Below are 115,343 nucleotides of genomic sequence, written 5' to 3' on the forward strand. Positions count from 1 at the left end.
TAAAAACGAACTGATTATCCACAATAATATCAGTGGGGATATAAAGCACATTTTTGTGCTTTTCTAATACTATTTCTATATCAGCACTGTAACCAGTGAGTAGTCTAGGTAAAACTTGTTTGTTAAAAGCAACATCGACATCAACAGTTCTTGCTTGCTTGGCAAAATCTTGCACATAGGGTGCTACACGTTTAACAGTTCCGAGAATTTTTTGTTCTCGAAAAGCATCTAAACGAATAACAACGGGATCGCCTATTTGAATATCAGCAGCATCAACCTCATCAATGGGAGCAGTAATGTAATGGCATTGATGCGTTAGTAAGTCTATTGCTGGTGGCATAGGAATGCCCGGTGGTGACGGCGTAGAATATTCACCAATTTCCCCCGTTATTTCAGCAACAATGCCGTCAAAAGGAGCAAATAATTTAGTTTGCTCGAAACTCGCTTGGGTTGTTTTTAATACCGCTTTTGCAACATCAATTTGTGCATTAGCGGCAGCACATGAAGCGTTAGATACTTCTGATTTAGCCAAAGCATTATCTAAGTTTTCTTGTGAGGCGAGTTTATTTGAAACAAGATTTTTAGTACGGGCTAATATTATGGTGTCATTTTTTGCATTTATACAGACACTATTTTTAGTGTGTCTTTGAGAAATAACTAAGGCTTTAGCTTCATAAATTCGAGATTGGCGATCAGCATTCCATAAGCTCATTAAAATCTGCCCTTGGTTAACTAATTCACCTTCTTTGACATCAATACTTGAAATGGTGCCACCAATAGGAAACGACATTTTTGCGCGTTGGCACGATGATACGGTGCCTGCGCGAGTATTGGCAACAATACTTTCAACATCGCCATAACTTGCCTGTATTACCGTCACATTCATTGGTTTTTCTTGTCCAAACCAAAAATATCCGCCAACAACAAGGCCAATAAGTAATGTCCATTTAATATATTTAGCCATCATTAATTTCAAAAAAAGGTCGGTATTTTGATAATAAATGACTAATAACGCCACTGATATGATCTAACGCAGGAAAAGGTGGGATAAATTATATTAATACTTTGATCTTTTTAGAGGTAATTCCCCCCATTGATATCATGACAATAGTTACAGAATTTTTGGATAGTTATTTCCTCATTATATTTTCAATACTCAGTTACTTTTATTGTCAGAGCTGATATTTGTCAAGGCTGATATTTTAGCAGGGGTTATATTGTTCTAAAACTCATTACATAAACAATAATTGATCATGAAATCACAACTAATATGCTTATTAAATTATGCTGTTCTTGGTGGAGAAATTAGATTTTAAGAGAACTAAAACATTGTTGCACAGTAATCTTTAATTAAATATCAATTGTTTAGTTTGATGTAGGTTTATATGAAGTTTTGATTTTTAGGATAAAAGAACTATCAAGTTATTAACGATTTTAAATGAAAGTTGGATTTATAATACTTAACAATAAATTTAGGCGTTTTGTCGTAATTCTTATACGTAGTTAAATGTCATTAATTTAAGTCAAATACTCTAATCAAGCACAGTTAATTAGTTCTGGTCGATGTTGAACATGTGGGCTATAAGTTGGATAGTCGTGTAGTGAATTAGACCTAATTAGCTTAGCTAATATCAACGTGACGTTCACAGAATATGCACAGGAGCATTCATTAGAAAGTGCTAATTATAGTAGGTGATTGCCCAGAGGCTTTGAATATAAAGGGGAAGAATGGGGTGGTTAAAGGGGCTTGCACCCACGGTAAGCGAAAGTGGGATCACTGATGGATGTGTGTTGTATTTGAGATAAACTTATAAAGAATGGGGTGGTTAAAGGGACTTGCACCCACGGTAAGCGAAAATAGAATCACTGATGGTTTTATTTAATATGTTATAGGTGTGTTTATAAAGAATGGGGTGGTTAAAGGGGCTTGCACCACGGTAAGCGAAAATAGAATCACTGATGGTTTTATTTAATATGTTATAGGTGTGTTTATAAAGAATGGGGTGGTTAAAGGGGCTTGCACCACGGTAAGCGAAAGTGGGATCACTGATGGATGTGTGTTGTATTTGAGATAAACTTATAAAGAATGGGGTGGTTAAAGGGACTTGCACCCACGGTAAGCGAAAGTGGGATCACTGATGGATGTGTGTTCTCTTTGAGATAAACTTATAAAGAATGGGGTGGCTAAAGGGACTTGAATCCACGGTAAGCGAAAGTGGGATCACTGATGGATGTGTGTTGTATTTGAGATAAACTTATAAAGAATGGGGTGGTTAAAGGGACTTGAATCCACGGTAAGCGAAAATAGAATCACTGATGGTTTTATTTAATATGTTATAGGTGTGTTTATAAAGAATGGGGTGGCTAAAGGGACTTGAACCCTCGACAACCGGAATCACAATCCGGGGCTCTACCAACTGAGCTATAGCCACCACTGATATTACTTGAAGCGCCCAGTGATAAGGCGCGAAGAGTATATTGTATTTTTGAGCAGATTGACAAGAAAAATTTTTGCTTTTAAGCGTTTTATGGGCAATATTCTGCTTAACTGTACTTTTTACTGATTATTAAGTTAATTTTAGATGCAGTTTTACTAATGTCTCCTCATACTGTATTTTTACCTTAGGTCTTAAAATTACTATCCAGCGGATAATTTGGCGGTATAAATGTCACTAGACAAAATTTCTGAACAATTAAATAAGCTAACACCAGGCAATACTAAAAAATTACCGCCGATAGAATCATGGAACCCACCGTATTGTGGCGAAATTGATCTACAGGTCAAAGGTAATGGCGACTGGTTTTATGGCGGCACAATATTTAAACGGTTATCGCTAGTTAAACTTTTTGCTTCGGTTTTATTAAGAGAAGTCGCCGGTGATCGCGACGAGTACTTTTTAGTGACACCCGCTGAAAAAGTTAAGATTATCGTTGAAGACGCCCCTTTTGTATTAACGCAATGGGCTTGGCAAGATGATAACAAATCAATAATGACGGTTAGTACCAATGTAGATGACGAATTCGTGCTTGATGAAACTCATCCGTTAACGATGAATGCTAACGGCGAATTATATGTTTTAGTACGTCGTAATTTATTGGCAAAAGTACACCGAAATGTTTATTACCAATGGGCAGATTTAGCACAAGAAGAGGTTACAGAAAAAGGCGTTGAATTAATTTTTTCAAGTGCTGACCACAAGTTTAGTTTAGGAAAAATTGATTAAATTTCTCACCTTTATAGTTATTTATTATTTATAAAGGTGAGAATTCCGCTTAAATTACCCGCGAGAAGCGCTGTTGGTTAACGTGCTGTTTCATGTAAGCATCAAAACTCATACAAATATTACGAACCAACAAGCGTGCTTTCTGATCTATTTTAATAAAATCAGCCGTATTTTCAACCAAACCATCACTGATAAATGTTTTCAGTAGTGGTAAATCTTCAGCAAAATATTCTTCAAAATCAATGTCGTACTTTTTACTGATCTGTTGTTTATCAATATATAAATTACACATTAATTCACGAATAACTTCGCCACGGATCACGTCATCTGTTGATAAACTAACCCCTTTCACTTGCGCATTTTTTCTAGTATCTATCGCTTTATAATAGGCTTGCAATTCTTTAATATTTTGGCTGAAGGAAGTACCGATATTACTAATAGAAGAAACACCTAATCCTAATAAGTCACAATCACCCTTTGTAGTATATCCTTGGAAGTTACGGTGCAGTGAACCCTCTTTTTGTGCAATAGAAAGTTCGTCATTAGGTTTAGCAAAGTGATCCATACCAATGAAATCGTAGTCAAAGTCACAAAGCTTTTCGATGGCAAGTTTCATTAAGGCAAATTTTTCTTGCACGCTAGGTAACCATTCGTCACGTAATTTACGTTGGGCAGCAAATCGGTTTGGTAAGTGTGCATAGCTAAACAATGAAATACGGTCGACATCCATCTCATGAGCTTTGTTAAGCGTTTTTGTAAAGGTTTCTATAGTTTGGTGAGGCAAACCATAGATCAAGTCGATATTAATTGATTTGAAGCCCACTGCTTTTGCATGGGCAATAAAGTCGCTAATAAATTTGGTTGATTGCACACGGTTAATCGTTTCTTGTACTTTTTTGTCAATGTCTTGCACACCGATACTTAAACGATTAAAGCCTAAGTCAAAAAGGTGATCAGCAAGGTTCATTTCAATTTCACGCGGATCAATTTCAATACTCATCTCTACATGTTCAGCAAAAGTGAATTTTTCTTTTAATAAAGAGACTAATTTTGTGATTTGGCTATGGGTTAAAAAGCTGGGTGTGCCGCCACCCCAATGGAGTTGTTTAACGGTGTAGTCAGTAAAAAGTGCAGCGCGTGAACTAATTTCTTCCGCCAAAAACTCTAAGTAGGTATCGGCCTTGTCACGGTGACGAGAAATCACTTTATTGCAGCCACAGTAGTAGCAAAGGCTATGGCAAAAGGGAATATGTACATACAAGGACAATTCACGGTTGGGTGAATCTTTCACTGCTTGGATGAAATCTTGTTCAGAAAACGCTTCGTGAAATTCTAATGCCGTTGGATAAGAGGTATATCTAGGTCCACTGGTATTATATTTAGACAGTAATTTAGGGTCAAAAAATTGATTTGCTTGCATTGTGTTACCGAATTAGCGATGACTTATATTCTAAATCACAGTTTAACAATGCAAACATTAAGGGTATTGATCGAGCGCAACAAAGTTTTATTTATTTAGTAATAAAAGTTAGCTTGTTAGCATACTGATACGTTCTTGGGCATATTGATGCAATGAAATAACATCAATTTTTATCTTTGCAGATAAATCGCTCTCTACTTTCATACGTTCAAAATCAAGTTTCATACGCTCATTTTTGGCAAGTTTCTTTCTTGCATCAAGAATAGGCATATGTTTAATTTTATCATAAAGCTCAAAGATTGCAGGAAACTCTGCTGACAAACCACTGCTCAACTTTAAAGAATCGAGCAATACACTCAATCGCCAACAACCCTCAGCGATATCACATTGCTCTTCTTTCATTGCGTGAGCAATAATAACCACACTGCTGAGAATTTTACTATCGTGTTTTGCTAGCGCTACTTTTCTATCTTGCTCTGCCTGCTTTATTTTTACGGTTTGCTTTTTTAGTTGAGTTAATAATTTCACTGTATAAAAAACAAGCGCAGCAATAATCATTACTCCACCAACAATTGCATAAAACCAAGTGCTTAAAAACATAATAAAACCTTATTCGAATTCTGATAGATTGCTATTGTCAAATTTGTCCCAAAGATCATCTCCAGATTTTGCTTTACTTGTTGTCACAGATGATTCATCTTCATCTTCATCTTCTAAGCCAAGTAACTCACGTAATTGCTGATGACGTTCCATTTTTTCGTTGAAGTAATCAACGTCTTCATTACTTAGTGAGATATCTTCATCTTGTTGCGCAAGAATACTCTGTAAACGCGTATCTTCTTCAATAGCGAATAGCTCTTGCTCTAAAGAGGTGTCGGGTTCAACAACACGAATAGCCGCGATAGGAGAGGTAACAGCTTTCCCTTTATTTTTGGCTTTAAAAGGTTGTGTCGCTGCTTTAATAGGAACGCCCAGATCAATCAGTTTTTTACTACCAATACGTGGATCTTTATTTTCTGCTGGTGTTTGAGATTCCTTACCTGCATCAAAGGCTTCTTTCTGGCGATTACCTGCTTGCTTGCCTGTTTTTTTCTTTGGTTTTCTATCAACAGGAACTATGGCTTTTTTCTTATCATCTTTTACTGCGCCGATAGAGCCAGTGCCTTGTTTTCTAGATTTTTTGTTACGAGACATAAAATAATTTCGTTTGTAAATTCAATCGTTGTATTTTACGTTATATTGTGGCAAACAGCGATAGCGTTTTCATGATTAATCTTCAGGCATAAAAAAACGATGAACAAGTCATCGTTTTCGTAAATTTTAAGTGGTTATCCTAACCTATTAGCAATTCCATTTAAGCTCTAACGTATTATTATTTTTTATGTTGCGTTAAATACTTAATTTATTTTTTTATTGGTCATCATGACACTTTATTTGGCTGTCCGTATGGGTCGTATAGACCTAAATATCAACAATCATCCTGATAGTAACTTAATCATCCGTATTTTTATAAAGGTAACTTTCTACTAAGAGAAGGTTAAATGCTTTCCATGCAGTTCAATCCATATTGTTATTTGGCTACAAAGTAGCTGAGCAATACTTTACCTTAGTTTGTAAAAGCCGCAAGTTATAAATACATGTTTATTTACATCTTATTAATTAACAAATCTTAATTCATTGTTTTTTAATGCTATTAATATTTTTATAAGTTAATGAATGGTAAGAATAGTTATTCTTTATGGCTTATGTCTTACAAATGTAGTCATGTATGTAGTACGCATTTTTGTTGGCTTTATATACGAAATTCTTCGTTTAATGGTCGGGCAACCGAACAAATAAGTAAAAATATAGTGTTATATACGGCTGTATATCTTTATGGTGTGAGGGATTTTAGATAAGAAAATACGAAAGAAAAAACTAAGCAGAATAAAAAAATTCAACTTAGTTTGTCTAGGGCATGATTAAGACAGGGGAAAACTAATCTAGCTCGTGTAACCAAGCAGCATGTTTTGGTGCTACTTTGGTTTCTGCCCATTCTGAAATCATTAAAGGAGCAACTTTTTTAAGTTCTGTCATTTGTTCAATTGAACCGGTATTTGCAGCCAATTCTAATCGATGGCCACTTGGGTCAAAGAAATAAATAGATTTAAATACGCCATGGTTTACGGGACCTAGCACATCAACCCCCTTGGCTTGGAGCTCTGCTTTGGCTGATACTAAAGCATCAATATCTTCCACTTCTAACGCTATATGTTGAACCCACGTAGGGGTATTTTCATCTCGACCCATAGCTGGAGAGTTAGGGATTTCAAAAAAAGCTAACACGTTACCCATACCAGCATCTAAAAATATATGCATATAAGGGTCGGGTGCTTTTGTCGATGGCACTTCATTTTCAGCAATCGCTACAGTTAGCTCCATGTTTAAATGTTCTTTGTACCAATCAACGGTTACTTTTGCATCAGCACAACGATAAGCGACGTGGTGAATTCGTTTCATTTTGATCATTTTAAATTCCTAGTCTTCTATTTTTTAAACAATAAGACAATTTTTACACAAGGTAACTTTTGTTACTAGTTTTCTGTTTTTTAATGAATAACTATTTTTGCTGCTTTTGTGGCAAAAAATTTACAGTTAATTTATACAGCGCCACTTTTTGCTGAGCGCATGGTCGACTTCAGTAATAGCAATGGCGGCTAAAGGAGAATCAATAAACATAATCTCATTGGTTATTAATTGATCGTCCCGGAAATAGTGGCAAGTTACCTGAGTATTTTCTGGCAAATGCTCAGCAAGTTGTTGTAATGATTTTTCACTAACTTGTATATTATTGACAGAGACCAAAATGTCATTTACCGCTAAGCCAGCTTGAGCTGCAGGCGATTTCTCAATAATTTGAGTTATTTTCACTCCTAATGGCAATGTTTTATATTGAGCGCCAAGGTAAGGTGAATACACATCATTTCCCGTCGTCTCTAAACTATTAAGGTGTTTGAATTTTTGTGCGGTAAATGCAATACCTACTTGTTTAAGTAAGGGGGTTAAGTTAACACGTTGAGCATTGTAGAGTAAGTCATGAAAAGATGAGGTAATATCGTCATTACATAGGATATTTGCAATATTAATAAAGTCTTCTTCGCAGGTACCCATTTGGGTTCTGCCAAAATGTAGCCATAATTCACGCATTAACGTGTCTAAACTATGGACACCTGCTGATTTTTCACGAATAGTTAAATCTAGCCAAAGCGCAATTAAAGACCCTTTAGTGTAGTAACTTACAATATTATTAACTGCATCAGGCCCCTGTTGATAAAACTTGGTCCAAGTATCGTAACTTGAAGCAGTGACACTTTGTTTGAGTTCACCTTGACCCCTATAAACACGTGTAGCTGTTTTTGAAAGTTGTTTCAGATAGTCATCAAAGCTGATTAACCCCGTACGAAATAATGAAAAATCATCATAATAAGAAGTGATCCCTTCATATGCCCACAGTTGTGTCGTGTGAACTTCCTGTTGTAAATTGTAAGGTCTAAATTCTTTGGGCTTAATTCGACAAATATTCCAAGCATGAAAGTATTCGTGTGAACATAAGCTTAAAAATGTTTGATAATTCTCTGTTGTTTCATCAGGCTTATTAGGGTTTGGTAAATCGAAACGACTGGCTTGTAAAACAGTTGAATTTTTATGTTCAAGCCCTCCAAATCCGCTACCTAATAAATGAGTAATAAACCAGTATTCTTTAAAAGGGGCTTCTTTAAACAAATTAATATGATGCTGACAAAGCTTAGCAATATCTACTTTTAGGCGCTCTCGATCACCAAAATGTTGGCTAGTAAAGACTAAGTGATGAATAACACCTTCGACAACAAATTCGAAAGCATCAAAGTTACCAATAGCGACAGGGCAGTCAATCAGCTCCTGGTAATCTTCAGCAATATAAACACCAAATTGGTATTTTTCAGTGTCTTTAGTGCGTGTTAAGCCTGTGGCAACTCGCCAATTACTTAACCAAGCAGATTGTTCTTTGGTTAATTTCGGTGGTAATAAAATACTTAACTGACAGCCCTCATTTGGTAACTCTTGTACTTGTAAAAATGTAGAGCTACCATTAAAAAAGCCTCGTTCACTATCTAAATAAGCCGTGCGTACTGATAAATCGAATGCGAATACTTGATAACTTATTGTTGTGCTAGTGCTCGTCGCGGTAAATTGCCACGTTTGTTTGTCGGTTTTATTTAGGGGTATATCTTTTATATTTGAAAAAATGTCTTGCTCACTATTATGAGCACTAATCTCAATGATGTTTTTAGCAAAGTCACGGATCATATAACTGCCAGGTAACCAAGCGGGTAAAGACAAGTGGTAATTTTTGCCAATTTTTGTGCTAAAAGAAAGCTCAACAGAGAATAAATGACTATTTAAATTTTCAGGAAATATCTGGTAGTGGATCATGGAGAAAACAACTAATTAAGGCAAAAGGTTATGCTTTAATGTAGCAGATATATGGAATGAAAACAGCAAAGCACCATTGAATATAGTGCTTTGAACCGACACACCTTCTTGAGCTAATGCGTGAAATAAAGTGACTTAAGCTCTGGGTGAAAATGAGGTTTACAGTAAAATCACTGTTTTTCCTTGATTTAAGCACACACGCTGCTCGGCGTGCATTCTAACGGCATGAGTCAAAGCTGTTGCTTCGATGTCGTGGCCACTATGAACCATTTGTTCTATGGTCAGGCTATGATTAATGGCTTTGACTTCTTGAACAATGATTGGGCCTTCATCTAAATCACTTGTTATATAATGTGCTGTGGCGCCAATAACCTTAACCCCACGTTGGTGAGCCTGATGGTAAGGTTTTGCTCCTTTAAAACTGGGTAAAAAAGAATGATGAATATTAATGGCTCGACCTTGCCATTGTTGACAAAAATTATTGGATAAAATTTGCATATATCGTGCAAGCACTAATAAATCTGTTTTATAACAGGTTAATAATTCTTGTAATTGGCTTTCTTGTTGCTCTTTTGTCGACGCGGTAATCGGTAAATGATGAAAAGGAATGTTATGCCAATTGACCAAAGCTTCGCAGTCTTGATGATTAGAAATAACCGCCGCTACATTGATGGGTAAAACTCCAGCCTTAACTTTTGTTAGTAAAGACACCAAGCAATGATCGTCTTTAGAAACCGCAACAACAACCTTAGGAAAATTATCACGCGCTCTTAATTGAAAATTCATCGCCAGTGGCAGGGCTAATTCGGCTATTGCTTCGCGGAATTGTACAATTGAAACCGTTAAGTTTCTGTCGTCAAATGCGATACGCGAAAAAAAGGTGGCGGTATAGGGGTCACTGTACTGGGAGGTTTCTGTAATAAAAGCGCCATGTTGATAAAGGCTTTGAGAAACTTTAGCTAATACGCCTGAGGTATCAGGGCATTGCCAAGTTAAAATATAGTGATTAATGGGTTTCATCCCTGACTCCAAAAAATAATGAATATGGAGCCAGTGTGACAGGTTTCTAATCAAGCAATTAGTTTATTGCGCTATAAGTTAAATTTTTATTAAATCTAAATAGCGGGCGAAATTAATCGTCGCTCTTTTCACCAGAATTAGGCTGATGAACTTTATGAAAGTTCTTAATAAAAAGTGCTTCAACTTTTTCTCGGGCCCAAGGTGTTTTACGTAAAAATTTTAAGGTTGAATTAATACTTGGATCTTCGGTAAAGCATTTTATTTTTATTTGTTGGCTAAGGGCAGGGTAACCAAAATATTCAACGAGTTCGGTAACAAGCGCTTTTAAGGTGATGCCATGAAGAGGGTTGAAAGGTTGATTGTCCATAAAGGTAAGTAGAATATTATTAATAAAAATATAAAACTATTTTATCAGATTAATTTTGAAGTTGCTTTCAAAAATTAAATGTAACAGGAAGTTGGCTCTAGCTTTTTGGAGTGATATGGTAATGTAATAAGATTGAATGATGAAGTAAGAGAGTTAGTGAGTGTTTAGATTAAAATTTTCCCACAAAATAATTATTGCTACTACCGTATTATTATTAATAGCCCTGTCAGCATCCACATCAATTAATTATATATTTTTGAAAGATAATACCCAAAAAAACCTTAATAATGCGATTGATGAAATAGGACGTTCTGTCTCTGGAAATATTGCTAATTGGTTAACGAACCGCTTACAAATAATTGATGCAGTGGCGCTAAATATAACTGATATTAATGATGATGAAGAAATTTTTCATGGGGTTCAACAAGCGGTAAAAGCGGGGAAGATGAAAAATACTTTTGTCGGACTCGCCAGTACTGGCAAATTTATTCTTGATGATCTCACGATAAAACTTCCTGAAGGTTTTGATATTCGCCAGCGCCCTTGGTATTTATTAGCAAAAGCAGGGCGTAAGTCTTCTTTTACTGAAACTTACATTGATGCGACGACGGATCAAAAAGTGTTAACTGCAGTCGCGCCTATTTTAAAAGATAATCAGTTTGTTGGGGCCGCAGGAGGGGATATTTTTCTAGATGAGATTTCATCTATTTTGAATGAAATTGATTTTCTTGATTTAGGCTACGCCTATTTAGTGACATCAAAAGGAAAAATATTAAGTCATCCTGATGATAAATATGTCGATAAAGATGTTAGTGAGTTATTGGGGCAATCACCGCCATTTCTGAGTGACTTAAATGAAATTAATAACAAGACCATTGTTTCCTTTATTCCCATTAAAGGTATTGAATCGGTTGATTGGTATGTGGGTGTTGTACTTGATAGCGAAAAAGCTTATCAACCTATGGTTAATTCTAGAAATATAGCAATTGTTGTCGTTATTGTGAGCCTTTTAGCAACAATCATTCTTTTGCATCTATTATTTAGTTATTTAATGAAGCCAATTCATACTTTAAACCTGGCTATAAAAGGTATTTCTCGAGGTGATGGCGATTTAACCGAACGTATATTGGTGGATAGCCAAGATGAGTTTGGAGAGTTATCACAAAACTTTAATGGCATTATTGAGACGATGCATCATTCGATGAAAAAAGTTAAAGAATCTGCTGCCAACCTAGAGCAGCAAATTGACCAGGTGCGAAAAAGCTCGCAAGTAGGTATTGATATGGCAGACCAACAGCTTAATCGTGGCGAGAGTGTCTCGACAGCGGTAACAGAACTTAACCATTCGTCACAAGAAATTTCTACCAATGCCGTTACTGCATCAGATTTAACATCAGGAATGCGAGCGCAGTCAAATGAAGGGCTAGCGGCACTCAACGACAATATTCAATCTATTGGGCATTTATCAAAAATAATGACTCAGTCAAGTGATGAAATTGAGAAGCTCAGCAGTGAAACTAAAAATATAGCCAGTATTTTAGATGTGATAAAAGGCGTTAGTTCTCAAACTAATTTACTTGCGCTAAATGCGGCTATTGAAGCGGCTCGAGCTGGAGAAGCTGGTCGAGGTTTTGCTGTTGTGTCTGATGAAGTTAGAGAGCTAGCACAGCGTACCCAAGAAGCAGCGCTTGAAATTGAAACTATGATTAATAATCTGGAAATGGGTACCAATGCGGTTGTCACTTCTATGGCAGAAAGCCAAAGAAATAGTACTAATAGTGTCGAAAAAGCCACTATTGCTGATGAAAAAATGCAATTAATTATTCATACTTTACAACAGGTCGACAATGAAAATCATGCAGTAACACAAGCGACCCAACAACAAGTTAATGTGATTCACTCTATTGATGAAGATATATTAAAACTGATGGACTTAAATCAGCAAGGTGTACAAAATTTACAGCAAACACAACAAGCCTGTGACAGCTTACAACAAGAGTTTACGGGCTTGAATGACCTTGTAGGTAAATTTAAAGTGTAAAAATATGGCTAGATTTAATGTGGTCTAGCCATATCGTTTTTAACGAGACTACGTAATATAAAGTGGCTTATAGTTTCAGCGACTTCCTTACTATTCTTTTTCAAATCGACGCTTGCTAAAGCCAATTTTTCGGTTGTTGTAATCGATTCGCTTGTCATTCCTGCTAAGTCACTAATCGGTAAATACACTTCATCAGCAACCACGGCCTTGCTCTCCCGCTCTTGCTGCTTCAATGGCCGCATTCAATGCTAATAAATTAGTTTGTTCAGCCATACCTCGAATGACGAGTACAGTGCCAATATTCTGTGACTCTTCCACTAAATGGGTGATCACATCACTGACTTTATTAATATCCTTTGATAACCCTGTGAATTGAAAAATGGTGGTGGAAACAATTTTCTTACTTGATATGGTATTTTCTCTTGCTTGTTCTGCGGCTTTTTCTGCCGCTTCTGCATTGCTACTGACTTCTCGAATATTTGCCGTCATTTGCTCCATTGCTGCAGCAACTTGCGTGGTATTGTCGCTTTGCATCTGTACAAAATCATTATTACTTTGACTCATTTCAGAGAGTAATTCTGCACTTTGCATGACATGGTTTGTTCGGGTTGATATTTCTACTAACGACAAGCGCATTTTATCAGTAAATAAATTAAAGTAATGAGATAAACCTGATATTTCATCGTTACCTTTATTGTCTAATCGTTTGGTAAGGTCGCCGTCACCTTCAGCCATGTTTTTCATAAGATCAGAGGCGGTCTGTGCGGGAACCAAAATATTTATTGCTAATAATATACAATGAACCCCATAGCAACAGCCAACAAAAATGACACTAATAATAGGAGGTTACGTTGTTCAGCATAAATGTTATCAACTGGTTTTTCTAAGCCAGGTTTAGGCCATTTATAAGGCATACAGCCTTGGCCTTTTTCTTTAACAATATCGACCATATTAAGAAACAACGGCGTACCATCAGGATCCTTTACTTGCCCAACCGGTTTATTATTTAATTGTGGTTTGAAAGGATGTATGATCATATGAGGTTATAAATCGTTTAGCTAAACATCATTATTATTGTCATAACGAAAGCTTGATAATATTGATATTGCTTGTTCTTAGGCTTGCTTTTCTATGATTTTACCCGACAACTGTAATTGATGAAAATGCTCAAGAATGCTGACAGCACCTTCAACTTCCTGTTGTACTTTTTCTTGCTGTTGCGTGTAAAGCGTTTGATAAACTGACACTACTAAGAATTGCTAGTCTGCTGATGATTAAGCTTAGACGAGATTTAATAGTTAATTGACGCAATAACTTCATCGAGTCCTCATATTCTTTATTAGTTTTAAACTAAGAACAGGAGATTTTATCAAAAACACCTAGGCTATGAAATAAAAATGCCGATGAATTAACTTCAATCGGCATAGCGTCTTAAGGTAAATGTCAGTTTGAATTAACCAAAATAAGTGGCTAAATCTTCACTACCACCAATATGCTTACCATCAATAAAAACTTGTGGTACGGTATCCGCGTTTGTAATTGCACGGAACATTGAGATATTTACATCATTACCAACGATTAATTCTTCAAACTTTAGGCCTTTGCTGGTTAATAATGCTTTCGCTTTTTTACAAAATGGACAGTCTGGCTTGCTAAATATGGTTATTTCTTGGGATTGAACTGCATCAGGGTTAATGTAACCAAGCATGGTATCGGCATCAGAGACTTCAAATGGGTCGCCGGGTAAGTTAGGTTCAATGAACATTTTTTCTATAATGCCATTTTTTACTAACATCGAGTAACGCCAGCTGCGCTTTCCAAAACCAATTTCTTTTTTATCAACCAATAAGCCCATCGCTTCGGTAAAATCACCATTTCCATCAGGAATAAAGCTAATATTGTCGGCATCTTTATCTTGCGCCCAAGCATTCATCACAAAAGTGTCATTAACAGACATACAAATTATTTCATCAACGCCATTAGCGGCAAATTTTTTCGCAAGTTCATTGTATCTTGGTAAATGTGAAGATGAACAAGTGGGTGTAAAAGCACCCGGTAATGAAAAAACAATAACCGTTTTATTGGCAAAGATATCATCACTATTACGACTTGCCCAACCGTCAGGAGTAATGATTGGAAAAGTAGTATTTGGCACTTGTTGTGTTTCTTTGTTCGTAAACATAGTCACTCTCTTTGATTGATTTGGATGGGGGGAATTAGGATAGTATGGTTGAATAAAGCGATTTAATAAAGTGATATAAATAACTCATAACGATTGATTAAAGCGATTAACAATAAACAATTTATATTATTAATAACAGGACTATCGCGATGCTGATAATAACCAGCAACTAATTTCTTCAGTAAGAATATCTAGTTGTAAACAAAGCTGTGTAGCAGATATTTTTATATCTTCACCATTTTCTGCTGTTGCTTGTTTACTGATATTATTTATTGTTTTGGATATTTCATTATGGGCAAAGTATCGAGTACTCCCCTTTAGTTTATGAGCCAGTGCCTGTATATATTTATGATCAGGTTTTTGGATTGCACTTAACCATTGTTGTTTTTCTTTTTGCCAAGAGGCAATAAAAAGTTGGCCAACATTTTTACTCAACTCAATATCGTGTTCATTATTTTTTAGTAGCATAGCTAAGTCAAAGAGGGTGAAATTCTGTTGCGTTAATTTCTGTTTCTGCTGTTTTTTCAATAACTGCCGATAGGCATTGTTAAGTTTATTCGTGATTTCCTCTTGTGGGCAAGGCTTCGCCATGTAGTCATCAAACCCGGCAGCGCTGCACTTTTCTGCCGCACCACTTAGCGCATCAGCAGTCACGGCAATTAACCAAAGAGGACGGTTTTGAATATTTTTCGTCAGTGTTTGAGCAAGTTCAAAGCCATCAATATTAGGCATGTGACAGTCAGAAATTATAATGTCATAAGCTTCTTTTTCATGTAAATCTAAAGCTTCCTTACCGTCGTAAGCAATATCAGCCTTAATATTTAGTCGTTCAAGTTGGGCACTGAGCACCTTAACATTGACTAAGTTATCTTCAGCAATAAGTATACGGAGGCCTTTAAAACGATCATCGTCAGCAGCATTAACTAAACGAGTATTGCTGCGGCGGTTATCAGTTGTGCTCTCTAAACTTGATTGCTTTAATTTTAAAGTAAAATGGAAGGAGCTACCTTGCTTAATAGTTGAGTCAATTTTAATTTCGCTGCCCATAGCAGTAATTATTTCTTGGCAAATACTTAACCCTAACCCGGTACCACCATACTTTCGCGTGATGTCATCATCGGCTTGAATAAAAGGGGTAAATAAAAAGTTTAGTTTGTTTGCTGCTATTCCCATACCAGTATCTTTAACATCAAAGTAAAGTGTGTCATAGGTGTTGTTATTAATCATCTCACTTTTAAGTAAAGAGACAATGAGGTCAATTTGTCCTTTTTCGGTGAATTTAACGGCATTACTGAGCAAGTTATTAAGCACTTGTGTGAAACGAGTAGGGTCGGTCAAATAGCAATGGGTTATTTGACTGTCTATTTGTAAGTTAATATCTAGCGCTTTATATGGTTCTATGTGATTAAAGCCACTAATAATATTTTTACACAGTAAATGAAAATTTACGGGTACAGACTCTAAAGTAAGCTTACCTGCGTCCATTTTTGAAAAGTCGAGTACGTCATTTAATAAAGCTAATAAATTGGTTGCTGAACCTTGCAACGTTTCAAGTAAATCACTCTGTTCTTTATTTAAAGAGGTAAACGCAAGCGCTTCTGCCATGCCTAAAACACCATTCATCGGGGTTCGAATTTCGTGACTCATACGAGCAAGAAAAGTTATTTTGGCTTGAGCTGATTTTTCTGCTTCTGTTTTTGCCGATTCAGCAATCGCCAAGGCATGTTCAATCTTTTCTTGTGCAAGTTTTCTTAGCCTGAGTTGACGGTAATAAATCCAAAAAATAATGAGACCAAAAAGCATAATCGCCGCAAATAAATAACTGACTTTCCGATAAGCATTAGCAATTTGCTTATCGGCATTATTATCATGAAAGGCTGACTGGCTCCATTTAGCATAAAGTTGCTCATAGCCTGTTGCAGAGATACTTTTGATGGTGCGATTGAGTAAGCTGATAACCTCATCATGGCCAAGTTTACTGGCAAAAGAGAATTGAGCACTATCGTTAAATTTTATTAAGGGTTGGCTTGTTAAGTTTGATAAGCGGTTTTCTTTAATTAAATAGGAAGAGATTAGTGACCCTCCTATAAATACATCAGACTCGCCCAATGACACTGAAGAAATAGCCTTGATCATCGAGTCGAAGTAATTAATATTGGCAAAAGGTAGTTTTTCTTTTATTAATTTTGTGACATTAAAGTCATTGACCACGGCAATATTCTGGTTAGCAATGCCACTTATTCCATCTATTATGGTGTCATTATGACGGTAGACCATACTATAATTGGCTTTTAAATAGGGTGTCGAAAAGTTGAGTTTTTCTGCTCGTTCCTTATTGTACTCCACGAGGGGAAGTACATTGATTTTTTGTTGTTCTAAATAGGTGAAAACTTGTTCTATATTATTTAAATAAACGGGTTTGTAAACAATACCCGTTCGCTCTGTTGAAATATTGAATAAATCAATTGTGAAACCTCGCTCAGTAATGTGATTAAAGTTTTTAGTAATAATATAGGGAGGAAAACCATTGGCAAGGACAGAAAAATAGAGTTGATTATGGTCAATAATAAAATCTTTTTCTGCAAAAGATAAATGAGTGAAATAACGACCAAACGTTAAGGATATATCTCCTTTATTTAATTCTAAATATTTATTACTCCATAACTCAGCTTGCTGTTGACTTACCGAGCGAATGCCATCGTTAATTTCATGCATTAGCATTCTTTCGTTTTTGTTGACTGCAAAACGAAAGTAAATTTCAGGAACTTCATTCTTCGTTATATGAAAAGCACCACTGATATTATATTCGTTTAATTTTTCATTAAGTAACCAAGGTTCTGTTGCATATAATGCATCATACTTTTGATAATCACCCAGTAATTTGTCAATATCTTGGTAATAATAACGATCGATATGATCGCTGAGAAATCCCAGTGTTGATTGCTCTTTGGAATATATCCCTATTTGCATACCATCACTTTTATTACTTTGGATGCGACGGTAAACTCTTTGTTTCCACTTAGCGTAAGGAATACTGAAAAATATGTTTGGCTGCTCTTTTTGGTAGCGGGTCATGGCAATAATATCGATACTATTATTTGCCAGCGATTGATAAGCCTTATCTGTCGACATATAGCTAAATGAAACTTCACGTTGATTATCTATTGCCCAAATTTGCCAGTACTCTTTGAGAAAATTGACGAGTAGTTGGAATTTTTCTCCAGAGGCCTCATTGATTGATGATCTGTCGGGTAGGGCTATTTTGAGGGGAGAATTATTTCTATTGGGTGGTTGTTCTGCATAAACACCGCATGTGATTAATAAAATACTGCAAAATAGCGTACGTTTAATCCAACAAATTGGGTACCTAAAAATGCGCTGTAAGTTACTTATAGTGTCATCATTCATTGTTTGATTTTTAGGTCTACATGAGAGAGTAAAAGTTAATTTTTATAAAAGACACTCTATGCTATAAGTCGCTAACCAGCAAATATATTTAGCAATATTAAGGAGAAACAGCCTGATAAACATACATTATAAACCACTACCAATCTCTTTAAATCTAATCAAGGTTATATTTTTATGTGTAAAGAAGATGATAAGTGCAGTGAACAAATGACGAGAAAATTTATTAAAAAAACGGTAGTTTATAAAAGTCTTAAAGGCTCTTTTTTCGCGGATCTCATAGAACAATAAATTTGCGTGCGATAGCAACTGCATGATAAATTAGTCTATACAAGTTGTATATACAATTAGAGGGTTAAAATGTCTGATACCTATACGTTGATAAAAGGTCGTATTCCGTTACTGATTAGTATGCCACATAATGGTGAAAATTTACCTAGCGACATTGCTCGTAAAATGACAGATCAAGGTAAAAAAGTGGCCGATACAGACTGGCATAAAGACAAACTTTATGCTTTTGCACAAGCGCTAGGTGCCTATATTATTATGCCAAAGTATAGCCGTTATGTTATTGATCTTAATCGAGACCCTAAAGGTGTTGATTTGTATCCAGGGGCAAATAGCACTGAACTTTGTCCGACGACTTCTTTTGATCTTGAATCACTTTACCTTGATGGACAAGCACCTAATAAAGCTGAAATATCTCATCGAATAAGTACGTATTGGCAGCCCTATCATCAAGCATTAAAAACAACGTTAACTGATATTCAAACAGAATTTGGTCAAGCTGTTTTACTTGAAGCACATTCTATTTTATCAAAAGTTCCTCGGTTTTTTGAGGGACAATTACCCGATTTTAATTTTGGCACGGCTGACGGTAAGAGTTGCGCGCCTGAATTAATAACGGCACTGCAAAATCTTGATTATTCACCTTATTCAATGATCACTAACGGACGGTTTAAAGGGGGCTTTATTACCCGTGAATATGGCAAGCCAGAGAAAAACATTCATGCGGTACAGTTAGAACTATCCCAACGTACTTATATGAGTGAGCCTAGCCCTGAATATAACGAATCGTTGGCAAATGACGTTATTCCTAAGCTTGAACAATTAGTAAAAACATTGATTGAATTTTCGCAACAAAAAAATTAGCACAGGGATTATTGATGAAGTTATTTGCAGAACGTATTTTACTCAGCAGCGGTTGGAAAACACAACAAACACTGACAATAGAAAACGGTGTGATCACGGCAATCGCATCGGGGTATATTGATGGCGCTGAAAAAGTAGGCGTTGTTATTCCCGGTATGGTTAATTGTCATTCTCATGCCTTTCAGCGCGCCTTTGCCGGTTTCAGTGAGCAGGGCAGCGAAGGTCAAGATAGTTTTTGGACATGGCGTCACGTTATGTACAAATTTATTGACCAATTAACCGTAAATGATGCCGAAATAATTGCCACCCAGCTCTATATTGAAATGCTTAAAATGGGATATACCCGAGTAGCCGAGTTTCATTATTTACATCATCAAATCAATGGCGATAACCACGACGAACTTGCAGAAATGGCAAAAGCTATTTTTAAGGCCAGTCAACAATCGGGTATTGGCTTAACGTTATTACCTGTACTTTATCGGTTTAGTGGCTTTGGTCCATTACCTGCAAACGATGGACAAAAACGTTTTATTAATTCAGTTGAACAATTCAATCAACTGGTCAGTGATTGCTTTACTTTAAGTGCCAAATATCAAAACACCAATATTGGTATTGCACCACACTCGTTAAGAGCGGTTGATAAGCCTTCGTTAGAACAAGCGGTAAAACATGTACGAGATTTAGACAATAAAGCTCCTGTGCACATTCATATTGCTGAGCAACAAAAAGAAGTAGACGACTGTTTAGCACATTATGGTCAACGTCCTGTGGAATGGTTATTAAATAATGCAGCATTAGATCAACAATGGTGCTTAATTCATGCCACGCATATCAACGAACAAGAGCGCCAAGGTCTTATTGTCAGCAAAGCTATTGCTGGGATTTGCCCAACCACTGAAGCAAATTTGGGGGATGGTATTTTTCCAACCACTGAGTTTTTAGCTGAACAAGGCACCTTAGCGATAGGATCTGATAGCCATATTTCAGTTAATCCTGTGGAAGAATTGCGTTGGCTAGAATATGCTCAACGATTAATTAAACAGCAACGTGCCATTTTGGCAACAGAAAATGAACCTTCAGTGGGTCGTAATTTATGGCAAAAAGCAGCGTTAGGCGGCGCGCAAAGTACCAACAGTAATACGGGGGAATTGGCAGTAGGGAAACAAGCTGACTTGCTGGTACTTAACGCAAAGAAAGTGGCTTTATTTGCCCATCATGACCAACATCTATTAGATAGTATGATCTTTGCGAGCCAGCAGAACATGGTTCACGACGTAATGGTGAATGGCCACTGGGTAATTAAAGCGGGAGCACATCACTTAGAGCAACAATCAGAACAAGCATTTTCTAAGTTGTTAGCAAGCCTTTCTACTTAGTACATATAGCGCTATTGAGAATCGACATTTTTTTTAGTTTCTCGGTAACGCTGTTTTCCCGTCAATAAATGATAATTGTTTATCGGTTTATAGCAGCGAACTATAACGCGAAATAGTTCGGCAAACTTTCTTTTGATTTTCATGATGAAAATGAGGGCTTTGCTGATTAGCGTTACAGTAGTCGATAAAAAATGCTTTTACTGACTTTCTATCGGCAGTTATTTTTTTAAAAAAAACCTGTTCTTCACTGCTAAAGCTAGCCAGTTCGCTTTTTAAATCGGTATAAATCTTATCTGCTTTTAATCTCACCCTCGTATCGGTAGCTTCTGAAAATTTATCGACAATCATTGTTTTTTGTTCTGTAAACCAGTCTTCTAGCTCTGGTTGCGGATAAAAATGTAAAAATAAGGCAGTTGCAACGATTAAGATCAATAAATTTTTCATAAATTTTCATATAATTGAATGGTTATATAAGAATAATCAATTTTTGGCTTATTCACTAATTTTAATTATTTTATAACGTATTAGTCGCTAAATATCGTTATAATCTCGGTGCTCTCGTATATCAAGGATTTATCGTGAAATCAGAAGACAAGAACAAAAAACCATCGGTACAAATTCCCGTTAAAAACATTCAGATACATCAACCGAATAAGGTAGAAACCTACCAGCCACGTGACCAAATTTATGTGCGTAAGGTTAGTGGTGTCTTTCAATTACTTAGGCAAAGAATGAACTTTGTTTTTTTAGCCCTTTTTGCGTTACTGCCTTGGCTACAATATAACGATCATCAAGCCATTTTATTTGATATTTCAGAGCAACGTTTTACCTTATGGGGCTTAACGTTATGGCCGCAAGACTTAACACTGCTCGCTTGGCTTTGTATTCTTAGTGCTTTTTTATTGTTTTTCATCACTACCTTTTTAGGGCGTGTCTGGTGTGGGTACTTATGTCCTCAGACCGTTTGGACCTTTATTTTTATCTGGTTTGAAGAAAAAATTGAAGGCACCGCTAATCAACGTAAAAAACTCGATAGCCGTGAGCTTGATTTTGACAAATTCTGGCGCAAAGCATTGAAGCACACCTGCTGGCTATTTTTCTCTCTGTTAACCGCACTGACCTTTGCGGGTTATTTTGCACCAGTAGATGAAGTTTTTATTGATTTTTTCACTTTTCAGGCCTCGTTTACTTTAGCCGCGGTTGTGTGGTTTTTTACCTTTTGTACCTATGGAAATGCTGGCTGGATGCGAGAAATTATGTGTTTACATATGTGTCCTTATGCGCGTTTTCAATCAGCGATGTTTGACAAAGATACCTTAACAGTTTCATATGACTTTAATCGTGGTGAAGACCGTGGCGCGCGCTCTCGCAAGATAGACCATGCATCGTTAGACATCGGTGATTGTATTGATTGCAACCTTTGTGTGCAGGTTTGTCCAACAGGTATAGATATTCGTAACGGCTTACAGTATGAATGTATTAACTGTGGCGCGTGTATCGATGCCTGTGACGATGTTATGGACAAAATGAACTACCCGAAAGGGCTAATACGTTACACCACTGAACATGAATTACAAGGCAAAAAAGTTCACTTTATCCGCTCAAAATTAGTAGGATATGCAATTGTTTTAACAGTGATGACTAGCTTACTTGTTTTAGAAATTGTTAATAGAGTCCCTGTTACCATGGATATTATTCGTGACAGAAATGAGTTAGCTAAAGAAAAATTTAACGGTGATATAGAAAATGTTTACACCTTAAAAATATTAAACAAATCGCAAACTGACAACGTTTATCGCTTGTCAGTAAAAGGTATTGCAAATACTAAATGGCATGGCGAAAAAGAAGTTATGGTAAAAGCTGCGGGTGTCTATACCTTGCCGATGAGCCTTTCTGTTGACCCTTATGAATTAAAAGAGTACATGACCGATATTTCATTTGTTATTGAACTGGTTTCAGAGGAAGATGACGTTTCTCTTGAACATGAAAGTAGGTTTTTTAATAAACGCTAATGTCTGTATTTGATTTTACTACACTGTCACCCAACTTAATTTTAGATGGCCTAGAAAGCACAGGCCTCTTTGTTGATAGTGGCTTGCTTGCCTTAAATAGTTATGAAAATCGTGTGTATCAATTTCATGATGATGATAAAAAAAAATATGTTACTAAATTTTATCGGCCACAACGCTGGACCGAAGCTGAACTAAGAGAAGAACATAGTTTTGCTTTTGAATTAGCCAAGCAAGAATTACCGCTAGTTGCGCCATTAAAGATTGGTGGAGAGTCACTTTTCTCTTATGAAGGCTTCAATTTTGCTATCTACCCTTGTCGTGGTGGTCGTATATTTGAAGTGGACAATTTAGATCAGCTTGAATGGATGGGACGATTTTTAGGACGCATTCATGCTGTCGCGGCAACAAAACGTTTTAAGCATCGCCCAACTTTTAATAAGCAAGAAATGCTTTTTCAGGCAACAGATATCATAAAAGATTCTGGTTTCGTCCCCCATTACTTGAGCAAAGCTTTTTTTACTATTTTAGAGCAAGTTGTTGATATAGCCGCCGAGCAATATCAACCCAGTAACGAAATACGTTTGCATGGTGATTGTCATGCAGGTAATATTTTATGGACAGACAATGGCCCACACTTTGTCGATCTAGATGATTGTCGCATGGGGCCAGCGATTCAAGACTTATGGATGATGCTTTCTGGCGATCGTCAACAGCGATTGTTACAGCTTGATACAATGCTATCTGGGTACGAAGAGTTTTATTCATTTGAACCCAAGCAACTTATTTTGATAGAATCATTACGTACCATGCGAGTTGTTAATTATATGGCCTGGTTATGTAAGCGTTGGCAAGATCCAGCGTTCCCACATAACTTTCCATGGTTTAATACGGATAAATATTGGGAACAGCAAATTCTGATGCTTAAAGAGCAAGTGTCTGCGCTTCAACAGCCCCCATTAAGTTTATTACCTGCATAATTATTAGTAATAAAAAGTGCAAAATTTATCATAGAGGAAAAAATTAAATGAAAAAGTTATTAAGTTTATTTGTTATGCTCTTGTTGCCATTAATGGCTTCTGCAGCAAATTATCAAGAAGGTACACACTATACCGTTGTTAGCGAACAAGTAACGAAAAAACCTGAAGTGCGTGAATTCTTTTCATTTTATTGCCCACATTGTTTTCGTTTTGAACCTTTTATGGCTGGCGTAAAAAAACAATTACCAACAGGGGTTAACTTTGAATTTAATCATGTTGATTTCTTACGTGGCGCTTCTCCAGTGATGCAACAAATGTTAAGTAAAGCGTTGGTAGTTGCTGAAGAGCTAGGTATGGAAAGAAAGTTAATGGGCGCACTTTTTAATTATATTCATGTACAACGTGCGGTTTTTACCTCTGAAAAAGATATTCGTAATGTGTTTGTATTAAATGGCGCTGACGGCGAAAAATTTGATAAATTAATGAAAAGCTTTGGTGTTAACAGCAAAGTTAAACAAATGAAGAAAAAACAAGACTATTATGCGAAGAGTGGTGGGTTAACTGGCGTTCCTACGGTTATTGTTAATGGTCGTTATAAAATTGATAATGCCAGTTTAGACAAAAAAAATCTTGAAGCCGACTACAATAACTTAGTTAAGTATTTACTTACCCTTGATTAACTCATCGGTATTCGTGTGATAATAAGGAGCTAAATAGCTCCTTATTTTTGGGCAGTGTTTTCTTTCTTATAGAGTAAATAGCCAAAAATTAACGCAACAACGAGTAAGCATAAACTCAGCAGTATTTGTTGATTTTCCCCTATTTTAATCCCCGCACCAAGTAATGAAAATATAAACATTTGTGGAATAAATCCAACGCAAGTCCCTGTAACATAAGGGATAAAATTTATATTGGCAATACCTGCTAGTATGTTAGTTAGAAAGTTAGAACCCGCTGGAAGTAAACGAATAATTAATGCTTTGCTAAAAGTGTGAGTTGAGAAGAAAACAGATACGCGGTTTAGTTTTTCAGGGTAGGTGTCTAGCACTCTCTGTCTAAAAAAAGTTTTTGCGACCAATAATGTTAATATACAACCGAGCGTTGCCGCTAAAGTAGCGACTAGCGCACCATAAAAGATACCCAATATATAGCCACAAGAAAAGGCTGCAACTTGCCTAGGTAAACCTATGCTGGTGAGTAATGCTAATACAATTAATAGGGTCAGTATCCCTAGTGGCCCTTGAGGAATTAATTGATCAATGAGGGGTTGAAGGTTGTCACTTTGCAGTGCATCTAAAGAAAAAAGCACACTTAAAAGAATGGCAATACTTACCAATGTTGTGATCAAAAATAGTGTTTTAGTGTGTCTGTTTAGCATTTATTTATTATCTGTGATGTCTGATAAAATTTTAGCTTTAGCTAAACTAAACTCTTCTTCATTGAGAAAGCCTTTTTGTTTTAAGTCGGCAAGCTTATCTAAAGTATTAATTAATTCAGAGTCATGGAGAGTAATATTGTGTAGTTCTTCTGCTGATTTATTTTCTGTAACCGATTTTATTTCTTTGCTAATAACGTGAGGTTGCTCTACTTTTACTGATGCCTTAATTTGGGGGGGCTCAAATACAGCCGCTTTTATTTTACGCTTTTGTGTCGCCTGCGGGTTTAATTGTTTAGCGATAAACCAACTCCAATCAATCAATGACTCTAAAGTGTCAAAGTATTTAGCCTTAGTTAAACGCTGGTTGCCTTTTCGTAAGTACAAACAGATGACATATTCTTTAGTGTTTATATCTGTCAGGTAAAGTTGAACTTCTCGGATTTCATCATTAAGAAGTTTATGTCGATTAGCTTTAGTGAAATTGAGGTGTAATTGGTTTTCTCGTTGTTCGTTGTAGCCGTAGTCATCATCTTTATTGATGATACTGACAATATTACCATTAATAGAAATTTCACTCTTAACAATGTCAGCAATAGCTAGTTGGCTACCGACTTCAGACTGATGACGTTTGTAAAATAATAGGGTCGTTTGCGAGCTATCTAATTCAAACCGAGCAAACTGACTGCTTAATTTCGCTTTTACAGCATTGCTTTTCGGTCGTAATCGATAAAATATTACGGCTACTACTGAGATAAATAATATTAATAAGAGATTGCCGTAAGCATTACTGTTTACTGTGTCTGCTTGCTCATCATGCTCTTCTTGTTCACCTCTGGCCTCAATATTACTGTCTTTATCTATTACCAATGTACTCGGTTGAATGGCTAATAATCGCTTGTTGGCATAATCTAGCAGTAAAGGTTCGCCGGCATGATCTAAGAGCAGTGAAACTTTATTTGCTGGGGAAAGCTCATCTTTGTTAAAAGATACAATAGTTTGTCCCAAAAATTCTTTCTTAACCTCACCATTTTTTATCGCGGTACTAAATTGAGCAAGTTGCCAGTTCTTTGCATTATTAGCAAGGTATAAAATATTACCGACAGCATTTTTTAGCGATCTGCCATAATATGGAAAAATACTTTCATTGCGCCATTGGCTAGACTTAAGTGTAAAAACGAGTTTCTTTTGATCAGAATCTCGCCAATCAGCCCCTTTTTCTGCAACAGCGACTTGGTGAACACCCTCGTAGGTGTGTTCTATGAGCAATGCGCCATAATGTTGTTTCGACCACGAAAAAGAATTGATATTTTGAGCCCCTAAAATAAAAATCTCATTGTTAATACTGTTTATTTTCATGAAAGGGTTACTGCTTGGCGTTCTATAACTCTTGAGACCAAATCTTGCAGGGTTAATACGTAAAACAACACCAGAATATAACGTGCTTGTATTAGCATTCGATTGTTTTTGTACACTGTCTGATAGGGCAATATGTATTAAGCCGTAGTCTTCGTGCCATACTTTATTATAAGGATTGAACGCCATTTTCTGGATATGATGGGTATTGCTAGGAACCGCAATTCTGATGACTTCTCTGCGTTGCTCTTTATCTATACGATCAGGGGCTGAACTATCGTATTGCCATTGGGTGACCACCGCGTCAAATGGCAATGTTACTGGATCCTCTAATAGAGTTAAGCGTGCAACATTATTATTTTTTTTATTGGGTTCAATATGAGCTGTAAAAAAGGTTTGGTAACCGGGTTTATCTGCTAACGAAAAGCTTGGATGTAAGGTAAAAGCGGTTAACTTTACTTGTGCCAGGTTATTTTGGTCGCTTAAGGGTAAGCGAGATAAAGAAAGTAGTTTGGCACCGCTGAGTAAAGATAACTCACCTTTTTCATCTGCAAGTAAGTATTGATTTTTCTCTTTTCTTTTAAGGGGCAATGGAATTAATGTTATTTTATTTTTCGTACTAAGTGTGGGTAATTTTGCTAAAATCTCAAGGCTATATTCTTCTGCAACGGTTGTTAATACATGTAATAAACAGTAAATAACGAGTACCGTTGAAAGTGCAGGCTTAACTATCTTTTTTATATAATAAAGAATTTTCATATCTCGTCAACAATCCCATATTTATAAAAATTATAGTGAAAGAATGTTAATGTTTCAATAAAACGACTTGGTGGGAATCAATAAACTGTGATTTTTTACTATCGTTAAGGTAGCTTAATCGTCCATCAACCACTAGCTGGTCACCGAGTTCAGCTTTATCTTTAATATAATGCGCTTGCTTACCCCAAATATGCACTGAACGTTCGATAGAGATATTTTGGGTTTGCTGAGTAATAGGGGAATACACTAAATTATTTACCGTTAAGTTGAGCGCAACTAATTCTTTATTATTCTCGGTAAGTACTAAATTAATTTCACTGCTAATTTCCCCACTCATATGCACTTGGTTAATTGATTGTGCGTAACCTTTCGCGAATGTTTGTGCATAAGTGGCGTGTAATATCTCACGATTAGCTTTTTTACTATTGAGTAAATAGCCTTGCACTAAAATAATATCGCCTTTTTGTGAGTGACATAGCGAACGATCAACAATATCGCCAATCACTTTAACTGTATGGTAACTCGTCCATTCTTTAAATTGATTGCTGGCTTTGTCAAACCATTTACTATGAGTCGCCAAGACGAGTTCAGCTACGGCAACTACAGGGTTTGCTTGATAACGAATGTCAGGTTTAGCAACTAAATTACCTAATAAAGTTATTGAACATAAATGATTTTGGCTTAGATGATTTGTCATGGCAATTTAATAAAAAAAACTATAATGCTAATTTACTGAAAATCATCATATTAAGCAAATACATGGTCATGAATAATGACAATTTCCTGTACATTGGTGAGAAAATTGTTAGTATGCCGAACAAACCAAGGGGTGCAATAAAAAGCTGTTGTTAATAGGCTTTTGTATTGCTGAGAATTTTTACCCTTAATACCTGAAACGGATAATGCCGGCGTAGGAATGGTTAATACTTTAAATACTTGTCGTAAACACTTAATGTAAGTGCTTACTTGCGTTGTATTTTTGTATTGCTCTCTTTTGCTTGCATGCCACAAAAAGAGCGCTGTATGAACCTAATAAAATCTCCTTTAGCCATTGCCTTAGCACTTTCCCTAAACTTACCTGTTGCTTATGCAACTGATGACACAGACGTACTCGAAAAAATCATGGTAAAGGGTGATTATCGCGAAATCAATGTTCAAAATACGCCTTCGTCTTTATCTATTTTGACTCAAGAGGACATCGCACTTCGTAATGCCCAAAATTTAGAAGAACTTGTTGGCGGAATTGCTAATGTCAATTATTCAAGTGGCTCTCAACGCGCCCGCTACTATCAAATTAGGGGTATTGGCGAGCGTAGCCAATTTCAAGAACCTATTAATGCTTCGGTCGGTTTAGTTGTTGACGATATTGATTTCTCAGGCATAGGCAGTATTGCTTCTACGTTTGATATTGCGCAAGTAGAATTGTTTCGTGGCCCACAAGGCACCCGGTTTGGCGCCACAGCGTTAGCTGGTTTGGTTTATATGTCGACTAATGCGCCAAGCGATGAGTTTGAATCAGCCATACGCTTTAGTGCAGGTAACTATAATAGTGTTGGCGCAGGGCTTGTACTTTCTGGTCCTGCCAGTGAAAAAGTAAATTACCGCTTTTCAGCGGAGCAATATAAAAGTGACGGCTTTATTGAAAATACTTATCTAGGAAAAGACGATACCAATAATCGTGATGAAACATCTTTACGTGGCAAGTTAGCGATTACAGCAAGTGAACATTTAACGATTGATTTAGCTGTGCTGTACTTTGACTTTGACAATGGTTACGACGCGTTTTCACTCGACAACAACAGAACATCTTTTTCAAACCAGCCTGGTTTTGATCAGCAAGAAACTATAGCAATGAGTGCAAAATTTACCTATTCAGGCATTAAAGGGTTTAATGTGGTGTCTACTCTTAGTCATGCAAATTCGGACTTAGCCTATGGTTATGATGAAGATTGGGCTTATGGTGAATATGAATGGATCGCTGATGATTGGGACAACGGTATTTATAATCCTGATCCTTGTATTACACCAACGGGTTGTTTAGCTGAAGTGGATGGTTATTCTTCAACAGATCATTACCTACGTGACAAAAAGAACAGTACCGCTGAACTTCGCTTTGTTTCTCAACCTGATGCTAATATTTTTGCGAATACAACTTCGTGGGTTGCCGGTATTTACGTCAAAAAAGAAGAAGAAGACCTGCAGCGCCAATACACTTATTTAGCCAGTGACTTTTCATCAAGCTATACCGCTGACACTTTTGCTGTTTTTACACAATTTGACACGCAGTTAAATGAAAAATTTAGACTAACTACCGGTTTACGCATTGAACGTCGTAGCAGTGACTATAATAATTCCGACGCGATTGATAACTCGCCTGACGATAATATGGTCGGTGGTAAAGTTGTACTCTCTTACCAAGTTGATGAAAGTTCTATGATGTATGCTTCAGCTAACCGTGGTTACAAAGCTGGTAGCGTTAATTCAAGCGGTACATTATCTGAAGACCTACGTAGCTTTGAGCCTGAATATTTGTGGAATTATGAGCTAGGCTATAAGGCAAACTTTTTTGATGATAGTGCTTATGTACGTGCCGCTGTTTTTTATATGGACAGAGACGATATTCAAATAAGCAGTTACCACCTTAAAGAACGCCAAGATGGTAGTTCAGAGTTTATTAGTTACTGGGACAATGCCGCGCAAGGTTATAACCAAGGTATTGAAATTGAAGCCGCCTGGAATGTTACAGACAACCTAGAGATATATGGTGGCTTAGGTTTACTTGATACTGAATTTAGTGGCTATGTTTATAAAAATGGTGATAGAGAAACAGGTCGCGATCAAGCACATGCGCCAAACCATCAATTTAACTTTGGATTGAACTACTTTATTAATGACCAATGGCAATTCAACTTAGCTGTCGATGGTAAAGACGAGTTTTATTTTTCTGACAGTCATGATGAAAAATCTAATTCGGTGGCATTGTTACAGGGATCAATTCGTTATTTAGCACAAAATTGGCAAGTGAAATTATGGGCGCGTAATATGCTTGATAAAGAATACCAAACGCGTGGTTTTTACTTTGGTAATGACCCACGCGATGGTTATGCCAATAAAGCTTATTATCAGTTTGGTGAACCCGCGGTATTTGGTTTAACGTTTGATTATAACTTTTAGAGCTAAGCGCTCCTCAGCTAATACGCGGTCATCCTAAATTGATATGCCACCATGTTGAAGTAACATGCCGTCATGCTGAATTTATTTCAGTATCTGTATTCGAGACTTAAAGTCATGAGATCCTGAAACAAGTTCAGGATGACGGGTTTCTGGTTCAGGATGACGGGTTTTTTGCTTAGGATGATGAGGTTCTCATTTAGAGTGACGGGATTATCGTTCAGGGTGACGTTTTTTGTTTAGAATCACGCAGTTTTTGTTCACTGTAAAAAAGTGGCATACCATTAGGAAATAATATGAAAATATCGATAGAAATTAGTTTGTATCCACTAGCAGAAGAACAGTTTAAAACTGAGATTTGGGCATTTATAAAGCGTCTACGTAATGTCGATGGTTTGAATGTGGTCACTAATGGTATGAGCACACAAGTTTTTGGTGATTACGATTTAGCGACTCGCCATGTTATGGCAGAAATTAAACATGTTCATCAAACTTTAAATGCAGCGGTGTTCGTTTGTAAATTTATTGGTGGTGATCGTTCAGAAGTAGAAGCTGAAAGCTAATGATTGATTCGCTACAAAGCACTCTTAATTATTTTTATGGTTTACCCTTGTGGGAACTCTTAGCGGTTATTTCTGCTTTGTTTTATGTCGTACTTGCCGCAAAAGAAAATAGTTGGTGCTGGCCTGCAGCGCTAGTCAGTACGGTAATTTATACCGTTATTTTTTATGATGTCTATTTATGGATGGATGCGGTACTTCAGGTTTATTATCTCGTAATGGCTATTTTTGGATGGTATTGCTGGCGTAAAATTTCGCCGTCTGCCAATCCTGGCGTTAACCGCAATGCACATTCATCGACGCTTGAGATTCAAAGCTGGCCATTAATTTTTCACACTAAAATTATATTATTACTAACAGCTTGTGCTTTGGCTATTGGTTGGTTAATGGACAACTACACACCAACAGATTTTCCTTATCTAGATTCTGCTACTACAGTTTTTGCTGTGTTCGCCACGTATTTAGTCACTAAGAAAGTATTAGAAAATTGGCTCTACTGGATAGTGATTGATCTTGTCTCTATTTATCTTTACATCGAAAAAGACTTACAACCAACGGTTGTGTTATTTTGTTTATATGTGGTCATTGCGATTGTGGGTTATGTGATGTGGTTGGGTAAATACCAAAAAAATAATCATCAATCAAATGGTAATATTGCGTCTGCGACAGAATAGTTAGGTGACAACGTTAATGAATCAAAGCATTGACAATATTTCTCAAGAAATTAAAGCTTTACCTTGTTTTGCCAAGGGCCAGTATAAAATTACGCCGTTGGCTGGCGGTGAAAGTCATGAGTGCTTTAGCGTTATTTCTACTGTAAATTCTATTGAAACAGATTATTTTGTTAAATCGCTCGCTGACCATAAAGAAACCGCCATGGCTGAAATTGCGAGTAACTTGCTGGCAGCCGAAGCTGATTTGGCACCGGCAATAATTTATCATTCACCCTTATGGTTGGTATGTCAGTTTATCGTGGGCGATTCACTCGCTCATTACTTTGCTGAAAACGTTACCCGTTTACCCATCAACAAAATTATCATTGCGATGAACTTGATGGCCAAAACACATCAATTAAAATTGCCCCTAAATCATCCAATATTAGCGATTGAACCACTAATGTTAAGACAAACCATCAACAAAGCAATCACGCCATCTCAGCGGACTGTTTTGAATAAAATTATCGTCAAGATAACGCCATCTCAATCAAAAAATAATCGCTTGGTGCTATGTCATGGTGATGTAAATGATGAAAACATTCGCTTAAGCGACTCGTTTAACCCTGAAAGTCCGCTGGATCATACATGGCTAGTCGATTTTGAATGTAGTTGTTTAGCTGAAGCTGAATACGATATTGCGATGTTTATTGCGATTAATGGGTTAATGCTGACTGATGTTGATATTGCTATTCAAAGCTATCAGCAATGCGCTGATGTTGTTATCGATAAAGAAAAAGTAGTTGCCTATCTCGCTTGTTGTTATTTGATCAATGGTTTGTGGTATATAGAGGCAATGATTAACAGTAATCATTGCCAAATTTTCATCGTAAAGGCTCGCCAACAATTTGTACTTTTTGACCAATTAGCATTAACTCAAGAGAAGGTTGTACCTTTACTTAATCAGCTTTTAGCTAACTAGCGTAGCAAAGGCTTTTTCTTGATGAAGGTTAACTATGTTCTTTTCAACTAAAGCTGTATCTTCAGGAAAGGTTAAGCCAAACCAGTTATCTGTCGAGGTTAGCAGCTTAACTTTTTTGTTCTCTTGCGCTATTTGTTGCATAACAACGGCTGTTAAGTAGCATTCAAAACGATTAACATTTGCAGTCGTACTCTCTTTGTTGTTGTCAGTGACAGCTTTACTAATATAAACCTCTATCGCTGAAAATATATCTGTGGTAAAACGCCAACAATTCATTGATGTTAGACTGTTTGGCTGAAGTTCACTTCTTGTACTTAAATGATTAAATTGGCCGGTAATTTTTTGTTCATCATCACTCACAACACGCTTAATGTCATGACATTCATCAATACTTAATAGTAAATTATGAGAGTCAAACTGGCAAAATCCACGATTAACACCACCAAATTCAGAAAGGGTTTTGTCTAATTGAAAAGCCACCATTAAATAAGGCTCAGGAAAATCAGTGCTTTTTGTTAGGAGTAATTTAAAAGCCTTTTTTCCATAGTAATCATCAGCATTGATTACTGCAAAATTACTGTTAATACTCTTACGACAACACCAAATTGCATGCGCAGTCCCGAGGGGGTTTTCTCTATTTTCAGGAAGAGAAATTCCTGCAGGTAAATCACTTAAGTTTTACTCAATAAATTCTATTTCTATTTTACCAACAAGCCGGGGCAATACCTGTTGAGAAAATAAAGCACGTAAATCTGCCCGAATAATAAAAATAACTTTTGTAAATCCTGCGTCTACCGCATGACAAATATTGCACTCCATTAAAGTCAAATTGGCGGCACTAAACCCGGCTAACTGTTTGTTGCCACCAAAGCGCGAGCCTAAGCCTGCAGCTAAAATAACCAATGTTGTCATTAACTAATACCCATTTAACTTAACTGACGACTATGGGCTAACTTACTATTAAAAATACTTAATGGCTAATCCCTTGAGGCTAACGGTGGGTAAGTGTTGTCTGTTTTGACTTATGATCTTATTTGACGAAAATAAAATGTTAAACTAATGTTAATAAAAAGTATCATTTGTTTTTAATCACGTATAAAGGGACTTTTAAAATGTGTAAAATATTTGAATTGATCATCATTGCAAGTTCACTGCTCGCGAGTGTTGAAGCTCTATCTGCAGAAGTAATAAAAAAAGTAGATATAAACACACAAAAAAAAGAAGTCATAACTAAATCATCAGGTACCACTTTAGACAATCAACATGTCAATCTTATTCCTGATACAGGCGAAGGTGATTCATCACCTTCGTCAAATGAATTTATCCAGTTTGGTTTAAATGCAAAAGATTCCATTACTCCAGAAACAACAGGTTTATTGGGGGAGCAGATAGACTTAAATACTGGTGCGCTTAGTTTCACTTATACAGACGTATCTCTTCCTGGTAATAACAACATTCCTGTTTCAATTTCCCGTCAATTTAAAGATAGCGCTTTTAGTTTTTGGGCAAAAGGTGGTTTTGGTGATTGGGCATTAGATATTCCACACATTCGTACTAAGGTCATTATTGGCCATAAAATGCTAGGAACTTGGGGTCGAGGACAAGAATGTAGTGGTGAACCAGAGGTAACGCAAATGGTTGCGAGTGGTGGCGTTTTTCTTGGCTCTGAATATTTTGATGGTGAGCATTTACATGTTCCAGGCATGGTTTCTGAGCAGTTACTGTATGTAGGTGGAACTCATCCGAAAAAAACAAAATCTAATTGGCGAGTTACTTGTGCACCTAATACGCTTGGTGTGGGAGAGATGTATATTGTGCAGTCACCAAATGGGTTAACTTATACGTTTAACGTAAAAGTGATAGAGACTGATCGCATTTTAACAAATGGCTCAGGAAGTATCGGTGTTAAAAATATATATCTGTATGTTAGCAAAATTCAAGATAGGTTTAATAATACGGTTAATTATCATTATGGTAATGTTCAAGCTGGGCCTAATACTTATAAAGTACTTAATCAAATATCATCGAGTGACGGCCGTCTTATTACTTTACGTTATGATTTAGCCTCGCCTAATAATCGACTAATTACCAGTGTTAATGCTAATGGGCGTCAGTGGTTTTATAGCTATCAAGGTGGAGATGTAAAAACGTTGGCCTCAGTAAGAAGGCCTGATAATAGTGAATGGCGTTTCAATTTTTCTGCATTTAATCATTACAAAAGGCTAGAAACCCGATGTAGCATTCCATCTCGATACCCTCAAACTGTTTCGATCACTCATCCTAATGGTGTTAAGGGCACGTTCACTGTTGAGGCAAGATTACGGGGCAAGACGAAGGTTCATAAACTGTATAACGCATATAAAAATATTTATTATACAAAAAAGTGCCATCAATCAATGGCATTGACTACCAAAACAATTTCAGGACCGGGTTTACCCATATCAAATTGGTCTTATAGTTACTCTGAAAACTTAGGTTATTATGCAAATGAGGCTTCTTCAGGCTCAAACTTCAGAATTTCTTCTCCTTATCCTGCTGATTATATTAACAATATAGATTATAAGAGAACGACAGTATTAGCACCGGATGGTTCGAAAACTATGTACTACCACAATAGAGATTACACGAGTGTGCTTGATGGTAAGCTTGTGGTCACTGAATATTATGATACCAACGCAACGAACTTATTAAAACGAGTGGTTAATACGTATCAGCAAGGACCCTTTGTAGGTGATAGTTTAGTTGAGAATGTTAATGTTGCGCCTATCACTTATAGAGCACTGATGACGAAAAAAACAATTGAGCTACATCAAGGCAGTGTAAACAAAAGATATTATAAAGTTTTTTCTGAGCACAATGATTATGGCGTTGCTAGAAAGACCTATGAATACAATAATTTTAATAACAATAAGCGCTATACAAAACAAGGCTATTACCATGACACAACGAACTACTTATTAAACTTACCCACCACAACCTACGTGAGTAGTGATAATAATTATGTAGGGAATGAATTGGTTTCACAGCAAACCTATCACTCGGCAAGTGGGGGATATAAATCAAAGCCATATCATAGCTATCGCTTGGGTCGCTGGGTTAAACGTAATGAAAGTTATCACACCAGTGGTACAAACGCGGGCCTACCTAAACTCACCCGTTTAAATGCAAGTAATCGTTGGTCTGAAGCGAGCGATTATTATCGTGGTATCCCTCGTACAATCAGAACACCTCAAAGCACTTCAACCACAAGCCAATACGGCTATAGAACCGTTGATAGCAATGGCTGGATAAAGCAAACAACAGACTTTAATGGTAATGTCATCAACTATGGTCATGATAACTTAGGGCGTAAAACGCTTATAAACCCTGCAAGTGCTCAATGGAACAATACAACTATTTCTTATAATAGTGCTCATGGAAGTGAAGAATCTTCATTTGTGCATAATGGTATGCTGATAAAAACGACTACTAAGGGCAACTTTGAAAGTAAAGTCTATTATAATGGTCTGCTTCGCCCAGTACTGACAAAAGTACGTGATAAACGTGATTCATCAACCATTGTTTACACAAGAAATACTTACAACGCCTATGGGAAAAAAACATTCCAATCTCAACCCAAAAGATCTATAACAACAACATATGGCACTAATATAACCTACGATGGTTTAGGGAGAATAACCAAGTCAGTAAATAATGCACTTGGTGGTAACGGTGTTCGTTATAGCTATGCACCCAATAGTAAAGTGTCGGTGACAGATAATCGTAATTTGCTCACCACCACAACTTATAAAGCCTACGGTAGCCCAAGTCAGCAAGAGCCCATTAGTATTGTGACCCCCAATAATCTTGCGAACACTATTATGACTTACAGTTTATATGGGAACCTTAAAAGTATCACCCAAGGAGGAATTTCCGAGCATAGAGTTTACGACTATTATCACAACTTATGTAAAACAGTTAGACCTGACATAGGTAATACGGCTGTTAGTATTGATGCAGTCGGTAACACTGTGTGGTCAGCTCAAGGAAACTCAGTTTCAAGCAGTTTAACAGCTTGTGACACTTCGGTTTCAATAGGTGAAAAAACAACGTATAGCTACAATAATTTGGGAGCATTAAGTCTGGTCAGTTTTGGTGACTCAACGGCAAATAAAGCATACTTTTATGATAAGAACGGTAATTTGAAATCATTGAGTTTTAATGGTGCAACACATAATTATAACTACAATGATTTGAATTTGATGACATCAGAGTCATTAGTTTTTGATGGCTATATATGGACACTAACCCATCAATATAATGCTGAGGCTAACAAAAATAGTATCACTTACCCGAGTGGAAGAACTATTTATTATTCTCCTAACGCATTAGGTCAAGCGCAGTCGGTAGGGAGTTATGCCAGTAACATTGATTATTTTGAAAACGGGCAATTAAAGAATATGACCCATGGCAATAGTTGTTTAACAATACAAACTTTAAAAAGTTTTGGTGTACCTAATATTCAGCGTACTTCATGTGGTGGTAGCTCTCTTGTTAATAACCAATATAGCTATGATGGAAACTTCAATATTACGCGCTGGAACGATCTACAGAACACCTCACATGATTTAAAGTTTACCTATGATGCGCTAGATCGTTTAGATACTACGAAGAAATATGTTATATCATCTGGTGGTTCAGAGACACAATTTCAAGCTGAATCAGTCCCGGCAACCAGCATTGCTATTGGGGGGGATTATCCACCTCCTACACCACCTTATCCTGGTCCTGGACCAGTAGGTTCATGGAACGTTATTGGTGATATGAACTACGATAATATGGGCAATATTACTACGTTTAGGTTTGGCGGTTCCTATATTAACTATTACTACGGGAGTGATAAAAAATTGTCCAGCACCTCTGGCTCTGTCAACTATAATATGGCTTATGATAGTAGAGGCAATGTGACCAGTAATGGTAATAAATCGTTTAGTTATAATTTAGCAAATCAAATGACCTATGGTAATGGGAACAGCTATCGATATGATGGCCATAATCGCCGGGTTAAAGCAATAGATAGCACTGGCACGCGTTATTCTTTTTATACATCATCGGGGCAACTTGTTTTTGAGAATATTAATGGTGTATCACAAGAGAATTACTATTTAGGGAGTCAACTCGTCGCACAACAAAAAGCCAGTGTAGTTACTTATATTCACCGTGACTTGCTAGGCAGTACAGCGGCGAAATCAAATAGTTTAGGCAACATGGTTTCACAACATCGCTATAAGCCTTTTGGCCAAGACTGGGGTGGGACAAAAAATGAAATTGGTTATACAGGGCATAAGTTTGATACTGACTTAGGGTTAAGTTATATGCAGGCACGATACTATGATCCAGTCATAGGTCGTTTCTACTCGAATGATCCGGTTGGGTATACAGCTAAGAACCCTGTAATGTCGTTTAATCGTTATATGTATGTTAATAATAATCCTTATAAGTATACTGACCCTAATGGTGAATTTATTTGGCATGTACTTGGTGCTGCTATTGCTGGTGGGATAAACGCTGTTGCTCAAGGTTACAGTAAAGGTTTTGATAATATTGATTACACACAAGTTGGAGTTGCTGCCGTAATCGGAGCAACAGGGGTTGGTTTAGCTGAATCAATAGGTACTAGTGTGGCTCAAGCTGGTTTTACAGGCGGAAGTGCTATTGTTGCAAATATAGCAGGTAATTCCGTTGCTGGTTCTGCGTTAGGCGCAGGAAGTACGTTATTAAATGCAGGAATAGATGGCATGCAAGGGGACACCGATGGAACATTTACTGCTAGTCAATTAGGGAGCAATATGGGAGATGGTGCTTTTTTTGGAGCATTAGGTGCTGCTGGAGGTGAAGGTCTCAAATCATTAGTTAAGGGAGCAAAGGGAGCATTTGGCGAAACAAACAAAGTAAACGGCTTAGGTAAAAGTATCGTTGAAGGCGCTGCTGATTTAATGGGTAATGCTGCTGACGCTAAAAACACTCTAATGGAGGATAAATAATTTGAACAAAAAAACTTTAGATATATTTCTTTATTCGAAAATATTTACGCTATTAGTAATTTTTGCTTTCTTTGGTTTATGGATTATTGATGAACTCTTAGGGGTGTATAATTGGGATCTAAGCTTTTTAAATGTACTCGAATTGACTGTGAAATCTTGCGTATTTGTTTTAGCCGTATTTATACCAGTAGACGCTATAGTTTATTTTAGAAAGAAAAAACAAAAATAAAAGGGGTTGGTGACACTTGAGATATATACTCATTTGACCTTCGAACTTATTTGAACCCAAAGCCCCTTGAAATGCCATCAAATGGTTACATCACAAGGGGCTTTATTTTTGGCTGCTTTTGAAGCCAAATTCTTAATGGACTTTTAGTTTCGTTGATGGGCGAATAGCAATTATTTGCTCAGGGTTAAAACCTTGGCGTAATAACTCAAATTCTTCCATCATAATTTTTGTTCGTTTACCATTTCCGATAATTTGGTAAAGACTGCCTGATTCAGTTTTTATGAGCTGAGTGTCAAAGTTGATGTCTATGATCATAGACGAGCAAACATAATCACCCTTCAAAAATCGGCAACTCATATCGTCAATTACGATGCCATAAAGTACTTTTCCAATCGGCTTTTTATTTTCAATGATTGTAACGATAACCCAATCCTTAACAACTGTATTCATGTTATCGGCCCAATCAAAAATAAGTCATTATTTTAATAAATCGAGGTGATGCTTTCCAATAACTTTGGTTGTGAGTTTAAGTTGGTTTTACAAAAAAATGTTCTTTCACATAATTGTGTGTAGCTGTCATAATTAAGGTTCTGAAACTTCATAACCAATTAATTTATAATAAATTAATTGGTTATTTAAGATTTAATTAATTTTACGTTGGTCCAATATGATTGGAATGAATTGGTCCAATTATATTGGTATTTCTGTACCTCTTATTACAAGGTTCTACCAAAATAACTAGAATCTCCAATAGGTTATTTAAAGAGGAAGCTGAAAAAAGGGATGAATATGTTGATGAAGCTGGAAATACTGTTCAAAACGGTATCAACCTAGGTCACTTACCTCCAACAAGTCAGGCAGACTTGGTTGCAAAAGGTGGACAAACATTTTTTGAATGGCTGTTTGGTGATGATGACGATGATGATAATAACGATAATCAGGAACAAAGAAATGAAGAAGAACAATAAAGTCTTTCATGCACTCTTAATAATGTTTATTGCAATAACAATTTCATTGTTTATTGTTATTTATAAATCAGAACTTAATATTGCTCTTGCGAGGTTTACTAATGGAGCTACAGTAACTTTAAGTAAAAGTTCTTTTAAAATCATTGAATCAGGGTATTTAGAAAGTCAGTCAAGTGATACCCAAGCAATATTAATCATAAAGCTTAATGATTACAAAAAAATATTTATACACTCTTTAAGCACTAAAGAACAAAAAGAAAACGCAAAGATGCTTTTAAATAACTCTAAAGACCAATTTGATAATTCGAGGTGTAAGTTTGGTGTTAATGATAAAGCAAATGTAAGAAAGAATATTCATACTTTAGCTTGGGTTGATATAGAACAGTCCTTACTTTATATGACTTTTGATGTTCTCTTACCGAGAGAATTAAATCAACTTAAAAGTAAATGCCAACTTCTCATTAATTAAAAAGTATAGAGTTGAGCTCTTTAGAATCCAAAGCCCCTTCCTAAGTGAACCTATATAGTCATTTAGGAAGGGGCTTTATTTTTGGCTGTTTTTGAAGCCAAAGGGAAATGAAAATCAGCCTCGCACTTGCGAGGCTTTTTATTGGTTTTAATTTGAGAGGACTGAAATATTTCTCCTAAATACCATTTTCATCTGATACTTAATCAGCAAAACATTAAAGGCTTATTCGCATCTTAGCTTTAATAAAATAGCAGACTGATAAGCTACCTTTACTGACAAGAATACACTTATAGTATACTTTGATGGAGATAAAGTCTGTCAAACGAATGGAGCAAAGGAATTGTTATGTTAAAACTCACCGCTATTATTTTATTTATCTCGTTAGTAAGTGCTTGTTCTAACGCTATCATTGACCCTAAAGCAAAGATTGATATTCCGCTGAATAACAGTTTATTCACGTTTACGGAGGCGGTCATAAGTGAACAAGATATTTTCGCACTTTCCAAGGAACAAGAAGCTGATTTTTTTGAAGAGTATGAAAAGCTTAAAAAGGAAGGGCTTGAGTCGCATGTTGCTTTAGCGACTTATCTGCAACGCTTTAAAAATAACTTTACCTTTTACGGTGAAACCAATATTGCTCAAAAGTCTTTAAGTGAAAAACAAGGGAATTGCTTAAGCTTATCTATTCTGACAACGGCTTTAACTCGACTAGTGGGGTTGAAAACCTCTTATCGTGAAGTGACTTCGGCGCCTATTTTCCAAAAAAACAATCAGTTTTTATCATCGTCTTCACATGTGCAAACTATTATCTATGATCCTAGCTTTGTTCCAGAAAAAGGTCTGATATATCTGACTAAACCAGGCATCGTGATTGATTATTTCCCAGTGAAAAACAGTGAAAAAGGACCAGAATTCTCCTTTAATAAATTTTTGTCTATGTACTATCGAAATATTGCTGGCGATGCCCTTATACATAACAAACCAGATTTAGCTTTTGCCTATGGAAAAGAGGCGTTGAGAATTTTACCGTCTAGCGTTGAAGCCCTTAACTTTATGGCTTTATTGCATAAAACTGAAAATGATAAGTTAACCTCTGAAAAATTATATCAATTAGGTATATCTTTGGATGAAAAAAACATTCCTATAATACGTAATTATATGATTTTATTGTTAACGGAAAATAGAATGGCGGAAGTCGATTTTTATCAAAAAAAATTGAATACTTTGGACAACCCAAATCCATATGTTTGGCTCGAACAAGCCTATAAATCACATAAAGATAGTGAACAAGCTGAAATTTATTTCAAAAAAGCCTTAAAAAATGCGCCTTATCTAAAAGAAGCTTACATAGGTTTAGCTAAAATATACTTTAAAAGAAGTGAGATGAAATTGGCTAAAAAGATGTTGGAAAATGCGTTGAAGTGGAGCTACAAAAAAGAAGAACAACAGTTATATAAAATGAAACTATCTATTTTAAGTGCTGCTTGATACTTGAATAAAAAGTGGTCCACCCGACAGGATTTGAACCTGTGACCTCACGCTTCGGAGGCGTGAACTCTATCCAGCTGAGCTACGGGTGGTTTGCTGTTCTAAACGCGGCAAATACTATAATTAATCGTGAAAATTGTCTAGCTTTGTCGTCTTTATTTTCAGTTGATGTGCGAATTTTATAAATCTGAATCAAGCAGAGCAAAAATAATGGAAAAAGATGTACTTTATTTAGCAACACCCCTAAAGTATTGGCTATAATAAAATTAGTTAATTTAACGCGTTATAGAATTGCATATGAAATCATGGAATAGTTTTGTTCGATTTTTAATCGCAGGAATAATCATTTCTGCATCATTTTCAGTATTGTCGCAAAGTTACGATCTCGAACAAGTCATTGTTGAGCCTTACGCAGATACGATCAAACGAACGGGGAAACTCGATTTTAAACGAACGTTGAATTTATCTTTCAAAAGTAGCGGCTATTTAACCGAACTATCCGTTGATGAAGGGCAGTATTTTGAAAAAAATCAGTTGCTTGCTTCTTTAGACACTACCGAATTACTTCAAAATAAAAATGCGACTTATGCACAACTATTACAAGCAAAACGTGAAGTTAACCGTCAAAAAAAGTTGCTTGAACATGCATTGAATTCAGAACAAGATCTTGATATTGCACTCACCCAAGTTGAAACAACGAGAGCGGCATATCAAATTGCCTTTTATAATTTCGAAAAAGCGCAAGTCATAGCACCATTTTCTGGGGTGGTCTTAAATCGTTATACTGAATTAGGCGAATTACAGTCACCCGGGCATGAAATACTAAAAATAGCGGCACTAGATAAAAACTGGGTAGTAAAAGTTGCGTTAACGGGTAGTGAAGTAAGCCAGGTTCGTTTAGGTCAAAAAGTAAATGTTAGCTTACAAGCGTTAGGCGTTGTTATTGGTGAAGTTAGTAAAATACCGGCTATTGCTAACACTGACGGTAATATGTTTATTATTGAAGTCTTACTACCGAACCTTGCGTTAAAAAGTGGTCTTGTCGCAGGACAAATTGCCGAAATTACGATCGATTTTACCAGTGACAATTTTGTTTACCGTTTACCTATTTCTGCCTTAATTTCTGTTGACGACAACGGTCAAGCTATTGTGATTACAAAAAACGATCAAGAACTCACTTATCAGCACTACGATATTTATCGTTTAGACAATCAATTTTTATATTTGTTTGCGTCAGTTGACGATCAGCCTATACAAATAGTTACCAGTGGCTGGCAACATATTAAATTAGGTGAATAGCCACTATGCTTTTACCTAAACTCGCCATAAAGAACGCCCAATTTACTTTGACGATAGTCGTATTATTGGTGCTAGTCGGTATTGTTTCTTATTTTCAAATGCCACGCTCAGAAGACCCTCAATTTGACATGTCTATTACGTTAATTGAAGTGATTTACCCCGGAGCCTCGCCAACAGATATTGAAACTCTAGTGGTTAACCCACTTGAAGAAGAATTTTCAGATATTGAAAATATTCAAAAGATTGAATCACAAGTAAAAAATGGTGGTGCTCGCATTGAAATTACTTTTCTCTACGGAACAGACCCTGAGGCTTCCTATAACAAAGTAAAACAGGCGGTTTCAACGGTAAAACCTACCTTACCCGAAGGCGTTCACGATTTACTTGTGTTAAAAGCCACGCCTACGAGTGTTGCTATTATGCAACTTGCGCTTTGGAGTGAGCCTACAGACTACAAATCAATGGAGTTTTACGCTAAGCAGTTAGAAAAACGTCTGGAAGCGATTAACGATGTTCGCAAAGCCGATGTTTGGGGATACCCTCAGCAAATTGTCGCAATTGACGTGAATTTAGCGCTGTTGAAACATTACGGCTTATCGGTTACCGATATTAATGTTATTTTGCAAGGACGCGCAACCAATATTACACCCGGTTATGTTGATGCAAGTTCAAGGCGCTTTAATGTAAAAGCAAGTGGTAATTTTGTACAGTTGGCTCAGTTAGGTGAAACCGTTATTCGCTCTGATGACAGTTTTGTTTTGCGTCTAAAAGATGTCGCAACTGTTGAGTTTTCAGGATTAGAACCTAACTATTTAGCTTATTTTGATAATAAACCCGTTATATTTCTTACGATAGAGCAACGACCTAATACGAATATTTTTGGATTAACTGAAAGTATTGATAATGAAATTGCGCGCTTTACAGAAAGTTTACCCAGCAACATAAAAGTTGATGTTTTATTCAAGCAAGCCGACAGTGTTGAATTGAGAGTCAACGGATTTTTTGACAACCTTTGGCAAGGCCTTGTCTTGGTTGGTCTGCTGTCTTTGGTATTTTTAGGATTACGTGAATCTTTAGTTGTCATTGCTGTTATTCCATTGTCGTTTTTAGTCGCTATTGGTTGGTTAGATTTTAGTGGCTTTGGCTTACAACAAATGTCTATTGTTGGGTTGATTATCGCATTAGGTTTGCTTGTTGATAATGCCATAGTGGTTACTGAAAGCATTCACCGAGAGAAAAAAACAGCTGTAAATCTGGCCGATGCCGCAGCATCAGGTACCGCCAAAGTTGGTTGGGCAATAACCAGTGGAACAGTCACTACAATGTTAGCGTTTTTACCCATGCTAATGTTAGCAAGTAATACCGGTGACTTTGTTCGTTCAATGCCGGTTACGGTTGTTTTAGTCTTGTTCGCTTCTCTATTGATTGCGCTTACATTAACGCCATTATTAGCCAGTCGATTTTTTGCCAAAAATACAGTACCAAGTAAGTCAAAAATAAAAACGCTACAGCATTACGTCAATATCTTTGCAGAGCGTGTTTATGCCAAATGGCTTGCTCGACTCATACTTTCTCGCTGGATCGTTATCGCTATCGCAGTACTTTGTTTGGTCGGTATGTTGTCATTGTTTGGCAAAGTAGGTGTCAGTCTGTTTCCTAAAGCAGAAAAGCCGATGATCATGCTTGATGTTGAAACACCACCAAACTCATCGCTAGCTTATACCGACCAAGTTATGCAACAAATGACTGAAATAATTGAAAGAAATGCATTAGTCGATAAAGTTGCTTTAAACGTCGGTAATGCAAACCCGCGTATTTACTATAATCAAATACCTAAACGAGGTGTGGCAACATACGGTCAGGTGATTGTGGTTTTACATGAATACGATGCAGAAAGAGTCTCTCGTTTTGTTACCGAGCTTCGTGAGGAGTTTGGGCAATGGCAACAAGCTAAAATTACTGTTAGTGAATTTACCCAAGGTCCGGTCACCGATTTACCCATCAGTGTACGATTAATGGGCGAGTCACTTACCGACTTAGAACAGGTTGCTAACGATCTTTCAAGTATGATGGCAAGTACTGAAGGCATCATTAATATTGATAACCCTATCGGAATTGCTAATACAGAACTATTGCTTGATATAAATTATGAAAAAGCAGGTTTAACTAATATCGACATTAATACGCTCGACACAACTCTGCAGACAATCCTTTCTGGTACCACAGTCGGTCGTTTTAATGATGATAATGGTGAAAATTATCCTATTGTTGTTCGCCGTAAAAAACGTGATATCAACGGCTTAGAAGATATTAATGTCACTAATCGTTTAGGCGAAGCTATTCCACTCAATCAATTTATTACCACCAAACTGCAAAAAGGCCGTACTGAGTTTTACCATTATCAAAAGTTACGCATGGCGAAGGTTTCTGCTGACGTTGATAAAAGTCATACGGTGAGTGAAATGACTACAAAGGTAATTAACTATTTAGCACAATATAAAATGCCCAAGGGCGTTAGCTATACTTTAGGGGGTGAAGAAGAATCAAGGCAAGAGAATTTCTCAGGTCTTGCGCAAATAATGTTAGTTACGGCGATTGGTATTTTTGCGGTGCTGGTATTACAGTTCAAGTCATTTTTACAGCCATTGATTATATTCACTTCTATCCCTTTTGCGATGGCGGGTTCAGTAATAGGTCTCTACATTACTGGGCAGTCATTCTCGATGATGGCGTTTATCGGTTTAATTAGTTTGTTCGGTATTGTGGTGAATAACGCCATTATATTGATTGATACAACGAACCGTAATATGGATCAATCAAATGATTTACAACAAGCCATACTCGATGCAAGTGCCACCCGCTTTACGCCAATATTATTAACAACGTTAACAACCATAGGTGGCTTATTGCCATTAACACTTTTTGGTGGCGGTTTATGGCAACCGCTAGGCACGGTTATTATTTCTGGACTATGTGTTTCGGCGATTGCTAGTTTTTTACTAGTACCGGTATTAACGCAAATCTTTACCAAAGAAAAAGTACAACAAAACAATTAAACAAAAACTCAATAAGAAGTTTATATTATGGATTCATTAGGACTCTTCGGTTATTCGTTAGCTAGCGCCGCTTATTTTGTTTTTGCATTACTTATTTTTGCTGCGCGCAACAATACAACACTTGCTCGCTGGGTGCTCATTTCTACGCTAGTGACGGTTATTGCAAATATCGTGGCAGCATTACAAATCAAACTGGGTTTTAGTTTGCAGTGGGCAATGTTTGCTGATGCTTTTAAAATAGCCTGTTGGTCGTTATTAATTGTACTTTGCAATACAGAGCATCCCTCTTTTAAGGCTATTATCGCTAATTATTATATTCGTCAATACGTGAGTATTTGGGGGACGTTAATGTTGGTGTGTTGGTTAACCAGCTCTCTACTCAACTATTCTTACGAATACATATTCCTTCTTTTTATCGTGCTCAATTTATGGAGTTTAGTACTGCTTGAACAGCTTTATCGTAGTGCAAATTCGCAAGTGCGTTGGGCTATTTTACCTATGGTTCTAGCGTTGGCGAGTGTTGCGATTTTTGACTTCATTTTATATGCGCAAGCGACTATGGTTGATGGTGTCGATTTTAATTTTTGGTTCAGCCGAGGCTATATTTCTCTAATGATTTTTCCGTTATTGCTCATTAGTACACGTCGAATTCGTAATGGCTCTGTGCGCATTTTTGTGTCACGACATGTGGTTTTTTATAGCTCGATGTTGATGATTGCAGGTATTTATTTACTGGTTATGGCACTGGCAGGTTATGTCATTAATTACATCGGTGGTGAGTGGGGGAGTGTCGTTAGTATTAGTTTTCTAATGCTTGGTAGCTTGGTGCTCGTCGCTTTATTGATCACCGAATCTTTACGTCGAAAATTAAAGGTATTTATCGCGAAAAACTTTTTTGCTAATAAGTACGAATACCGAGATGAATGGTTAAATTTAATTGGAAAAATAGAAACTACTAACGCAGAAAGCTATTACCAAATGGCGACACAAATTATGATGTCTAAAGTTGATGCTTATGGTGGTGCTATTTTAAAAAAAGTGACGGAGCAACGATTTAGTGTTCAATACTCTGAGAATATTATTTTAGATGATTCTTTCAATGACCAACTAATTCACTGTAGCAGTTTTTGTCAGCAGCAAGGTTGGATCATCGATATTGACGAATATAAGCAAACTCCAACTATTTACCCTAACCTGTCGTTAAATTTACCCTTAATTGATGCAAATAATATAAGAATTGTCGTTCCTATTTTTATTGGCAAAGCTTTTTATGGTATGTTCTTTTTGGTCGGTAAAAACGAAGTTAAGCAATTAAATTGGGAAGACAGAGATTTACTTTTTGCGATATCAAAACAATTAGGAAACTTTATCTCTTTACATGAAGCTAATGACAAACTCGCCGAATCGAAACAATTTGACGCTTTTAATCGTATGTCCGCTTTTTTAGTACATGATTTAAAAAATGTGCAAGCACAGTTAGCCTTAATCAGCACTAACGCTAAAAAGCACCGTGATAACCCTGACTTTATAGCTGATGTTTTTGAAACGGTTGAGTCAGCTACTGAGCGTTTATCAAAAGTTTTATCGCAATTACGAAATAAACAAATGGCGCAGTCTGAAAGCCAGTTAGTTGATATGGCAAAATTGATTAGCAGTGTAGTAGAGCAGCGAAATATTAGTTTACCGCTTGTGACATTTGAAAAGATTAATAGCTGTGAAATGGCCATTCATAGCGAATCATTTCATTCAGTACTCAACCATTTAATACAAAATGCACAAGAAGCGACAAATAAGCAAGGTTGGGTTAAAGTACAGCTTACTCAGCAAGACAACCATATAGGCATAAAAATTTCAGATAACGGTTGTGGTATGTCGAAGCCTTTTATTAATAACCGACTGTTTAAGCCTTTTGATACCACCAAAGGTAACGCGGGTATGGGGATTGGCGTTTTTGAAGCGAAGCAGTTTATTGAGGGTATTGCAGGGCTAATTAAGGTTGAAAGCATTGAAGGGCAAGGGACTACATTCATTATTGACCTACCCATAAACCCTGTTTATGAGTGAATTATTGAAAGCTAACGTTATGATAAGAAAGGGGGTTTAGCCGCATGGAAAAGTTACTGATCATTGATGATGATAAAGGAATACAAAAACAACTCAAATGGAGCTTATCAGATTATGAAGCGGTACTAGCTTCAGACCGCGATAGTGCTATTGCGGCAGTGCGTCGCCATGAACCTAAGGTTGTTACACTTGATTTAGGCCTGCCGCCCGATGAAGCTAATGCCACTGAAGGTTTAGTGGCACTGCAAGAAATTCTAACGATAGCGCCTCATACAAAGGTTATTGTTATTACTGGCAATGACGACCGCAAAAATGCATTAAAAGCGATTTCAGCGGGAGCATACGACTTTTACCAAAAACCGATAGACCCTGACGTTATCAATGTCATCATTGCGCGTGCCTTTAGTGTCGCCGCTATTGAAGAAGAAAATCGAAAAATGCGTGAAGTTGTGGGTAGCGATATCGGCATTATCGGTAACAGCGAAGCGATTGACCGTTTACGCATGATGGTCAAGCGTATTGCGCCAACACAAATAACAGCATTACTGTTAGGGGAAAGCGGTACCGGTAAAGAAGTTACCGCTAATGCTGTTCATATTGCCAGCGACCGCAGTAAAAAGCCTTTTGTTGCGATCAATTGTGCCTCAATTCCTGAAAATCTACTAGAAAGTGAGTTATTTGGTTTCGAAAAAGGTGCCTTCACAGGGGCACACCGTGCAACCAAAGGAAAAATAGAATGTGCAGAAGGTGGCACTTTATTTTTAGATGAAATTGGAGACATGCCCTTTAGTTTACAAGCAAAACTATTACGATTTCTCCAAGAAAAAACGATTGAGCGCCTGGGTGGACGACAAGAAATCAATGTAGATGTTCGAGTAGTCTGTGCGACGAATCAAAATTTAGAACAAATGGTGGTAGACAAAACTTTCCGTGAAGATTTATTTTACCGCGTGAGTGAAATCACCCTAAATATTCCACCTTTACGTGACCGAGATGAAGATGTATTGATACTCGCCCAGTATTTCTTACAGGTGTATTCTCTTGAGTATAAACGTAATGTAAAAAGCTTTTCAGAAGACGGTTTAAGTGCAATTAAAGCGCATAAGTGGCCCGGTAATATTCGTGAACTTCAGAACAAAGTTAAAAGTTCGGTGATTATGACGACAGGTACACAAGTAACAGCGTTTGACTTAGGCTTTTTTGACCACACTAATACTGAATTTGAATTATCTTTGAACTTACGTTCAGTACGTGAAAAAGCTGAATCAATCGCTATTCAAAAAGCTTATGCGCTAGCCGAAGGAAATATGTCAAAAGCAGCAGAATTACTCGGTGTAACCCGGCCTACTTTATATTCGTTAATTGAAAAATATGGTCTAACCATTAATGAAACGTAGGGTGCTGGCAGGTAGAGAGAAAATAGTTGGAAGGTTTGGCCGTAACAAAACCTTCTACTTTACTTAAATTTATTAACCTTTATCTTGTTCAGTACCTTTGTTAGCCGTTAAGTCGATATTAGCTTCTGCATACAAACGGCTTTTTTGCTTAAGCAATTTATCAACATAGCGAGCCATTTTAATTTTTTGCTTAATTGATGACTCTAATATATCTTCGACTTCTCTTAATATTTCTTTCATGTTTTCAACATTCTCAGTTGAATTTACGATGAGTTGTGCGTTTGCTTGGCTGGGTTCGTTACTCATTAATTGAGTTTTGTGCAGTGAACCTGTTAGCTCTACTTGCATCTCTAATGCAACTTCATTAATAGCATCAACATCAATACAGGTTAGCTCTTCTAAAAAACCAAAGAGTAATAAGCGGTCAACAAAAATATTGATCTTTCTGGGCACACCTAAGGTTTTTTCATAAATAATAGCGAAGCCATCATCCGAAAAAAGAGCTTCTTTATTACAACCTGCCTGATGTAATCTATGATTAATATATTCTTTTACTTCTTCACTTGTCAGTGGCTTTAAATGTGCTGAAGCAATAATACGTTGACGAAATTGCTCCATATTAGGCGCTTGAATAATATCTTTAAGTTCTTCTTGTCCGAGAAGGAAACTTTGTATCAATGGCTTATTATCAAGTTGAAAATTAGATAACATACGGAGTTCTTCAACCGTTTCTATCGGTAAATTTTGTGCTTCATCAACAATCAACAAAGCGCGCTTACCTTGGCGATTCAAATCAATAAGAAACTGTTCAATTGACTGTAATAACTCAGCTTTACTTTTACCTTTTACCGTAATTTTAAATTCAAAGGCAACAAGTTCAAGTAATTCTCGTGGATCAAGTTTTGTGGTAACAAGTTGAGCGGCAATAATTGAATCGTCAGCAATATTATTAAGCAGGTTACGAGCAATGGTCGTTTTACCGGTACCAATAGGGCCTGTTACTACGATAAAACCTTCGCCTTGGTCTAAACCATACTGTAAATAAGACATGGCTCTTTGATGATTACTTGATGCGAAGAAGAAGCGCGGATCAGGGCTTAGCTGAAAAGGACGTTCTTTAAAACCATAATAATTTTCATACATACTGCTAAAAACCTTTACTGAAATTGAAGTAGACTCTGTCTTCCTCATAATTGAATGACTGGGTAGTAGAACTGCGGTTAAGATGGCTTACACCTAATTTAACGGTTAGTTTACTATTTAAGGATTTGTCATACTCAATACTATAACGTCGGTAACGGTCTTGACGGCCATTTTCTTGTGCAAGTAAAAAGTGGGTGTCAGTATATTCAAGCATGAGATTTATATTTGATTTACCACTAACTTTGCGTTTAATCGCAAACGATGCCCTTTTATTTTCATCTTCGGTACGGGTATTTAAATTTTCACGGGTCAAGTTTGATAGCTCAACACTGAAAGTGGTTCGCGGTAGCGCTAATTCTGAAGACCACTGTAACTCTTTGTTTAATGAAAGGCCTAAATCTTCCACTAAAACAAAATCATTTAAGCTGATTAGCTGATAATTATCAAAATCGATATTATCATTATTATTGACAAAACAAGTTGAAGAGTCAGCTATGTTACCTTGTGGACACCAAAAGCTACCTAAGGCGACACTATCATAATTATTACGGGTAAATGCTTGAACATCTTCTGTATAGGTTATTGTATTAGTCAAACGCTTATTCTGATGGGTAAAGTCAAGACCGTAACTTTCACCATAAAATCGTTGGCCGTAATCAATTATTAAGGTCGTTCTTTGACTAGGCTCCCAGCGAATTGTGGCCGCAGCATAGTCTTGTTGTTCTTTACCATCGAGGTCTAGCTGAGTACCAGTAGGTGTGTTATAAGATAGGTCGAATAGGATTCTAGGGCTTATTAACCAGCGTAAGCCGCCACCATAAGAGTCTGACTCAAGTGATGAACTATTATTAACAAGATCACCTTCATTAGTTTCATCATAATATCGTATAAACGGGGTTATTTTATAACCCGTAATCAAACCGATTTTAACTTCACCTTTGAATAACTGTCCGTCTCTGCCTTGATTAGTCGCATCAGAATATTCAGATGACGTATCCCAATATATATTTCGAGCAGCAGAGCCATTTTTACTTGAAAACTGTACCGCATAGCCTTCTCGTTCACCTATACCGTCTTGTGACTTAGTTGTTTGGTATTGAATACCCGAATTAACAATAAAAGCACTATTATTAATAGTGTACTGAAAACCACCCGAATAATTTTCAACTCTAATGGTGTCACCAGAAACAATATCTGCAAGCGCATTACGGGAATTATTACGTGTTTGGTTTGATATTGCAGCACTACCGATTAAAGCAAGTCCTTTTGGGCCTAAGTTTAAGCGAAAAGAACTGTCCAATGTATGATAGTCATCATCGGTATCATGGTCATGGGTGTACATTGCATAAAGACTTTTTGCATCAAAGGAAAAATTTAATTTTTTTGATGAAAACAGTGTACTTAATTCAACACCTGTTTGACTAACTAAACTTGATGTTTTTTCGTTAACAGATGAATTAACATTATCAGTATAGGTTTCATCAATAATCAACTGTGGTGTAAACTGCCATTCCCCTGCGAAAGTATTTGCAGATAAAATGGCAAAGATTGCTGCAGCTAATACTGTCTTATTTACTGCCGTATCCATAACCATAATAGCCATACATATCCTTGTGAGATCTGATTGCTTTGTTTAGCACTAAACCTAGTGCTAAATCTTCATTGAGATTTCCTGTCGCTTTTTCAATGTCAGCTAAGAGCGTTTTTGATTCTTCAACTACCACCAGCGCTTGGCCCATTAAGTTGGCTAAGACCATCGTTTCTGTAACGCCAATTAAGGGTGGGCAGTCAAATATTACAATACGGTCAGGGTAGCGCTCTGCGAGTTCTTTAGCTAAAGACTCCATACGGTCACTGGCGAGTAATTCATTAGAAAGATGATGAGGTTCACCTGCAGGTATTATTTTAAGCTTATCAATATTGGTACTGTAAATTATTTCAGGAATATCATGCTTCTCACCCAATAAGTATTCAATTAAGCCAGGGACTTGCTTAAAGCCTAATTCTCGATTTATGCTTGGGCGCAAAACATCAGCATCAATTAGTAATACTGTTTTATCTTGTTCTAAGGCAATACTTAGCGCAAGGTTGATTGAAATAAAAGTTTTGCCTTCATTCGGCTTAGCGCTACTTATCATAACCAAATTACTGTTTTTAAGCGTCTTAGAGCTTGAGCCAAAGGCATTGTTTAAGAGCTTACGTTTAATTTGACGAAACTCATCTTTAATACTTTTTCTGGTACCGTTATCGATTAAGAAACCACGACTTTCAAGATCATTTTTATTAAGAACTAAAAGATCATTGTTTTCATAATTAACTGAATCTGTTGAGCTTTTAACTGTTTTTTTGGGTTTGTCAATCGTTACATTTTCAGTTACAACCGGTGTTTTGTCTTGTTGAGCTATCCTTTGTTTAGCTAGTGCTTTTTCTATGGTACTCATAAATTAAAAATCCTATGTATTGGCGCTTGTATAGCATCCGGAAATAACGAATAAGCGATAAAAAAGCATAATATTAAAATTAATAAGCTGTTAGAGACAAAAAACAGTATGGTTTTGCGTTTATCTTTACTTTGTAGGCCTAAATTTTCAGTAGCCGAAACAATACCAAAAATGGGAATGCCTGTCGTGCGAGCAACTTGGCTGCTCGAAGTCACAACAGGGTTTATCTGACTGAATAAAAAAGACAGCCCCAAACCAACGCCAACGCCTAAAAAGGTAACAACCACATAAAACAGGAATCGTTTGGGCCCAGCAGGTTGTAAAGGTGCACGAGGAGGATCAATAACCTTGAAATTTATTTTACTGGTCGTTTCATTAGCAGACTGACCTATTTGTGCTTTTTCTTTACGTTCCAGCAAGTCTTCATATTGCTTTTTAGTAATGTTATAACCGCGATTGAGCGCCACTAATTCTGCTTCAATTTCAGGTAATGTATGAATTTTGTTTTCAAGCTCTTTAACCGTACTTCTGTAATTTTTCGCTCTAACTTCCATCGAAGCAACTTGTCCTTCAAGTTGATTCACTTGAATTTGAATATCTTGAATTACAGGGTTCTGACTTATTGGCGTGTAGTCATTACCGGCCTCATTATTGTTTGTTAGATACTGTTCAATTTCATCATCTCTTTTCTTTGATAAATGCTCAAGGCGACGTTGAACTTCTAGCACATCAGGATGTTGCTCGGTATACCTAAGTTGTAGTGAATCTAATTGCCCTTCTAACTCCGCAATACGGTCATCAAAAGTAGTTTTTACGCTATTCGAATCAACAATATTATTTTGCTGATTAGATTCTGACGTTGAAGATTGCGTCAATTTAGCTTTTGAGCCAGCTAATTGTGTTTTTGTTTCTAGCAAAATTAGTTCAATAGTTTTTAATTGTTCTTTTGAGTTATTTAGCTTTTGGTAATAACCACCGTACTGGTTAGGCAGCACTTCACTGTATTTCTGTTTAAAGTTAGTTAACCTTGCTTCGTCTTTTAATAAGCGATTTTCGTATTCATTAATTTGGCTATCAAGAAATTTTTGTGCGGAATCTGAATCTTTACGATTTTCGCCTCGCGTCGTTTCAATAAATACAGTAATAACTGCTTGCACAACATCCCGTGCCATTACAGGGTCTTTATCAGAAAATGTGATATTGAAAATATTTTGGTTTTTACCACCCGTCTTTTTAATTGAAATGTTTTTCGTTAATCGTTGAATTAAGTTATTAAATCCTTGCGGGGTAGTAGCTTGAACATCTAAATCGGTCATCCGAGCAATACGCTCTAAATTTGGGCGATTGAGCAATGTTTTTACCATTAAGCTGATTTGTTCATCAGGATTGGACTCAGCTGTCATCCCTTTTAATAAAGGGCCTAAAATAGATTGAGTATCAGCAAATACCCGCGCTTCTGACTCATAACTATCTTGTAGCTGTGAAACGGCAAACCAACCTAAAGGGCAAATAAGCCAAGTAGCAATCATAAGGTAGCGGCGTTTTATCCAAATACCTTTTAAATAATCTAAAATTTGTTCAAGTATTTCTTGCATTCCTGACCTCTAAATACAGGGAATTAATAAAATAGGCATTATTTTCTTATTCAACTAAAACTAAAACCAAGTTTCAGGGATAACAATTATATCACCTGGCAAAACGTCCACGTTAGCAGCTATCTCACCATTCTTAATTAAGTCTTCAATATATATTTCATATTGTTTTTGTTCACCATTTTCAACTCTTACTAAAATAGCATCATTACCATCAGCAAATTCAGTTAAGCCACCGACCTGAATCATTACGTCGAGTAACGTCATTTGCTGAGTATAATTAATTGATTTAGGTTCAGCGGCTTCACCAATAACCCGTATCTGCTCACTAAACGGACCAACAAAATTATTAACGGTTACGGTAACAACGGGCTCTCTTAAATAAGTGGCCAAAATTTCTTCAATGGTGCGGGCAAGCTCTGTGGGCGTTTTGCCAGATACAGAAATGTCTTCAACTAAAGACGTGGTAATCATACCATCGGGGCGTACGACAAATGTGCCTGAAACCTCAGGATTACGCCATACGAATATATTAACAACATCTCCGGCACCAATTAAGTATTTGTAAGAAGCAACATCAACGGTATTTGATTGATGTATGGTTGCCGGCGGCAATGTTAATGCACTACAACCTGAAATAACATAAGCCAAAATTAATAGCGTGGCCGTTTTTAGTTTAGCGAACATATTTTTTTCCATGGTTATAACCTTCTATATACGTCATACGTCGAATTTATTAAATTAGTACTAAGCTATATGATTGTATGTGATTTTTACAGCTCTTGCACAACATTTAATAAGTGTAAATCAGTTGCAATTCTTGTTATTATCTCAGTCGCTTAAGTTTAATGTGATTTTAAGCGCTTCGCATTGAAAATCATAATCGAGCAAGTGGTAGTGTTGCTAATCATAAAAGGGAATAATTAATAAATATGTCTAGCCCAAAATTTCGAGATTTATCCTCTGGTAGTAAATCTTTAGTTATTATCGAGATGATTTTTTTTGCAGGTTCATTATTATTAACCGTCTATTTAAATAGCTTGTTTTTGTTTGTTGAACATCAAGATATTCCTCATGATCTACTGATGGTTTGTGCCGTTGTTTTTGCACTTATTGTGCAGTTATCTTTATTAGCCTTGGGTTTATACAACTCTAAACTTCGTGAAAATTATCGCGGTATTGTCAGGCGCTTGCTGGTTTCAGTGGCGATTGGCTTTTTCATTGCCACGTTAATTAATCCATTATATGGTCAACATGCTTTAAAGATTGAATTACTTGCGCTTGCTGCATTGTTTAGTCTCATTATTGATAGTGCGTTTCGTTATATAACGCTTAAAGTCGACTTTTTTGGTTTTAGTAAGCGTGTTGTATTAGTACTTGGCGCAGGTGACCGAGCATCTATTATTGAAAAACGTATGCGTCGAGATGTCGACAGGCAAGGGTTTTACATGCACGGCTTTGTTATTATGCCCGGTGACACCGAAACAGGCATAGTTAACGAAAACCGCATTGCATTAGAAGGTTCTCTGGTTAATTATGCACTAGAGCATGGTATCGACGAAATTGTTGTGGCGAGTGATGAACGTCGTGATAATTTACCGATTGATGAACTTTTTGCCTGTAAAATACGTGGCGTAGCCATTACCGAAATTCTCGATTTTATCGAGCGTGAAACAGGTCAAATTGCCGTAAACCTTATTTATCCAAGTTGGGTGATATATTCAAACGGTTTTGCTTCAGGCAACCATTTACGCAATACCTTAGATTGGGTTTTTAACGCTGCTATTGCTGTTGCTTTAACCCTAGTTACTTGGCCAGTTATGCTAATAACTGCCATTCTTATTAAATTAGACGAAGGCATGAAAGCCCCTATTTTTTATCTGCAAGAGCGCGTTGGCTTAGATGGACAGGCTTTTAATATTTATAAATTTAGAAGTATGCGAATCGATGCGGAGAAAAATGGTGCTCAAATGGCCTCTCAAAATGATGATCGGACCACGAGTATTGGTAAATTTATTCGTAAATACCGTGTTGATGAATTACCACAAATTTTAAACGTAATACGTGGAGATATGGGCTTTGTAGGACCTCGTCCGGAACGCCCTGAATTTGTTCAGCAGCTTATTAAAAACTTACCTTATTATAATGAACGTCATAATGTTAAGCCAGGATTAACAGGCTGGGCACAATTAAAGTACCCTTATGGTTCAACAGAAGAAGACTCATTAGAGAAGTTAAAATACGATTTGTATTACATTAAACATCGTAGTTTTATGTTAGATTTGCTAATTTTAATTAGAACCGTTGAAATTGTTTTATTTGGGAAAGGAAGGTAAATCGATGGAATTTGTTTTTTGGATGTGCTTAATTTTATTAATTTATGTTTATATGGGCTACCCTTTATTACTTAACATTCTGCCTAAAAACAAAATTGTCGAAGGCGAGTTTGAAGAATTACCTAGTGTTACAGTCATCATTCCGGCATTCAACGAAGAAAACGTTATTGCTGCCACTATTCAGAATAAGTTAGATCAAAATTATCCTAAAGACAAAGTCTCAATTATTGTGGTATCAGATGAGTCTGAAGATGAAACTGATAAAATTGTCGAAGCTTTTTTTAAAGATCATAGTAATGTTAAGTTAATTAGACAAATACCGAGGAAAGGAAAAACTTCTGGACTGAATTTAGCCTTTCAAGAAATATCATCTGAAATTATTATTTTTTCAGACGCTAACAGCATTTTTGAAAAAGATGCCATGAAAGCACTTGTAAATACTTTCACAGACCCTAGCGTTGGCTATGTAACCGGTAAAATGGTTTATGTGAATGAAGATGGCTCTATGGTTGGTGACGGTTGTAGTGCTTATATGAAGTATGAGAATAATATGCGTTTACTAGAAAGTGCTATTGGTTCTATTGTTGGTGTTGATGGTGGCGTAGATGCTATTCGAACTTCTTTATATTCAGAATTGCGTGCTGATCAGTTACCTGATTTCGTACAACCGCTTAAAATTGTAGAACAACACAAGCGTGTGGTTTATCAAGACAAGGCAATTCTAACTGAAGACTCTCTTGCTGATCAGGGATCTGAATTTAGGATGCGAGTTCGGGTGTCTTTACGTGCACTTTGGGCTTTAAGTGATATGAAACATTTATTAAACCCTTTCAGTTATGGCGTGTTTTCATTGCAGCTCTTTAGCCATAAAGTGCTTCGCTATTTAGCCTTTGTTCCACTCGTTTTGGCTTTTATTTCAAATGTAGCATTGCTAGGTCAAGGTGCTTTTTATAACTTAGCGTTGCTAACACAGATAGCCTTTTATTTATTAGCACTTTATGGCAATAATAATGCTGACAATAATAAATGGGTCGGTTTAGCGCATTACTTTTGTTTGATTAATTTTGCTGCTGCTATTGCGAGTCTTCGTTTTTTAAAGGGTGAAAAAATTGTTATATGGAAGCCTAGACAAGGTTAATTAAAACAATGAAATTTTAAACATCTTTGTTTATATGGGTAAATAATGTTGTTTACCTTTATTGATGTATTTAACTTTAAACAAATATTATATTAATAATTAGAGTGCTCATTATGTTTGAATATATGGATTTAACAGACCGTTTTCCGATCAAATTCGATTTGAAAAAAATGCGTGAAGAATTAGAGTTATTAAAAGATAAAAACTGGCTTTCTCACTATGATGAAGGCTTGGCGGATGGTTGGACAACCATACCTCTAGTATCGCGTGATGGAAGCGCAACTAATGAGCATTCCCAAAAAGTAGGTAAATGGGGTGAATATAAAGAAACAGAGTATTTAGGTAAGCTCCCTTATTTTAAAGAACTTTTATCTGCCTTTAAATGCCCATACGGCAGAATAAGGATTATGAACCTACTTCCTGGTACCGAAATAAAAGAACATAGAGATGCTTATGAAGAAGTTTCTGATTTAGCTTTTAATCAAGTGAGATTGCATATCCCAATAATCACTAATGAACATGTGATCTTTACTGTAAATAATACAAATTACCATCTTGCAGAAGGTAGATTAATTTATTTGAATTTTTCTAAAAAACATTATGTGAATAATAATGGTAATGAATCAAGAGTTCACCTTGTTCTTGATCTAAAAGTGAATGATTGGCTCATGGGGATTTTTCCTGAATTGAGCGGTTTTGAAAAAATTGAAAATGCGATTGCTCGAAAAGTAATACCAATTATCTGGAGGGTAAGATCTATTGCTAAAAAGCCAGGGAGACTTTTTTGGGCTTGGTATATGCAATCTATTGTTCGAAAACTGAGACATAAGTTTTTCCCTAAATAGTGTTATTAGACCTGTAATTATTATTAATTAAGTACCTGGAAGTTATGAAAATATTACATCTGATTGATAGTGGTGGCTTATACGGCGCAGAACAAATGTTACTTACATTAGTTTCTGAGCAAATTAAACAAGGTTTAGAGCCAACCATCCTTTCTTGTGGGGAAATTAATGAAGGCACTAAAGCATTAGAGCATGAAGCAATAAAACGAGGCTTACCGCTTATTACTTGGCGTATGAAAGCAGGTCTTAATATTAAAGGCTCATGGGAAATTGCTAAATTAGCAAAAAAAGAACAGATTAATGTCATTCATTCACATGGATATAAATTTAATGTTCTCTTCGCATTATTACCCAGAATGCTTTGTAGCATACCTATAGTTTCAACCGTGCATGGTTATGTAGTCGCAGAACAATTTTCAGCAATGTGGCTATATCAAATATTAGATAAATTTTGTTTAAGTAGAATGCAAGCAGTAATATTTGTCTCGCAAGAAACCCAAAAGCTATTTAATAAATTGAAAAAAAGTTATGTTGTACAAAATGGTATAACTACAGAACCTCTCTCAATACAAAGTGATAAACGATTTAAAGATAAGAAAATAAAGTTAGTGGCAATAGGTCGATTGGCAAAAGAAAAAGGCTTTGAATATCTAATTAAAGCTATTCAAATAGCTAAGATCCAAGATCGTGAATTTGAATTAGACATCATGGGTACAGGTCCTGAAGAAATATACCTTAAAGGGCTTGTTTCAAAGTCAGGATTAGAGACACAAGTGAATTTCTTACAGTTTATCGATAATCCGAGTCGTTATTTTGATAATTACGACCTGTTAGTTATGCCTTCACTAACGGAAGGATTACCAATAACACTGTTGGAGGCTTTAAGAGAGTACTTACCGGTATTAGCAACCAATGTGGGTGAAATCCCCCATGTTATTGGTAACTGTTACCCATTGCTCGATAAAGAAAAAGACTTAGGTAATATTTATTCAAAAATCATCGCTTTTGAACAGTTTTATCATGAAAGTGGAAATGATAAAATGAAACAATTAAATGACAGATTTAAAAGTATGTATTCAGCGAGTAAAATGGCCAATCAGTATAAAACTGTTTATCAAAATTTATAGAAAGTATCTTTTATATTTAACATCAGTAGTTCAGGATAATGGAGTGTGGAGTAATGAGAAATATATTTAATTCAATGGTTTATAAGTTGTGGGATGCCAAGGAAGGGGGCGTGCGAGTAGGAGAAATGAAGAACCTAAAGGCGCTACAGTATCAAAGCTTAAGTGAATTGAAAATATATCAAGAAGCAAGGTTAAAAAAGTTAATTTCTCATGCTGAAAAAAATAGTCCTTGGTATAGCAAAAGAATGACTGAATTAAATATAACTGCCGATGACATCAAATCTATTGAAGATCTACAAAAACTTCCAATTACTACAAAATTAGACATAAAATATAATGGTAAAGAGTTTATTTCAATCAATGAGAGTGCTGAGCAACTATGTATTGCTAAAACTGGTGGTTCAACAGGCGTAGCATTAGATCTCTATTTCGACGAACATTGCCAAAAAATGAGAAATGCAGCTCAGGGATATGCAGATAACTTAGCTAGTTGGCTTCCTGGCGACAAAATAGGCTCATTATGGGGTAACCCACCTGTACCTGTAACCATTAAAGAAAAGTTACGTTCAACTTTACTCGAACGGACAAAGTATTTAGATACTATGGATCTGAATCCTGAGAGTATGCAGGAATTTGTTGATGTGTGGAAAAGCTTTACTCCAGATATTCTTTTTGGTCATGCTCATTCTATTTATATATTTGCAAAATTCTTGAATGAAAATAATATAAAAATCACACCACCTAAAGGTATAGTAGCTACTTCAATGATGCTGCTTGATCATGAAAGAATAGCCATCGAAGAAGCCTTAGTAACCAAGGTTACTAATCGTTATGGCTGTGAAGAAGTCGGTTTAATCGCATGTGAATGTGAAATGCATCAAGGAATGCATATAAACTCGCCTCATATTATTTTGGAATGTGTTGATGAAAATGATAAGCCAGTACCTTTTGGTGAGTCGGGAAAGCTTGTAGTAACAGATCTCAATAACTTCGCGATGCCTTTGATTCGATATCGTATTGAAGATGTCGGTGTCTTAAGTGATGAGCCATGTAGTTGCGGAAGAAACTTTCCATTATTGAAAAAACTGGAAGGGAGAGTTGCTGATTTTCTTAAAAAGAAAAATGGCAGTTTAGTAGGAGGCGTTTCGTTAGTTGAACGAACCTTAACTAAGATTTCAGGTCTAGAACAAATGCAACTTGTACAAAAACAGTTAAATAAAATTATTGTTAACCGTGTTAAAGGTAAAGACTTTAATCAAACTACAGATCAAGAGCTTAGGGAAGAGATGGTAGAAGTATTTGGGGAAGATATACAGCTGGAAATTATCGATGTCGATAAAATGCCTCAAGAAGCTTCAGGCAAGTATCGCTTTTCGATTTGTGAGGTCTAATTTATGAGTTCTCCCTTAATAAGTATTGTAATAGCTTCATATAATATGGGGCAATATTTAGGTACGGCATTAGATTCGTTATTAAAACAAACATGGGAAAATATTGAGGTTATCGTTATTGATGATGGCTCAACTGACAATAGTGAAGAAGTTATGTCAGCCTATACGAATAATAATAAAGTTAGTTATATTAAGACCGAAAATAGAGGTCAAACAAAAGCAAAAAATAGAGGAGTTAAAGAAGCAAAAGGAGATTTTATTGGTTTCTGTGATGCTGATGACTTTTGGACAGACAATAAACTTGAATTACAAATGCCTTTTTTTTCAGATGATAAAGTTGGTGTTGTTTATAGTGAAGTTTCGTATATAGATGAAGATGGTAACCCTTATGATAAAGCTGCGCCCTATGAAAGGTACACAGGTAAGGTAACCGAACAGTTATTAACGAAAAACTTTGTCCCTTTTGGTACTTCTATTATCCGAAAAGCTTGTGTTATTCAAGATGGAGGATTTGATGAACAATTCAAGATGGGGATTGATTGGGACTTATGGCTAAGGTATTCGTTAAATTGGGAATTCATGTATTGCCCTGATAAAACATATATCTATCGAGAGTGGTCAGGACAAATGTCAAATAACTATCGTGGGCGATATGATTTTGCATTTCGTATTCTACAAAACTTTGTAAGTAATCATGGTGAACATGTCTCACAAAAAAGTATTAATACCGCTTGGGCAGACATGTATATCAATAGAGGTTTAACATTCGCTCGAGCAGAGAAAACATTTATTGCTCCTTTAAAGGATATAGTAAAAGGGATTTCATTATCTGTTTTTGATTTGTCGGGATGGAAATCGTTAGTACGTTTATTGCTGAGAAGACCTTAACTCAAATGATTATTAGCATAGGGAGCGTTAAGTGTTTTATTAAAAGAATTATCTTCAAAGTTTTAGTCAAAGGAAAATTTTGGAAATATTTTATTAATTCAAAGTCAAGTGCTCAAACGTTAATGTACCACCGTATCAGTGATAATAAAATGATACCAGGCATATCACCTTATGGCTTTGAAAAGCATCTTAAATTTTTGACTGAATATTATAATATTGTACCAATTAAAGAGATTTTATTGGATAGAAAAAATAATACTGAAGATCCTTACAAAATAGCAATTACATTTGATGATGGTTATTACGATTTTTATCATAAAGCGTGGCCACTTTTAAAAAAATATAAAATCCCTGTATCTCTGTATGTGACCACTGACTTTATAGATAGAAAAGAATGGCTTTGGCCAGACAAAATTAGAACGTTATTACTTTCTACGAAAATAAATAAAATTACAATTCCAAATATTGGTGAGTTGGTATTAACTATTGATAATTACTCTGAAAATTGGAATGTAATTGCTGACCTTTGTTTAAACCATAAAAAAGTTGAACGTGATGACTTTCTGCAAAGCCTTTCAGTTTCACTCGATGTATCTATCGAAAAAGAACCAGATAAAGGCTTTTCTGCGTTGTCATGGTCGCAATTAAAAGAAATGTCCAATGAGGGGTTAGACATCGGTAGTCATACCTTATCTCATGCAATTTTAACAAAAATTGATGATGAACAATTATACCGTGAACTTTATGAATCTAAAGCAAAAATAGAAAATATGTTAGACATTAACGTAGAAGGTATTTGTTATCCAAATGGTATGCATTTAGATGTATCAGATAAAACCGTAAACGTTGCAGAAAAAGTTAATTATAAGTACGGCCTTACAGCATATACAGATAAGAATGAAACGGTCAATGTATTTAAAGTACAACGTATAGCTGCTACAGAGAGTGTGGCTGACTTTGCATTTAATTTGTTAAATTAATGTTTTTTTAAATATTTGTGATTTTGAAAGGGATGAAGTTCTGATGAAATTTTCAGAGAGTACTCATAAAGTGTTGTATGGGATAGACAGCATAGTTAGAGGTGGTACCGAACTACAATTAGTAGGGTTAATTGAGCGGTTAGATAAATCAAAATTCACACCTTATTTGCTAACGATCAGAGAAACGGAAACGAGCCTAATCCCTAGCGAATGCAAACATATTCAGTTAGATATCCCTAAGCTATTTTCAGTCTCCGGAATAATCAAATTCTTTAAACTTGTTGGTTGGTTAAGAAAAGAAAAAATTGATATTGTTCAGATGTATTTTCAAGACACTACGTTATTACTAGGCATGGCTGCGTGGCTCGCTAGAGTACCTGTAAGAATTTCTTGCTTCAGGGATATGGGGTTTTGGACTGATGGAAAAATTGAAAAGATTTTGAAGAAAGTTTATCCATTGATGACAAACTATATTGCCAATGCGAAAGCTGTTGGAAATGTCTTCTGCGAGCAATTTAGTTTGCCCCCTGAAAAAATTCAGGTTTTACCAAATGGGATAGAGCTTAGTCAATTTCCATTTATTCAACATACGGGCCCTATAGTTAATATTTGTATTGTGGGCAATATGACACGGAAAGTTAAGCGAACTGACTTATTTATTAAAGCCGCAGCAGAGTTAGTTGGTAAGTACCCCAATGTAGTGTGGCATATTATTGGTGATGGACATTTGCGCCCAGAATTAGAAGCGCTAGCAATGGAGTTAGGCGTTAGTTCAACAGTAAAGTTTCTTGGCCGAATTGCAAATGTTGATGACTACTTAACAGATATGCAAATAGGTGTTATTTCATCTGATTCTGAAGGGTTAAGTAATGCCATTTTAGAATATATGTTGAAAGGAGTGGTATGCGTTGCTACTGATGTAGGTGGGACTCCAGAGCTAATTATAGATAATGGAACGGGTTGTTTAGTTCGCGTGAACGACCATAAAATGATAGCGAAAAAGATTGAATATTTAATTGAGAATCCAGAGACTTATCAAAAGATAGCATTGAACGCTAGGGGATTAGCGGAAAATAATTATGGCTGGGATACTTGTGTTAAAAAGCATGAAGGATTTTACCAAAAAGCAATGACATCAATTAATAAAGTTAGTTAACAGTTTTTATTGTGCAGGAGAAAGTATTTAAATGTGTGGGATAGTAGGTGTATTTGCACCTAACTCAAGTGAGTTAAGAGATAAAGTTGAAGATATGGCGGACGCTATTATTCGACGTGGACCTGATGAATCGGGTTTCTATCAAGATAATGTTATTTCAATTGGCATGCGTCGCTTAAGTATCATTGATTTGTCGGGGGGCACCCAACCCATTTTTAATGAAGATGGAAGTGTTGTTATTGTATTCAATGGGGAGATATATAACCATAAAGCATTAAGAGAACAACTGGAAACGCTTGGGCATTCATTTAAAACACATTCAGATACAGAAGTACTTGTGCACCTGTATGAAGAGTACGGTGAAAAAATGTTTAGTCATATAAGGGGTATGTTTGCCTTTTGTATTTGGAATAAAAATAAGCAGGAAGGTATTATTGCCCGCGACCATTTTGGTATTAAACCTTTATATTACACACTTGAAAACGAGAATATTGCCTTTAGCTCAGAACTTAAGGCTTTGGTAAACCCAGGGATAGTTAAGAAAGAAATAAATTATCAAGCGATGGATATGTTTTTAGCATTTAACTATATTCCAGCTCCTGAAACGATTTACCAAAACGTAAAAAAACTTAAGCCTGCGCATTATATTAAATTTGGGTCGGGAAAGAAAACAGAAATCATTCAATTCTGGGATCCTAACGAAATAACAAAAGATAGCACAACAACTAAAAGCGATAATATTGAACAAGAAATAATTGAGTCTATCGAAGCCCATTTGGAAGCAGATGTTGATATAGCATCATTTTTATCTGGCGGCATTGACAGTTCTCTTGTTACAGCTATTGCATCACGTGACAAAAAATTTAAAAGTAGTTATACAATACGATTTAATAATAAAGGAAATTTATACGATGAATCACCTCTTGCGAAAAGTGTTGCAGAAAAATATGGTATCGAATTTAACACAATAACACCGATTAAAGAATTAGAGCCGCTATTAAGAGATGCCGCTAATGCATTTGATGAGCCTTTCGCGGATGATTCAATTATCCCTACCTACACTATTTGTCAGGAAGTAAGCAAACGTTACAAAGTTGCGTTGTCAGGGTTAGGTGGAGACGAGTTATTTGGAGGTTATGTTAGATATGCCGGTCTTTATATAAGTACATTGTTTGATAAATTGCCAAAACCACTACGCAAGCTTACAGGTCTTATTGTTAATAAAGTACCAACGAAAGGTCGATTTTCAAGAAAAATTGAGCACGCAAAGCGTTTTATCCAAGCCAGTGAATTACCCTTAAGTCAAAGGTATTTATCTTATGTTACCGCAATTTCCGAACAAGCTAGAGCCAAGCTTTATCTTACTAATGTAAAGAATAAAATTGATATGGGTAAGTCAGGTAAGCCCATAATAGCCAGTTTTGAAGCTTGTAATGCTACTCACGTTATTGACAAAGCGGCTTATACCGATTTGAAAAATTATGTGCCAGAGCAAATATTAACTCTTTCTGACCGTTTAAGCATGTGGCATTCGCTTGAGCTAAGGGTACCATTAATGGATATAAAGCTTTTTAGTGCAATTTATAGCTTACCCGGGAAAGTTAAATATTCATTTTGGGTTAAAAAAGCCATGTTAAGAAATATTGCGAGAGCTTATTTGCCAAATAAACTCTTTAAAGCGAAAAAACAAGGTTTTGAAAGTCCGTTAAGTACAATGTTAAATAATGAGTTGAAAGTATTAAAGAATAACTTATTAAGTGAAAGTAACCTTAGTAAGCAAAAAATATTTGATCCAGCCGTTATTGGTGATTTGGTGAAACAACAAGAACAAGGGATTGATGATCATAATAAAATTATATTCTCATTAATTATGTTCCAATTGTGGTACGAAGAAGTTTATCTTTAGTTAAATTTAAGGTCTTAATATGAAATGCCCTGCGTGTAAAAAAAAATTAGTACTTAATAATATGCTTAAGTTAACGAATTGGTTCGCAAAGCGACTCATGACGCCATGTGTAGGTTGTACTAAAATGTTGATTTTATATAAAGTATCTTGGAGAGTTGTAAATTTAATTTCGTTAACACTACTAATAGCATTTGTAGTGTTGGAAAATAATCTTGTGTCTTTTGGAGGCCTTACTGTTTCAACGATGCAGATTTTAGCTTTGGTAACTGTCTTTTTTGTTGTTTATCTTTTTTATGGTTTACCCGTAAAACTTGCTAAGATATAGATTTTTAAGGGTTTTTACAAATGAAACAGAAAGTGCTCATTATAGGGACAGGTCTTGCAGGTTCAATTGTCGCAAATGAATTGGTGACGTTTGCTGATGTAACTACATTGGAGTTGGGTGCCTGTGACAAAGTTAAATTTCCGAAAATCGATTTTATTAAGAAAAAACTGGCAAACGTTAAAACATTTTGCTTCGGTGGCGGCGGCGGCACTAACCTTTGGCATAACGGATTAATCCCCATAAATCCTAAAGACATATTGTCAAATAATTTTAAAGGTATTTTATCACAGGCAAATCAATATGCTGATAAAGCAGCGGCAAAGTTATTCTTTCCTAAACCCGATTATTTGAACGAATATAATAAAAATGTATCTGAAATGAACTTACTCTCTGACAGTATGGGAATATTTAAAAATGGTGTTGATTGTCTCTTATATCCTAAAAAATTTACTAAATTAACATTAAATAATGAAATAACCTCATTTTATGATGTTGCTAATATAAGCTTTCAAACTGTGGATAAAAAAATAGAGAGTGTAAGTTTTGAATACGATTCTGTATGTCATTCAGTGAAGCCGGACATTGTAATTATTGCTGCTGGAACGTTTGGTTCACCAAATCTTGTAAAAAATATTTTAAAATCGTTAAATTTATCAACTAATAACGTGGGTAAAGGGTTAATTGATCACCCTGTGGGTTTTGTGGGAAAAGTTAAATTTAATAAAGTACACAGCAAAATCATGCATAAATTTTCCCTCGAAGATAAAGGGAACTATGAAAGTTGTACTGCTGCAAGATACAAAAGTAAGTGCGGTAAATATAGTTGTTTCGCCTTTTTCAGACCGGCACTTACAATGACAAATAAACTATCTATATATAAATTTAAATCAGAACTTGGTGCTAGTAGCGGTGTTGAACGGCTAAAAAATGCTTTTTCACTAAAACTTTTTCATCCAGATATTTTATCTGAAATATTCACGCACATATTTAGAATAACGTTGCCTACCAATACCTTCAATATTTTGGTCTATTTTGAACAAAAAACGTCTGATAATCGAGTTGATATTATAGATGATAAATTGAAAATTGATTGGCAAATATCAAAAGAAGAGTTAGTCGTTTATCAAGATTTACTTCAGCAAATAGATGGTGACTTATCAAAAGTGTCTCAAGACGTTAAAATTCAGCATTCTATTACAGCTGATTGGTTATGGTCAGGAGCACACCATTCAGGAACAATATCTTTGGGCGCTGATGAAAGCGATATATTAGATAATGAACTTAAAATAAGAGGTTGTGATAATGTTTTTGTTTGCGATGGTTCTGTTATTCAAGAGCACTCTTACGCTAACACCGGCTTAACAATTGCAGAGTTAGGTCTAAGATTAGTTGAGAAAATTAGAAATGATTATAAATAAATTGCGTATAACAATAATAAATATTAAATTTTTTGAAGTGAAGGTCTAAGTATGGATATTTCAGTAGTCATCCCAGCATATAATGAAACAATGTTCATTTCTGATACCGTAAAGTCCATTGTAAAATGGATGCCAAGTTGTTATCAGTTTGAAGTTATTGTGGTAGATCATGGTTCAACTGATAATACAGCATCGTTAGCAACAGAAGCTGGGGCTAAGGTCATTGATGGGAAAGCTGAAGCAACAATTGCGGCACTGCGTAATTTAGGTGTTACACATGCAAAAGGTCGGTTATTACTGTTTATAGATGCTGATATAACGCTAACCTCGCAGTGGTCTGAAAATATTGAAAAAGTCTTTGAGTTGCTAGATAGTAACCCTAAAAACATTTGTGGTTCTCATCCTAAGGTGCCTGAAGATTCTTCGTTGTTGATGAAATCATGGTTTGAACCTAAAACCTTGGAAAAGGCACCAACCCATATCGGCTCGTGCCATTTAATTATTGCTCGTCAGTTTTTCGATACTATTGATGGCTTTCCCGGAGAAATGGAAACCTCTGAAGAATTCACCTTATGCTTGAATGCTAAAAAGGCTGGAGGGAAAATAATAGCGTTCCCTGAATTAGTAATAACCCATCATGGCTCCCCTGAAACGTTATCAAGCTTTTTTAGTCGAGAGATATGGCATGGGAGAGGTGATTGGAATTCCTTACAATCAATTTTTTCATCAAAAGTGGCAATGTTGACGTTAATTTTTATAATATTGCACCTGATTTTTATAAGTGCCTTAATCATGCCGGCTCAACCAACCATATTTCAGCTAATACCATTTTTAGCTATATTATCGCTTTGTGTATTCTCTTCATTTATTAAATTCTATAAAGTTAAATTTTCTTATTTTTTAGTGAATTCGTTAACTTTCTATTTGTACTTTTTAGCGAGAAGTCTTTCTCTTTTTTCTGCTGTATGCTTTAAGAAAACTATAAAACATTCTCGCGTATAAAATAGTCATTAAATAATAAAAAGAAGAATGTTCCATGACAAAAATTAATAATAAACGTAACAGGAAACAGATTGTAGAACCTAATGAGAAGGCAAGTTATTTAAGCTATTTAACGGGACTCTATTTATTCTTTTTCTATATGGAGGCTTCTCTACGATGGCCTGCTTTTGAAGCAGTGCGTTTTCATTTTGTTTTTGGTTTAATATTAACTATTTTGTGTGGCTTTAAATTATTATCTAATAGTAAAACAGTACAAAGTAAACTAGATTATACACAAAGTAATAGTTTGAAAAATACAGCTTTATTGCTGATTTTTATTTTGTTTTTTTACTCCATCTTTTCGGTTTCCAGAGATATTTCCTTAGAAATGTTTGACAGGAAAGTATTTAAATTTTCTTTGATTTCATTTTTTATTGTAATGTCAGTTAGCAATATAAGGGATTTAAAAGTTATTGTTCTTTTTATCATGTTAGCGTGGTTTAAAATCTGCCTTGAAGGTGGACATGGTTGGATAACAGGGAGTCTAATGGTCGAAAATCAAGGTATCATGAGGTTGCGTGGTGCAGGTGACTTTGTCCAACATCCAAACTCATTTAGTGCATTTGGCGTCGGTTGTTTACCATTTGCCATTTATCTATTTCAGGCTTCGAAAATAAAACTGTTGAAGTACTTTTTTGCCGTATTGCTAGTGCTTTCAATCATCATTATTATTTTTACTGGGTCTCGTTCTGGTTATGTTGCGGTTTTACTTGCAGCCATTTACTTTTTTTTTAAAATGAAAGAAGGCAAATTCAAAGTGTTTTTTTTGTCTAGTATTCTTCTTGTGGCATTAGCTCCTATCGTGCCTGAGCAATACTATGACCGCTTTGAGTCAATATACTCAGGAAAAGAAGCGCAGGGAAACTCTAGCGGTACACGAAAAATAATCATGGAGGATGCATTGGAAATTTATTTAGAGTATCCCATGGGAATTGGTGTCAATACATTCTCTGTTGTTAGAATGGAAATGTTTAATCGTAAACAGAACATTCACATGCTTTATCTTGAGGTGTTAACGAATATTGGTCCCATTGGTTTTATCGTATTTATGCTGTTTATTAAAAGGCTTTTATTCATTAATAAGTGGAATATTAAACAAAGTTTATTAATTATAAATGACGAGTTCATTTTTGTGAATGGCTTAGCAAAAGCGATGTTTGCTTATCTTGTTTTAAGAATGATATTTGGCTTATTTGGTATGGATTTATATGAGCCACATTGGTGGCTCATACTAGGCTTGTCTATTGCAAGTTATAAACTAATTATTTCTGCTTTACAAAAAGAAAAAGAAAAAGAAAAAGCAACAAGTTAGAGTTTTTATTAGTTAACTTGTTGTAAATTATGTTTATTTAACTATTCGTTGATATAAAAATTGAGGGCGTTTTTTGAAAGATATCCATATTGTTCAGTTTTCCATAGAGGAATTTCAATCTATGGAACAAACTTGGCGAAAGTGTCTAAATAGTTCATATGCCGACCCTTTGTTTTTAAGTTGGATATGGCAATCAACATGGTGGAGTATATGGCAACCACGTTTGAATTTGAATTTGTTTTTATTAGGTATATATAACGATGAAGACTTAGTTGGCCTTGCACCTTGCTATACCTATAAATGTTCACATTACTTTAGGAAGACTATTAATAGGTGTGAATTTATAGGCAATTATTCTCATAGTGATGATTCCATTCGTTCCGAGTATTTAAATTTCATTCTCCCTCCTGGTCAATACGAGACTTACCTGTCTAAAATTTTTAGTTATATGCAAGAGCAGGGCGTTGATGAAATCGTTTTGACAGATATTGACAGTCATAATGAAACAGCAAAATATTTAGCACATAATTTTTCTAACGAATTAATGAGCACAGAGCCAGGAATACAGATTAATTGTCAAGAAGGCTTTGACCAATATCTAATTGCGTTAGGAAAGAATACCCGTTTAAAAATGTTCAATCGCCGTAAGTTATTAGGCAATAACCGAATAAAAAAAATAGAAAATGAAGATGAAATTCTACCTTTTTTTAATCAACTTAACATTATGCATAAAGAACGCTGGGGGCATCCGTGTTTTTCAGAGCACAGTATTGAATTTCATTACCGGGTTGTAACTGACTTTCTTACTAAAGGGCAGTTGGACTGTTTAATTTTGTACAACGAAAATGAGCCTGTAGCTATTAGCTATGATATTTCAGTTGAAGGTAGGCGTTATAATATTCAGCTGGGTTTTTTTATACCAAAAAGCAATAAATTATCGATGGGAACGTTAATGTTAGGTTTTGCAATAGAGCAAGCACACCAAAATGAAGAAACACTATATTACGATTTACTTGCCGGAAATGGAAAAAATAGTTTTTATAAAGAAAAATTTAAAGGTGAAAAGAATGTATTTGTAAGTTTTAGAATTCCATTAACAGGTTATTTAAAAATATTTCAAATGATTAAAAGATCCATTTTAATCATAAAGCGTTATATCAAGTAACGGTATATTACGAACTCAGAGAAACTTTCCTCATAGGCAATGTTCTTTTACTTCCAATAACAGCAAATTTAAGCAACGATAAGATGATTAATGAATAAACCACAAAAAAACATAGCATCAGCAATGCTAAAAGGATCAACCTTTCGGGTCATTCAAACAGTAATTGGTATTGGTATCGGTTTCTGGATGTTACCTTTTTTAATTAGCCATTTAGGCAGTGCCGATTATGCTTTGTGGGTGTTAGTGGGGAGTATCGTTTCATCGTATTACTTAATGGATTTAGGTTTAAATCATGCGGTAACAAGGTACGTATCTCGTTATGTTTACCGCGAAGAGTATGAACGGGCAAATCAAATAATAAATACAGCAATAGTCATATATAGTGTCTTGGGCATTATACTTTTTATATTGACCATATGTGGTGCCATCTTTATTGCTCCTGATCTAATTAACGATGCCGATAATCTAAGAACAACACAAGCTATTATTTTGATTGTTGGCTTGTCGATTAGCTTAGAGTTTCCATCAAAAGCATTCCCAGGGATTATTCACGCTTATATGCGTTTTGATACGCTAGCCTTGGTTAGAATTATTACTTCAATATTAAACGCTATAGCAATATATATATTTATTTCAGAAGGCTACGGCATTATTTCTTTGGCGATAATATCTTTAGTTTCTAATTTAGCAACAACCAGTTTTTATATTTATTTTTGTTTTAATTTATTGCCCACACTCAAGCTTCATAAAAAATATGTTTCTTCAAAGGATTTAAAAGAAATATTTCACTTCAGTAAATGGACCTTTATCACCGATATTACAAATTTGATAAAAGAAAAAATGGATCTATGGTTAATCGCGGCATTTATTTCTGGTGGTGCAGTTACAACGTACTATGTTGCGATTAGGTTAACAGAATATGCTGTTCAATTTTCAACGCAAGCACTAGGCTTTACGGTGCCTATTTTTGGAAAATATTATGCAGAAAATAAGCTGGATAAATTAGAGAGTTCGTTATTATTTTTTTTAAAACTAAACTTTATCGTACTGGTTTTATTTGTGTCAGGCTTTACACTATTAGGTGATGCATTTCTCTCGTTGTGGATTAAAGATGAAATTAACCATTCGTTAGCCTACCAATGTTTACTTGTTTTGGCTGTTGGCCGCTTATTGATATTTATGACCGTGCCATTCTTCAGTATTTTATTGACAATTAAACAGCATAAATATGCATCATATTTATCGCTTGTAGATACAGCATTCGCTGGAGGGCTTGCTTTGTATTTAATCCCAGAATATGGGGTTATAGGTGCCGCAATCTCATTTTCATTGCTTGTAGGTATTTTACGGGCGCTATATCTTCCCTATATTGTCAGAAAATTATTGAAATTTAAATTTAGATACTTTTTAGCTCGTAGCTTAGTATTTGTTATTTGTGCACTGTTAATTTCATATCTATGGAGTTTGAAGATTGATAGTGTAGCGAGTTGGGGACAACTTGCTTATTTATCAGTAATGGTACTTTGTACATTATTATTAACCTCCATTATTATTTTTTCTGCTAATGAACGGTTAGAAATTTCTACTTGGTTCAAGTCTAAATTTATAAAATAGACCATAGGTCTTACAGTATTATATAAAGCTATTTGGAAGGGAACAGCATGATTTTAGAATATAGAAATAATGAATTTAGTTTTAATGGAAAAGCGCTGAAATACAAAAATAAATTTATGCTCGTACCGGATAATAACCATAATTATCATATCAAGGAAGGGAGTATTGAGCATAATGAACGTCAGTTTGTATTGGTAGATACCCAAACAACTGAAGTTATAATTAATGCGTCTTGGTTTGGCGAGTATCCAATGTTTTATTTTATTCGTCCTCATCTCATTATTATTTCTTCTTCTTATAAAGCTTTATTAGAAAGTTTACCTGCAGAAGACCTTAAATTATTAGCTTTTGATCATACGGCAATATATGAGTCTCTTTTATTTAATGCCATATTAAGATCACGGACTTTTTTTGAAAATATCAAAAAAATTATCTCCGGGAAAAAATTAATTATTAATGCTCAAACCTGTGAAACTAAAGAAGAGCAGTGTTTCATTTTACCCTTCAATAAAGGGGAAGAAATTAGTGGTAACGAAGACACGTTAATACAACAAGCGGCCGATATTTATGAGCAGCTAGTTTTACCAGAGAAAACACAAGCTAAAAATATATTATTACCACTTAGTGGCGGTTTTGACTCTCGATTATTAGCATGCCTAATGAAGAAAAATGATATTGATTTTCACAGTATTACGTTTGGCACGAAGGAAAGTACAGAACCCTTTATTGCTCGAAAAATAGCAAAGTCACTCGATGTTAATTTAGATTATTTAGAATTAAAAGATGAATATTATGATCATTGGGGAGATGAGGTGACTAAATTAACCGGGGGGTTAAGTAATCATCGACATTGTCATATGTATGCCTGTATGAGTGAGCATAATATAGGCAGTGAACATATTATGCATGGCTTTCTTGGTGATGTTTATGCTGGAGCATCGCAGCCTAATAGTGCCTTAAATTTTTCAATGAGTAGCGACGAAGCTATAAATACATATATTAAAAAGCATACGGAAAACTCATGGGTTTGGAAGCAAATGTGTGAAGCGGAAAAAGATAATGTCACCGCTGATCTTATGGAAATAATGACTGAAAATAATTCAGTAAATTTGCCCTGTCATTTTGATGAGTATGTTCATAATGTTGACCGACAATTTGCGTTAATTGCAAATGTCTTCACCCCAATTGAACAGTTTGGTAATGTTATACGTCCTTTTGCTAACAAGGATTACGCTTTATTTTTTAATACATTACCATTTGAATATCGAAATAATAGAAAATTATTCAAGCAAGCGTGTCTTAAACTGTTTCCTAAAGAATTTAGTTTGGGAAACCAAGATCAGATCTACCAAGATAATAGTTTTAAAGGAAAATTAGAAAATTTATTGAGTAAGTATTATTCAAAAGTTGCTTATTCAACACTAAAATATAGTAAAGGTAAGTTTGTTATCCGAAACCCGAAAGCAATCGAGAGGCATAATGAATTATTGTTTACAACTTTAAATGAAAAATTAAATCAGGCGATCTTACCTATATCTAAATTACTAGGTAAAGACTTAAATTATCTGAAAGTACTAAATAGTGACTTACAAGGACAGTACGGGGTCTTAGCCTTGGATGTATTACGGGAAGAAATAAATAGACTGAGAAGGGTTTAACTATACAAATATCAATCCTCATATATCTATTTTATAACAATATCTAGATATTAATTAAACATAACGCGGTAAATAAACCACGTTCGATAAAAAATTAAAATGTAGCCTTATTAAATGAGTAAACTAGAAAAAAATAGATATGGAACCATTGATGGTTTACGAGGACTGGCAGCCATAAGTGTTGTTCTGTTTCATCTTTCGGGAAATTTAAAGGCAGAATTAGCTGAGTTGTTCCCTGACTTTGTTAATTTAGTTATTTCGTATGGTTATTTAGGTGTGCCCGTGTTTTTTGTGATTAGTGGCTTCGTTATTTCACTAAGTATTGGCTCAAAATCAATAACGAAGGGCTATTTTGGCGGCTTTGTTTTAAGAAGAAGTATTCGATTAGATCCCACATATTGGGTATCTATCTTGATTGCATTACTATTGTTATTGTTTAAGGAATATTACACAGGGGAAGTTATTAACTTCCCCTCTATTACTAATATTTTATTTCACATGTTTTACTTGCAGGATGTTTTTGCCATCAGTCCGCAAATATCTGTAATTTACTGGACTTTATGTTTAGAAGTTCAGCTATATCTATTTTATATCTTAAGTCTTTGGTTAGCACAAAAAATATCCACATTTAATTTCAGTAACTCTACTCAGCTTCACCATTTTATTATATTATTTCTGGGAGTGGGCTCATTATTGACAGATTACAATCTGATCAGAATTCCTATCTCGGGGCTATTTATATCATCATGGCACTACTTTCTGATGGGAGTATTAGTAAGTAATGCTGTAAGAAAGTTACCAAATGCTGGATATATTCTTTTATTTTGGCTTGCTTTAGAAATTATGTTTCAAAGTACTGTATTTATTAAAGCTTATTCTATAGCCGGAATATTATCTTGTGCGACTATTTATATCCTTTGGCGTAATGAAATGTTGAATAAAGCGCTTACGAGTGCACCCTTCCAATTTCTTGGTAAGATATCTTATACATTATACCTATTGCATCCAGATATTGGTTGGAAGGTTATATCTGTAGGGAAATCAATATTTCATGGGAATTTGACGCCAGTAATTGCAGGAATGTTATTTTTACTGGGTATTACCGTTAGTATCTTTGCTGCTTATATACTTCATTTAGTTGTAGAAAAACCAACGTTAATATTATGTAACAAGTTAAAAAAGCACCCATCGTTAAATTAACATATATATAAAATTTGCAGGATATATTAAGAGTATTGTTCTCTTTCACTTTTAGGCATTAGTAGATTATTTTATGATAGGTGCTAATAAGGTACATTTGAAATGCTAATCGCAGCTATTATTAGAGAGTAATAATTATCTGAAAGGATAAACTATGATCTGGTCAACTAAATTCAGACACCCTAGATAATTGGACTCCCTCACCCCTAACGAGTGAGGTAATATAAAAGTTACTACACAAATATATTATAAAGAGTCCTAATATGTGTCGTACCAAAGTTGGCGTTGATTTAGCAAAAGAAGTTATTCAAGTTTGTATTTATAGAAACAAAAAGGTGCAGTAAAATATTGAAATGACACCGAACGAATTTCTTTGTTGGCTAGTTAATGCAAAACCCGTCACGATAATATTTGAAGCGTGTGGCCAGTCGAATTACTGGCAGCAGTAAGCGATTTTGGCAGGTCACGATACGCGTTTAATTTCAGCAAAATTAGTTGCTACGGTTAGAAAAAATCAAAAAATGGATAAAAATGATGCATTGGCTATTGTCCATGCAGCATCATTACCCGATGTTATTTTTATTGGTGGTAAAACGGTTTAGCCGCAACAATTACAAACCATTAAGCGCTTAAGAGAGCTTGCTGTAAAACACCAAGGTGCCTGTCAGAAACAATTAGTGTCTTTATTATTGGGATTGAATATTCGTATTTCTAATCGAAAAGACGGTATTACCAGTGCGATAGACAGAGTGTTAGAAGATGCAACGAATGGATTGTCAGCCGAATGCCGTATTGCAATAGATACAGCTAAAGTGTCTTTGAAAGTATCGATTGAAGCGGTTCAGCACTATGATGATTGTTTAGAAAAGTTAGTTACTACTTATGCTGATTGTAAAAAGCTACTCAAGCTTGAAGGTGTTGGTACCATGAATGCGATTAATCTATATCTCGCACTAGGTTGCTCCGACATAGGCGTATTCAGAAAGGTAAAGACACTTCAGCCTGTATTGGTTTGACGCCTATTCAACATTCTTAGGGTGGTTTTGTTAAATTAGGCTCAATAGGAAAGCACTGTAAAAATAGCATGCTAAGAAGTCAGTTAATTTGTGGTGCAATGGCTGCGGTGAATCAAGCGGTTATACGAGAAGCCAAAACTAGAAATGATGTTTGGCTTAAAGGGCTTGTAGAACGAGGAAGTAAAAAGTGTGCAGTGGTGGCACTTGCTAACAAAACGGCAAGAACAGCTTACGCGATGCTAACACAAGGTACAGAGTATAAAGCTGAATTATTGGCAGCTTAAAAATAATTGAATCAAAAATGTAGTTTAAAAGCGTTCAAACAACAAAAATGCAAAACGAAGATAAAAATCAGCAGGCCAAGACAGTCCTTAACATAGAGTATAAAGCTCGTACCCTAGATTTGTCAGCCTGTTCGCGTAAATATAAAAGAGCCAGAGATAGCTTCTCATTTAGACCTCGTAAATAAGTACGCATTTATTTCTTCAAGTATTTATTTTTGTTGTTGGCACGGAGGAGTCCACATAAGTTAAGTTCGCTAAGCTACCTTTTTCAATTCTCTTTCTTTACACTCAAATTCATTGGGGTTTTGAAAACCAAGATATGAGTGCATTCTTTTGCTGTTGTACCACATCGTGATGTAGTTAAGCACATCTTGTTGAGCTGCATAACGTGTTCGATAGTTACGCCAATGCACGCGTTTTTGTTTTAAACTACCAAAGAAGCTCTCTGCTACCGCATTATCCCAGCAGCAACCTTTCTTACTCATACTGCCCACAAAACCATGTAACCTGAGTATTCGTATATATTGATGAGTCGCATATTGACAGCTGGATCTGAATGTACTGTCAATCTAGCCTTTGGTTTTCGTTGCCACATAGCCATGGTGAGTGCATCACAAACAAGTTGAGCTTTCCTCCTTGTACGCATGCTCCAACCGACAACTTTACGAGGGTACAGGTCGATTACTATCGCCAAATATAGCCAGACTTATTAAGTCCATATGTAGGTAATATCTTGCACCCACGGTTGATCAGGTTGTCGAACATCAAAGTTCTGCTCAAGTTCGTTCGCGTAAACGGGGTTGTTGTGTTCGCAGTTTTTCTGCGGCTAACTGGGAAGCTGAGTGCATTCAACGCTTTTTGAATACGTCTTTGAGGCTTTCTTTTCTGATAACTATAATAATTGTTACTTTTTATACCCAGTACTTGACACATCAATATCACAGGCCAGATCTTCTTATGTTGGGCAATAAATGAATATTTCACTTCGTTTCTTTTGCAAAGAAGACCGTCGCTTTTTTTAATATCTCACGCTCCATTTCTAGGCGCTTTACTTGGGCTTTAAGTTTACGGATTTCATCTTGCTCTGGCGTTAGCTTTCCGTTTCCTCTAAAAGCATGACCATCATCATTTTCAGCTTTTTTGATCCATCGACCAAGCACTTGAGCACTGACTTCTATATTTCTAGCTGCTTCTGCTACTGCGTAGTTTTGATCCCTAACGAGTGCAATTGCATCTAGTTTGAATTCTTTTGAATAAGTTTTACCGTTTTCATTTGTATCTCCAGTTAAGTCGATTATGTCTTAATTGGGGTAGGTGCCGTTAGCTATATGCATAGCGTATTATTATCCTGCACGTTAGTTATATTTGTTGTACGTACGTACGTCGTTGCCTACACCTTTTATTTAGAAAGCAACAAACGCTTATTATTTAGTTTTATTAGCTTATTAGTCAGTTGTTTTGATATCTTTGAGAGAGGAATTGACACTAAACATGATGCAAGTATTACAAATGAAATTTTATATATTATTATTTTAGGATCGTCTGCAATTGAAATCCATCCAAAGTAGGTTTCTGATATTTGTATGAAAAAGGTGTGTACTAAAAAGATAATAAAAGCATGATAATTAAAAAAAAGTAAGAATCTAGAAATAACTTGAATCGAAAAAGCATACTGAAGGATGGGTCGTAAAATCAATAAAAGGCTAATAGCCAGGAATGCTACGGTCATATAGTAAATATCTTGGTAATAAGCATGGTTTGCTAAATTTATATCTAAATCTGTATTTAAATAGATAATTAATATGTTAATACTACATATAACAATAATGATAGCCTGAAATTTATTATTACTAAATTTATTGGTTGCATATAACCAAGCCCCCCAAGCGTAATAACCCATACTGGCTAATGGCTGATATAGATTAATTTCGTTGATACCCTTAAATTTTATAAGAAACATACTACCTATATTAGAGTTAGTGTGTCCTATTGATAAAATTATCGATACTAAAACAGGCAGTAATAGCCAATGGGCAGATCTACTTGAAAGTATGAATATGGGGAGAGTAAGTAGGGTAATAAATACTAATGTTCTCAAAAACCATACTTGTGAAATTGGATAGGGCTCATTTTCTATAGACATATTCATTGTTAATACATCAAAAAAATTGAAAATATTTACATTTAAAGTTGGGTGTAAAAGAAATATTAGAATAAAAGCCAATAAAACAATGATCAAATAAGGGGTGTATAGCCGTATTAATCGATTACTTATAAAATGAACACTATTTTTAGCTCTTAGAAAACTATAATAAGTAACAATTCCTGAAATCATGAACAGTGATGGAAAAAAAGCATTAACATAACTGCTGTAAGGCAAAAAGAACCAAGATAAACCTAAATGAGCAAGTACAACTCTTAAAATTAAGAGTCCTCGTAGGTGATTTATAAATAACTTATCTGAGTTATTAACGTCTCTATTTATAATCAATTTATCAACCCTTTATAAAGTAATAATATTATTCATTTTTATTCTGCTTCTTTATGATGATTGCGGGGTTTCCTCCCGCAACTACCATAGCAGGTATATCTATGTTAACCACGCTGTTTGCTGAAATAACAGAGCCTTCTCCAATAGTTACACCTGGCAATATAATTGAGTTAGCCCCTATCCAAACATTGTCTTTTATTTCTACAGGGATACTTTTTCCCTTTGTATTAACTCTATTAGCCACTAATGGGAATGAAATGTCATGGCCATTGTTATCAAAAATATGGCAATTAGCAGCAATAAGGCAGTTTTTTCCAATTTTAATTGATTGATTTGCGTGAATACAAGTACCGTGTATACGTGTATTACTACCTATTTTAATTACGGCACCTGCACTATCGGCAAGTAATTTAACAGGAGAGTGCATATTAATATGATATCCCTTATTTCTGGAATTTAGCACTACACCGTCGTCAATAATCAACTGACATTTTTCCCAAATATCAATCATTGGGATACCATTTAAATTTAACTGCCCTTGTATATCTATATTGTGTTTTGTAGATAAACGCCAAATAAAAATTTCTAGCCATAATTTTTTAGTGAAACTAATGGGCTTGATAATAATTTGAGTTATAAGTTTTCTTAGCATGTTTAAATTCCATTATATTTCATCGATAATTCATTGTGATGTCGGGCTTGGAAGTTACTTCAGTTCAATACTCCGAATGTAAATTATTTTGTTTGATGTTAAGTTCATCGCGAAAAATGTTACTTCACTTAGGTTTGTAATATCAATATATCTTGACTTAGCAGCCGTGCTTATCTTATTTATTGGAATAATAATATTATTTATTTTCGGTGTTAATAAGGTGCAATAATCAAAACGATCGCCATAGGCTTGGTTACCTGTGTCATGAATCATATCGGTGATTTTTATACATAACGTAATAACTTCAATGCCCTCTAAATATAGGGAAGTCTTAAAGGAGTGATAACCCTCCCAGTTTTTGTAAAAATTATTTAAGGTCAATGTCGTATATTTCTGATTTGCGACTAATGTAGCTTTTAATATTTTATTTGTACTGATACTGTTAGTTTGTAAAAGCGATAGTGATTTTCCAGACCAGTTATTCAAGTCATTCTCAGAATTAAAAGCGGCCAAAGTTGGCAATCTAGAATTGATCAAATACTCCATTTTAATGGCGGAAAATAACGTTTTTTGTTGCTCTATAATTAAACTAATTGCAATAAATAATAATATTAATGAACTAGCATTAGTGCTTCTTTTAACGAAGTAACAACTGTTTATAAGTAATGCACCCAAAAAGCTGAGGTATACATCGTTCCAGTCAAACTTCCTGCTAACTTTTATCTGTATTAACTCTATGATAACACCAAATGAAATAGCAATAATAAATGATAATACAAAAGGGGAAAACCTTAAATAATGCCTAAATTTAAGGTGGAATAGTGTGCTCAAAACAGCAAAAAAGAGGATATGCCCATTATTCCATAATAATAAGAATATTCTATTGTGATAGTCTGTAGGTCCGTCGATGAAAAAAAATAGGTATATCCCAGTAATTAGCAATATATATAGAAGGTTGTTTATATTTGCGCTTTTATTCTTCAACATTTAGCTTGATAAGCCCCATTGACGAAGACTTTATGTTTCCTGATGAATTATTATTGATGTTTAGGCTAAGCGTCAACCTTGCTTCTTCTTGTTTAAATTTAAAGTTATATTGTGCATTCGGAATTAGGTTTGTAATTAACACTTCTTTGGTTGCTTCATTGAAGTCCATTGTTAAATTTTCTATTTTGGTATTATCCTTCGAAAACACGGCTAAATAATTATCTACGACAATTCCAAAAGCATTTGAACTTTCAATTAAGCCTGTATTAGGTTTTTGAACATTGGGGTTTTTAAGTAAAATAACATGTGCAAAGTTATCGAGTAAATTTGGCGTTTTTGCTTGAACATTCATTGTCCATTGACCTAGATTTGGGTCTTTTTTGTACATATTATCTTTATAATCGGTATGGGGAGCAAAAGAATGTAAACGACCACTAACATCTTCTGTATCAAAGTAGTGTGGAACGGAGACAATAATTTTGTTGATGGTCATGTCTTTAGAAGTAATTGAGTTTATTTCTTTCCAATGCTTATAAGTGTTAGCAATTGGCATCTCAATCGTATATTTATAGCTTTGGCCATTAATAAACTTACCAAATAAAGTATTACTTGAATTATCAACTATCTGAGTCGTATACTTTTTATTATCAGAAATATAAGATAATTGATAGCCTTGCCATTGACCATCTTGCCAAGCCGCATTGTTATCAATTAAAAGATTCTTTGTTATCTGAGTCGGTTTGTCGGAGTAATAAATTTGTTTGTGTCCATTAAAAATTACTACCTCATGACTATTTTCGTTGTCATTTGTCTTACCCGTAATCGTTAATGAACCATTGACATCTTCACCTGATACAAATATTTCTAGCCAGCGTGGAATATCTAATGTTACAGGGTTTATGCCCTTAACATTATTATGTGATATTAATATAGTATCGCCGCCTCGGATAGTTGTAATATTTTCCTTAGGTAAAAGCGTATCGATATAGGTATTATTTAAAGGGTGCTCAATTTTTACATTACTATTGTTTTGGAATTGCTTCATCCCAAGATCCGAATTACTTAAGGTAGATACCGATTTTGGTTCGTCTACAGTATGTATGGTCCAAACTTTTTTGAAATTCTTATCGATTGACTTTACCCGATCGAAAATAACGAAAACGTCAGGTCGGATGAATAAAAATTCACGTTCAAAATAATCTACTTTTTTCGAGTAAGCTGCTGATGCATCACCAACGGTATAAGTATAATCGCCAGGTTGATGTTCAAATTTTATAATATTAGCTGTTTCATAAATACCTAAAGGGAATACATTACCAACCCTATCATTTGCTATTGCACATTTTTGGTCAAGGTTAAAACATAGGTCTTTATTCGATGGACTCACTTCGAAAATTTGGCCACCAAGGTTATCCGAAGTAACTAACTTCTTGCCAGAATATAATTCGCCTATTTTACCATTGCTTTCAATATCATAGCTTTCTCCAGGGTCAAATATTTTCAGGGTGTTCTTTGAAGTTGATCGAACATGGTACCAGAGATGCTTTTGGTTGTCTTTATTATTACGAATTCTTGACCCAGCATGTGGAATGACTTCGGTATTGCGGCTTATAAGAAATGAATTAGCGTCTTCAAATCTCCTGCTGATCCCTTCTCCGGCTAGAAAAACACCAAAAGTTGCATTCTTACTCCAGTCTGAACGCATAGTAACTATACCAGGCCCGCTAAAATAGCTCGCTGTTGGATTTTCATTTGGAGGGGATGAACTGAGGGTATCTTCAAAATATATTAGCTCCCAAAAAAGGTCATTATAGGGAGCGCCACAGCGATCTTTTTGCATACCATTTTTTACATAGTATTGCATTTTAGAATCTTGATAAAGAAATGCAGTTACAGCGGTTGCATTTTTATATGGCTGGCTCACAGAACTTGTTTGTGTATTCCAGATTTGAGACCCAGTGTGGGTGGTGGTACCTGCTTTTCGACACCACTGGTCTACTTGATAGATTTTTTCAGTATGGGGAACTGAAATATTTTGATAAAATTTTGCTCTAAATTTATCATGCAATGCATTTTTAAAGTATTCTTTTCCTGTGAGAACATGGTGTTGTAATAGTAAATTTATACTGAAAGACTCATCATGAGCGTCATAACCGATATTATCATACATTCCGCCATACTGACCTTTAAGGGCATCGTTATAGTCTGAATTACCGGCAATTCTATTTTCAATTTTACTAAAATGTCCATCAAGAGATAGTTGTTGGTCAACCACACGGAGGAAATTACTTGCGTTAAATGGAAACGCTTTATCATCTTTATTTTTTTCTAAATTGCTATCAAAAAATATTGCTGCATATGCGTAAGCGGGTGCTTTAACCGAAGCACTGTGGTAACCCCATTTCGCGTCTAGTTCACCACGAGATTCTGCTATCGATGCTACATACCAAGGGTTGTTGCTTTTCGATACTCGCTGCATTATTGATAACTTGCTAGCTTCATCTAGTTCATTAAACATAATATCAACGGCATATAGTTCAGTTAATTTTGGTACACCTTTTGATGGTAGCCGTTCTAAAAACTTTTTCTTATATATTGAATTTTTTGTTGCTTTATAAATTAATGCTAAATTTACAAGGTCTACTGGGTTGCCTTCATCTTCAGATTTTTTAATTAAATTAAACCAACGAGAGTACGGTTTCCTTGCATTGGGCCCATACATGCGATTAATAACTAAAGTAAGTCGCTCTATATCTAGTAATACTCTAGGGTGTGATTGTCGTTTCCAATCATTAGAAGGGTCATCAGGTTGAAGTGATATTGAAGGCGGTAAGGTATTATCATTGCTCGCAGGAGTCTCACTTGCAACATTACTTTCGTTGCATCCTAAATTAAGAAGGCATAGAGTCAATAACAGAACAACTCTGTAAATTTTAATGAATATGTTCATTAGATAAACCTATAAGGTGTTTAATTTGGAGATTGACACCAAATTAATTTTAGTTTCATTTTTTCTTCGCTACCTAACAAATAGCTTATTTCAAATAACTTGGCCAGATATTTATTAGCTGTCTGGCTATCTGAATATTCGAACCAATAATAAAGAGTTGAATTTTTTCTATTTTTTATTGTAATTAAATCAAGTTTATTAACGATCATAGGTTGATGTAAATAATCCAGCTCAATTTTTGAACGTTTACTCACTATACTATAATTTTTATCAATCAGGTTGTTATAAGGAAGAATATTCTCACCGGGAGTTGTAAAGTCATATGTTCTTATCACTAATTTACATGCTTTGTTTTGATGAGTAATGCCAAGCTGTTCTTCGTTAAAGCGACCGTAAGCACTTAACAATGGAAAAAAATCTTCAGACTTGATAACTAAGTTATCAACGGATGAAGGCGTTTTTAGCTGCTGAAGCAAAATATTCTTAGTCAAAAAAACAGATGATATTATTAGGATAAACTTTACCATATGCATTGTGTAGGATAAATTTATTCCATTGTCAGTGTTTTTTTCTTTTGTCTTTACATTTGAAGTATACCCGTATTTTTTTCTTAAATGGTTAGCTAAGAATACAACACCACTTATGACAATTAAGAACAAGAACATACCATAATTGTCATGTTCTCTCATTAAACTACTTTTCATTTCTGAACTGTAACCAATATATATAAGGCCAATGACTCTAATCCAGTTAGTAATAATACCTAATACCATACCTGTGAGTATGATTAATAATTTGTATCGCTTTGGTAAAGCTTCTTGAAGTGCCGCATAAACAGCTAAAGCAAAACCTATTTGAAAGTAACGAATACCTGAGCAACCTTCAGCAACAACAATTGTCCCAAACGGTGTTTCAATATAATTATCGTGGATATATATAGTAAGATCACTAAAGCTAAAGAAAAAGGTCACGGCATATGTTGTTAGATCAACAAAAAAAGTATTAAAAAATTCCCAGAACGGAATGGCAAAAAGAAAAAATATTAAAGGAAAACTAATTGCCCTCAAATATTTTAACCCAAATATATAATAAATAGCTGTTAACCATATGAAATAAAGGCTAAATTGTTGGAATATCAAAATACCCCAAAATGAAGAGATTTCGTGGGCAAGGGTGAATAAAATAAGCATTATTATTAAAAAATGATTACTTTTAGTTTGATGTGTGTATTTAGCCGATGTATTGAATAATTCAAAAATTACAATAGCAAAAATTAAATAACCATGACCTAATGATTCGTCGAATTTATTCCACTTATCAATATAAGAAAATGCGGTCGATGGCAGTAGTAAACATATCACTGCCAACAACACTAAGGCGATTATTGGCGGGATATACTTCTTATTGAAAAAATTAATTTTATGTTCTTCAAACATCAAAAGTCACCAGAAGCAATATTTTTCCATTCTCCTAAATTAGGATAAGGTTTATTCATATGATTATTGGCAAGTGTTTTGAAATCAAAAGTAGTACATAATTTTTCTAATTTATTTAATGCACTATGTTGGTTTATACGATGCCTAAAATTAGATTTTAATGTACTTTTTATTCTCGGTTGCTGGGGATCATATTCCCACGGGTGTGTATAAAAGTTTACAAAATTTAGCTGCTTTTCAGATGACTTAAGCATTTTTTCAAATATAAAAAAGGGTAAAAGGCGAAAATATCCACCTCCACCGGCAGGTAGTATTTTGTCTCTAAATTTCACCGTTGAAATAGGAATTTCAAGTAAACCATTTGATAGATAATATGGTGTTCTAGGGGCTCTAGGTACACCATACAGATCATGTGATATAGGATATGTGCTAGAACTATACTGATAACCTGCTTTTTGGATTTCTTCATGCGCCCAGCTATTTTCCGGTGTAATAGAAAAGCATGGCGCGCGGTACCCTATAACTTTGTTGGAAGTAAGGTGTTCTAATAAGTCTTTTGCTTGGTTTATATCGGAACTAAATTCTTTTTGGTTTTGTTTTGTAATATGTTGATGGTTAAATCCATGGCTTGCAATCTCATGACCATAGTCTGCAATTTTTTGAACAAGTTTTGGATGCTTTATCGCAATTATCCCTAGAATAAAAAAAGTTGCCTTGGCTTTTTTTTCTTCAAGTAAGTCAAGTAATAAACTTATTTGGAAATCAATTCTACTTGGATAATTATCCCATTCTGAAATATCAATATCGTTTGCGAAAGCTTCTACTTGAAAGTATTCTTCTACATCAATTGTTAGAGATCTTTGTTTGTTTTCAATTTGCACTTTACTTATAACCTTCCTACGATTTTATTAATATTAACCTAATAATTACTTACTTACTAATAGCTGCTTTGATTACTGCTAAAGTATCTTTAATATCGGTGTTATCAGGTGATAAAAATACAGCTTTATCTATATACTTCTTAGCTTCAATAAATCTTCCTGATTCATATAGTATCCATGCCAAATTATTAAGAGCAACAATGCTTGATTCATCGTTAACGATGACTTTTTTGTATTGCAGAATTGCTTTTTGTTTATTGCTTTTATACAGCTCGTTAGCATAATAAAGACGAGTTGTTACTTCTGTGGGGTTGAGTTCTAAATAATTATCCATTATTTCTGCTGCTTTTTCGGGCTTGTTAAGTCTAATATTTGAATCAAAAATAAATGGAATTAACTTTTGATTATTTGTTTGTTGATAGCTTTCAGTTAGCAGCGTTAACGCTTCTGAGTACCGTTTAGAAAAGAATAATGCCTTACCTTTTAAGCCTGCTACAGTTGGTTGTTTTTGTTGTTCATTAGATAGGCTCTCAATGTAGCCAATTGCTTGGTCTGGCTTATTGTTAAAAATATAAAAATTAGCAAGAACTAATCCGATTTGAGTGTTATCGGGATATTTTGAATGTAGCTCTTCAAAAGTTTGCGTTGCTTTGTCTAAATTATTAAGTTTTTCATAAGCCATTGCTAATTTTTCAATTATTTTATTATTTTGATCATCTTCTGATATCAAGCTTTTATATATTGTGATGGCTTCATCGTATTGTTCAATTTTGTTATAAGATTCAGCAAGCGCTAGATTGATTTTTTTAGTGTTATATTGTGGTGGGAATTTTATTGATTTTAATAAGTCGATTGTTTTAGCGGCTTGACCTGTTAATAAATATATTTGAGCTAAAGTAAACCTTTCTTGGAAATCATTAGGGTAATTTTTATATTTATTTATTAAATTCTCTAAAGCTTTTTCTTTGCCAACAAGGCTTTCTTGTACTTTTAAATACCCTTTTATAACTTGTATAGTGTGTTTGTCTTTATCAATGGCTTTGTCAATATATGTAGCTGCTTCTTTGTGTTTATCTTGAGCAATTAGTATATTGCCAATATAAAGATTTGCGGGAACATTATTATCATCAATTAACAATATTGAATTGTATTGTTTAACAATAGCATTTTGATCAGGTGATTGCTTTCGCATTTCTAATCCTACAAGCAATAATTTATTTTCTATATTTTCAGGGGCTTCAACTATCCACGAATTAATATACTTTTTGGCTTTTACTGAATCATTTGCCGATATTAATGAAGATATTAATAACATTTTTACTTTTGATATTTCTATTACTGGTGCATTAGTATTAATAAGACGTTTTAGTGATTTTTCTAAATCTGTAATTCCACTTTCATCACCAGATGAAAGCTTTGCTAAGCTGATACCATTTAATATTTTTTGATTTTCAATGAGGCTTATGTCAATTTTTCGGAGTAATTGAGAAGATTCTATTTTTTCACCACTTTTTAATAATTCCAAACTAGCTAAAGCAAACATTTCAGAGTTGTCTTTTGACGAAGACGTTTTATCGTAAGCGTTAGCAATTGAACTGCCATCACCAAGGCGCAGTTGAATAGCAATATATAATTTTGTAATTAACGGATTGTTTGGAAAGTTAACTTTTAAAGCGCTAAGGTGAGATAAGGCTTGTTCGTCATTTCCTAAATGATAATGGACTAAACTTGCCGTTAATTTAGCTTGAGGAGTGAGCATACCCTGGTTTAAAGTAATATTTATGTGATTCAGCGCTTTTTTATAGTCTTTATTTACTAAGTCAAGTGATGCAGATAGAAGGTTTATATAGGGTTGATTTGGATATTTTTCTAACAACGCTGTAATGAATAATGTCGCCTTTTCAGTATTATTTGCTCTAACATAACTGTCGGCTAATTTCAGAGCTATTATATTATAGTTAGGTTTATTTTCTAGCATATTTTGATATACTAAAGCGGCTTCATCATATTTTTTTTCTGAGAATAATGCATTAGCTAGCAACTGACAAATCAACCATTGTGCTGGGTAATCGGAACACACCTTATCTAAACTCTTGGTGGTATATTCGATATTCGCCGGCTGTTTATAGGTATCTGCAATAGCAGTATTAACAGCAATGAGTTCTGGTTCATTGAGTTCTAAAGCCCATTTTTTAGATAAACTTGCTAGGTCAAAACTATTCTGTGCTTGAGCTTGGTTTAAATAACTTAACGAGGCTATATATGAAATCTTGGCTTTTTCAAAGATTGATAAGCTTGCTTCTTCTTTTTCCCAATAGGTGATTATGCCAATGTGATCATCTAATGCATAAAGTGTTAATAAATAATTTTTTGCAATATTAGTTGGATTATTAACTAATTTTAATACTTTTAAGTATTCTTTTTCGGCGTTAATAAAAAGGCCTAATTGATAATAGCTGTTTGCAATTAATATACGGGCTTGGGCATTCTGAGGTTGATCACGAATAATGTTTTTGGTTTGAATAATAACTTCTGAGTATTTTTGTTCTTCATACATACTCTCTGCCTGCATTAGTTTATCACTTAAGGATACTTCTGAACATCCTGAAACTAACATTAATAATATACAAAGCCTAATTTTTACTAAATACCCTTTCATCATAATCCCTTTAAACTCTAACTCTTAATGAATATATTGCAGAGTTCCTATTAAACAACATGTAAAAAAAAAGTCAATTGATAGTTCAATTGACTTTTATATGAAGATGAATAATCGTTTACTACAGATTTATGATCTACGTTTTCTAGATGAAGCTAAACCTAAAAGACCTAGACCTAAAATGGCAAGTGAAGTTGGCTCAGGTACAGCTACAGTTCTATCTAATCTTAAAAAAGTATAAATAGATGTTGTTTTATTTTCCTCAGTCCAAAAACGATTATACGCTAGAGGTGAAGCACCTTGGTTGTCTGTAGAAGCGAATATAGTGATTTCATAAGCCCAACCTGCAATTACAACAGGAACTGTTACCGGGAATGAAGCACCATTTACAGTATAATCGAAACGGTCATCACATACTGAACCATGATCATGTTGAACTAAATCCCCTTGGAATTTTTCGCCATTATCTTTACTACCAGCGTCACAATCACCGTTTCCTGTTTCTTTAAAATCGATATTAAATTCTGTATTGATTACATTGCCTGGAAATGGTGTCCAGAGACTGTCATCTGATGTTACGTTCAATATACCACCAATAATTGCATTGACTAATGTTCTGCCGCCAATTGGATAATTACCATGAGTTAAGGTTGAAAGTAAGTAGTTTGTACCTAAGTCATTTATATCTGTTGGTGCTTCATCAACTAATTCTAAATAGCTTGGGTTATTGTCAACATTAGTACCCCAAGAGATTTTTGAACTAAGACCAATATCGGTTTGTGAGACAGGGTCTCCATTAGTATTTGTAGATGAAGTGAAACCACCAGTACCTTCAACAGTTATGAATGCAGCGTTAGCGCCAACTGATAAAGACGTTACTAAAAGACCTATTGTTAATTTTTTCATTAAGTTCATTTTTACTTTCCTTTATTTTGTAAAATGCTATTTTTTAGCTCCTACCAGATAGTATGCACTAGGTGTGCCACATTTTGTTTTTTTATTATTTACAGTGTTTTATGTTTTTATTGTGTTTTATTTAAACCTCATGTGTAAAAAAAACGGACATAATCTCAGCTAGCTTTCTTGACCGCCTCACCTTATAAGTAAACTCAAAAGGTGAGGCATATAATCGTGCTTGCATAGTATCTTTTTAGCCATATGTAAGACTTATTTTAATGTAGCCTAACATTATGTGATATTAAATAACTCCTCTTGGCTTTATGTGGAATAAAACTAAATTGTTCAGATTTTAGAGTATTCCAAAAAGGAATATGCTGTAAATGTTAAAATATCCAATTTAGCTGATACTTATGCTCAAGCTTTGCTAAAGTCAGGAAAGAAAGGTGAAGCATGATAAAAGCTAAAGCTGCTTATGATTTGTCTAAGGGAGTGAATATCGTTTTAAACTTTGCTGGAATTTTATTTAGCAAATAAATACAACGAAGAAGTTCATGTATATTAGATGACATAATAGTAGTACGTAGGATCTAAAACTCAAAAAAATTATCTAATTCACTTCTAAGTGTAAATGTTTTAAGTATTCATATAAGTGTTTTAAACGGGCTATATTACTTATCGAAAGAGTTTGTAAATATAGTAGCCATCACCTAGTGAAGTTTGGTGATAGCTAATTATGAAGTGTTACTCCGAATATTTCAGGTTAGTTAAGTTCAAACTATGAATAAAATTTTCGATACCATTGAACAAAATTATCCACGCCTTGTTCAACACTCATCGATGGTTTGTACCCTGTAGCTGTAAATAAATCTTCAACGTCTGCATAGGTTTGGTAAACATCACCTGGTTGCATCGGCATAAGATTTTTGTGGGCTGTTGTACCAATAGATTTTTCTAACGATTGGATAAAGTCGAGTAATTTAACTGGATTGCCATTCCCAATATTAAATATTTTATAAGGGGCTGAGCTATTGGCTGCAGAGGCCGTTTCGATTTTCCAGTCATTATTTATCTGTGGAATAATATCTTGAATACGAATAATTCCTTCAACAATATCGTCGATATATGTAAAGTCTCTACGCATATCACCTTGATTATAAACATCAATTGGCTCACCATTTATTATAGCTTTGGTAAACTTAAATAATGCCATGTCTGGGCGCCCCCAAGGGCCATAAACTGTGAAGAACCTCAGGCCAGTAGTGGGAATGGCGTACAAATGTGAGTAGGTATGAGACATTAATTCGTTTGACTTTTTCGTTGCTGCATACAAAGAAATCGGGTGATCTACACTATCTGAAGTTGCAAAAGGTATCTTACTGTTTAATCCATAAACTGAACTTGATGAAGCATACACAAGATGCTTAACATCATTATGACGACATCCTTCTAATATCGCTAAATGGCCAATTAAGTTAGAGTCGGCATACGCCATAGGATTATCTATTGAGTATCGAACGCCAGCTTGTGCTGCAAGGTGTATAACACGATCAAATTTTTCACGAACAAACAAATCACTTATACCGCTTCTGTCTGCAAGATCTAGTTTGATAAATTTAAATAAAGGTAATTTGGCTAATACGTCTAGCCGAGCCAACTTTAAATTTACATCGTAATAATCATTAAGGTTATCAATACCGATAACATCATGGCCTTGTTCAACTAAACGTTGAACAACATGAAAGCCGATAAAACCAGCAGCACCTGTTACTAAAAATTTCAAATTTTTTCCTAAACTTTATATGTATTATAGGGCGTAATATTGTTTCAGCCAGACTACGTTTAACCTACATTTTTATTAATGCTTTCACCACGGCCAATGCCATAATAAGCAAAGCCACGTTCCTTTAACAAAACTGGGTCATATAAGTTACGACCATCAATAATCACTTTGTGTGATAATGATTTTTCAATTAAATCAAAATCGGGCGCTCTAAATTGACTCCATTCGGTACAAATTACTAAAGCATCGGCACCATTTAATGCTGATTCTTTAGTGCCAACCAAAGATAAATCATCGCGAACACCATAAATACGTTGGCACTCTTCCATGGCTTCGGGATCATAGGCTTGCACTTTAGCGCCTGCCTTCCACAATGATTCCATTAACACCATTGCTGATGCTTCGCGCATATCATCGGTTTGAGGCTTAAACGATAAACCCCAAACAGCAACAGTTTTACCGGCTAAGTTACCATTGAAATATGTATTTAGGTTGTTAAATAATTTCTGTTTTTGTGCATAGTTAACGCTTTCAACGGCTTCCAATAAAGCTGGCTTATATTCAATACCGTGAGCAGTACGTACTAATGCTTGTACATCTTTTGGGAAACATGAGCCACCGTAGCCACAACCAGGGTAAATAAATTGGTAGCCAATGCGAGAATCTGAGCCAATACCGTGGCGTACAGCTTCAATATCAGCCCCTAATAATTCGGCTAAGTTTGACATTTCGTTCATAAATGAAATTTTAGTGGCTAACATACAGTTTGCAGCATACTTAGTTAATTCTGCAGAGCGTACGTCCATAAATATCATGCGGTCATGATTACGGTTAAACGGTGCGTATAGTTCTCGCATTGAGGTTTTTGCTGTTTCGCTATCAGTACCTACTACGATACGGTCAGGCTTCATGCAGTCATTTACAGCTGCGCCTTCTTTTAGGAATTCAGGATTAGAAACAACATCAAATTCAAGAGCAACTTTACGTTCAGCAAGCACCGAGGTGATTCTAGTTGCTACTTTGTCTGCAGTTCCAACTGGAACGGTTGATTTATTAATAACAATTTTTGGTTCTGTCATGTAAGTTGCTATGGTTTCAGCCACTTTCAGTACATATTTTAAATCAGCAGAGCCATCTTCATCAGGTGGAGTACCAACAGCAATGAATTGTATTTGTCCGTGTAATACGCCAGCTTGAGCATCTGTGGTAAAATTTAGCTGTCCATTTTTATGAGTTTCTTGAACTAGCGGTGTTAAACCTGGTTCATAAATTGGAATTAAACCTTTTTTAAGGTTATCAACTTTAGTTTGGTCAATATCAACACAAACTACATCATGCCCTACGGACGCTAAAACGGCTGCTTGGACTAAGCCAACATAACCAATACCAAAAACAGTGACTTTCATTATTTCCCTTTAATCTTATTTTTAAACGTTAAATTAGGCATTATTAACTACGCCTAATGTTTAGTTGTATTTTGAAACGATACCTAATTTACTTATCGTTATTCAATTAATAGTAATTGATTTTGACAATATTTAATTGTTTTATCTAGTCAGAATAGAAACAAAATTATTTTTCTACAATTTTTTTGGCCATGTGGAACATTATCCTTGGCATTAAGCCTGCATTACCAAATGGTCGCCACGTTTTTTTGAATTTATTGCGATAAGCATCGAAATGAAGACCATGGGGTGCAGCGATTATTTCACCACGATTCAGTAATATTTTAAGTGCATAAGTTTCAGCAATACCCGCGCAAAGGTTAACTGCCATAGGGGTAGAAGGGCCGCGTTTTTCTTTAAAGCTTACTCGGCTTTCATCTACTAGGTATGAGCGCTGTAACATGGCGGGAGATAAACCGATTAAAAATTGAATGAGTTGATCGTCTTCAGTTTGTTTGTCTTCAAAACGAAAATATTCTTCATAAGTCATTTTTCCAGGCAGAAAGCATAAGAAAGCAGCTCCCATTCCAAGAGGCGCAGCTGTAATTACGGGGATGTTTTTTTGATAACATTTTTTAAACACTGTTTTTCGAGCTTCTAAGGCAAAAAAATCTAATGCATCAACATATAAATCAATACCTTCTAAAAATTTATCTACATTATGATCAAAAATACCTTCCGGAAAAGACTTTATCTGTGCTTCAGGGTTGATGTCGAGGGTCATTCGTTCCATCACATTAACTTTTTGTTCTCCTAAAGTTGACATGAAAGCGCCCGATTGACGATTAAAATTATGTACTTCAAAATCATCGAAATCAGAAATGTGAAAATTTCCAACACCCAGTCTGGCTAACGTCAGAAGATGTACTCCGCCTACGCCACCAGCGCCAGCTATAGCTACGTTTTTCCCGCGAAGAATTTGTTGCTCATCTTCAGTAACCCAACCAATGTTTCTAGAAAAAGCTTTTTCATAGTTAAACATTCTATATACCTTTAAAATTTGTAATTATGTGAATAGCCGAAGAAATTAAATTGTATCCAGTAAGTCATATTACAAATATCTAACCTTATTATACTTTGTATATGTTGTAATGATTTATATTTCATATAAAAAGATGATTTAATGCTTTATTATCATATGTAGTATTTAATCTAGCAAAAACATACAGGAAGTTTAATGAAATTTTTAAAGTCGATAATATGTATAAGTGTTGTTATGGTTTTATCTGCATGTTCTGACACTGAGTCGGCACAAACATATATCGCTAAAGCAGAGAGTTCAATTTTAGCAAAGGAAAACAACACCGCAATTATTTCATTAAAAAATGCCCTTAAAGTTGATGGTAAAAATGCATATGCTAGATTCTTATTAGGCCAGTTATATCTGGGCGCAGGAGATGCTGAAAATGCAGTAAAAGAGTTAGAGCGTGCTAATACATTAAAATATGACCTTGATAAAGTGCTACCTTTATTAGCTCGTGCCTATATATTGACAGAATCTGATGATGATGTTTTAGCGCTTGAAATACACGAAAAGTCTTTATCAATACCAAATACTCAATACCTCGCCTATAAAACTTTAGCATCATTGAGATCTGGAAAACATGATCTTGCCCAGGCAATAGTTGATGAGGCACTTTCTCTATTTGGATCAGATGGCTACAGCCTGTTAGCGAATGCCTATTTAGCCTTTTCAACACAAAATATTGAGCAAGCAAGTTCACTTGTGAAGCAAATTTTAAACGCGATGCCAAATAATGCTGATGCACTTATGTTACAAGGTCAGATTGCGACGGTTGAAAAAAACTATGCTTTGGCTGTTGATAGCTTTAAGCAATATCAAGTATTACAACCTAATTCAGGTAAAGTGCAATTTTTCATCGCTGATTCGTTAATCAAAAATGGCCAGTATGATGAGGCTGAGGCCATTGCTGATGTTATTTTAGCAAGAATTCCGACTCAACCTTTTTTACAATATATTAAGGCGATGGCACGCTTTGAAAATAAAGACTACAAAACGGCAAACGTTCTTGCTAATCAATCATTAAGTTCAGGGTTTAATTCTTTTAGTTTGAAATTAGTTGCCGGGGCAAGCGCTTTTTATCTGCAAAACTTTGAGCAAAGCCATCGTCATCTGAAAGATTTGATTTCATATTTACCCGCAGAACACCCGGTCAAAAGAATGCTTGCGTTAAGTCAATTACAGTTAGGTTTGATTGATGATATTAGCGAAACACTAAATGGTTACGACTCAAAGAATAAAGAAAACGCACAGTTTTTATCTACATTAAGTTATGGGTTATTAGAAGTAGGCGCTTACGAAAAAGCACAAGAAATGGCTAGTTATGCCGCTAGTGCAGAGGATATGACGGCTGAAGAAGTTGCAAGAGCCGGTATGTTAAAACTGATGATGAATGATCCTTCTGGCATTGAAAAATTAGAATTAGCTTTACAGCAAGACCCTGAATTGATTTCAGCAGAGCTTGCACTGGCCTTTGCTTCAATTCAGTCTGGAAACTTGGCTAGAGCTACTAAAATTGCAGACAAGTGGTTGGAGTTATACCCAAATAAAGCAGGGGGACATAATCTACAAGCGAGAATCTTATTCAAAAATAATAAATTTGAGGAAGGAAAGGCTGCATTAGAGAAAAGCCTAGCATTAGAGCCTAATAATGTGTACGCATTAACTGAAATTGTAAAGTTGGCTGCTTATCAAAAAGATACCAAACAAGCTACGTTATTGACAGAGCAGGCACTTAAAGCACATCCGAATAATATTGAAGTACTTCGCCTATACTTTGAGTTTCACAAAAATGAAGAAGGCTTAGAGGTGATTGCTCAGGTTCAAAAAAGTAATGCCGATAATGTTAAACATGGAATTCTATTAGCCGAAGCTTTTATACAGTTAGATCAATTTAGGCAAGCTAGTACGATATTGAACGGTTATCAATTGAGTGGAAGAACGCCAAAACGTTATTGGCAGTTAGTACTTATGGCTAATGCTAAACAGCCAGATGCTAAAGATGTCTATTCAATTTTAGATAAGTGGTTCAAGAATAATCCTTATCATATTGAACCTGCCTTTTTATTAGCAAATTATTGGACGAGCAAAAAATTTCCTGACAGAGCATTGAGTGTTTTAGATGAAGCCTCTAAAAAGCATCCTAACAATCTAATGATTAATTTGGTGAAAATGCAGGTTTTATTAGATAGTGGTGGAATAGCAGATGCGAAAGATTTGTTTAAATCATTAGACAAATTTGATGTTAATGACGATTTAAAAGCAGGAATAGAAGGTAGGATTTTTTTACTGGAAAGAAATTTTATTGGTGCAATACCTAAACTTCAGCAGCAGTATAAGGCCAGACCTACTAGTAATAATGCGACGTTTTTAGCTTTTGCTTTGGAAGGAAATAATCAAAAATCGCAAGCTATTGAGTTGTTAGAGCAGTTTTCTGATAAGGAAAGTATAGAAAATAGCATTGATCCTCGCGTTAGCCTGAGTTTAGCAAATATGTATTTAGCTGAACATAAAGATAAAGCTATTATTGAATATGAAAGACTTATTAAAGCTAGCCCGAAAAATATTGTGGCCTTAAATAATTTATCATGGCTTTATATGGAAAACAAACAACATTCACAAGCCCTGAAATATTCGAAACAAGCCTATGCTCTTAATTCGACAATACCGAATATTGTTGATACTTATGCTCAGGTCTTATTAACGTTAGATAATAAAGTAGAAGCATTAGCAAAAGCAAAAGAAGCTTATGATTTGTCTAAAGGGAAAGATACTGATATTGCTTTAAACTATGTAGAAACGTTATTAGCAAATAATTATAGAGTGGAAGCCCAACGAATATTGAGCGTAATAACGGTTGTATCAGCGGAGCAAATAGAGAAAAAAAGGAAATTGTCTGAATAGTTGAAGGTTTGTTTTATTCGTAGCGAAAAGAGAAGAAGTACATTTTATTTTCGCTACTTTTATCAGCATTTTCTATGATGTTATTATGAACAGTGAATATTCGACATAGTTAATTAAAACTGACTACGGATATCTTTTTGTATTTCTTTATATAAGCTCTTAAAGCCACTTGTTAGGTTTTCTAAAAATATTTCAGCATTAATATAATAGGGAGCGCGTAAGCCGTGATATTCAATCGGTTCACCAATTTGAATAAACTTAATTCCAACGAATTTCATACTGCGAGCCAAACGTGGCTCCATCATAACAAAAGCGTGTTTAATCCCTTTATCAATAGCTAATGTTCCTGCAACCATATATAAACCGATAGCGATAAAAGGAAAACAACGTAATTCAGATTCTGAATAAGTACTTTCATGAATCGCACCAATTGCTGAACCTTTAAAGCGATCTGACTTACGACGTCTAAAATCAGATTTTACGGCTAAGCGTGAAAACTCGCCAATTTCGGAACGTTTGAAATTTTCTGGTTTGTATCTATCATCTTGAATAGCGTCATAACAAAATTTTTCTATAGGAAGCAATTGAACTTCAGAATTTGAGCAGACGATCCTGACACAGCTAGTGTAGTTTTTTGTGGGTTTATGTTGAATAAGGGCAAAAAGAGAATGAGAGTCAAACTCGTCCATTTCCATACCGTCATCTTTTTGGTGTTCAAAAGCTAATTCTTCGCAGTAAACATTATGACGAATTTTAAAGACTTCTTTTTTTAGATCTTCTGTAGAGGCATATTGAGGTTTGAGAAATTTTGTAAAATGCTCAGCAATGTTTCCCGCATCATGGTTCACCTTCAATGAAGCAACTTTTTTTGCTACATCACCTATTATAGGAGAATTTAATATTATTTTACTAAGACTCATCTACTTATCCAATTGTCATCATCACATTTAGTGACAATAGTTGTCGCATCACCATAGATATTACTATTAATAATAACCTAATATTAGATAATTATTAGTAATAAGTGAAAAATTTTTATTTCGGTCCAAGTTTTATCGGTAATACTTCTTCTGCGGTTTTTAAACCAATATCAAACAAGGCTTTTTTTTGGTCTGTTGTCATGGAAAAGTCAACGGCAGAATAGTTGCCAATGTTCACCACAACGGTATTGTGCCAGAAAGCATCATTAATATATTCACGTGAAAGAGTGGTCATAAAAGTACGAATAAGGAGAGTTACGTATTTATAAATGGGGAAAAAACCTTTGATATTAACTTCGTTATTTTCATGCTCACCCTTAAGGCGAAAACATAATACTGGTGTCCCGTCTTTTGCCCAATCACGATGAAGCGCATCTTCAGACAAAATACTACCGTCAACCATGACATGTTCGCCAAAAGTTTTGAAACTAAATATTAATGGAATGGACATAGAGAATCTTACCGCGAGTGATACTTTTACATCTGGCGTTAGTTCTTTGTTAAAAATAACAGGTGTACCTTTAGCTACATCAGTGGCAACAATATGTAAATTGTAATCAAGTTCGGCAAATGTTTTTCCATCTAGTAATTTATCCATCCATTGCTCAAAGCGGTCGCCCGAGCTTAAGCCGCCATTACGAATTAATTTCAATAATGAAAACTCTCTAAACTGGTTATAGTCCGTATTTAACGCTATATCCTTAATTTCAGAAGGGCTTAGACCAGCAGCAAATAAACTACTGACAATACTGCCTCCTGAAACCCCCACTAAGTGATTAAAGTCGATATCAAACGCTTGTAACGCATGTAAAATTCCAACGTGTGCGGGTAAGCGTGTACCGCCTCCTGCAAAGATAGGAACGACTGTTTTTTTTGTCATACTTTTAAACGACCTTTAATAAGTGATTAAGATACGCAGGGATATAACATATTGTTCTAATTATTTTAATTATGAGCAAAGATAACTGTTTTTGCGAGGAAAACGCAGTAAACTTCTTGGCAGGTAATTTAATAATGAACAGAGTGTTGCAATGCGTTATATCAAAATAGTTTTGAGTACTTACTTAATTTTATATGCCAACTTAGTTATAGCTGATTTGGCCGATACTGTTGAAAAAATAAAGCCCGCCGTCGTGGGTATAGGTGTTCACACTCCATCTGGTCGGCAGAAAAACAGCTTGAACGGTAGTGGTTTTGTTATTGGTAATGGACAATATGTCGTAACCAATCATCATGTTCTGCCAGAAGACCTTGATGAAAGTATTTTACAACAAATGGCGATTTTTACGGGCTCAGGGAAGAGTGCTAAAGTACGTACAGCTGATATTGTCGCAAGTTCTCAGCTTCATGATATCGCTATCTTGAAAATTCATGGTGCGCCACTGCCCGCGATGCAACTCGCAGATAAAGGGTTTCGCCGTGAAGGCAGCTACGTCGCTTTTACGGGGTTTCCTATTGGCGCGGTATTAGGGTTATACCCTGTCTCTCATCGTGGCATTATTGCCAGTATTACACCAACCATTATACCCGTTGATAACGCACAACAAATTAGTATTAAGATGCTGAAAATGCTGAGAAACCCGTATTTGGTTTATCAACTTGATGCGACAGCATACCCAGGAAATAGTGGCAGTGCTCTGTATGATGTAAACACTGGGGATGTTATTGGTATTATTAATAAGGTTTTTGTACAGGAATCGAAAGAGGCTGTTATTAGTAAGCCCAGCGGTATTACTTACGCTATTCCCGTTAAATATTTATTAGCTTTATTACAAGAACATAAAATTGATTACCTTAAAGCTAATTAACTTTAGCTTTCTGTCAATCTTCACTTATTATTGCAGGTGCGTGACTATTTTCGGGCTTGCCAATTAATGTTGAAATTGAAACGAGGTCAATATCGAGCTCTGTTAGCAAGGGAAGTAAACGATTGAGTGCAAGGATGGTTTCAGGATGAGGATGAGCAATAGCGACAACCGACTGATATCGTTGAGCATGGTCAATAAGTTGCATGAATTGTTGATCAATATAGTCACTGCTTAATTCGTTATCTAAAAATATTTGTCGATGTGTCGTCGGTACGCCTATTTGAAGCGCAATACGCTCGGCTTTCGTTCTGTTCGTTGTTACGCTGTCGACAAAAATTAAATCTCGTTCTTTTAAAAAGCGCATCGTCCACATCATAGGACTATAAAGTTTAGTAAGTTTGCTACCCATATGGTTATTAATGCCGATAGCAAAGGGGATCTCAGCAAATGCTCGTGTAAGCTCACGGCGAATAGATTTTTCATCCATATGTACCGTTAATGCGCCAGGACCTAATGCTTTACCATTTTCTGCTTCCATTGGAATGTGTAAAATAATTTCGTTGTTCTTGTTATATGCTTGTGCAGCTAAGATTTTGCCAAACGGGGTATGAGGAAGAATAGCAAAGGTTATTGCTCCTGGTAACGTTAGCGCGGCAGCATCACTTTTTCGGTAACCAATATCATCAATAATAATCGCAACTTGAGCGTTTTTAGCGACAGTTAACGGAGCGATGCTCAACAATGTGAATAAAATAAGTAATAGGAGAAATAAACGCAAAAGAACTCTTAATTTTAAAAAGGAATTGATATTGGCTCAGATTATCAGGAGAAAAAGTTAAAATCGAGCAGAAGTGATCATTTGTTTTCGCTTACTTAAACCAAGCTTTAGGATTGACCGCTTGACCATCTCTGCGAATTTCAAAATATAAGCCTGATTGACTTTGCCCACCACTTTGCCCAACAAGTGCTATCGGTTCACCTGTTTCAACGCGGTCACCTACTGATTTTAACAACGCTTGGTTATGGCCATATAAGCTCATGTAGCCTGCGCCGTGGTCTAATACGGTGACTAAACCATAACCTTTTAACCAATCAGAAAATAATACGGTGCCGTTATGAATGGCTTTAACTTGCTTGCCAACAGGAGCGGCTAATAGAATGCCTTTCCACTTTAAATAGCCCTGTTTACGAGAGCCAAAACGGTGACTAATTTTACCTTTGATCGGCCATGAAAGTTTTCTTTTTAACTTTTTAAGGCCAACCAGTTCGGCACTTTGCTGCGATAATGTTGCGATACGTTGCAATGCAACCACTAAATTTTCTTCTTCAGCCACTAGCTTGGCTAACAGTTGTTTACTGTTAAGGAGTTCTTTATTTATTGCGCGAAGGGTGTTTTTTCGCTCTTGTTTACTCCCTTGAAAAACGACTTTTTGTTCAGTTTGTTGTTGTTTTAGAAGATTTAATCTTTTAGCTTGTTCTTGGTGTTGTGTCGTTACAGCGAGTAAATCACTTAATACGATTTGAAATTGGTCGATTTCTTTAATCCGGGCATCGTTTAAATATTTATAATAAGTAACAGTTCGCTCAACGCTAGCTGGACTCTTTTGATTGAGTAATAACTTAAGGTAGTCGTGATTCCCCGATGTATAAGCCGCTCTTAACTGCTGTGCGAGCACTTTTTCTTGCTGTTGCTTTTTATGAGTGAGCGATACTTTTTCTTGTGTAAGATTTTTTAATGTTAGCTGTGTATCTTCAAAATTAGTATTGGTTTTGATCATCGCTTTTACAATTTTAGCGATAGAAATGTCGTCATTGCGTAATTGCTTTTCTAATGAAGAGCGTTTATTGCTCGTTTGTTTAATAGATTTTTGTTGATCGGATATTTGTTGTTGAACTTTAGACAGTGCTTGATTAGTTTTTTGCTGGTTGTTCTCGTTATCTGATGATTGTTGGGCAAGACTCTCCGACATCAACATGCCGCTAAGGCTAACTATTGATGCAAATAAAAGTATTTTTTTCACGAAGATTTTCATGTTAATAATCCTAAACAAACTTCATCAAGGAATGGCCAGTCATTTGCTCAGGTTGTTCTATGCCCATCAATTGCAATATAGTGGGTGCAATATCACTTAATGCACCTTTTTCTGCAGGTTGGGCCGCTCGGCCAATATAAATTAATGGCACAGGTTCACAGGTGTGTGCGGTGTGTGCTTGGCCTGAATTGTTATCAAGCATTTGTTCAGCATTGCCGTGATCGGCGGTAATTAAGCACTCTCCACCCACAGTCTCTAGAGCAGCAACAACACGACCTACGCTTGCATCCACTGCTTCACAAGCCGCTACGGCAGCATCAAATTTTCCTGTATGACCGACCATATCCCCATTGGGATAATTACACACGATAAAGTCATGGTCGCCGCTTTCAATCGCCGCTACTAATTTATCTGTTAATAAAGCTGAATTCATTTCTGGTTGTAAATCGTAGGTAGCAACTTGTGGGGAAGGCACTAATATGCGCTGTTCGCCAACAAACTCACTTTCTCTACCGCCACTGAAAAAGAATGTAACGTGTGCATATTTTTCGGTTTCTGAAATACGTAATTGCGTTTTGTTATGTTTCTCTAGCCATTCACCCAGTACGTTCTCAAGTGCCACTTTAGGGAAAGCGATATTGGCTTTTATGTCGTCGGCATATTCGGTGAGCATGACAAAGTCGGCAATAGCAGGAGATTTCTTACGCTTAAAGCCAGAAAAGTCTTGTTCAGTGAAGCAGCGGGTAAATTGACGAGCACGGTCGGCTCTAAAATTCATAAAAATTAATGAGTCACCATCACCAATTTCAATTGCGTTGCCGTTATTATCTAAAATGGCAGACGCCGCAACAAATTCGTCATTTTCCTCACGAGCATACGCCGCTTTTAAGGCGTCAGTTACGCTTGAATATTGATGTTTTGCTTCACCACTGACCATTAAGTTGTAAGCTAACTCGACACGATCCCAACGTTGGTCACGGTCCATCGCATAATAACGGCCAATAACTGAGGCTATTTGCCCACAGCCAAGTTGCTTGAATTTTTCTTGTGCTTTGATTAATGATGCTTCTGCACTACGTGGCGGCGTATCACGGCCATCTAAAAAAGCGTGTAAATAGATTTTACTTGCGCCTTTTTCTTTCGCAAGCTCCAGCATAGATAGAATATGATCTTCGTGACTATGAACACCGCCAGGCGATAATAAACCAAATACATGTATCGCTTTATCATTCACTATTGCATGCGTAACCGCATCATTGAGTGCTTTGTTGCTGTTAAATTCTTTATCTTTTATCGATTTGGTAATACGAGTGAAGTCTTGGTAAACAATACGTCCAGCACCTAAATTAACGTGACCAACTTCTGAGTTACCCATTTGTCCGTCAGGTAAACCTACTGCCATGCCGGATGTGCCAATTAACATATGTGGATATCGCGCATTTAAATCGTCTAGTACCGGCGTTTTTGCATGAAAAATAGCGTTAGACTCTGTTGACTCTCGGTATCCCCAACCATCTAAAATCAGTAATACGGTAGGTTTTTTATTTGGCATTGTCGTTTCCATAAAGGTGAAATTAGCTAATTATTCGCCAGTATACCAAGCAAAATAAAGAATTGCTTGTGTGCTATTAGACAAAATAATTCAACGCAATTGTGTGCTTTTATTTGTTATCCGTCAGTTGTACCAACAAAAATTATACTTTGATTGATTTAATCGCTCATCACGTAAAGTTCTTTTTGGGTTTGCTCGGTAATTCTGTATACTATCGGCAACTTTTTATTCAACCAATATTTATTATTTTTATGGATCAATTAATTATTTTTGCTGGTAATCATCCAGTGTTAAGTGCAGCTTGGGCAGCGATTGTCGTGCTGATTATTATTACGACTATTCGTATTCAAATGTCACCTATTAAGCAAATATCTACGCAGGAGCTTACTTTTTTAGTAAATCGTGAAGAAGGTGTTGTTGTCGATATTCGTACGGAAAAAGAATTTAAAGCGAGTCGTATTATCGATTCGAAAAACTTAGTTAAAGAGAAAGTAACAAATAATGATTTTGCTACCCTTGAAAACTATAAAGATAAACCCATCATAGTTGTATGTACCGCAGGAATTACAGCTACACCTGTAGCTAACCAATTACTTAAAGCGGGCTTTACTAAAGTTAGCTTGTTAAAAGGTGGTATGAATTCTTGGGTAAATGCAGGTTTACCGCTCGTTAAAAAATAACGATTAATAACTTATAAAGGTTTGATATGACTGTTGATATTTACACTAAAGTGACTTGTTTTTATTGTGTGCGAGCAAAAGCTTTATTCGATGAAAAGCAAATAAGTTTTAATGAAATTAAGATCGACAATAATACAGAATTACGTAATGAGATGATTAAACGTAGTGGCGGTGTTACCGTTCCACAAATCTTTATTGGTGATGTGCATGTCGGTGGTTGCGATGAACTCTTCGTATTACATGCCGCGAATAAATTAGATGAACTTTTAGCAAAAGATTAAAAGTCATCATTAAATAATAGCAATTACAATAGGAAACAGAACATGTCTGATGAAAACAACAACACGGATGTAGCACAAGCGGCTACTGATAAAGCAGCCCCACAATTTGCTATTCAACGTATTTATACAAAAGATATTTCTTTTGAAACACCTAACTCTCCCGCTATCTTCCAAAAAGATTGGAAACCTGAAATTCAATTAGATTTAGATACTAAATCAAATAAATTAGCGGAAGATACTTATGAAGTTGTACTTTCTGTGACTGTTACTGCTACCGTTGAAGGACAAACTGCCTTTTTAGCTGAAGTTCAGCAAGCCGGTATTTTTTCTATAGGTAATTTACCTGAAGCGCAACTTGCACATACTATTGGTGCTTTCTGTCCAACGACTTTATTTCCATATGCACGCGAGTCAGTTGCCAACTTAGTCAGCCGTGGTTCATTTCCACAAATTAATTTAGCGCCAGTGAATTTTGAAGCATTATTTGCTTCATACGTTCAGCAACGTGCCGCTCAAGCAAATGCTGAGCAAGCACCTGCGAGCGCTGAAACTCACTAGTCCCCTTTTGCTTTTATGCAAATCGGTTACTAGTCACCATAAAATGGAATTGATGATATGTCGGAATTAACGGCAAAGATCACAGTTTTGGGGGCAGGGTCTTATGGCTCTGCCCTTGCTATTTGTCTTGCTAGAAATGGTCACAAAACTGTATTGTGGGGACGAGATCCTCAGCATATTGCCCAGATGCAAGCGACTCACTCGAATGAAAAATATTTACCCGGTTGCCAATTTCCACCATCACTCATAACAACAGACGATCTTGCCAGAGCGGTTAAAGCGAGTGAAAACATTCTGGTTGTTGTACCTAGCCACGCTTTTGGCGAAATGCTTAGTCAGATCAAGCCATTTTTATTACCTAAGGCTAAAATAGCTTGGGCCACTAAAGGCTTAGATCATAAAACAGGTCGATTACTCCAAGATGTTGCACGTGATATTTTGGGTGATGATATTTCATTAGCGGTATTATCGGGTCCCACGTTTGCAAAAGAGATGGCTGCAGGGTTACCAACCGCTATTTCGTTATCGTCGACTGACGATGACTTTGTCACTGAAATTTCTGACTTACTCCATTGCGAAAAAACTTTTAGGGTGTACGCAAATAAAGATTTTATTGGTGTACAACTCGGTGGTGCAGTTAAAAATGTTATTGCTATTGGTGCAGGTATGGCCGACGGTATTGGCTTTGGCGCCAATGCTCGAACGGCATTAATTACCCGCGGTTTAGTTGAAATGACCCGTTTAGGTTGTGCACTAAATGCAGAGCCCAGTACTTTTATGGGAATGGCCGGTTTAGGTGATTTAGTGCTTACTTGTACTGATAATCAATCACGTAATCGTCGGTTTGGCTTAGCGTTAGGTAGTGGTGTTGATGTTGAAAAAGCGATGGCTGATATTGGTCAAGTTGTTGAAGGCTACCGCAATACCAAAGAAGTTTACATGTTAGCGCAACGTATGGGCGTAGAAATGCCTATTGTTGAACAAGTGTATCAAGTACTCTATTGTGGAAAATCAGCAAGGTTAGCGGCCGCTGATTTACTCTCCCGAGATCGTACTGTCGAATAACTTAACACACTGCAAATGGAGCTCTTTTTAAGTTAACTTACTGTTCCTTAAACTGAGCCTTCAAATCCCATTTGTCGCCATGCTTCAAAAATAATAACAGCCGTTGCGTTCGATAAATTCATGCTACGGCTATCTTTAACCATTGGAATACGAATTTTGTTTTTATCCGGTATTTGTTGTCTTACTTCTTCTGGCAAACCACTTGTCTCTGAACCAAAAAGTAAATAGTCACCTTGTTCAAAGGATACATCGCCATAGTAGTTTGTCGCTTTGGTTGTGATTGCTAGTACGCGACTGGGTTGTTCATTTTCAATAAAAGCTTCATAATTTTTATGGCGCTTAATTGCAGCAAACTCATGGTAATCTAAACCCGCTCGGCGTAGTTTTTTATCGTCTAGATCAAAGCCAAAGGGTTCTATTAGGTGCAGCCTAAAGCCAGTATTCGCGCAGAGGCGGATAATATTACCGGTATTTGGTGGAATTTGTGGCTGAAATAAAACAACGTCTAACATATAAATAATACTTGAATTCAAAGATGATAAGCTATTATACCAAACGAATTAATATATTGTACAACTTACATCCTCACGAGTGACATTGGAAAAGTAAATAATATGAGTAAAGCTTTAGCAAAAAATGATGACTACGGTTACTGGGTGAAAATTGCTGCTTTTGCAGCGACAGCTACGGCCTTATTACTCGTTGTATTGAAACTTTATGCTTGGCTGGCAACTGATGCGAGTTCTATGTTGGCTTCAGCAACAGATTCAATGCTCGATTTATTTGCTTCACTCATGAATGTTGTCATCATTCATTATGCGTTGGCACCCGCCGACGAAAAACACAAATTTGGTCACGGTAAAGCTGAGAGTTTGGCTGGGTTGGTACAAGCGGCCTTTGTTACAGGTTCTGCACTATTACTGGTTTTTCATGGCTTTGACCGCATTATTAACCCGAAGCTGGTTGTTAAAACAGAAATCGGCATTATCGTTACTATTATCGCTATAGTGATGACCCTTTTGTTAGTTTTGTTGCAACGTTTCGTGATTAAAAAAACACGCTCGGTCGCAATCAGTGCCGATGCTTTACATTATCAATCTGACTTATTGCTCAATCTTGGTGTACTTGCCGCTTTAATTTTAAGCAGTGGGTATTCTCAGTATGCTGATGGCGCATTCACTTGTGCTGTGGGCTTGCTGTTATTAAGTGGCGCTTTAAAGATTATCTATCTAAGTGTTCATAACTTGATGGATCACGAATTGAGTGAAGATGAACTTACTCAAATAACCGCAATTGTGTTGTCTCATGATTCAACATTAGGTGTTCATGACCTAAGAACGCGACAATCTGGGCCACATCGCTTTATTCAATTTCACTTAGAGCTTGATGACAGGTTATCTTTACTTGTAGCTCACAGTATCGGTGAAGCTATAGAGAAAGAAATAGAAGCGAAGTTTTCACCTTGCGAAGTCTTCATTCATCATGATCCTACTTCAATTGTTGAACGCTAAAATAATCATAAAAATTAAGCTGAGTGCTTTCTAAACCAATCAAGTGATTTTTTTATTGCCGGCGTGCGGTACTCGTCTTTTTCAAACATAAGTTCATGAAAAGCGCCTTTAAATATAAAAGGTTTGCGGTGAGGGTTCAGCGCTGAATTTTTATGGTGTAATCGCAGGCAGAAAGCGTTTTGTGCGGTATTTGAAACAATTGTGTCATTGCCTGACTGCATCACAATAATAGGGGTAGTGAGGTTGTCTATATCCGCAAATATATGCTTATTGGCAATAATCGCTTCTTTAAGCCAATGCGCGGTTACACCTCCCAATTGAATCTGTTTGTGTTGTTGATAAACATCAACAAAAACTTGGTAGCGGATCGTGGAATGACTTAGTTCATTTTCTGTAAAAGGTGTTTTACTAAACCCTGTTTGTCCTATGAAGTAATTAGCTTCATCACTAAACCATGAATTTAGCTTATCTGCGGTGTAAATAATAGCTTTAGCGAGCCAATTGGGGATACTGCCATTGTTAACGGCAATCATTGGCGACGATAGCACAGCTGACTTTATCGAGTTTGGGTATAATTGCATCATACGAATAGCAATTGCACCGCCCATTGAATGGGCTAATAAGTGGGGGAGGGGCGTGGCACTTTTAGTTGAATTATTCGTGCAATATTGCGTTACAACCTCCATGATGAATTGTTTGAGGTCATGAGCGTAGTCATCAAATCTTTTCACAAATCCTTTGTGTTTATCTTTCAATAATCGTTCTGATAAACCTTGACCACGGTGATCAAGTATAAAGAGATTATAACCTTGGTGATGTAAATCAAAGGCGAGTTCTTGATATTTTAAGTAACTTTCTGACCGGCCTGTTACCAACACAAGACATTCTTGATATTGAGCGTTAATGAAGGCAGTATAATTTATTCTAATGTCATCAATGCCTTTAAAAGATGAGAAAACACCTTGTTGCCAAAACGCCTTTATTTGGGTGGATAAATACGTTGTTAATGCGGTTTCTTTGGAATATTCATCTGTACTGATTTGCGCTAAAGTCATGTTGTTCAATCCTGTAATAAGCGTACAGATAAGGTGATGATTGACACTATACTCTTTTATTATGTGTGATTTATGTTAATGGTAAGGTGATTTTTACCGATAAACCACCACTGTCTTTGTTTTTAGCACTTATCTTACCGTTGTGTGCCAATACCGCTTGTTGTGCGATAGCTAAGCCTAAACCTGTCCCCCCACTGTTTCTATCTCGGGCTTCATCCACACGATAAAATGGCTGAAATAGCTTTTCTATGGTGCTTTGAGGAACACCGGTACCGTTATCACTGATAATAATGCTTATACTGTTTTGTTGTTTGTCAATCAGGCGATGCATTGAAATAATCACTTCGCTATTCTTTGGGCTATATTTTATGGCGTTAATGATGACGTTACTGAATGCACTGCTTAATAAATTTTGATCAGCGAGTAGGTCCAGTGATAAAAAATTATTCATGGTAATTAAAATATGTTTTTCATCAGCAATATACTGGCAGTCTTGACAGATATCCGTTAACAATTCATCGAGGTGAACTGTTTGCAAATTTATTTTTTGAAAGGTATTTTCGAGTCGAGAAAGCGAGAGTACATCACTGATCATTTCATTTAAACGCGTGACTTCTAACTCGCAGCGGGCCAGATGTTTTTTTTGAAGTTCAGGCTTATTAATTGATTGTTGCGCTAAGCCTACGGCAAGTTGTAGGCGAGTCATTGGGGAGCGTAATTCATGGGAAACATCAGCTAATAAACGCTGATTAGCAGTGAGGTTAAGTGATAATTTATCCGCCATAGTATTGAAACTGGTCGCAAGTGAACCCAGTTCATCTTTTCTTTTATCTGCATTCTTGATACGTGCATCGAGCTGTCCGTTACCTATATCAGTAGCCGCTCGTCTTATTGCTAATATTGGCTTACTTAATGTTCTTGCTAACAACCAGGCGAGTAATGAACTAACAGCAATAGGAATGGCTAACTTTAACCAATTTGGAAGTTGCATAATAAAAGAATTAAAGTGTCGTGATTTACCTTTAACCACTAAATATAGTGCTACAGGCTTGTTGTCTAAGGTAATATTTTTAGGGCCGGTAATACGAGATCTTGGAAATTGAATACTGGTAATTGCAGGAAAACTATTTATTTCTAGGTAGCTCACTAAATTATTTAAAAATGGATTATTATCGGTGGTAAATTCACCACTTTTAATATCTTTAATAATAATGGCATCATGAGATATTTTAGGCCGGTATTGCAAAAGTTCACTGGCGGTAATATTTTTGCTTTCAATTCGATTAGCGAGACGGTTTAATTTTTTTTGGTCGTTAGGATGTGCAGGCAATATAATACTGTTTTCTGCTAATTGTGCTGAGATGAATCGCGTCGCAATAATCGAGCTTAAGGCGAAAAGCCAAAACCATAAAAATATTTTGAAGCCAATAGATGAAAATGAACGTCTAATTTTAGTGATCATTATTCATTATTCCCTAGGCTTTCTCCTGCAAGGAATATATAACCAGCACCACGAATAGTTTTTAATTTATCGCTTGGAGAAAATTCGAGTAACTTGCGGCGTATGTTACTGATATGCATGTCGATACTGCGGTCAAAAGCACTAAGTTTTCGCTTTAGAATTTGTTCTGATATTTCATTTTTATTGACGATTTGACTAGCATTATTCATCAATAAATCGAGTATTTGAAATTCAGTCCCCGTTAATTCTACTAATTGTTGATGACAGAAAACTTGGCGTGTTGCGTGATCTAATCTCACGGCATTGATCAGTTGATTGTTAATTTGACCTTCTCTGGTTTTTACTATTTTTATTCGTCGTAAAATTGCGTTAATACGCGCGAGTAATTCACGATGCTGAAAAGGTTTTGCTAAATAATCATCAGCGCCAAGCTCTAACCCTAAAACTCTATCGTCGTTATCGCCTTTAGCCGTTAACATCAAAATGGGCGTTTTATGCTGACCACCCAAGGCTTTTAATACTTCAAAGCCATTAAGTTTTGGCATCATGACATCGAGTAATATTAACGAAAAAGACTCATCAAATGCACGTGCTAAACCCGCAACACCATCATGACAAGCCTCGAGCTCAAAGCCTTCATATGATAAATACTCCGCTAATAATTCAGTGAGTTCTTTGTCGTCATCTATGATCAATATTTTCTGTTTACTCATAATTTTGCATCATCATACTTAGAAGGCTTATTTGGCTAGTGTTGATATTAACTTAACTCTTAGTAGAAAACTTACTTTGTTCGAGCCTTTACATAAAATTTACACTGGCTTGCGTTTCTTTGCATTGCAGAGTTTATAGTTATATCACTTAAGTTAATGAATTAGCCCACTTAGCTCCTTAAACCGCCAAATCATTTACTCAATTGATAGTATCTATAAACAATAAGGATTACCCAATGAAAAATAAATTATCAGTATTATTAGCCAGTGCCGTGTTAACGATGTCATTAGCGAGCACTTCCGCTTTTGCCTTGAATAATGATGAAGGTCATGGTCATAAACATAAAAAGCATGCGACTAAATCTATGCAAAAATCTGAAGGTTTTATGCAGCATAAGTTGAAAAAAATGATGAGGTATTTAGAACTCACTTTTGAACAGCGACAGCAAGTAAAAGCTATTTACCAACAGGCAAAAGAAAGTCGCTTAGTGTTAAAGGATAGTTTGCAAAATTTTCATCAACAAAGTGAAATTTTAATGATGGAAGACGACTTTAACGAACAAGCTTTTATTGACTTACAAAGTCAGTATCAAGATAGTTTTGCACAAATGGCATTGATTAAAGCACAGACAAAGCATCGCTTTATAGCATTATTAACAGAAGAGCAAAAACCGAAAATGAAGTCTCGTCGTGCTAGCGAGAAAAGAAGGCCTCATCATTTTGAATAGTTTTAGCTTTGTTATCGAGCAAGACTAAACGAAAAGATTTTAGACATGGTGCTTTCTATCGGCTGTTCGTTATAACTCGCAGGTGTGAAACGCCATTTTTCTAATGATGTGCGAATAGTATTACGGAAGTAACTTACTTTACCTTCACTACCGTATTGAATGTCACGAATATAGCCGTTTTTATCTATTGTGAACGTGACTTCAATATCGGTTTCAATACCCTTACGTTTGGCGTTCGATGGATACTTTGGGTAAGTTGACGTCAGTAGTTTTGCTGATGAGCGAATAGGCATAAAGTTAATAGCAGATTCACTTTTTGATGAGAGTACCTGTTCTACAGTTTTTGAATTGATATTCGCTGGCAGCGTTAATTGAGAAGTTTCTATTGAAGGCGCTCTTGCTAAGTTTGCGACTTGTTGGGCATATGGGTTCTTTAATATTGCCCCATCTCTGGTTGAGTCGGTGCGTTCAAAAGCTAATTCAGAGATTGATTTATTCGAGACTATTCTTTTAGTTAATACTAATTCTGGTAATGATTTATCCGCTGCTTGCTGAGTAGAAGTAAGCGGTGATTTATTTTCTTCAACGACCAAATTTCCGGTGAAATTGGTCACGGGTTGAATCGTTACATCCTCAATAGCGGTTATTTTTTTCTCAGTTGCTTTAGCTGAAAGACTTAACGCATTCACCTCATTAAGGTTAGCTTGAGCACTCGTGTTTCTAAAGTCGTTGGCTAATTCAATAGACGCTTTTGGGGTTGCTTTTTTTATTTTTAATGCGCTAATATTATTCGTTGAAATACGCTGCATAGATGGCGATGAAACAGTTTCAAGTAATTTATTTTTTAAGGGTATATTGTCATTTTTTTGATGTAATAATTGTTGCGCTAAAGCGGGTAAGGTTACTTTAGTATTGTCATTACTATGGGTGTTGAAGTTATCATCAGAATTACGATATAAAGAAATAGTGCCTGTGCTTATATCTAAGGTGGGGATTTGGATGAATTTCTTGCTGCCCACAGCGATAATTGAAAGAATAATTGCAATAGAGGCTAACCATTTTCCTGAATTATTCGTCGTTGAGCAATGCTGGTTTTGATCAATTAAACGTACCACTCGCTGTTTTAAGTCGCCTCCAGACGCTGCCATCGCCATTGCAGGAATAGAGTGATGTCGATGACTGTTACATATCGACGCAGTATCCGCTAGGGTATGCGCATAAGCAACAGGGTTACCACAATGTTGAACGGCGATATCATCACTACAATACTCACGTTCATTACGCATTTGCTTAGAAACCCAACGAACACCTGGATGGAAGAACAAAAATATTTCAACTAAGGTTTGTATAAAATTCACTAAGTAATCGTGGCGACGAATATGAGCTAGTTCGTGAAGAATAAGCATATCTAGTTGTGCTGGTGTTAGCCCTGAAAGCATAGATACTGGAATAAGCACTACAGGCTTCATCCAACCAATAGCCATAGGTACATCATTTTTTAGTGAAATTAAAATTTGTGGTGTACATGTTAACTTTACTTGCTGAACTAATCGGTGAAATCTTGCTTCAAGTTCAGGTTCTGCTGGAGATGTACCTGTTTTGGGAAGTTGATTAACATTATATAATTCAATAAATAGTTTAACCGCTAAAGCAAAACTAATTACTATCCATGTTAATGATAAGTAGGGTAAATATTCAACAGTATTGGCATACCAAGTCGCCGTGCTTTGCGCATCACCATTAATAATGTCAGCTAATAATATGCTGTTGTTTAGTAAAGGGCTAAATTGTTGAAAGTCAGCCTGCGAAATGATGTAGAAGGTGAAGAAGGGCAGTAATAGATTTGCAACCATCGCCAGTGACGAAAAGACATACCGCCACTGTGGTTTTTTATAAGACGTAAATGTTAATGCTAACTTTAAGGCAAGCGCAACAAAAAGCCCTTGCCAAATAAAATGGATAAGAGTCAACGATAAATTGTATAAAAAGGGACTACTCATTAAATTATCGGGCATTATCCTTCCGTGTTTATGTACATTTTAACGTACGACTATACCGGTTATTTTAGCTATTATTTTTCTAGCTCGTTGAGTAATTGACGAATATCGGCAATTTCTTCTTTACTCGTAGACTCATCTAAAGCTCGCATAACTAACTTTGATGTAGAACCACCAAAAGCTTTTGTCGCCAAGTCTTTTAATAACGATGACTGAGTGAATGTTTCACTGTTCGAGGGCGCATATACATGCGCACGATTACTTTCGTCACGAATGACCAACGTTTTTTCATGCATAATCTGTAAAATTTTCAAAACAGTAGTGTAACCCGTTTTTTGAGTTTTACTAACAACGTCATGTACCTGACGAACGGTTGCTGGACCAACTTTCCAGAGAACATTAAGCAAAGTTAACTCTGCTTCTGTAGGCTTGATATTTGTATTATCTCGAGCCATTGAAATTCCTTAATGCTGTGAATAATTATGAGTTAAATACGAATGTAATCGTATCTTGTGTTGATAAAATGAGCAACCACTTTTCGAGTTATTGATGATTTTTTGAAATAGAGTGCTGATAACAAAGGTTTTTTAATTATTGTTTTTTTGTTTTTTGTTAATAATTAACCTAGTACGAGTTGGATAGTTAGTAAAAATAGCATCAACGCCTAGTTGCATGCATTGTTGTATGTCTTGTTCTCGGTCTACGGTATAAACCCAAACAGCTAAGCCTTGCTGATGAATACTATTGACTAAGTTTTGGTTTAAGCAATGTATAGATGGGTTTACTGATTTTACCTGCAATGTCTGTTTAAATTCATCAAAGGTTAATGGGCAGTGTGCAATAAGTGCCGCAGTACTTACTTGCGGGATATCCCGTTTGATTTTTAATAATAGCGGGTGATTAAAAGCAGAGATAACAAATTGTGAATAGGTAAATTGCTTACGCTCAATAAAGCCATTTAACAGCTGCTTTAACGCATCAACAATCGTTGTTATGAGTGTTTTATCACTAGTCGTTGCTTTTAATTCAATGTTAACTAAACACTGACCGTTAATCGTTGCCAATGCTTTATCTAATGTTGTGGTGGCTTGATTATTGTGGGTGATAGCTAAAAGGGCTTCAAGTGAAAAGTCTTCAAAAGATAAAGCTTGCCCAGCGTTATTGATGACGAAGGCGTCGTGTAATAAAACAAACTGACCTGACGATTGATGGTATTGAGCATCAAGCTCAATACCATCGGCTTGCTGTTTTATTGCTTGCTCAAAAGCCAATAGTGTATTTTCAGGAAATTCTCCACTAGCGCCTCGATGAGCAATTATTTTCATGGCTAATCAGCGTTAACGATATTTGCGTAATGCTCA

The 115,343-nt window shown here is 35.7% G+C and carries 94 protein-coding genes, 2 tRNA genes, 2 pseudogenes and 1 riboswitch (2 of these 99 running past the window's edge); of the genes and pseudogenes, 45 read left to right on the forward strand and 53 right to left on the reverse strand.

Features of this window, described 5'->3' with window-relative positions:
- Both H4J52_RS00460 and H4J52_RS00465 read right to left on the reverse strand, forming a co-directional pair.
- On the reverse strand, nt 1-964 hold the 5' portion of the coding sequence (locus H4J52_RS00460) for an efflux RND transporter periplasmic adaptor subunit (RefSeq protein WP_220461052.1). 173 nt of this gene lie to the left of the window's left edge; only the first 964 of its 1,137 coding nucleotides appear in the window; its start codon is at nt 962-964; its stop codon lies off the left edge, out of view.
- Nucleotides 965-2,356: 1,392 nt separating this feature from the next.
- A tRNA-His gene (locus H4J52_RS00465) sits at nt 2,357-2,432 on the reverse strand.
- Nucleotides 2,433-2,666: 234 nt separating this feature from the next.
- On the opposite strand from H4J52_RS00465, the gene H4J52_RS00470 reads away from it, so the two are divergent.
- Nucleotides 2,667-3,224 (forward strand): DUF1285 domain-containing protein, encoded by a 558-nt coding sequence (locus tag H4J52_RS00470; RefSeq protein ID WP_182180442.1) that lies wholly within the window; start codon nt 2,667-2,669, stop codon nt 3,222-3,224.
- Between the two features lie 49 nt (nt 3,225-3,273).
- On the opposite strand, the gene hemN is transcribed toward H4J52_RS00470, so the two are convergent.
- The 7 genes from hemN to H4J52_RS00505 all read right to left on the reverse strand — a co-directional run bounded on the left by hemN (nt 3,274) and on the right by H4J52_RS00505 (nt 10,483).
- Entirely contained in the window at nt 3,274-4,644 is a 1,371-nt protein-coding gene (hemN, locus tag H4J52_RS00475) for an oxygen-independent coproporphyrinogen III oxidase (RefSeq protein ID WP_182223454.1), read from the reverse strand.
- A 108-nt stretch (nt 4,645-4,752) separates the two neighbouring features.
- On the reverse strand, nt 4,753-5,244 hold the full coding sequence (locus H4J52_RS00480; RefSeq protein WP_182180446.1) for a DUF2489 domain-containing protein: 492 nt from the start codon (nt 5,242-5,244) through the stop codon (nt 4,753-4,755).
- A 9-nt stretch (nt 5,245-5,253) separates the two neighbouring features.
- Complete coding sequence (gene yihI, locus H4J52_RS00485; protein ID WP_182223455.1) at nt 5,254-5,838, reverse strand: Der GTPase-activating protein YihI; 585 nt, start codon at nt 5,836-5,838, stop codon at nt 5,254-5,256.
- Between the two features lie 783 nt (nt 5,839-6,621).
- A complete protein-coding gene (locus H4J52_RS00490) occupies nt 6,622-7,152 on the reverse strand; it encodes a VOC family protein (RefSeq protein WP_182180450.1) in 531 nt (176 codons plus the stop codon).
- 126 nt (nt 7,153-7,278) lie between these two features.
- Nucleotides 7,279-9,096: a M61 family metallopeptidase gene (locus tag H4J52_RS00495; protein WP_182180452.1), complete on the reverse strand. Its 1,818-nt coding sequence runs from the start codon at nt 9,094-9,096 to the stop codon at nt 7,279-7,281.
- A 159-nt stretch (nt 9,097-9,255) separates the two neighbouring features.
- Nucleotides 9,256-10,116, reverse strand: a complete 861-nt coding sequence (gene purU, locus H4J52_RS00500; RefSeq protein WP_182180454.1) for a formyltetrahydrofolate deformylase — start codon at nt 10,114-10,116, stop codon at nt 9,256-9,258.
- A gap of 112 nt (nt 10,117-10,228) precedes the next feature.
- Nucleotides 10,229-10,483, reverse strand: a complete 255-nt coding sequence (locus H4J52_RS00505) for a VF530 family DNA-binding protein (protein ID WP_182180456.1) — start codon at nt 10,481-10,483, stop codon at nt 10,229-10,231.
- A 160-nt stretch (nt 10,484-10,643) separates the two neighbouring features.
- On the opposite strand from H4J52_RS00505, the gene H4J52_RS00510 reads away from it, so the two are divergent.
- Nucleotides 10,644-12,524 (forward strand): methyl-accepting chemotaxis protein, encoded by a 1,881-nt coding sequence (locus tag H4J52_RS00510; RefSeq protein ID WP_182180458.1) that lies wholly within the window; start codon nt 10,644-10,646, stop codon nt 12,522-12,524.
- Between the two features lie 14 nt (nt 12,525-12,538).
- On the opposite strand, the gene H4J52_RS00515 is transcribed toward H4J52_RS00510, so the two are convergent.
- The 6 genes from H4J52_RS00515 to H4J52_RS00535 all read right to left on the reverse strand — a co-directional run bounded on the left by H4J52_RS00515 (nt 12,539) and on the right by H4J52_RS00535 (nt 18,114).
- The gene (locus H4J52_RS00515; protein WP_182180460.1) at nt 12,539-12,727 is read right to left on the reverse strand and encodes a hypothetical protein; all 189 of its coding nucleotides are present in this window, start codon (nt 12,725-12,727) and stop codon (nt 12,539-12,541) included.
- Nucleotides 12,717-13,259 carry a methyl-accepting chemotaxis protein gene (locus H4J52_RS00520; protein WP_182180462.1) on the reverse strand — a complete coding sequence of 181 codons (543 nt, stop codon included), beginning with the start codon at nt 13,257-13,259 and terminating at the stop codon, nt 12,717-12,719. The genes H4J52_RS00515 and H4J52_RS00520 overlap by 11 nt, the downstream gene beginning before the upstream one ends.
- Before the next feature lie 50 nt (nt 13,260-13,309).
- Nucleotides 13,310-13,561 carry a cache domain-containing protein gene (locus H4J52_RS00525; protein WP_182180464.1) on the reverse strand — a complete coding sequence of 84 codons (252 nt, stop codon included), beginning with the start codon at nt 13,559-13,561 and terminating at the stop codon, nt 13,310-13,312.
- A gap of 78 nt (nt 13,562-13,639) precedes the next feature.
- Entirely contained in the window at nt 13,640-13,771 is a 132-nt protein-coding gene (locus H4J52_RS19755) for a hypothetical protein (RefSeq protein ID WP_259366645.1), read from the reverse strand.
- A gap of 206 nt (nt 13,772-13,977) precedes the next feature.
- Nucleotides 13,978-14,706, reverse strand: a complete 729-nt coding sequence (locus H4J52_RS00530; RefSeq protein ID WP_182180466.1) for a glutathione peroxidase — start codon at nt 14,704-14,706, stop codon at nt 13,978-13,980.
- 141 nt (nt 14,707-14,847) lie between these two features.
- Complete coding sequence (locus H4J52_RS00535) at nt 14,848-18,114, reverse strand: ATP-binding protein (RefSeq protein WP_182223457.1); 3,267 nt, start codon at nt 18,112-18,114, stop codon at nt 14,848-14,850.
- Between the two features lie 357 nt (nt 18,115-18,471).
- On the opposite strand from H4J52_RS00535, the gene hutG reads away from it, so the two are divergent.
- Nucleotides 18,472-19,263, forward strand: a complete 792-nt coding sequence (gene hutG, locus H4J52_RS00540; RefSeq protein WP_182180470.1) for an N-formylglutamate deformylase — start codon at nt 18,472-18,474, stop codon at nt 19,261-19,263.
- Between the two features lie 14 nt (nt 19,264-19,277).
- Complete coding sequence (locus H4J52_RS00545) at nt 19,278-20,639, forward strand: formimidoylglutamate deiminase (RefSeq protein WP_220460058.1); 1,362 nt, start codon at nt 19,278-19,280, stop codon at nt 20,637-20,639.
- Between the two features lie 87 nt (nt 20,640-20,726).
- On the opposite strand, the gene H4J52_RS00550 is transcribed toward H4J52_RS00545, so the two are convergent.
- Nucleotides 20,727-21,083, reverse strand: a complete 357-nt coding sequence (locus H4J52_RS00550) for a hypothetical protein (RefSeq protein WP_182224073.1) — start codon at nt 21,081-21,083, stop codon at nt 20,727-20,729.
- Nucleotides 21,084-21,217: 134 nt separating this feature from the next.
- On the opposite strand from H4J52_RS00550, the gene ccoG reads away from it, so the two are divergent.
- Genes ccoG through H4J52_RS00565 form a run of 3 tightly spaced genes read left to right on the forward strand, consistent with a single transcriptional unit; the run spans nt 21,218 to nt 24,308 of the window.
- Entirely contained in the window at nt 21,218-22,651 is a 1,434-nt protein-coding gene (ccoG, locus tag H4J52_RS00555) for a cytochrome c oxidase accessory protein CcoG (RefSeq protein WP_182223458.1), read from the forward strand.
- Nucleotides 22,651-23,628, forward strand: coding sequence for a serine/threonine protein kinase (locus tag H4J52_RS00560; protein WP_182180478.1), 978 nt, complete (start codon nt 22,651-22,653; stop codon nt 23,626-23,628). The genes ccoG and H4J52_RS00560 overlap by 1 nt, the downstream gene beginning before the upstream one ends.
- A 47-nt stretch (nt 23,629-23,675) precedes the next feature.
- Nucleotides 23,676-24,308, forward strand: coding sequence for a thiol:disulfide interchange protein DsbA/DsbL (locus H4J52_RS00565; protein WP_182180480.1), 633 nt, complete (start codon nt 23,676-23,678; stop codon nt 24,306-24,308).
- A gap of 41 nt (nt 24,309-24,349) precedes the next feature.
- Here the strand turns inward: H4J52_RS00565 and H4J52_RS00570 are convergent, their stop codons facing one another.
- The 3 genes from H4J52_RS00570 to H4J52_RS00580 are packed head-to-tail and all read right to left on the reverse strand — an operon-like array spanning nt 24,350 to nt 27,815.
- Nucleotides 24,350-25,006, reverse strand: coding sequence for a TVP38/TMEM64 family protein (locus tag H4J52_RS00570; RefSeq protein WP_182224074.1), 657 nt, complete (start codon nt 25,004-25,006; stop codon nt 24,350-24,352).
- The gene (locus H4J52_RS00575; protein ID WP_182180483.1) at nt 25,007-27,118 is read right to left on the reverse strand and encodes an SHOCT domain-containing protein; all 2,112 of its coding nucleotides are present in this window, start codon (nt 27,116-27,118) and stop codon (nt 25,007-25,009) included.
- Nucleotides 27,119-27,164: 46 nt separating this feature from the next.
- Nucleotides 27,165-27,815 carry a single-stranded DNA-binding protein gene (locus H4J52_RS00580; protein WP_182180486.1) on the reverse strand — a complete coding sequence of 217 codons (651 nt, stop codon included), beginning with the start codon at nt 27,813-27,815 and terminating at the stop codon, nt 27,165-27,167.
- Between the two features lie 118 nt (nt 27,816-27,933).
- Nucleotides 27,934-28,052: riboswitch (TPP riboswitch) on the forward strand.
- Between the two features lie 89 nt (nt 28,053-28,141).
- Here H4J52_RS00580 and H4J52_RS00585 point away from each other — a divergent pair.
- The 4 genes from H4J52_RS00585 (at nt 28,142) to H4J52_RS00600 (ending at nt 32,484) form a co-directional block, all read left to right on the forward strand.
- Nucleotides 28,142-30,292: a TonB-dependent receptor gene (locus tag H4J52_RS00585; RefSeq protein ID WP_182180488.1), complete on the forward strand. Its 2,151-nt coding sequence runs from the start codon at nt 28,142-28,144 to the stop codon at nt 30,290-30,292.
- A gap of 293 nt (nt 30,293-30,585) precedes the next feature.
- Nucleotides 30,586-30,852: a hypothetical protein gene (locus H4J52_RS00590; RefSeq protein WP_182180763.1), complete on the forward strand. Its 267-nt coding sequence runs from the start codon at nt 30,586-30,588 to the stop codon at nt 30,850-30,852.
- The gene (gene pnuC, locus H4J52_RS00595; RefSeq protein WP_182180761.1) at nt 30,852-31,523 is read left to right on the forward strand and encodes a nicotinamide riboside transporter PnuC; all 672 of its coding nucleotides are present in this window, start codon (nt 30,852-30,854) and stop codon (nt 31,521-31,523) included. Before H4J52_RS00590 ends, pnuC begins: the two co-directional genes overlap by 1 nt.
- 16 nt (nt 31,524-31,539) lie before the next feature.
- The gene (locus tag H4J52_RS00600; RefSeq protein WP_182224075.1) at nt 31,540-32,484 is read left to right on the forward strand and encodes a phosphotransferase; all 945 of its coding nucleotides are present in this window, start codon (nt 31,540-31,542) and stop codon (nt 32,482-32,484) included.
- Here the strand turns inward: H4J52_RS00600 and H4J52_RS00605 are convergent.
- Both H4J52_RS00605 and H4J52_RS00610 read right to left on the reverse strand, forming a co-directional pair.
- Nucleotides 32,473-32,967, reverse strand: coding sequence for a hypothetical protein (locus tag H4J52_RS00605; protein WP_182180757.1), 495 nt, complete (start codon nt 32,965-32,967; stop codon nt 32,473-32,475). The genes H4J52_RS00600 and H4J52_RS00605 overlap by 12 nt on opposite strands.
- A 195-nt stretch (nt 32,968-33,162) precedes the next feature.
- The gene (locus tag H4J52_RS00610; protein ID WP_182180755.1) at nt 33,163-33,396 is read right to left on the reverse strand and encodes an NTP transferase domain-containing protein; all 234 of its coding nucleotides are present in this window, start codon (nt 33,394-33,396) and stop codon (nt 33,163-33,165) included.
- Nucleotides 33,397-33,596: 200 nt separating this feature from the next.
- Between H4J52_RS00610 and H4J52_RS19760 the strand changes: the two genes are divergently transcribed.
- Both H4J52_RS19760 and H4J52_RS00620 read left to right on the forward strand, forming a co-directional pair.
- On the forward strand, nt 33,597-38,507 hold the full coding sequence (locus H4J52_RS19760) for an RHS repeat domain-containing protein (RefSeq protein ID WP_182224076.1): 4,911 nt from the start codon (nt 33,597-33,599) through the stop codon (nt 38,505-38,507).
- Between the two features lies 1 nt (nt 38,508).
- Nucleotides 38,509-38,736 (forward strand): hypothetical protein, encoded by a 228-nt coding sequence (locus H4J52_RS00620; RefSeq protein WP_182224077.1) that lies wholly within the window; start codon nt 38,509-38,511, stop codon nt 38,734-38,736.
- A 132-nt stretch (nt 38,737-38,868) separates the two neighbouring features.
- Here H4J52_RS00620 and H4J52_RS00625 read toward each other — a convergent pair whose 3' ends face one another.
- Complete coding sequence (locus H4J52_RS00625; protein WP_182224078.1) at nt 38,869-39,186, reverse strand: DUF6957 family protein; 318 nt, start codon at nt 39,184-39,186, stop codon at nt 38,869-38,871.
- A gap of 245 nt (nt 39,187-39,431) precedes the next feature.
- On the opposite strand from H4J52_RS00625, the gene H4J52_RS00630 reads away from it, so the two are divergent.
- From H4J52_RS00630 to H4J52_RS00640, 3 genes are all read left to right on the forward strand, one after another.
- Entirely contained in the window at nt 39,432-39,704 is a 273-nt protein-coding gene (locus H4J52_RS00630; protein ID WP_182180733.1) for a hypothetical protein, read from the forward strand.
- On the forward strand, nt 39,688-40,173 hold the full coding sequence (locus tag H4J52_RS00635) for a hypothetical protein (protein WP_182180731.1): 486 nt from the start codon (nt 39,688-39,690) through the stop codon (nt 40,171-40,173). Before H4J52_RS00630 ends, H4J52_RS00635 begins: the two co-directional genes overlap by 17 nt.
- A gap of 345 nt (nt 40,174-40,518) precedes the next feature.
- Nucleotides 40,519-41,661 carry a lipopolysaccharide assembly protein LapB gene (locus tag H4J52_RS00640; protein ID WP_182223465.1) on the forward strand — a complete coding sequence of 381 codons (1,143 nt, stop codon included), beginning with the start codon at nt 40,519-40,521 and terminating at the stop codon, nt 41,659-41,661.
- Nucleotides 41,662-41,676: 15 nt separating this feature from the next.
- On the opposite strand, the gene H4J52_RS00645 is transcribed toward H4J52_RS00640, so the two are convergent.
- Nucleotides 41,677-41,753: transfer RNA gene (locus H4J52_RS00645), tRNA-Arg, on the reverse strand.
- Nucleotides 41,754-41,958: 205 nt separating this feature from the next.
- Between H4J52_RS00645 and H4J52_RS00650 the strand changes: the two genes are divergently transcribed.
- From H4J52_RS00650 to prsR, 4 genes are read left to right on the forward strand one after another with little or no spacing between them, the layout of a single operon-like run.
- On the forward strand, nt 41,959-42,960 hold the full coding sequence (locus H4J52_RS00650; protein WP_182224079.1) for an efflux RND transporter periplasmic adaptor subunit: 1,002 nt from the start codon (nt 41,959-41,961) through the stop codon (nt 42,958-42,960).
- Between the two features lie 5 nt (nt 42,961-42,965).
- Complete coding sequence (locus tag H4J52_RS00655) at nt 42,966-46,016, forward strand: efflux RND transporter permease subunit (RefSeq protein ID WP_182224080.1); 3,051 nt, start codon at nt 42,966-42,968, stop codon at nt 46,014-46,016.
- A 27-nt stretch (nt 46,017-46,043) separates the two neighbouring features.
- Entirely contained in the window at nt 46,044-48,080 is a 2,037-nt protein-coding gene (prsK, locus tag H4J52_RS00660; RefSeq protein WP_182180723.1) for an XrtA/PEP-CTERM system histidine kinase PrsK, read from the forward strand.
- A gap of 44 nt (nt 48,081-48,124) precedes the next feature.
- A complete protein-coding gene (gene prsR, locus H4J52_RS00665) occupies nt 48,125-49,477 on the forward strand; it encodes a PEP-CTERM-box response regulator transcription factor (protein WP_182180720.1) in 1,353 nt (450 codons plus the stop codon).
- Between the two features lie 72 nt (nt 49,478-49,549).
- Here prsR and H4J52_RS00670 read toward each other — a convergent pair whose 3' ends face one another.
- The 5 genes from H4J52_RS00670 to H4J52_RS00690 are packed head-to-tail and all read right to left on the reverse strand — an operon-like array spanning nt 49,550 to nt 55,352.
- Nucleotides 49,550-50,620: an XrtA/PEP-CTERM system-associated ATPase gene (locus tag H4J52_RS00670; RefSeq protein ID WP_182223468.1), complete on the reverse strand. Its 1,071-nt coding sequence runs from the start codon at nt 50,618-50,620 to the stop codon at nt 49,550-49,552.
- 4 nt (nt 50,621-50,624) lie between these two features.
- Nucleotides 50,625-52,223: a TIGR03016 family PEP-CTERM system-associated outer membrane protein gene (locus H4J52_RS00675; protein WP_182180716.1), complete on the reverse strand. Its 1,599-nt coding sequence runs from the start codon at nt 52,221-52,223 to the stop codon at nt 50,625-50,627.
- Nucleotides 52,189-53,061, reverse strand: a complete 873-nt coding sequence (locus tag H4J52_RS00680) for an XrtA-associated tyrosine autokinase (RefSeq protein WP_182180715.1) — start codon at nt 53,059-53,061, stop codon at nt 52,189-52,191. The genes H4J52_RS00675 and H4J52_RS00680 overlap by 35 nt, the downstream gene beginning before the upstream one ends.
- Nucleotides 53,058-54,656: an XrtA system polysaccharide chain length determinant gene (locus tag H4J52_RS00685; protein ID WP_182180714.1), complete on the reverse strand. Its 1,599-nt coding sequence runs from the start codon at nt 54,654-54,656 to the stop codon at nt 53,058-53,060. The genes H4J52_RS00680 and H4J52_RS00685 overlap by 4 nt, the downstream gene beginning before the upstream one ends.
- Before the next feature lie 60 nt (nt 54,657-54,716).
- On the reverse strand, nt 54,717-55,352 hold the full coding sequence (locus H4J52_RS00690; RefSeq protein ID WP_182180713.1) for an XrtA/PEP-CTERM system exopolysaccharide export protein: 636 nt from the start codon (nt 55,350-55,352) through the stop codon (nt 54,717-54,719).
- A 233-nt stretch (nt 55,353-55,585) separates the two neighbouring features.
- Here H4J52_RS00690 and H4J52_RS00695 point away from each other — a divergent pair, with 233 nt between their 5' ends.
- From H4J52_RS00695 to H4J52_RS00775, 17 genes and pseudogenes are all read left to right on the forward strand, one after another.
- Entirely contained in the window at nt 55,586-56,989 is a 1,404-nt protein-coding gene (locus H4J52_RS00695) for a TIGR03013 family XrtA/PEP-CTERM system glycosyltransferase (RefSeq protein ID WP_182180712.1), read from the forward strand.
- A 4-nt stretch (nt 56,990-56,993) separates the two neighbouring features.
- Nucleotides 56,994-58,127, forward strand: coding sequence for a glycosyltransferase family 2 protein (locus H4J52_RS00700; protein WP_182180711.1), 1,134 nt, complete (start codon nt 56,994-56,996; stop codon nt 58,125-58,127).
- Nucleotides 58,128-58,240: 113 nt separating this feature from the next.
- On the forward strand, nt 58,241-58,972 hold the full coding sequence (locus H4J52_RS00705) for an aspartyl/asparaginyl beta-hydroxylase domain-containing protein (protein ID WP_182180710.1): 732 nt from the start codon (nt 58,241-58,243) through the stop codon (nt 58,970-58,972).
- A gap of 44 nt (nt 58,973-59,016) precedes the next feature.
- Nucleotides 59,017-60,099, forward strand: a complete 1,083-nt coding sequence (locus H4J52_RS00710; protein WP_182180709.1) for a glycosyltransferase — start codon at nt 59,017-59,019, stop codon at nt 60,097-60,099.
- Nucleotides 60,100-60,152: 53 nt separating this feature from the next.
- Nucleotides 60,153-61,490, forward strand: coding sequence for a phenylacetate--CoA ligase family protein (locus H4J52_RS00715; protein WP_182180707.1), 1,338 nt, complete (start codon nt 60,153-60,155; stop codon nt 61,488-61,490).
- 3 nt (nt 61,491-61,493) lie between these two features.
- Nucleotides 61,494-62,378, forward strand: a complete 885-nt coding sequence (locus H4J52_RS00720) for a glycosyltransferase (RefSeq protein ID WP_182180705.1) — start codon at nt 61,494-61,496, stop codon at nt 62,376-62,378.
- Nucleotides 62,379-62,383: 5 nt separating this feature from the next.
- A complete protein-coding gene (locus H4J52_RS00725) occupies nt 62,384-63,358 on the forward strand; it encodes a polysaccharide deacetylase family protein (protein ID WP_182188816.1) in 975 nt (324 codons plus the stop codon).
- A 43-nt stretch (nt 63,359-63,401) separates the two neighbouring features.
- Nucleotides 63,402-64,514 carry a glycosyltransferase gene (locus tag H4J52_RS00730; protein ID WP_182180701.1) on the forward strand — a complete coding sequence of 371 codons (1,113 nt, stop codon included), beginning with the start codon at nt 63,402-63,404 and terminating at the stop codon, nt 64,512-64,514.
- 31 nt (nt 64,515-64,545) lie between these two features.
- Nucleotides 64,546-66,420 carry an asparagine synthase (glutamine-hydrolyzing) gene (gene asnB, locus H4J52_RS00735; protein ID WP_182180699.1) on the forward strand — a complete coding sequence of 625 codons (1,875 nt, stop codon included), beginning with the start codon at nt 64,546-64,548 and terminating at the stop codon, nt 66,418-66,420.
- A gap of 345 nt (nt 66,421-66,765) precedes the next feature.
- Nucleotides 66,766-68,163 (forward strand): GMC oxidoreductase, encoded by a 1,398-nt coding sequence (locus tag H4J52_RS00740; RefSeq protein ID WP_182224081.1) that lies wholly within the window; start codon nt 66,766-66,768, stop codon nt 68,161-68,163.
- A 51-nt stretch (nt 68,164-68,214) separates the two neighbouring features.
- The gene (locus tag H4J52_RS00745; protein ID WP_182224082.1) at nt 68,215-69,165 is read left to right on the forward strand and encodes a glycosyltransferase family 2 protein; all 951 of its coding nucleotides are present in this window, start codon (nt 68,215-68,217) and stop codon (nt 69,163-69,165) included.
- A gap of 34 nt (nt 69,166-69,199) precedes the next feature.
- Nucleotides 69,200-70,516, forward strand: a complete 1,317-nt coding sequence (locus tag H4J52_RS00750; RefSeq protein WP_182224083.1) for an O-antigen ligase — start codon at nt 69,200-69,202, stop codon at nt 70,514-70,516.
- A 73-nt stretch (nt 70,517-70,589) separates the two neighbouring features.
- A complete protein-coding gene (locus tag H4J52_RS00755; RefSeq protein WP_182180690.1) occupies nt 70,590-71,681 on the forward strand; it encodes a GNAT family N-acetyltransferase in 1,092 nt (363 codons plus the stop codon).
- 90 nt (nt 71,682-71,771) lie between these two features.
- Nucleotides 71,772-73,295 (forward strand): oligosaccharide flippase family protein, encoded by a 1,524-nt coding sequence (locus tag H4J52_RS00760; RefSeq protein ID WP_182223471.1) that lies wholly within the window; start codon nt 71,772-71,774, stop codon nt 73,293-73,295.
- A 47-nt stretch (nt 73,296-73,342) separates the two neighbouring features.
- Entirely contained in the window at nt 73,343-74,953 is a 1,611-nt protein-coding gene (locus H4J52_RS00765) for a hypothetical protein (RefSeq protein WP_182180686.1), read from the forward strand.
- A gap of 114 nt (nt 74,954-75,067) precedes the next feature.
- Nucleotides 75,068-76,153 carry an acyltransferase gene (locus tag H4J52_RS00770; RefSeq protein WP_182223472.1) on the forward strand — a complete coding sequence of 362 codons (1,086 nt, stop codon included), beginning with the start codon at nt 75,068-75,070 and terminating at the stop codon, nt 76,151-76,153.
- A gap of 263 nt (nt 76,154-76,416) precedes the next feature.
- Nucleotides 76,417-77,453: pseudogene (locus tag H4J52_RS00775) on the forward strand (IS110 family transposase).
- Nucleotides 77,454-77,707: 254 nt separating this feature from the next.
- Here the strand turns inward: H4J52_RS00775 and H4J52_RS00780 are convergent.
- The 12 genes and pseudogenes from H4J52_RS00780 to H4J52_RS00835 form a co-directional block, all read right to left on the reverse strand.
- Nucleotides 77,708-78,748: pseudogene (locus tag H4J52_RS00780) on the reverse strand (IS3 family transposase).
- 104 nt (nt 78,749-78,852) lie between these two features.
- Nucleotides 78,853-79,944 carry an acyltransferase family protein gene (locus H4J52_RS00785; protein WP_182224084.1) on the reverse strand — a complete coding sequence of 364 codons (1,092 nt, stop codon included), beginning with the start codon at nt 79,942-79,944 and terminating at the stop codon, nt 78,853-78,855.
- A 28-nt stretch (nt 79,945-79,972) separates the two neighbouring features.
- Entirely contained in the window at nt 79,973-80,596 is a 624-nt protein-coding gene (locus tag H4J52_RS00790) for an acyltransferase (RefSeq protein WP_182224085.1), read from the reverse strand.
- A 54-nt stretch (nt 80,597-80,650) separates the two neighbouring features.
- Entirely contained in the window at nt 80,651-81,583 is a 933-nt protein-coding gene (locus tag H4J52_RS00795) for a VanZ family protein (protein ID WP_182180681.1), read from the reverse strand.
- Nucleotides 81,570-84,533: a hypothetical protein gene (locus H4J52_RS00800; RefSeq protein ID WP_182224086.1), complete on the reverse strand. Its 2,964-nt coding sequence runs from the start codon at nt 84,531-84,533 to the stop codon at nt 81,570-81,572. Before H4J52_RS00800 ends, H4J52_RS00795 begins: the two co-directional genes overlap by 14 nt.
- A 20-nt stretch (nt 84,534-84,553) precedes the next feature.
- Nucleotides 84,554-85,969, reverse strand: a complete 1,416-nt coding sequence (locus H4J52_RS00805) for an archaeosortase/exosortase family protein (RefSeq protein WP_182180679.1) — start codon at nt 85,967-85,969, stop codon at nt 84,554-84,556.
- A complete protein-coding gene (locus H4J52_RS00810) occupies nt 85,969-86,850 on the reverse strand; it encodes an XrtA system polysaccharide deacetylase (protein ID WP_310649669.1) in 882 nt (293 codons plus the stop codon). Before H4J52_RS00810 ends, H4J52_RS00805 begins: the two co-directional genes overlap by 1 nt.
- Before the next feature lie 49 nt (nt 86,851-86,899).
- Nucleotides 86,900-89,509 carry an XrtA/PEP-CTERM system TPR-repeat protein PrsT gene (gene prsT, locus H4J52_RS00815; protein ID WP_182223474.1) on the reverse strand — a complete coding sequence of 870 codons (2,610 nt, stop codon included), beginning with the start codon at nt 89,507-89,509 and terminating at the stop codon, nt 86,900-86,902.
- A 129-nt stretch (nt 89,510-89,638) separates the two neighbouring features.
- Nucleotides 89,639-90,424, reverse strand: a complete 786-nt coding sequence (locus H4J52_RS00820) for a THxN family PEP-CTERM protein (protein WP_182180677.1) — start codon at nt 90,422-90,424, stop codon at nt 89,639-89,641.
- Nucleotides 90,425-91,184: 760 nt separating this feature from the next.
- Complete coding sequence (locus H4J52_RS00825) at nt 91,185-92,189, reverse strand: NAD-dependent epimerase (protein ID WP_182180676.1); 1,005 nt, start codon at nt 92,187-92,189, stop codon at nt 91,185-91,187.
- Between the two features lie 59 nt (nt 92,190-92,248).
- Nucleotides 92,249-93,595, reverse strand: a complete 1,347-nt coding sequence (locus H4J52_RS00830) for a UDP-glucose/GDP-mannose dehydrogenase family protein (protein ID WP_182224087.1) — start codon at nt 93,593-93,595, stop codon at nt 92,249-92,251.
- 166 nt (nt 93,596-93,761) lie between these two features.
- On the reverse strand, nt 93,762-94,616 hold the full coding sequence (locus tag H4J52_RS00835) for a ThiF family adenylyltransferase (RefSeq protein ID WP_182224088.1): 855 nt from the start codon (nt 94,614-94,616) through the stop codon (nt 93,762-93,764).
- A 195-nt stretch (nt 94,617-94,811) separates the two neighbouring features.
- On the opposite strand from H4J52_RS00835, the gene prsT (H4J52_RS00840) reads away from it, so the two are divergent.
- Nucleotides 94,812-97,559: an XrtA/PEP-CTERM system TPR-repeat protein PrsT gene (gene prsT / locus H4J52_RS00840; protein ID WP_182224089.1), complete on the forward strand. Its 2,748-nt coding sequence runs from the start codon at nt 94,812-94,814 to the stop codon at nt 97,557-97,559.
- Between the two features lie 113 nt (nt 97,560-97,672).
- Here prsT (H4J52_RS00840) and H4J52_RS00845 read toward each other — a convergent pair whose 3' ends face one another.
- Both H4J52_RS00845 and H4J52_RS00850 read right to left on the reverse strand, forming a co-directional pair.
- Nucleotides 97,673-98,479, reverse strand: a complete 807-nt coding sequence (locus tag H4J52_RS00845; protein ID WP_182180669.1) for a PEP-CTERM/exosortase system-associated acyltransferase — start codon at nt 98,477-98,479, stop codon at nt 97,673-97,675.
- Nucleotides 98,480-98,594: 115 nt separating this feature from the next.
- Nucleotides 98,595-99,419, reverse strand: a complete 825-nt coding sequence (locus H4J52_RS00850) for a patatin-like phospholipase family protein (RefSeq protein ID WP_182180667.1) — start codon at nt 99,417-99,419, stop codon at nt 98,595-98,597.
- Nucleotides 99,420-99,570: 151 nt separating this feature from the next.
- Here H4J52_RS00850 and H4J52_RS00855 point away from each other — a divergent pair, with 151 nt between their 5' ends.
- Nucleotides 99,571-100,347 (forward strand): serine protease, encoded by a 777-nt coding sequence (locus H4J52_RS00855; protein WP_182180665.1) that lies wholly within the window; start codon nt 99,571-99,573, stop codon nt 100,345-100,347.
- Between the two features lie 13 nt (nt 100,348-100,360).
- Here H4J52_RS00855 and H4J52_RS00860 read toward each other — a convergent pair whose 3' ends face one another.
- The 3 genes from H4J52_RS00860 to gpmI all read right to left on the reverse strand — a co-directional run bounded on the left by H4J52_RS00860 (nt 100,361) and on the right by gpmI (nt 103,932).
- Nucleotides 100,361-101,125: a divergent polysaccharide deacetylase family protein gene (locus tag H4J52_RS00860; protein ID WP_182180663.1), complete on the reverse strand. Its 765-nt coding sequence runs from the start codon at nt 101,123-101,125 to the stop codon at nt 100,361-100,363.
- Nucleotides 101,126-101,216: 91 nt separating this feature from the next.
- Entirely contained in the window at nt 101,217-102,380 is a 1,164-nt protein-coding gene (locus tag H4J52_RS00865) for a murein hydrolase activator EnvC (RefSeq protein WP_182180661.1), read from the reverse strand.
- A 10-nt stretch (nt 102,381-102,390) separates the two neighbouring features.
- On the reverse strand, nt 102,391-103,932 hold the full coding sequence (gene gpmI, locus H4J52_RS00870; protein WP_182180659.1) for a 2,3-bisphosphoglycerate-independent phosphoglycerate mutase: 1,542 nt from the start codon (nt 103,930-103,932) through the stop codon (nt 102,391-102,393).
- A gap of 251 nt (nt 103,933-104,183) precedes the next feature.
- Between gpmI and H4J52_RS00875 the strand changes: the two genes are divergently transcribed.
- From H4J52_RS00875 to gpsA, 4 genes are read left to right on the forward strand one after another with little or no spacing between them, the layout of a single operon-like run.
- Nucleotides 104,184-104,612: a rhodanese-like domain-containing protein gene (locus H4J52_RS00875; protein ID WP_182180657.1), complete on the forward strand. Its 429-nt coding sequence runs from the start codon at nt 104,184-104,186 to the stop codon at nt 104,610-104,612.
- A gap of 26 nt (nt 104,613-104,638) precedes the next feature.
- The gene (gene grxC, locus H4J52_RS00880; protein ID WP_182224090.1) at nt 104,639-104,893 is read left to right on the forward strand and encodes a glutaredoxin 3; all 255 of its coding nucleotides are present in this window, start codon (nt 104,639-104,641) and stop codon (nt 104,891-104,893) included.
- Nucleotides 104,894-104,935: 42 nt separating this feature from the next.
- Complete coding sequence (gene secB / locus H4J52_RS00885; protein ID WP_182180653.1) at nt 104,936-105,451, forward strand: protein-export chaperone SecB; 516 nt, start codon at nt 104,936-104,938, stop codon at nt 105,449-105,451.
- A gap of 57 nt (nt 105,452-105,508) precedes the next feature.
- Nucleotides 105,509-106,516, forward strand: a complete 1,008-nt coding sequence (gene gpsA, locus H4J52_RS00890; RefSeq protein WP_182180651.1) for an NAD(P)H-dependent glycerol-3-phosphate dehydrogenase — start codon at nt 105,509-105,511, stop codon at nt 106,514-106,516.
- A gap of 47 nt (nt 106,517-106,563) precedes the next feature.
- On the opposite strand, the gene trmL is transcribed toward gpsA, so the two are convergent.
- The gene (gene trmL / locus H4J52_RS00895; protein ID WP_182180649.1) at nt 106,564-107,028 is read right to left on the reverse strand and encodes a tRNA (uridine(34)/cytosine(34)/5-carboxymethylaminomethyluridine(34)-2'-O)-methyltransferase TrmL; all 465 of its coding nucleotides are present in this window, start codon (nt 107,026-107,028) and stop codon (nt 106,564-106,566) included.
- A gap of 102 nt (nt 107,029-107,130) precedes the next feature.
- Here trmL and H4J52_RS00900 point away from each other — a divergent pair, with 102 nt between their 5' ends.
- The gene (locus tag H4J52_RS00900) at nt 107,131-108,027 is read left to right on the forward strand and encodes a cation diffusion facilitator family transporter (RefSeq protein WP_182224091.1); all 897 of its coding nucleotides are present in this window, start codon (nt 107,131-107,133) and stop codon (nt 108,025-108,027) included.
- Nucleotides 108,028-108,041: 14 nt separating this feature from the next.
- Here the strand turns inward: H4J52_RS00900 and H4J52_RS00905 are convergent, their stop codons facing one another.
- The 3 genes from H4J52_RS00905 to H4J52_RS00915 form a co-directional block, all read right to left on the reverse strand.
- Complete coding sequence (locus H4J52_RS00905) at nt 108,042-109,082, reverse strand: alpha/beta fold hydrolase (protein ID WP_182224092.1); 1,041 nt, start codon at nt 109,080-109,082, stop codon at nt 108,042-108,044.
- 70 nt (nt 109,083-109,152) lie between these two features.
- Entirely contained in the window at nt 109,153-110,544 is a 1,392-nt protein-coding gene (locus tag H4J52_RS00910; protein ID WP_182224093.1) for an ATP-binding protein, read from the reverse strand.
- Nucleotides 110,544-111,257 carry a response regulator transcription factor gene (locus tag H4J52_RS00915; RefSeq protein ID WP_182224094.1) on the reverse strand — a complete coding sequence of 238 codons (714 nt, stop codon included), beginning with the start codon at nt 111,255-111,257 and terminating at the stop codon, nt 110,544-110,546. Before H4J52_RS00915 ends, H4J52_RS00910 begins: the two co-directional genes overlap by 1 nt.
- Before the next feature lie 236 nt (nt 111,258-111,493).
- Between H4J52_RS00915 and H4J52_RS00920 the strand changes: the two genes are divergently transcribed.
- Entirely contained in the window at nt 111,494-111,985 is a 492-nt protein-coding gene (locus tag H4J52_RS00920; protein ID WP_182180639.1) for a Spy/CpxP family protein refolding chaperone, read from the forward strand.
- Between the two features lie 11 nt (nt 111,986-111,996).
- Here H4J52_RS00920 and H4J52_RS00925 read toward each other — a convergent pair whose 3' ends face one another.
- From H4J52_RS00925 to asd, 4 genes are all read right to left on the reverse strand, one after another.
- The gene (locus tag H4J52_RS00925) at nt 111,997-114,000 is read right to left on the reverse strand and encodes a M56 family metallopeptidase (protein ID WP_182180637.1); all 2,004 of its coding nucleotides are present in this window, start codon (nt 113,998-114,000) and stop codon (nt 111,997-111,999) included.
- 56 nt (nt 114,001-114,056) lie between these two features.
- The gene (locus tag H4J52_RS00930; protein ID WP_182180635.1) at nt 114,057-114,437 is read right to left on the reverse strand and encodes a BlaI/MecI/CopY family transcriptional regulator; all 381 of its coding nucleotides are present in this window, start codon (nt 114,435-114,437) and stop codon (nt 114,057-114,059) included.
- Between the two features lie 132 nt (nt 114,438-114,569).
- Complete coding sequence (locus H4J52_RS00935; RefSeq protein WP_182180633.1) at nt 114,570-115,307, reverse strand: glycerophosphodiester phosphodiesterase; 738 nt, start codon at nt 115,305-115,307, stop codon at nt 114,570-114,572.
- A gap of 2 nt (nt 115,308-115,309) precedes the next feature.
- Nucleotides 115,310-115,343: the 3' portion of an archaetidylserine decarboxylase gene (gene asd / locus H4J52_RS00940; RefSeq protein ID WP_182224117.1), read on the reverse strand. 800 nt of this gene lie beyond the right edge of the window; only the last 34 of its 834 coding nucleotides appear in the window; the start codon falls outside the window, past its right edge — the gene reads right to left on this strand; the stop codon is at nt 115,310-115,312.

The sequence above is a fragment of the Colwellia sp. MB02u-14 genome (assembly GCF_014076915.1).
Classification (GTDB): Bacteria; Pseudomonadota; Gammaproteobacteria; order Enterobacterales; family Alteromonadaceae; genus Colwellia_A.

Excerpts from the sequence above, each read along its gene's own strand:
- prsT (WP_182224089.1), top strand. The coding sequence starts at position 94,812 with ATGAAATTTTTAAAGTCGATAATATGTATAAGTGTTGTTATGGTTTTA.
- H4J52_RS19760 (WP_182224076.1), top strand. The coding sequence starts at position 33,597 with ATGTGTAAAATATTTGAATTGATCATCATTGCAAGTTCACTGCTCGCG.
- H4J52_RS00850 (WP_182180667.1), bottom strand. The coding sequence starts at position 99,419 with ATGACAAAAAAAACAGTCGTTCCTATCTTTGCAGGAGGCGGTACACGC.
- H4J52_RS00495 (WP_182180452.1), bottom strand. The coding sequence starts at position 9,096 with ATGATCCACTACCAGATATTTCCTGAAAATTTAAATAGTCATTTATTC.
- H4J52_RS00920 (WP_182180639.1), top strand. The coding sequence starts at position 111,494 with ATGAAAAATAAATTATCAGTATTATTAGCCAGTGCCGTGTTAACGATG.
- H4J52_RS00580 (WP_182180486.1), bottom strand. The coding sequence starts at position 27,815 with ATGACAAATCATCTAAGCCAAAATCATTTATGTTCAATAACTTTATTA.
- H4J52_RS00625 (WP_182224078.1), bottom strand. The coding sequence starts at position 39,186 with ATGAATACAGTTGTTAAGGATTGGGTTATCGTTACAATCATTGAAAAT.
- hutG (WP_182180470.1), top strand. The coding sequence starts at position 18,472 with ATGTCTGATACCTATACGTTGATAAAAGGTCGTATTCCGTTACTGATT.
- H4J52_RS00635 (WP_182180731.1), top strand. The coding sequence starts at position 39,688 with ATGAAGAAGAACAATAAAGTCTTTCATGCACTCTTAATAATGTTTATT.
- trmL (WP_182180649.1), bottom strand. The coding sequence starts at position 107,028 with ATGTTAGACGTTGTTTTATTTCAGCCACAAATTCCACCAAATACCGGT.
- H4J52_RS00800 (WP_182224086.1), bottom strand. The coding sequence starts at position 84,533 with ATGAACATATTCATTAAAATTTACAGAGTTGTTCTGTTATTGACTCTA.
- pnuC (WP_182180761.1), top strand. The coding sequence starts at position 30,852 with ATGATTGATTCGCTACAAAGCACTCTTAATTATTTTTATGGTTTACCC.
- H4J52_RS00745 (WP_182224082.1), top strand. The coding sequence starts at position 68,215 with ATGGATATTTCAGTAGTCATCCCAGCATATAATGAAACAATGTTCATT.
- H4J52_RS00720 (WP_182180705.1), top strand. The coding sequence starts at position 61,494 with ATGAGTTCTCCCTTAATAAGTATTGTAATAGCTTCATATAATATGGGG.
- H4J52_RS00550 (WP_182224073.1), bottom strand. The coding sequence starts at position 21,083 with ATGAAAAATTTATTGATCTTAATCGTTGCAACTGCCTTATTTTTACAT.
- H4J52_RS00865 (WP_182180661.1), bottom strand. The coding sequence starts at position 102,380 with ATGAAAATCTTCGTGAAAAAAATACTTTTATTTGCATCAATAGTTAGC.
- H4J52_RS00765 (WP_182180686.1), top strand. The coding sequence starts at position 73,343 with ATGATTTTAGAATATAGAAATAATGAATTTAGTTTTAATGGAAAAGCG.
- gpmI (WP_182180659.1), bottom strand. The coding sequence starts at position 103,932 with ATGCCAAATAAAAAACCTACCGTATTACTGATTTTAGATGGTTGGGGA.
- H4J52_RS00795 (WP_182180681.1), bottom strand. The coding sequence starts at position 81,583 with ATGTTGAAGAATAAAAGCGCAAATATAAACAACCTTCTATATATATTG.
- H4J52_RS00575 (WP_182180483.1), bottom strand. The coding sequence starts at position 27,118 with ATGAAAATTCTTTATTATATAAAAAAGATAGTTAAGCCTGCACTTTCA.
- H4J52_RS00820 (WP_182180677.1), bottom strand. The coding sequence starts at position 90,424 with ATGAACTTAATGAAAAAATTAACAATAGGTCTTTTAGTAACGTCTTTA.
- H4J52_RS00830 (WP_182224087.1), bottom strand. The coding sequence starts at position 93,595 with ATGAAAGTCACTGTTTTTGGTATTGGTTATGTTGGCTTAGTCCAAGCA.
- H4J52_RS00545 (WP_220460058.1), top strand. The coding sequence starts at position 19,278 with ATGAAGTTATTTGCAGAACGTATTTTACTCAGCAGCGGTTGGAAAACA.
- H4J52_RS00910 (WP_182224093.1), bottom strand. The coding sequence starts at position 110,544 with ATGATCACTAAAATTAGACGTTCATTTTCATCTATTGGCTTCAAAATA.
- prsR (WP_182180720.1), top strand. The coding sequence starts at position 48,125 with ATGGAAAAGTTACTGATCATTGATGATGATAAAGGAATACAAAAACAA.
- H4J52_RS00590 (WP_182180763.1), top strand. The coding sequence starts at position 30,586 with ATGAAAATATCGATAGAAATTAGTTTGTATCCACTAGCAGAAGAACAG.
- gpsA (WP_182180651.1), top strand. The coding sequence starts at position 105,509 with ATGTCGGAATTAACGGCAAAGATCACAGTTTTGGGGGCAGGGTCTTAT.
- H4J52_RS00725 (WP_182188816.1), top strand. The coding sequence starts at position 62,384 with ATGATTATTAGCATAGGGAGCGTTAAGTGTTTTATTAAAAGAATTATC.
- H4J52_RS00760 (WP_182223471.1), top strand. The coding sequence starts at position 71,772 with ATGAATAAACCACAAAAAAACATAGCATCAGCAATGCTAAAAGGATCA.
- H4J52_RS00585 (WP_182180488.1), top strand. The coding sequence starts at position 28,142 with ATGAACCTAATAAAATCTCCTTTAGCCATTGCCTTAGCACTTTCCCTA.
- H4J52_RS00845 (WP_182180669.1), bottom strand. The coding sequence starts at position 98,479 with ATGAGTCTTAGTAAAATAATATTAAATTCTCCTATAATAGGTGATGTA.
- H4J52_RS00675 (WP_182180716.1), bottom strand. The coding sequence starts at position 52,223 with ATGGCTATTATGGTTATGGATACGGCAGTAAATAAGACAGTATTAGCT.
- H4J52_RS00695 (WP_182180712.1), top strand. The coding sequence starts at position 55,586 with ATGTCTAGCCCAAAATTTCGAGATTTATCCTCTGGTAGTAAATCTTTA.
- H4J52_RS00770 (WP_182223472.1), top strand. The coding sequence starts at position 75,068 with ATGAGTAAACTAGAAAAAAATAGATATGGAACCATTGATGGTTTACGA.
- H4J52_RS00670 (WP_182223468.1), bottom strand. The coding sequence starts at position 50,620 with ATGTATGAAAATTATTATGGTTTTAAAGAACGTCCTTTTCAGCTAAGC.
- H4J52_RS00730 (WP_182180701.1), top strand. The coding sequence starts at position 63,402 with ATGAAATTTTCAGAGAGTACTCATAAAGTGTTGTATGGGATAGACAGC.
- H4J52_RS00530 (WP_182180466.1), bottom strand. The coding sequence starts at position 14,706 with ATGTTTACGAACAAAGAAACACAACAAGTGCCAAATACTACTTTTCCA.
- H4J52_RS00905 (WP_182224092.1), bottom strand. The coding sequence starts at position 109,082 with ATGACTTTAGCGCAAATCAGTACAGATGAATATTCCAAAGAAACCGCA.
- prsT (WP_182223474.1), bottom strand. The coding sequence starts at position 89,509 with ATGAAAGGGTATTTAGTAAAAATTAGGCTTTGTATATTATTAATGTTA.
- H4J52_RS00855 (WP_182180665.1), top strand. The coding sequence starts at position 99,571 with ATGCGTTATATCAAAATAGTTTTGAGTACTTACTTAATTTTATATGCC.
- H4J52_RS00685 (WP_182180714.1), bottom strand. The coding sequence starts at position 54,656 with ATGCAAGAAATACTTGAACAAATTTTAGATTATTTAAAAGGTATTTGG.
- prsK (WP_182180723.1), top strand. The coding sequence starts at position 46,044 with ATGGATTCATTAGGACTCTTCGGTTATTCGTTAGCTAGCGCCGCTTAT.
- H4J52_RS00925 (WP_182180637.1), bottom strand. The coding sequence starts at position 114,000 with ATGCCCGATAATTTAATGAGTAGTCCCTTTTTATACAATTTATCGTTG.
- H4J52_RS00690 (WP_182180713.1), bottom strand. The coding sequence starts at position 55,352 with ATGGAAAAAAATATGTTCGCTAAACTAAAAACGGCCACGCTATTAATT.
- secB (WP_182180653.1), top strand. The coding sequence starts at position 104,936 with ATGTCTGATGAAAACAACAACACGGATGTAGCACAAGCGGCTACTGAT.
- H4J52_RS00650 (WP_182224079.1), top strand. The coding sequence starts at position 41,959 with ATGAAATCATGGAATAGTTTTGTTCGATTTTTAATCGCAGGAATAATC.
- H4J52_RS00900 (WP_182224091.1), top strand. The coding sequence starts at position 107,131 with ATGAGTAAAGCTTTAGCAAAAAATGATGACTACGGTTACTGGGTGAAA.
- H4J52_RS00750 (WP_182224083.1), top strand. The coding sequence starts at position 69,200 with ATGACAAAAATTAATAATAAACGTAACAGGAAACAGATTGTAGAACCT.
- H4J52_RS00520 (WP_182180462.1), bottom strand. The coding sequence starts at position 13,259 with ATGGCTGAAGGTGACGGCGACCTTACCAAACGATTAGACAATAAAGGT.
- H4J52_RS00715 (WP_182180707.1), top strand. The coding sequence starts at position 60,153 with ATGAGAAATATATTTAATTCAATGGTTTATAAGTTGTGGGATGCCAAG.
- H4J52_RS00610 (WP_182180755.1), bottom strand. The coding sequence starts at position 33,396 with ATGACAACATTGGTTATTTTAGCTGCAGGCTTAGGCTCGCGCTTTGGT.
- H4J52_RS00700 (WP_182180711.1), top strand. The coding sequence starts at position 56,994 with ATGGAATTTGTTTTTTGGATGTGCTTAATTTTATTAATTTATGTTTAT.
- H4J52_RS00705 (WP_182180710.1), top strand. The coding sequence starts at position 58,241 with ATGTTTGAATATATGGATTTAACAGACCGTTTTCCGATCAAATTCGAT.
- H4J52_RS00525 (WP_182180464.1), bottom strand. The coding sequence starts at position 13,561 with ATGATCATACATCCTTTCAAACCACAATTAAATAATAAACCGGTTGGG.
- H4J52_RS00655 (WP_182224080.1), top strand. The coding sequence starts at position 42,966 with ATGCTTTTACCTAAACTCGCCATAAAGAACGCCCAATTTACTTTGACG.
- H4J52_RS00680 (WP_182180715.1), bottom strand. The coding sequence starts at position 53,061 with ATGAGTACCATAGAAAAAGCACTAGCTAAACAAAGGATAGCTCAACAA.
- H4J52_RS00535 (WP_182223457.1), bottom strand. The coding sequence starts at position 18,114 with ATGAATGATGACACTATAAGTAACTTACAGCGCATTTTTAGGTACCCA.
- hemN (WP_182223454.1), bottom strand. The coding sequence starts at position 4,644 with ATGCAAGCAAATCAATTTTTTGACCCTAAATTACTGTCTAAATATAAT.
- H4J52_RS00605 (WP_182180757.1), bottom strand. The coding sequence starts at position 32,967 with ATGGTGGCTTTTCAATTAGACAAAACCCTTTCTGAATTTGGTGGTGTT.
- H4J52_RS00480 (WP_182180446.1), bottom strand. The coding sequence starts at position 5,244 with ATGTTTTTAAGCACTTGGTTTTATGCAATTGTTGGTGGAGTAATGATT.
- H4J52_RS00505 (WP_182180456.1), bottom strand. The coding sequence starts at position 10,483 with ATGGACAATCAACCTTTCAACCCTCTTCATGGCATCACCTTAAAAGCG.
- H4J52_RS00790 (WP_182224085.1), bottom strand. The coding sequence starts at position 80,596 with ATGCTAAGAAAACTTATAACTCAAATTATTATCAAGCCCATTAGTTTC.
- H4J52_RS00875 (WP_182180657.1), top strand. The coding sequence starts at position 104,184 with ATGGATCAATTAATTATTTTTGCTGGTAATCATCCAGTGTTAAGTGCA.
- grxC (WP_182224090.1), top strand. The coding sequence starts at position 104,639 with ATGACTGTTGATATTTACACTAAAGTGACTTGTTTTTATTGTGTGCGA.
- H4J52_RS00915 (WP_182224094.1), bottom strand. The coding sequence starts at position 111,257 with ATGAGTAAACAGAAAATATTGATCATAGATGACGACAAAGAACTCACT.
- H4J52_RS00740 (WP_182224081.1), top strand. The coding sequence starts at position 66,766 with ATGAAACAGAAAGTGCTCATTATAGGGACAGGTCTTGCAGGTTCAATT.
- H4J52_RS00570 (WP_182224074.1), bottom strand. The coding sequence starts at position 25,006 with ATGCTAAACAGACACACTAAAACACTATTTTTGATCACAACATTGGTA.
- H4J52_RS00935 (WP_182180633.1), bottom strand. The coding sequence starts at position 115,307 with ATGAAAATAATTGCTCATCGAGGCGCTAGTGGAGAATTTCCTGAAAAT.
- H4J52_RS00835 (WP_182224088.1), bottom strand. The coding sequence starts at position 94,616 with ATGTTTAACTATGAAAAAGCTTTTTCTAGAAACATTGGTTGGGTTACT.
- asnB (WP_182180699.1), top strand. The coding sequence starts at position 64,546 with ATGTGTGGGATAGTAGGTGTATTTGCACCTAACTCAAGTGAGTTAAGA.
- H4J52_RS00600 (WP_182224075.1), top strand. The coding sequence starts at position 31,540 with ATGAATCAAAGCATTGACAATATTTCTCAAGAAATTAAAGCTTTACCT.
- H4J52_RS00565 (WP_182180480.1), top strand. The coding sequence starts at position 23,676 with ATGAAAAAGTTATTAAGTTTATTTGTTATGCTCTTGTTGCCATTAATG.
- H4J52_RS00710 (WP_182180709.1), top strand. The coding sequence starts at position 59,017 with ATGAAAATATTACATCTGATTGATAGTGGTGGCTTATACGGCGCAGAA.
- purU (WP_182180454.1), bottom strand. The coding sequence starts at position 10,116 with ATGAAACCCATTAATCACTATATTTTAACTTGGCAATGCCCTGATACC.
- H4J52_RS00470 (WP_182180442.1), top strand. The coding sequence starts at position 2,667 with ATGTCACTAGACAAAATTTCTGAACAATTAAATAAGCTAACACCAGGC.
- H4J52_RS00560 (WP_182180478.1), top strand. The coding sequence starts at position 22,651 with ATGTCTGTATTTGATTTTACTACACTGTCACCCAACTTAATTTTAGAT.
- H4J52_RS00805 (WP_182180679.1), bottom strand. The coding sequence starts at position 85,969 with ATGTTTGAAGAACATAAAATTAATTTTTTCAATAAGAAGTATATCCCG.
- H4J52_RS00930 (WP_182180635.1), bottom strand. The coding sequence starts at position 114,437 with ATGGCTCGAGATAATACAAATATCAAGCCTACAGAAGCAGAGTTAACT.
- H4J52_RS00490 (WP_182180450.1), bottom strand. The coding sequence starts at position 7,152 with ATGATCAAAATGAAACGAATTCACCACGTCGCTTATCGTTGTGCTGAT.
- yihI (WP_182223455.1), bottom strand. The coding sequence starts at position 5,838 with ATGTCTCGTAACAAAAAATCTAGAAAACAAGGCACTGGCTCTATCGGC.
- H4J52_RS00640 (WP_182223465.1), top strand. The coding sequence starts at position 40,519 with ATGTTAAAACTCACCGCTATTATTTTATTTATCTCGTTAGTAAGTGCT.